Origin of the sequence: Bacillus sp. UNC438CL73TsuS30 (assembly GCF_000482325.1) — a bacterium.
Taxonomy (GTDB): Bacteria; Bacillota; Bacilli; order Bacillales; family Cytobacillaceae; genus Neobacillus.
In genome coordinates this window covers 1,357,999-1,473,341 of record NZ_KI535295.1, presented here as the reverse complement: position 1 = coordinate 1,473,341, position 115,343 = coordinate 1,357,999, and the positions used below count along the sequence as shown (strand labels likewise).

The window sequence follows — 115,343 nt, the reverse complement described above, 5'->3', positions numbered from 1 at the left end:
ATCTTCAATTAAAATTCCATTTATTTTCATCCCCGCAATATTACACTCATTAATCTCCACATTGGCTAAATTACAATTTGTAATTTTACTATGATTAAAATCACAATTTTCAAATCTTACTGGTCGTTGGATAATATTCTTACAGTCGTCGTACAATGGATGTCCTTCTGGGGGCATACCAATATTCTTTAAGTACGCTCCTCCAATTTGAGCACCATCAATTACAATATCGCTTAAATTAGCATCAATAATTTCCATCCCTGTCAAATTTACATCATTCATTTTCAATCCAGAGAGGTCACTATGTTCAAAAACAGAGTTACGAAGATAAGAAGAACTTACTGTTAAAGTATCTTTCTCATTTTCTAATTTCATATGATTACACCCCAACCTATTATTTTTTATATACAACTAATTCTATATTATTTCTTTTATATTTCTACCTTACTTATACGAAATTCATCAAAACTGTATAATCATCGTTCAATTAACCTGCCCTTTCGTGGAACCAGAAAAGCGATTGCTCTTATTGAACAATCGAACCCGTTCACTTAAGTACAATTATTAACAAACTTTATTTTTATGGCAACTTTTAGTTGTATAAGTGATTGAGCCGCCACCAACCACACCATATTTGAGGATTTCCATTATTTCATCGATGGTTGAACCGCTTTTAAGCAGTCTTCCATATGAAGCAAATGCATTCATCGCAGCGGCTGACTATTGATATGGCTAAAATTCCATAATGGTGTCCTTACCCTACCTGGCGTTTAAATTGTATACTGGCGAAGAAATAAGCGATGACCATGATGCCGACGCACCAGGCAAGCGCAATCCAGATACTATTGCCAACAGACCCTTCGTACAAGAGGGCACGAATCGCATTCACGATTGAAGTCACAGGCTGGTTCTCAGCGAACGCACGGACAATTTTAGGCATGGTTTCGGTAGGGACAAAGGCCGAACTGATAAACGGCAGGAAAATTAGCGGGTATGAGTAGGCTGTCGCCCCTTCCATAGACCTCGCTGTTAATCCGGGAATGACCGCAAGCCATGTCAGCGCTAGCGTAAACAACCCGAGTATCCCAGCTACCGCGAGCCAATCCAAGATATCAGCGCTGGAACGGAAGCCAATCAAGAGCGCGACGAGGATAACCACCACGACAGTAAGCGCATTAGAAACAAGCGAGGTCAACACGTGAGCCCACAATATCGACGAGCGCTTGATGGGCATGGTAATGAAACGCGCCATCAATCCGCTCTTTACATCGTTAAAAAGCCGCAAGGAAGTGTAAGCGACGCCGGAAGCGATAGCCATCAGCAAGATTCCCGGCAATAAATAATTGACGTAGTTGTCCGTGCCTGTCTCTATAGCTCCGCCAAATACGTAGACAAACAGCAGCATCATCATAATCGGCGTAATCGTCACCGTAATAATCGTATCCGGGCTGCGCATGATGTTGCGCATTAAACGCCCTAGTAATACCCCTGTTTTGTTTTTCATTTACATCTCCTCCTTTTTGCCGATGATCGCTAGGAAAATTTCCTCCAATGTCGGCTGCTTCTCGATGTACTCCACTCTCGCTGGAGGGAACATCTCTTTGAGTTCGGTAAGGGTACCGGTCGTGATGATTTTTCCGCCATGCAGGATGGCGATACGGTCCGCCAGTTGTTCAGCTTCCTCCAGGTACTGGGTCGTCAGCAAGATGGTCGTGCCGCCGACGGCAAGTTTCTTAATGGTATCCCAGACTTCAATCCGCGCTTCGGGGTCTAGACCTGTCGTCGGTTCGTCGAGAAAAATGACTGCTGGGGTCCCAATAAGGCTCATGGCGATGTCAAGCCGGCGCTTCATCCCGCCGGAATATTTGTCCGCCCGGCGGTTGGCCGCGTCACGCAGGCTGAATCTTGCAAGCAGATTGTCGACGAATTGAGCGGGATTGGAAACTCCCCGTAACTTGGCGATCATCATCAGGTTTTCCCTTCCTGTGAGCATGCCGTCTAAGCTAGAGAACTGCCCTGTCAGGCTAATACTTTGGCGAACATGATCCGGTTGACGCTGGACGTCAAAGCCGCAAATACCTACTTCGCCATCATCGGGCTTCATCAGCGTCGAGAGGATGTTGACCGTCGTCGTCTTGCCCGCTCCATTTGAGCCCAATAGTGCGAAGATTTCACCACGCCGCACCTCAAAATCCACCCCCTTTAAGACTTCCTTATCTTTAAAGGATTTTTTTAACCCTTTTACAGAAATAGCAGCTTTGCTCATACTTTTTTCCTCCTTGTAATAAGCGCAGCAAGGCGCTAGATTGGATAAACCCCACTACTCTGTCAGACTGATATTCTGTATTACTTACTACCGGATTAAAAATATAACTGAATAGTGAAGGTGACACATTACATTAGTAACCTGCTATTCAGTCGAAATTATCTATTGAATTTACTTTTTTCCCAATCGCTTCATGATACTCAGGTTAAAATCTTCACGATACTTGTCGACATAGGTTTTAGCGTTTGCCACTAGTTCGTCGGCAAAGGAAGCCACTTCTTCAGTCCCCAGTGATGTTTTGCGTCGTTAGTGTCGATGCTAGGCGAAAATCCACTAGGATTTCTCCGTTAGCCACGACCAATCGTATCATTCAACTTCTTGCGATATTTATCCTTCCAAGTTTGCTCATCCTTCACTAGCTCGTCGCAGAAAGCAGCCACGTCCTCGCCCGTAAGGTCAGTGACTTTCTTGCCTTCCGCTGCTCCTTCCTCGAAGAGGTCTAGAATACCGCCAAAGATACGGCTGCTGTCCTTCCAGTCGGTAGGACCACCACCAGCAGTCCACATATATTTTTGGATAGCTTTGTAAGCGTTGCGGTACTCACTTGGAAGTGCCTTCGCACGCGCCTCCATCGCCCTCCATTCCCGCTTGTCATCCAAACTTCCGATAATTTTTTCAAAAATACTCATATTACTTCTCCTTTTAATTTTATTTTAGTTTTAAGTTCGTTCATTTTACTTGAGATGAAATCCCATTTTTTCCAAAAAATTTTAAGTTGCTCTTGACCTGCCGCATTGAGGGTGTAAAATTTTCTCGGCGGTCCCATAGTGGATGGCTTTTTCTCGATGTCCACCAGATTGTTTTTCTCAAGCCTTATTGTAATCGTATAAACTGTGCCTTCAACCACATCAGAGAAGCCAAGTTCTCGCAGCTGTTGCGTGATTTCATAGCCGTAAGTTTCGCCACGGCTGATGATTTCAAGCACACAGCCCTCAAGCACCCCTTTCAGCATTTCCGTGATATTTTCCAATTTAATCTTCCTTTTGTATTTGACTTATATTTTTCAGTACTCTGTAACACAGGTATTTTGTGATACAGATATTCAGTATTACTGATTACTAGTATATAGTATTACTGAATAGCCTCTCTTGTCAATAAAACTTTTCGTCAAAAGAGCCCATTTTTACGGCATCAAAGGTGTTTTTATCAAAAGTGACAGCTAAGACTTTTTTTCCACTAACCTGCCACGTTTAAGCGAATTCCTTCACAATCTATTTTTCAACATAAATATCCATTCTTTATTGACTATGTTCCTCAACAATCTGGTCCTTAACATAAAGAAAGAGCGCAATTCTTACTGAAGAATGGCGCCCTTTTCTTGAAAAAGTTTTATTTGAAATTTAATTTTCTTTTGCGATTAAAAAATGAAATAGTATTTACCATCTTGAGTTTCCATTAAGCAATGTAGGGCTTCAAACATTTCTCATTAATTTCCATACAGATAGCTCCAATATTAAAATGATTAAATTGTGGTCATCTCACCTTTTTTAATTCCCATTTTAACATATCATTCACTGTTCCAATTTTATTCATATTCAACTTTTCTAACACTTTAATGGATGGAATATTATCATGTAGGCACTCAGCAACTACTTTATCTACATCTACATTTGTAAACGCCCACTTAATAATTTCATTTACGGCTTCAGTTGCATAACCTTTGTTTTGTGCTGAGGGTATGATTCCATATCCTACTTCAACCGTATTTTCTGAATTAGGTTTACCTTTAAATCCAATATCACCAATAATCGTATTGTTTTCTCTATTGATAACTAGCCATACACCCCAACCTAATTGAGTAGAATCCTCTCTAAGTTTCTCCAAAAACATCTTTATATGAGGGCCAATTTTGTATTCTTCTGTTGAAATCATTGATAATAATTCATCTGTACAAGGAACGATTTTAAGTCTTTCTGTCTGTAATTCCATCTTCTTACTCCTCGTATATTATAATAACTAAGGGCACTTGATTTTCACCTTTATCTCTAAGAATAATTGATATTATACGTTGATTTAAGGACTCCGTTCGAATATTGTTTCATGTCAACTAATTCCAAATTCAAACGAGGTTTAACACTGCCAAATAGAGGTATCCCCGTGCCAATCATTACAGGGTTAACTTTTAAGACTAATTGATCAATAAGTTTATGTTGAAGTAATGAACCCGCCAATTTACCTCCCCCACAGAGCCACAACTTTCCATCTTCCTTCATTTTGAGATCTTGAATAAAGCTTACCGCGTTATTTTTAATTAATTTCACTTCATCGTTTGATTCAAACTGCATTGAATTTGAGAAAATATAATGCTTCAACTTATATGGGCTAGGCTCACCCGGCTTAAGACCGAATTGAAAGCCGTATTCATACGTTTTTCCCCCCATTAATACCGCATCATATTGTTGAATATCGGATATGAAATCTGTAACATGATCACCCTGATTTAAAAATATAGAATCGTCAGCTACTCCATTCAAATCTGCAATAAAATTATCAAGTGTAATTGCTATATGATAAATCAATTTTGCCATTCAAAAATCCCTCCCTTTAAAAACGGGCTTTCTAACTATTTTCTATAAAACTTATATTATTTCCTATATATTCTCGAAATTAAAATTCATTCTTCTTTCACTAACTCCCGTTACCTTAAGTACAGTCCTTCACAATCTCTACTTTATCATAATTATCCAAATTCCCTTGGTTTTTTTACAGCAATATGGCCCTTGAATGAAAATTAAGCTCTTATCCGAAAGCTCCCGATTGCTAAATAAGAAAAGCACATTTCTTTATCTGCCCATTTTACATAACCATTTAGTGATAGTAATAATTTATTTATCTAAAAGGCTAAATTAAAACCTGATAGATACCTCAGCTTCTTTGCACCCATTCAGAGCCTTGTTCATCAGTCTATGGCCTGTAAGCCAAACTGCCACCCCGGTCCCCCACAATATCAGGACAGAGCCAAAACCGATAGTTGTCCACCATACCATAATTTGATGATTTCCCAAGGTAACTCCCACAGGCAAAGTTAGAAGTGTGATTGCAGAAAGCAGACAGAGAAGAGTACCCGAAATATAATGGATCTTAACCTGGAAAAGGTGCGCTAGAGGAAAGAAATGAGCACCGACAATAAGAGCCATCAAAGGGACAAACAAATCCAAGTGATTGGTAGACCCACAGTTTGCGGCGGCTGCGGCAATCAACACCCCTTCTAAAGTGGAAAAAAATACCGATTACCCATATAGGAAATTTTACCATTACTTCTATGGATTAAAAAAGTTCATTATTATCCGCCTAGCATTATTTTTCTTTTAACATTGAATACTTGCGATAAGCTTTATAGAAACTGCTGCCAAAGAAAACAACCATAAGGGCGGGAAGCAACCTCAAAAGGGCAAATGGAGTTTCAAATAAAAATGCTTTCCAAAATAATGCACCTTTCATACTCCAAAGACCTTCGGCTAAATATAAACCTGTATCTTTGTAAAGCATGTAAGAAATAGACAATAACGGTAGACCTAAACCAGATGAATAACCCATCAATCTTTTATAATAATTACTCTTCGATTGGCGATCTGAGAAAATTTCATTTTGATCATCATCTACTTTTTGCCAATATCGAATTCCACCAAGACAGGAGCCATTTATATAAATCCAACCGAAGTCTTCATATATCCCTTTGTAATCTTTGAACTTTTTCTTTGATAAATAATCTTGATAATCCAGTCGCATCACATATCTCTTGTTGGTCTTTTCAAAAGTATATATTCCTAATCCACTAATATTTGTACAACGATAGCCTTTTTGTAATTGCTCATTCAGCCATTTCTCTTCTTTTTCAATATCAAAAAATATCTTAAATTTCTTCATTCGATTCACTTCCTTCGTACAGCGATAAAATATGCAATAACCTGTTTTGTTCCATTTTCAAAATTGAACTTCCTTCTGTAGTTATCATATAAACTTTTCTCCGACCTGACTCTCCAACAGGTTCAATCCAACCATGCTTATTCAAGTTTTCAATCGCACCGTATAATGTACCAGCTGCTAAAATAACAGTACCTTTACTTATCTCTTCTATCTTCTGCATTACGGCATAGCCATGGAGTGGTTCACGCAGAGCTAATAAAATATAATGCATGGTTTCAGTCAACGGTAATAATTTATGTTTCATATCCTCACCCTTTATTCAGTTCAGCTATATAGTTCAACTTAATAATATCATATGCAGTTCAACTGAATAATCAACTACATTTTCAAAATTGGTCAAAAGATCTTAAAGTAAAGTTCGATAACAAGGGAAATATCAATCAAAAAAATCGCTTTCCGTAAGTAAGGGAAAGCGAATTTTGGTGTAGTCTTATTCAATTAAATGACCGCATTGTTGAACATAAGTTAAACATCTATCTTCAACTAACCTCCCGTTATCACAATAAAAAATGCTGCATCGATGGCAGCAGAATCTTCAATAACCTGCTCGTTAGCTCAATTGATAAAAAATCAGGTGGAATAATGGTAATTCCCTAGTAAGCTAACCCAAACTCTGGGCGTTCAAGCGAATGAAAGTAGGTTCTTATAATAGGTAAATGCTCATTTAAGTGATTAATCATTTCATCATCAACAGAAATACATTTATATTTTTGTAGTTCATAACTCATATTTCTTTTCAGATTTTCGATATTATCAATTCATGATCAGGATTCTGTGGATTCGAAAAGGAAAAACCACTTCAGATTGTGGTTCTCCCTTTTGCCTAAAAGTCTTTTTAGAGTAACAGATTATTCCTGCTTTATTCATCACCCCCATTATAGCTTGTACTTTCAATTTATTCGGAAGTTTGTAGAATGCTTGTACAAAAAATAAAAACGCCACCGGCTAAGGTGACGTAAAGGTGATCGTTATTTAAATACGTAATTAAGCGGTGAATGGACGCTATGCTGATTCTGTAAATAATTAAAGTATTATCGGGGGATTTATATTGTAATTACTCAATTTACTGGCGGCCACATAAGCAGCCTTTAATTCTTTTGTTTTGTAAACACAATTATCTATTGATCTTGCAGCGGTTGGAAAAATTCGAATGAGAAAAACACGGAGTACATATTTAGCTAGAGTTGAAATTATAGAGACAAAATTATGCTTTTCTGACCACCAAACGGAGCAAGTCCATGGCATCTTCTTCTTTTTGATATCTGGGTAATTGTAGCACTCTAAAACGAGAGGATCTTATTAGATGAAAAGTCTGATAATCGCACTAATTATAATGGATATTCTAATCTTAATAGCTGTAATCTGTAGTGAATTTTTCTTTTTGAATTTAACCTAATGAGGTCATTTTATTTTCTTTTTAGATCTAAATACCCTTTATATTTATACTTATACTTTATTTTAATTCACCGGATATCACGGATATTAAAATTAAAATATCTATTAAAATTAATGTAATTACTAGAAGATATTTCATATTAAAAAAACGCCTCTTGTCCTTTTTAATTAAAACAATATTAATAAAATTTAAATTCTGTTACATGGTCATACAGTTTCCCAGATCCTTCGTTAACTCCATTGCTATTTACACCACCCTCCTATACTAATTTGACATTTTCATATTGCTTTACTTCCTTCTGACAACCAGCTAATGCCATAAAACATATAATTAAGATTGCAAAAAATGTTCTCACAATATCACCTTTCTATTGATTTTACGTTTATAAACTTGTTAAATTCTAATATCTTTCAGGCTCATGGTGGAAATATTCCTCGTATTGTTCGATAAATTATTATAGACCTACATTACCAATCTAATATATTACGGTAATACCTGCTGGAACGGAAATTAATATGTTTTCCATTAATTGCAACACTTTATAGTAACCATAACTTTGATGTTTATTAAAATGCTATCCCTTTAAATCTGTAACCCGCGCCCCAAACAGTTTCAATGTACTGAGGATTAGAAGGATCTGTTTCAATTTTTTCACGGATTTTTCGTATGTGGACAGTCACTGTTGAAATATCACCTAATGAATCAAACCCCCATATCCTTTCAAACAACTGTTCTTTACTAAATACATGGTCCGGATGAAGAGCCAAAAATGTTAAGATATCAAACTCCTTAGCAGTAATTATCACTTCATGATTATTAACAAAGACTCTCCTTGACACCTGATCGATTCTTAAACCACGAAAAGCAATATCATTTTGTACTTCCTTACCTTTTAATCGTTCATATCGAGACAGATGGGCCTTGACTCTTGCAACCAGTTCAGAAGGACTGAATGGCTTTACAATATAATCATCCGCCCCTAATCCAAATCCGAGAATTTTATCAATATCTTCTTTTTTCGCAGACACCATAAGAACAGGTATATCTTTCTCGGTTCGGATTGCCTTACAAATTTGAAAACCATTTACATGAGGAAGCATAAGGTCAAGCAATACTAAATCAAACTCATTCATTAATGCCTTATTTAATCCAACTTGCCCTGTCAAAGCAATCTCAACCGAAAAACCCTCTATTTCTAAATAATCCCGTTCCAGTTCTGCAATACTTTTGTCATCTTCTATTATTAAGATCTTTTTCACTTTCATCACCTGTTTTTTCTATTGTAAATAGGATTGTGGTTCCTAGTCCCTTTTTACTTTCTACCCATATTTTTCCATTATGTTCATCAATAATTCGTTTTGCAATGGACAAACCAAGGCCACTACCACCTTTTTCTGTTCCCCTTGCTAAATCCTCTCGATAAAAGCGATCGAAAATGTACGGTAGATTTTCATCCGCTATTCCAGGGCCGTTGTCTTGCAATTTAAAAAGGACATGAGAGTCTATTGTTGAAAGATGAAAAAAGAGTCTTTTATATTTATTATCGTTATATTTTAAAGAATTATCGACAATATTCGTAATTACTCGCTTTAAATGTTCCCGATCTCCATTTATTAAATAATTACTATTTTTAATTATTTTTAAATCTACCTCTACATTTAGTTCCGCCACTTCAAAACGAAGTTCTTCCACAAAATCCTGTAAATAATGGTCAAAGTGGATTTTCTCAAAATGAAATGGAAGTCGCTGTAAGTCTAATTTGGAATACAAAAAAAGCTCATCAATCATATGATCTAAATCGATAGATTTCGAATAAATTGTCTGAATATAACGATCTATTTTTTCTGGAGTATTAGCCACTCCATCCCGAATTCCTTCGACATATCCTTTAATCGTTGTAATTGGGGTTTTGAGGTCATGTGATATATTTGCTATAAGCTCTTTCCGGTTTTCTTCATAGGCTAACTGCTTTTCAATCGATTCCTTTAATTTCATCCTCATTTCATTAAATCCCTGGGCCAACTGTCCTAACTCATCTTTTGACATTGGTGTGATAGAATCATTGAGGTTTCCTTCTTTCATTTCTTGTGTAGCCTTTTGCAATTGTTTTATAGGAACGAGAATGCTTCTTGAAACAAAGTAAGTAAGCAATCCATTGGTAATAATTAAAATCAATATGAGACTAAAAAATAAAATTGGGAAAAAGGAGCGAACAAATTTGGCAAAACTGCTGGAATCAGTAACAAAAAAAAGAGAGCCCTCTGTATTATCAGGAAAATAGAAATCAATTTTCTTTATCCCAACCACTTTATGATCAATTTCTTCCAATGGATCCACACCGCCAAACACTCCAAACAAAGGGAGGTCATCTTTATCTACGTGTTTTACTGAAACCGATTGATATAAAATATTATTTCCCTTTCTAACAATTAGCCCAGTACCTCCATTTTTGCTTAATTGGTTGTCAATCTTCTTTAAATACGATTGGTTGAGAAAATTCCCTGGATTGCTCAATGTTTGACGATGTAAATCAATATATAATTGATCGTTCTTAGACATCTTATGTAGGTGTTCCGGTGGTAAATAGATGTTTCTTAGCTCTTTGATATCTCCTCTAAAAAGTAGTGCAACGAGAAAAGCTGAAACAATCACAAATATAATCGGAACAAGAATCATCACAAGATAGGATAAAACAAGTCTAAAACGAATCGACATATAATTCACTGCTTTCAAATTTAATATTCTTTAGTAGTAAACTTATAGTAACCAAGCGTGAAAAATAATGTACAAAATGATAACAAGTAAAGAGTTCTCCCTAAAGTTACTACGCTAACTCCGCTATTGATCCATCGTTGATACCAGCTATTATCATAAATAGGAAGCCACTGAGCTATCGTTGGGAATAGATAGGATATAGCCATCATCACTAAATAAAGTAAGATAGAAAATGTTATCGCCCTGCTGCTCGCTCCAAACCAAAGTGCAAGAAAAACCAGCATCAATCCAATCGCCATTAATGGCAGCAAAGATAACAGGTAAGCAAAAAAACCAAGGACTAGACCATGAAGTGTAAAGTTTTCTAACCAGATAGCACCAGTTAACATAGAAGAAATAAATACAATCATCAATAGGGACAATAAATAAATGCAACTACAAGCAATCTTAGACACAAAAATTTTAAAACGAGATAATGGCCGAACTAAAATAAATGAAAGTGTTTTTTGTTCTTGCTCTCCTGTAAACATATCACTAATTCCCAAGGCCAATATTAATGGTAGATAAATGGAAACCGCCAAACCCAAAATAACCAATGGAAAACTTTCTCCATCGAATGCAGTAAAACCAAACCTATTTTGCATCATTTGAATAATTGGACCAGTTATTAATGGGAATATCGCGGACAGGCAAAATAGAACAATTGTCGAACGTTTGTGTATAAGCTTGCTCCATTCATTTCTAAAGTTCAACATGATCTTTCCCTTCCTTCCCACTACGAATACGGTCCATATAATACGATTCAAATGTTTGCGCCTCAGCTAATTCTGTTCTGGATATTTCCCCAATAATGGATCCCTTTGAAAGAATAGCGATTCGATTGCATAGACGCTCAACTTCATCAATCAGGTGGGTAGATAGAATAACCGTAACACCTGCTTCCTTCACCAACCTGCTGATTAATTGTTGAAAATCAACTTTTGCTTCAATATCCAAACCGTTTGTCGGTTCGTCCAAAATAACTAAGGTCGGGTTTGAGAGTAAAGCAGCAGCTAAATAGAAGCGTTGCCTCATTCCAGTTGAAAAAGATCTCACCTTTTCATCCATATGAGCTTCCATTCCTACCAAATTCATTACCTCACTTATTCTTTCTTTTCCAATTTCCGGGTATATCCTCGCTATAAGCATTAGGTTCTCATATGCGCTTAAATAGTCAAAAGCTTCTACACCGCTAATTAAAGTTCCTACTGATTTCATTGCCTTTTCGAATTCTTCCATTACATTATGACCATTAATCAAGATTTTCCCTTTATCTGGACGGCACAAAGCTACAATACATTTCATTAAAGTTGTTTTCCCTGCTCCATTTGGTCCTAATAAACCAAAAATCTCTCCCTGGTTGACCGTTAAGGTAATATTTTCTACCCCACGACCATTTTTAAACCGTTTAGTAACATTTTGGAGTTCTAGTATTGGCACGCAGTTTCTTTCCCTTCTTTAAAAAATATTCCCCTCTAATTAGAAGAACCAGAGGGCAGAGATAGACTCTGCCACTCTGGAACTCAGCATTGAAAATCTGATTAATCTTCTTCATGTCCATGGTATTTTTCTTGTACTTTTACTACTTTTTTACCAGTTAAATTAATATTTGATACGTTTGCTTTATTTAAATGATCAAACTGATTGGATAAATGTAGTACCAGATCATGATGTTTTCCGTTTAAATCATCACCTGACACAAAAATCTCTGCTTTTTGGCCCACTAAGTATTGGTCCTTATCGATATCCCCCTGAAGGACGACTCTTGAAACACTTATGTTATTCTTTAATTGAGGTAATTGTGGCTTCAAATCTGCAAACGATAAAGAACCAAATCGCTGTTTTTCTTCATGCATTGTTTGTTGATCAATATTTTTTAGGAAAAATGAAACTACTGCTTGCCCAACAGTTGGTATTTGATTTTTAGAAAGGTCTAGCTCAATTTGAGTATGACCATTTGAGATATCTTTTGTAGTAATGCTGTCTTGATAGTTTTTTGTCAATGCATCAAAAATGGCTTCTACATCTTTTTGCATAGCAGGTGAAAATCTTTCTTTTTCTTTCTCATCTTTTACTTCATGTTTACCTGCTTTCTCTTGCTTAACATAATAATTGACATCATTACTGCTTTTAACGATCTCCTTATTGTCCTGTGAATAGAAATCTACTTTTGTTGTTGTTCCATTTTTACTAACACTAGTAGAACTATTACTAGAATCATTTTTTAGATTTTCAGTGTTAATGGAGTCTACGTGATAAACCACCTTATCATTATCTGTTAAGGATCCTTTAATATGTGCTGAAAAACTGTTGATAGTTTGAGTCTTCTTTACAGCTGTTTTAAAGAGATCATAGCCTGATGTTGAAGCCGAGGCAGATAAAACACCTCCTGCCATTAATAAGCCGCTAATACCTACGGCTGCTATTACCTTTGATTTCATTCCGATTTCCTCCTTCAAATGATTTTATGAAACATTATAATATTAGACTTGAAGCCTAAACACCCTATTAAGGAAATCTTAAATTTTTATTAAATGTATATATGATTGAAAAGAGACTAACTCCATCCCTTTGGCAAAGGACCGATACGCCAATATATTATCCTGCTCTTTAGCTTGGGTATGAATAGGACGGTAGAAAAGAGAATAATTGACCATACTTGAAGAGTAAGGTGTAAATTGCTCTTTCTTTTCACAGCAAAAAAAGTAAAATTGCATTTTTTATGGCAAACTGTTATATATTTATTGTCTAAATTTTCACCATACACAATTTGATAAATATAAGGGAGAATTTAAAGTGAGCATATTACATCAATTAGGGGACATAGCAATAAACTGGATTAATTCAATTGGATATTGGGGCATCCTTTTAGGAATGATTTTGGAAAGATAATAATGAATATTTTGATTCCCCTAACAATAGCCTTCCAAAACCATTTTAATTTTGGTAGCGTCTTCCTTGTAGGGAATAAAGAAAAATAGGAATAATAATAAAGCGATTGCACCGATCCAATTCGCCCATGCAAAAGGTATTGTCGAATATGGACCAGGAACCGGGATTTTTACGGAACAACTGATTGACCATAAAAATGATGATACGGTTTTGTTAGTCATTGAATCCAACACAGAATTTTATGAGCCACTCAAGGAGAAATATAACGGAATTCCAAATGTTCATATAATCCATGGGTCTCATATTGAAATTATAAAGGTCCATTGGAATATTCCACCCGCATATGTATTTATTTGCCAGCCCTAACCATATAAATTTGAATTACACCGCGTAACTGCGGTGTTTTTTATTTTCCCCTGATTTCCTCAAAGAAATTTCCACATTTTATATAGCCTGTCCACTGAATTAGCTCTTTCTTTTAGTTTGATAATATCAATAAATCGGGTGTCCTTAAAAGATTCTCTTTTAAGTAGTAAATATGAAGGTGGGGTTTAAAGATGATGAACGATCATAATCAAACAAATGGTTTTGTCCGTTACTTGTATTATATATTCATCCTGCTTTTGCTATTTTTCATGTATGGATTTAGTGACGCCAATGCCGGGGCTTATATATACACTGAATTTTAAGGCTGGAGGTGCTTTTTCTAAATGAGAATGTTATTAAAAATAAAAGATTTTGCTTTCACACAGCCGGAAGCTGAAGCTTTTATTTCGCCAGATCATCCATTAACATATAGAGAACTTTGGCGAAAATCAAACCAAGTGGCCAGATATATTTTAAGCCAAAATATTTCAACAGGTTCACCCATAATGGTTTACGGTCATATGGAACCAGAAATGATTATCTCTTTTTTGGGAAGTGTAAAATCCGGACATGCCTATATTCCCGTTGATCTTTCGATTCCTTTGGAAAGAATAGAAAAAATCAGCAAAGCTTCTCAGGCCGAAATCTTCATCAATGTTACAGGAAACCCATTGGAATTCCAAAATTCAACCATTCAAATGATTACGTTGGATGAAATCAAAACCTTTTCTACTGATTCCGATGAAATTGATCCTGCCCATTGGGTATCTGAAGATGAAAATTTTTATATTATTTATACCTCGGGAAGCACTGGCAATCCAAAAGGAGTTCAAATTTCGGTCAATAATCTCCAAAGTTTCGTCGATTGGATGCTAGAAGATTTTCCGATTCAAGGAGGACTGCGCTTTATCAATCAAGCGCCCTTTTCTTTTGATCTTTCGGTAATGGATCTCTACCCTTGCCTGGCAACCGGCGGAAAACTTTTTGCCATCACAAAGGAAATGATTGCGAAACCGAAATTGTTATTCGAAGCCCTAAAAACATCAAACACGCAGGTCTGGACCTCTACTCCATCATTTGTGCATATGTGCTTAATGGATCCGTCTTTTAATCAAGAATTGCTTCCAGAAATCATGGTTTTTTTATTTTGCGGAGAAATTCTACCCGTACAAATTGCTCGTCAACTTAAGGAACGATTTCCAAAAGCAAAGGTTTACAATACATACGGTCCAACAGAAGCGACTGTTGCTATTACCTTTGTCGAGATAACAAAAGAAATCCTTAACGTTTACCCGACGCTCCCTGTTGGAAGAGCAAAAAAAGATATTCAGTTACTGTTACGGAGTAAGGATGGACATGAAGTCCCTGAAGGAGAAAAGGGGGAAATCATCATCGTCGGACCAAGCGTTAGCAAAGGGTATTTAGGGCAACCGGTATTAACGGAAAAGTCATTTTACACCATCGACGGTGAACCAGCCTATCGTACTGGTGATGAAGGAGAAATGGTAAAGGATCTCCTTTTCTATAAAGGCAGGATCGATTTTCAAATAAAATTACACGGTTACAGAATGGAGCTAGAAGAGATCGAACAGCAGATTGGCGATTCGCAATATGTCAAAACAGCAGTGGTCATCCCGGTTTCAAAAGGGGAAAAAATCGAATATTTAACTGCAGTCATTGTTCCCTCCGAACATGAATTTGAAAAGGAATATCAGCTTACCAGTGCAATCAAAAAAGAACTCTGCACCAAGCTTCCGTGCTATATGGTTCCGAAAAAGTTTGAATATTATCATGAACTGCCGATGACACCGAACGGAAAAGTAGACCGAAAACAAATTAGAGAAAAGGTATTACTATGACACCATATGGTACATTTTTGTTCTTTTTTATCACAGCCTTCCTTTTAACACCTACTATAATCCTTGGTTTAAATGGGAAACGCTTTAAAACCTATAATATACTTGTAACACTTATTTTTTTGGCGCTGATCTTTTCCGAAAATGCACGGGAAACCTATGCCCTTATCTTTTTTACCTTTTGGCAGGTGATCTTAATAAAAGGTTATATCACCTATCGAAAAAAGGCAAACAGTGGAATCATTTTTTGCTTAGCAGTCATTCTTTCGATTCTCCCGCTGTTGATATCTAAACTATCGCCCTATTTATTCATCGAAAATTTTTGGGGATTTCTCGGGATATCGTATCTTACTTTTAAAGGTGTCCAAATGATAATGGAAACTAGGGATGGATTAATTAAAAATCAGGTCCCCCTTATTCGCCTACTTTATTTCATCCTTTTCTTTCCAACCCTTTCATCTGGACCCATTGACAGATATCGCCGTTTTGAAAAAGACTTAAACGAGGACATCTCAAAGGAAGAATATAAACTTTTCCTATACGAAGGAATGAATAAAATCTTTCTTGGCTTTCTTTACAAATTTATCATTGGGTATTTGATCCATCATTACATTATGATCAGACTTGGGCATTTTAGCCATGGTACTTTCCAACATCATCTTTTTTATATGTATACCTATAGTTTATACCTGTTTTTTGATTTTGCAGGTTATAGCGCATTTGCCATTGGTGTCAGTTATATTATGGGTGTAAAAACTCCAGAAAACTTTAACCAACCTTTTATCAGCCGAAATATGAAAGACTTTTGGAATCGCTGGCATATGACACTGTCCTTTTGGTTCAGGGATTATGTGTTTATGCGGTTTGTGTTTTGGATGACGAAGAAAAAATTGATTAAAAATCGACAAATAGTTTCCAATTTGGGTTATATTCTGTTATTTTTATTAATGGGCTTTTGGCACGGATTGGAAATTCAATATATTCTTTATGGAGTTTACCACGCCTTTTTAATGGTTGCTTATAATTCGTTTGAACAATTTAATAAGAAACATCATTGGTGGCCGCAAAATAAAATGACTCATATTGCGTCTGTCATCATCACGTTCCATTTTGTATGCTTTGGATTTTATATTTTTTCAGGACACTTTTTACATAAAGGAGTATGATTTATATGGAATTGAATGAACAAGTTATTGCATTAGTGACGGAAATCTGCCAAGACGATGTGGTAAAAGAAGACCCAGATATTGATTTATTTGAATCCGGGCTTCTTGATTCGTTTGGGACAGTAGAATTGCTTGTCCAAATCGAAGAACGGTTTGGCATTACAGTACCCATTACGGAATTCGACCGTGACACATGGAATACTCCCAATAATATCGCGAAGCAGTTGGCCGAATTTAAATGAAAAAAGCTTTATTTGCACCGCTGATATTTGCTTTTGTTACATTGTTGCTTTTGATTATTATTCCGAATAGCTGGGTAGAACGTCTCATTCCAAAACAAAGGGTGAGTCAAGCAGCAACAGAATTGAATCCGCTCATGTTCCAAGGAAAATATATTCAGAAGAAAATGCTTCAGGATCATCAGTATTTGCCCATATACGGTTCATCCGAATTGGCTAGGCTTGATCGGTTTCATCCATCCAATTATTTTAAAGAAAATTATGACGGGTTTACTCCTTTTCTTATTGGACGCGGCGGTTCGATTTCCTTAATTCATTTTCTCAACTTTGCTGAACATATGGACCAGTTAAAAGGAAAAAAAATTGTATTTGTTTTATCCCCCCAATGGTTCCAGCCTCAGGGGGCAGATTTGTCACACTTTGTGCCAAACTACTCAATACTTCAGGGATATGATCTTGCTTTTAACGATAAAATTGACCCAAAAGTCAAGCAGATTGCGATAAAACGAATGTTACAATTTAAACCAGTACAGGACGATCGAATGCTTTCGACCCTTTATCAAGCAGAAATTTCGAATAATCCTCTGGATAAGCGGAAAGCAGCATTTGTACGTCCATTTGCTCGAGCATATAGGGGAATGCTGACGAAAAAAGATTTATATTACGCGATAGCTGGCGGTATTTCCCGCAAACGCGATATCAGCCCGGAGGTACGAAATAAATCGTGGGCGGAATTAAAACATGAAGCAGACCAAATGGGTAAACGACAGGCCACGAATAATTCATTTTATGTGATTAATGCTAAATATAATAAAATAAAGAAACGGGTTCCTCAATTGAAGGATTCCAAAATAGGGGCATCCTACGGTAAATCAGTTGAATATTTAGATTTTCAGCTTGTACTAGATCTTTTAAAACAATCTGGTGCAAAACCATTATTTATTTCGGTTCCCGTTAACGGGAAATGGTATGATTACATCGGTTTCCCAAAGGATGGCCGTACTTCTTATTACAAACGAATTAAAAATCAAATTGAGTCACAAGGGTATCCAATTGCTGATTTTTCCAATCATGAATACGACCCTTATTTTATGAAGGATACGATTCATATCGGATGGAAAGGTTGGGTATATGTGGACAAAGCAATTAAAGATTTTTACGATACTTTTTGAATTAACTAAAAATCCTGACAAGAACCCTTAGTAGCATTTAAAATCAAAAGACCTGTTTGTTCCAATTTGGAATCGAACAGGTCTTTTTCTTTATTCTTCTTTAACTGGGCCGTTAGTACCAAAAAGAATTCTCAACCACTAATCAAACTTACATTGTTGGAATCATTTTTTTGTTTAATTGCTTTTCTCATTGTTAAATATCGTTGCAAAAAATAGGACCCTAATTCATAAATCACAGCTAATGCTTGAAAAGATAGAGTCTCAACCGTTGGGAATATACAGAACCATACTTGAACCCAATCTGGAATAAAGATCTCTAATTGTTGATGTACTAAATCCATCCAGCAAATTGCATTTCTTGAACAGTCTCTCCAACCATTACGGCAAGAACCACTACTAAAAGAGCACCTGTAAATACCAGCATTTTTTTTGGGGTAATCGTCGCTGAGCAAGGAAAGTTAAAACATCTACAATCATAGTTAATGCCAGACCAATCAATGCTCCTTGCAGAATTATATCAGAACCTACTTTTAATCTTAACTAAATCTAGCACTTTTCAAAGAGAAAAAATTTAATTTTAAGTTTCCATAAAAAAGATTGACATTTCAGCCACTCAAAAAATTAAAGTAAAAGATATAGATATCATCGACAATCAATTTAGGATAGATTTGAAAAGTTTAATATATCCTCTTTATGGTGAAATAACTTCAAATAATCCCTTCTCATCCTTTTCTCCTCGTATGAAAAATTACTTTCCCTTCTTCACCAGTCCTGGATCATATGTACAATAATAATAGATACTTAAGTTAATTTTAATTAGTTATTAATAAATAGCCCCCCCATTTCTAATATAGTAGAGACAGACATCATCTCGAATGAAAATAAGAGATCGAAATTGTTTTATAACATTGACTACTTTCAAAAAGGGGATGAGTTTTGTAAAGAAAACTTAGCATTTTCTGAAAACGTATATGGGCCAACCTCTAGGTCGGTAAATGAAAAGCAACGAATCACAAGTCACCATATTTTTGGAAACCTTAAGATTATGGAAACTGCTGTGGGAGAAACAGCGCAAAATTCCTTAATGATAAACTTGGATTTGGATGGGTATCCTTATTTAGAGTGAAATAAAATTAAATTGTGGGAAACCACTTTATAGAAAGGATTTTTTATATGCAAGAAAACCAAAATAAAATGAAAATTTTACTTAACAAAGTACCACAAGTGACGATTTTCTTTTGGATCATCAAAGTTTTGTGTACAACTGTTGGTGAAACATTTGCCGATTTCATCAATTTCAACATAGGACTTGGTTTAACTCTTACTACCATTATTATGGGAATTGCTTTTTTTATTGTATTATTTTTTCAATTTAAAGCAAACAAATATATTCCATCCATTTATTGGATAACAGTTGTTCTTATAAGCGTATTTGGAACACTGGTAACGGATAACTTGACAGATAATATGGGCGTACCACTTGAGGTTAGTACAGCTGTTTTCTCGGTGCTACTAGGACTGACTTTTCTATTTTGGTACCTTAGTGAAAAAACACTATCGATTCACTCGATTTTCACTAGAAAAAGAGAGGTTTTCTACTGGCTTACGATCCTTTTCACCTTTGCACTCGGAACAGCGGTCGGCGATTTATATTCCGAACAACTTGGTTTTGGATATCTTAACACAGGCATAGGCGTTGTTATTATTATTGCTCTTGTCTTCTTAGCTTATAAATTTTTGAAACTTGACGGAGTATTAGCTTTCTGGATTGCGTATATTTTAACTCGTCCGCTTGGAGCCTCTCTTGGAGATTACCTATCTCAACCAAAAGTAAATGGCGGATTAGGACTCGGGACAACGGTTACGAGTGTGATTTTTCTTATCGCTATTTTTGCGATAATCGTTTTTCTTGCCGTTTCAAAAGTTGATACAAATCTTAAAAGTGATATAGCAGAAACAAATCAAAGTAATGCAAATAAGAAACATGTGCTCACACAGACGATTGTTGTACTCGTAATTTTCTTAGTTGTTGGTATAGGTGGTTATAACTGGCGAAGTAATTATATTGCATCACAAGGGGCTGCTGAGCAAACCACTTTAGCAGGTCAATTAAACGATTTTGTTAAAATTGAAAATGATATGCTAAACGCTGTAAATAAAAACGACTTTGCTTCAGCAAAAAAAGGCGCTGATAATTTGGAACATCAGTGGGATACACAAGAACCTAAGCTTCGAAAAATTGATAGTGCTACCTGGACAAAAATTGATGGAACAATTGACACTGTGCTAGCAGCGGCTCGTTCTTCAAAACCTGATGTTAATCAAAGCAAAACAGCACTTACTAATTCAATTAGTGTCTTAAAAGGTGCAAATAGATCAACATCAAAATCTGGTGCCTCATCAACTACATTATCTGGACAGTTAAACGATTTTTCAAAAATCGAAAATGATATACTAAACGCTGTAAACAAAAATGACTTTGCTTCAGCGAAAAAAGGGGCAGATGAATTAGAACATCAATGGGACACTCAGGAACCTAAGCTTCGAAAAATCGATGGTGCTACATGGACGAAAATTGATGGAACAATAGATGTTGTATTAGCTGCAGTACGTTCATCAAATCCTGTTGTAAACAAGTGTAAAACAGCACTTAACAATTCACTTAGTACCATAAATGTAGCAAACAAATAAAAATAAGGTATCGCAAATCGCGATTCCTTATTAAATGAAACTTTCTTTTGTAGGTCTTTCGACTAAAGGAAAATTTATAAGGAGCCTCCTTTCGTGGCTCCTTCACACGAATAACAAAAAAGAATTATAGTCTTACTATTTTTTTAATATGGTGGTAAAGGAGTTTTAAAATGAAAACTTCAATAATAGACGTTATATTTATTTGTTTAGGTTTATCATACGGTACGTATGAGTTATTTATAAAACCGATAAATCGGTTAAGTTATGAGTTTACTGGAATCCTATCCATTTTTATATCTTTATGGATTTCGTTTTCTTGTATAAAGTATCACAAAGAATAAACATTATAAGTTATTTTCCCTCCAATTTTTCATATTTTATTTGTTGTTGTAGAACTATAATGTCACTATCATTATTAATTTTTTCGGGAACCAGATCCTCATCTCATCGCATTAACCTCCAGCCTTATTTAAGACATGGCGAAGCCAAGAACCTGCAAGCCATGAAGTAATTAGGGCTAACATAACTAAAATTGAAAAGAAGTCTTGATTAATAATCCCTGCTGAAAATGCAACGGTTGAAAGGACGATCCCTGGACCCCCACGTGCATTCATTGCCATTGCAAAATTCATACTTTTTAATCGATCCTGATGAATGATCTTACCAGCAAGGAACACAATAATAGATTGTGCAAGTTTAGCAAATAACAAATATTGTAAAAATAATAATGGTTCAAAATGTTTGGCAAGATCTAATTTAAGTCCTACTACGGCAAAGTAAACTGGAATAAACCAAGAAAATGAAATGTGAAGTACAGACTGTTCTAATCGTTTAAACAACGTTGGGGATAAAGCCCACTTTGCTCCGATTCCAGCTAATAGCGCTCCAAAAATGGTATCATTATTTAAATATCCAGCTATTGAAGAAACAACAAACATGATAAATAAAAAATATCCAACATGAGAAGCTCTAAATAAATAATTCCCGTTTCGAATTGTTAGGTTTTTAAACAAAAAGCTAAGAGAAAAAAGAGTAACCATAATGAACCCTGCTGTAATACCAATACTCTTAAATACAGCCCCAGATGTAACTGATCCGCTATGCCCAGCAACTGAGGTAGCTATTCCAGAAGCAATCCAAAGCAATGTATCATGGACTCCAGCAATTGCTAAAACAAGTTTTGCAAATCTTGAATGCATTATTCCTAAGTCATTAAATATTTTAGAAATAACAGGTATTGAAGTAACAGCTATTGAAATTGCGATGACAATCTTGATTGCAAACTCACTATTGGCTGGTCCAATAAATTGTTGAAAATTAAATAAATTGGTCGCAATCCACCCCAGTGCAAACGGAAGAATTGTCGAGGCGAGAACGATAACAGTTGTAATTTTTCCATCACCTTTTTTAAATTAAGTGTGGAACTTTAATCCAGAACAAAACATAAGTAATGTAAGACCGATTTGATACATAAGTCCAAACATCCTATCTTCCTGTGGAAAACCAGAAAACAGCCAAGAAAAAGCACTTGGATAAAAATATCCAAGTAATGTTGGTCCTAAAAGAATTCCTGCTGTCACTTCACCGATTACCCTAGGAATCATTAACCGCTCAGCAAAATAGCCTAGTAAATGAGCTAGTGTTTAAGTACAATCCTTCACAATCTTGCTTAAACTTGCTGTGTCCAAATTTTATAAATGTTTTTACCATCTATGATTGTTTTCTCTCTATGGATACTAATCTTTACATTATTGTAACTAGCCCATTTAGGTAAAAAGTATTCTAGATAGTTGATTACCTTTTCATCAGGAGTCGAATATCCAACATTAATCTGACAAATTAAATATGGACCGAAATCAGGGAGTAGGGCATCCACCCATTCTTCAGCTTGAATATCGGTATCAAAAATACGATTTTCTTCCTCATAAGTACCATTAATCCACACGATTTTCTCCATAGAGTCACCCACTTTTTTGGAGTTAAAAGAAATAAATGCACCATAAATTAGCATTAAAAACAACTCAATTTAATAAATTTATTCTCAGATGAAAAGATACATTCCTTCTTGAAGTAGCCTGCCAGTTAGCACAATAACAAAAAAGATTGCCGCAGCAATCCTTCCTGAACTCAAGCCCCCGTTAGCCACCCATGAAGCGCAAAATTCATCGCTTCACCACAGAGAATGAAAATGGATCAGGCAGTCTATACTGTTTTAATGCTGGCGAAGAAGGTCTTTGAACTATGGTGCCTTTGAGCCCATCCGTTAGTCTGACTCCAACGACCACGGTGTACCACCGACTGTCGCGCCCAATTAGGGGTAGCACTTATGGGAGATTAATCCTTTTTCTGGTTGTTGCGCCAGCCTTTCTGATTTAATTTTAAGTAGAAAGGTATTACTATTTCGTTATACCAGCCAACCTCATACTCTTACCCTTCAAGAGGCTCAGCCTTTTTTAAAAAACTGGTTTTTCTGGGTCTGTTTTTTCATACCCTTTTTCCGTTTTTATTTTCATGGGAGTTCATCCTAATCTACTTATTTTTATTATGCAGTTCAAATGACTCTTCAAATTTGTCCCATTTTACATGTACTTGTATAACTTCATCCTTTTCTACCTTTGCTCCTCCTTCGGAACCCCCTCTTGCAGTAAATATTCGGTCTTTAGGAGGTGCAGGGAAGTCCTCCTCTGTTTTCCCACTACTGCTATTTGTCTTGAAGGAATACTTTAGTTTTTTCATGGACGACAACTCTTTTAAAGAACCCTTATACTTTAATACCAATTTATAGTTATCTTTATTAGAATAAGATGCTACACCTTTATCATCTTTCCAGGTTTCTGTTCCATTATACAAATATTGAGCTTCCCAATGTTCACTTTCTCCAACAAATTTATAATTGTTGTTAATAGTCTTATTGTCAATCACCTCATTTTTAACATCTTCGTTTTTCGTCTTATCTGTTGTTACTGTACATGCTGTTAAAACCATTATGGTAAATAATAATAGCGTGAGTATTTTTTTCATTTTATCCCCCTCATATATTCAAATTTTACCATATTTACCGTAATAATCCAATTAACCGCAAACCTGTCCGTTACTTTAAGTACAAAATTTCACAATCTTTCTTGGGGAAAAAGAAAAAGGGCGACCTTCTTCTTGAAGTATCGCACCCGTTCGCTTAAGTACAATTCTTCACAATCCCGTAGCATTGAATATTAAGGTGTGTTATTGGATGCCCTGCTGTTTACGGTGTTAGTGCGTGCATGAACAGAACTCCACTACATAAAATCCAAAATGTACCTTATGACTTGCAGCAAAAAACCTGAATTAGCTCAATAAAATATATAAAAGGCATGAGAATTTACCATGCCTTTATAACCTATTTCTTTAAATGATAAGGTACTGTTGTAATCACAACATCTTTATGTCTATATAACCATAATCGAAGTAATAAAGCCGTTTGATTGTGCAGTAAGTTATGCCACCATCTCTTAGGAATAAATTGAGGTATAACAACTTGAATTTGTGATTTAAATTCTTCTTTTTCTTCAATTAACTTAATTAATCTTGAAAAAGGCTCTAAAACCGATCTATATTTGCTCTTCAACGTTACCAGTCTGCATGGATTTCCCCATTCCTCCCATTTTGCCTCCATCTTTTTCATCGCGTCATCATCAAAACCTACATATACAGCTATTAAGTTATCCTGTGATAAACCTAAAGCAAAAGATAAAGTGTTATGCACTACCCGATGTACTCCTGAAACAAGAACAATTGTAATAACCCTGTTTCCTTTAGGCTTTAGAGTGTTAATATCAATCTTTAACTCATCTGCAATGTTTTGATAATGATGGTGAATGGCCAATGAAGCGAATATGATTAGTGGTATCACTATTAATACAACCCATGCTCCACTTGTAAATTTGGTAACTCCAAAAATGACAGCAACAATGGTGGTGATTACTGCACCCACTGTATTAATCGCTAATTTTATTTTCCAATTTGCTCCTTTTACTCGCTTCCAACGTTTCATTAATCCAAATTGGGCCACTGTAAAGGACAAGAAAACGCCAATTGCATATAACGGAATCAACGAATTCGTATGTGCATGGAATGCGATAATCAATAAACTAGCTGTCGCTGCCAAAGTAATAATTCCATTAGAGTATCCTAAACGATCTCCTCTGTTTGACAGCCCGCGAGGCAAAAATCCGTCAGCAGCTACGATGGCCGCTAATTGCGAAAAACCAGTAAACGTCGAATTGGCTGCAAGAATTAGTACAATAAAAGTAAACCAAATAATAATTTGATACACTACTCCATGTCCAAAATACTCCTGAGTTAATTGAGATAACATTGTATTATTAGGATCAGGAGAAATACCCTTTACATATAAATGGTAGGCAAATCCTAAAAGGGTAATGGATGTGATTGTTCCTAGTGCAATGTATGTTTTAATCGCATTTTTTTGTTGTGGCTCTCTGAAAATAGGAACGGCATTTGATATTGTTTCGATTCCTGTTAAGGCAGAGCAAGCAGAACTGAATGCTTTTAAGATAAGTAAAATGGTTAAACCGTTGGGAACCGATCCGAATGGCGGTGTGTTAGGTTGAACGAAACCATAATTTACTTCGTTAAATAAACCAGTACAAACAAGTAATAACATACATACCGCAAACCCAATGGTTGGCCATGCGAATATTTTAGCCGATTCGGCAACTCCCCGAAGATTGACCATTAATAAGATAAAGACACAAAGAATAGCCAGGACAGTTTCGTATGGAGCGACTATTGGATATGCAGAAACTACAGCTTCTAATGCAGCTGATACAGAAACAGCCACGGTTAAAATGTAATCTACCAGCAATGCACTTGATGCAATCAAAGATACCCATCGCTGTTTAAAGTTATCTTTGGCAATTGCGTATGCCCCGCCGCCATTTGGATAGGCGAGGATTCCCATGATATATGAAAGGATCAGAATGAACAACAATACAATAGTGGCGATGGTAATTGGTATGATATACCATTTCGCTTCGTTTCCTAACTTAATGAGTTCGGTCATTCCCGCTTCAGGGCCGTAGGCTACGGATGAATAAAGGTCAGCAGAAAGAATAGGCAAAGCAATATACCAAATTAATTTGTTGTGCTGAGCGTGCAATTCTGCCGTTCTCATTGGTCTTCCAATTATTGTACGTTTAACACTATTGAAATTCGAAATAGAAAACCAAATACCTATTACGGCTATTATAGCCAATAACAATTCAATAACTTGAGCTGGATGAGTCACTTCTTTTTCCCCTTTGCTGGTAACAATTATTTTTTGAGCTATAATGAAAAATTTAAGTTATTCCCTATTCGATAACTCAATTTGTTACATTCTTTTTATGTAAATCCTAATCCCTCTTTATTTTGTCCCCTTTAAAAAATACAAACAAAAAAAGACCTCTAAAATGAAAGATCGTTTATTGTGAATAAACACAAAAAAGAAACCCTTCAAAAGGTGGTCTTTTGACCTCCTTCGCTTTAGCCTACGAAGTTAGCTGACGGGTAGGATGGCGAAAGAGTTAAACATCCCTTCTACATATTTTGTAGAATTAACCCCCAAAAATTGGGTCCTCCGTTCCCTAATGGGATTAGGCATGATATGTAGTTTTCTATGAAAAAGATATTACTCCCAAGTATAGAAGTTGTAAAGAGGGAATTTAGCTAACCTGCTACTTTTAGGGCAATTAGAAAAGCTGCCACCTAAATGACAGCTTGAACTACAACTCTTGCACCCGATAGTTTAATAAGAATTTCTTTAATTGTTAATTATAAGTGAAACCTGGAATGGAGGATTTTTATGAGAAAAAGTCTTTTAATATTGATTGCCTACTTAACCCTTTTCTCTTATTCACCCGTTAAAGCTGAAACCGTAACTAAAAATGATGTACAGTTGCGTGATGACCTTATTTTGAGTATGCTTTATCCCTCAATTCAACAGGAATTGAAAAAACAATATGGCGAAATCAAACAAAATAATTGTGCTAATATAACCCGTGTTAAGAAGCTGCGACAAGGCAGTTACTTATTTAATGTCACCGTTCAGGTAAGGACTTTTGAAGGGGCCCATAATCCCCCACATGATTTAGTGACTATCACTTTTAGTAATGAAAAGACCTTAAAGTGGCAGGCAATTGATTTCAAAAGCAAAAGGTTAAAGCCAACCGAAATAACTAAATGCAGGCATCCTTTGTAAAAAGGGTGTTTTTTCTTCGGTTATATTATTCAACTCCCCGTTAGTTAAAAATCAGATGAACATCCTCTTCCCACTATACAAAAAAAGCCAGCCACTTTCTGCTGACTTCCTCTCTTTTTTTAGCTAATGCTAACTTTTAAACTAGATACTACTAAGTATTGAATGGACTAGTATAAAAGCTAAAGCAATACTGCTAATTAATTTCGATGTTAGAACCAGTTTGGAATTTTTATAGGTGGCATTTAGTAAATAAAAGAATCCTACAACCCATATCCCATTTTGAAAAAAACTGACTATTATATTTCTCATCATATTAGTCATATCAAAGAAAAAAAACAAATTCAAAGATGAACCCCCCTGTCGAAACATTAATACTTAATTCAATAAAGTGCAAACAAAATCCTTTTTATACCAAAAAAGTAATCATAGGAAAGTTAACTGTATTTTCCCACTATGACACAAAAGCAAGCAATTTATCTGACCTTTTCATTTCTTACAACCTTGAGAGCAGCAGGTCACTAATATTTAACGAATGTGGTAACGCTTCGTTTTGATCCAATAGTTCGTCTGGAAAGCCCTTCTTTCCATTTCTTTGAGTCTAATTGATATTCACCGTATAACTTTCTAAGGGAACTTTTAAAGATTACTATATTGTCTCGGTTTCCGGAACGGTCGATGGTAAAGGTACTGATAGTTTTGAGTATTCCGGTGGTAGTGTATCCACTGGTTCCTCTTTTGCGATAATTAAGTAAACATACTGCTAACAAAAATCCAAAAAACCTAAACCCCTAATTGAATATGTACATAAAAGGCCGGTAATCACCGACCTTTTATTTTGTCGCCTGGCTTATGTCTACTAGGACCTTCCTAATTGGTATACATTAAAAAAATCTGGCTAGAGGGTATAAATCTGAAGAAGAATTAAAGATGTTATAAATAACCGCAGCACTTTATAAGTGCTACGGCAATTTATTTATGGGCTCTTTTAATGTTGAAAGGTGAGATAGATGTATTGACTTGCTAGTTGAAATCATTTACCTCATACCCTGTAAAAATGCATTTATAGAGTCTTTGTTTCGTAAAACAGTTATAAAACCATCCAAAATTTCATGGCTAAAACCAAATCCTTTTCGTTTATAAAACTCTAAAGCATTAGAATTACCGTTCGAAACAAAAATAAAATAATCCTCAACATCATCAAATTGATTCAACCATTCTATTGACAAATCGAAAAGTTTAGAGCCAATACCGAATTGTCTGTATTCTTGTTTTATATAAAATTGGGATAAACAACCAACGTTTTCCCCTCTAACGGATGAAAGATCAAAAAAAGTGGCAAAATCATTGGAATATGCTTCTTTTGGAGAGATGTTCGAGTAAGCATAGCCAACTATCTTATACTCCTCATCGATAGCAACCACAATATGATTATAAATTGCACTCCTCATTGAAGGAATCAGCCGTGTATCAAAATTCATACTGTCAAACAATTCAGGTTTAATACTTGTCTTTGACTTTTGAAAGACCATAAGCTCATTACATAACTCTCTACAGAGTTCAGCTTTTTCATTAGGTATAACTTCATATTTTATATTCATTATAATTCCTTCCTCTGCAAATAACCTATGACCTTGAGAATAAAAGTAAGTAGTAAATTAAAACTTTTAAAAGATTTTGGGGAAATTCCAGACTCTTTTTGTTTTCCTTTATACTCTTGCTTATTAAACTACTCTGCAATGTTACACAATAAGAAAAAGCTGTCACAACGACAGCCCTACTCTTAACCTCTTGCAACCGTTAGTGCAAAAGCATTAAGATTATAATAAAGCTATGATTTGAATTTAGCTCATTTATTTACTTCTTATTTTTGGGTACTTATTAATATATATACCTCCACCAGCAAGTCGTTGTTTTGTTTCTACATCATATACTGCACATCTTCCTCTAAACTCTTCATCTGTATCTTTAAATGAATAAAAAAAATATACCTGTCTGTCTGGACTGATTGCCTGATTATACTTCATTGTTATATATGGGTAGGGAGTAAGAATACCATTTCCATCCCAAGTTATATAATTAAATTTTTCCACCTCATGAAACAGTACCTTTTTTCTAAAATTTGCTGATGCATCGGGCATGTCTTTAAAAAGAGCCGTATCCATGTTTCCAAGTTTATTCTTATGTTTTTTGTAAAACTCATAATGTTTTCTGTAAAACTCCTGATGCACAGGATAACTCCTTTTCCTTAATGCCTCATAAAATTGGTCTACAGTTTCGGTAAATACTTTTTCTTTATTGTCAGGGTATATGTAGTTTATTTCTTCCTTTATAGATTCCTTAGCTGGTATTAGATTACTTTCTGCCTGGGCTTGCTGACCTGTTACCAATAGGGCACATAAGGCAAAAATGCTGCATAAAACTTTTGGTGCCATGTTATAAGCTCCTTCGTGTTAACCTCATTTACCGAATCAACGTATAGATAGTAGATGTATTTTGACCTAATTATTTGAATTTATGAGTGTGTTTATTTAACTTCAATAGTATTGTCATTTTACTAATCTTGAGGAAACTTATTTTCAGGGTAATTTAAGTACCTTTTTTCAAAATTTTGTACTTCCTATGTTTTGGTAAACCGAATAGCTTTTATGAATACTAAAGAAGAACTTGGAGTATTTCCAAGTTCCTCATAACTATTGTAATTGTCATTAAGTATGGATAAACTAAGTCCTTTTTAGCTGTAACGATGAGCATTAAATTGTTTTTCTTTGTAAGTTTTCCTTAATTAAATAAGCTATTGAAAAGATAAAACCTGTTAAGAATGCGGTAATGGTTACTTCTGAAAATCCTGTAAAGCAAAAAGAGAGCATGCTACTATAAAAAGTGAAAAATAACCATTTTACTGAGGAAGGCAACGATTTAACCATTTCCATTTACCTCCTTAGCATCATTTGAGCTCCAATAATAATTAGCAAGTATTTCTGAAAATGCATCAACCGTCCTATAAAGTTCATCTAAATTATTATCTACGCCCCCAACTTCCATCAACATGGCTTTATTGGAAATATCCTGATTATAAATGCCATTACCTTCGCTGTATGTTTTTAGGAATATCCCTCTACTAATACCAGGATACTTTGTTTCTAACTCACTGTTTAATTTTTTTACCAACGCTAAATTTTCCAGATAATTTTTGTTTTCTTTCCCAACAATAAAATAGAGTCTGGCATATTTTTCGCCGTTAATGGTTTTAGTTGTCAAATTTGCTCGGGCGTCATCACGATGTATATCAATATAATACTTTAAATTATTATTGTTGCCCGCTGCTGCTTCAACGATTTGATGTGAAACTGTATAAGCTTTTGGTGTTTGCCATCCCCTTTTATGTAATTCTTGCGTCATATTTGTTTTATCGTGATCAACACCAATTCCTTTTTTCATCAAATCATCAGCCAAACGTTGTCCAACATTAATTACATTTACCCGTTCATCATTGCTTATAGCATCATTAGGCACTTTTGCATCTTGTAATAGAGGAAGGAAAGATTCATAACTATGACTTTGATATATAAATACTGACTTTTTTGCGGGATTAGTTATTGGTTTATTATCTTGAGGAGTATTGTTTTGATTTAATTTTTCTTCCGCTACTTTCCTTTCATGAAGTAGAACATCAAGAGGTGGGGAGGATTCAAGTGGAAGAGTAGCAAGGTTTGTCCCTTCACCAGCAACCACTATTTCGGTATCATATATTCTTAGTCCAGGTAATTCATTCCCAAGGAAAGTTCTAGCATCGGTTGGTTTAATAGCTGTTGCTAATTGAAAACCTATGGTTGACATTTTTGATACTGTGAGAAGAGGTTCTTCATTTTTAAGGAAATAGTAATGATTTTCAGCACCGAAGAAACGAACAAAGATTTTTTCTTTATTTAATATACCAATTGTATTTTGAATAGATTGAGAGTCTATTTTAAACCCCATTAGAACTATAAATGAAATTATAAAAAATATTAGGAACACTAGTAGTAAAGATCGGTAAGTATATTTTAATGTGAAATTTTCATTTGATTTCATTGCCTCACCCCTTATATCCATTTATATTATTAAATGGTAAATTTATGGCAAATTTTTAGGATTATAAAGAATAGAAGAAGAACTGCCGAAACGGTTCCATGTATGGTGATTATAAATAGGAAAGGGTTTGCAATTATCGTTCCTTTTCACACAGTTACAATCAACGAAAAGTCGCCAAAATGACAATACGTACCAAAATGGGTTCAGAATAGAAGAATAATACTTCACAAACTTTATTTAGCTTAATTCATTGACCTTGCTATTTCTAACATTTGTTCTTTCGATAATCTTGAACTATTCATCTCTACAGAAGTACCATTTTGTACCCAATTCAGTAAGCCACCAGTAATGATGTCTCCATTTTTATCAACTTCACCACTGTCGTCCCATTCCTGAAAATAACCTTTGTTTCCGTTGATATCAACTTGCAGTCTATAAGAAAAATCGTCATTGGATAATTGATAACCTCTTCTCAAATGAATAGCGACCCATTGTACTAACCTGCCCCGTTATCTAAATAAGAAAAAGCCACCATTTTTGAAAATGGCAGCTGGATCTTAAACTCTTGCACCCATTAGTTTAAGTACAATATTTCACAAAGAAAATAGAACTTTTATTTAATGAAAGCCACTGTTTGTGCCTTAAAGTAAAGGTTCGAATTAATATCACGCCTAGTTTTTTACACATTTGTAAGGATCAATTCTGATGGATTCCCAGTTTCCTTCAGAATCCTTTTTATATTGAGAAATTAATACATCTGTATCATTTGTTAATTGATAAAAAATAAATCGATAATCTGCTCCATCCGTACCAATATAATCAATGGTTTTGACGTAACCCTCTTGTTTAGTAGGCAGCTGTTTTTTTATTAACTTGCACCATTCTCCATACATAATACCAACGACTGCTTCCGCATCATGCTGCCAGAGATGATAGGCTGCACATAGGAAGTCCTCTCCGTACAATTTCATCTGGTCAATTTTATACATGTTTTGAACTTTTTTTAATTGGACATAGCCGTAATAATAAGCAAAATAGGTTACGCCTTTTGATGAGCCTTCGATGCTTTCTAGCTCAACGAAATATGGAACAATGCCATTTTCATCAGGAAGTCTGTTCATCTTAACTAAATTTATATGTCCAATTCCGGCAAACGATTGAAGATATTTATTATAGGAAACCCTTTTCTGATAGTCTTTCGTAAAAAAGTTATATGCAATTGGATAGGGCAACCTTGCCATCCCCACAGTTCCGCACCCACCCAACTGGTTTTGAGTGAGGTTTTCTGCCTCTCTTAAAATACTAAAGTAGTTTAAAACAGTTTCATCAGGAGTCCGAGATAATGATGCAGAGAGTTTAATTTCTTTGTAGTTTTTATCATAATAAGGATCAAAAAATTAGAAGTTCTTGATAAGGGTATTTTTAATAGGGAGGCGGGAAGGACGAAAGTATTTTTCGGCATCTCTGGTACTTATTAACGAGGTTTGGTTTCGTTCAACTGGTTGTCCAAATGTTTGCGGTTCATATTGAGCTCCCATAAAGAGAGTCAATTTTTTTCTGGAATCATGATTGAACGTCCGATTTATCCATTTTGTAAAGTGTTTCAATTAGAAGCCCCCTTTAGGAAGATACTGTATTACCTTATTCTCTTTTTTGCAAGATTATTAATATTTATGATATTTAAAAGTAGCCACTAAAGTAGAATCGGCCTTATGGAGGCAAGTCCTTGAATCCAACTAGAAGTCAAAAGGAAACAGAGGTAGTAAAACTTTTTGAAGATTATTCAAAGGAAATCAAATCTCATGATGTTTCAAAAATGAAAACATACATTAAAACAGCAACAAAAACGAGCGATAACAAGATAGAGCAACACTTAAAAGCTATGGCTCAGGGACCAACTCCTGATATATCAACTTATGGGATCAAGATGATTACAGATTCACTGGCTATCGCTCAAATTGAAACTAAATATCCAAATCACAGCTACACACAAAATTTAGCTGTTTATAACGAAAATGGCCAATGGAAAATTATTTTTGGACAACCAATGACCAACTCTTTTATTCCATTAAGCGATAAATCAATAGATGTAAAATAAATTCCAAGCTTTTTTAAAATCAGTTCTCCCCTATACGATTGCATGGCAAAAAGAGTGTAATTTGAGTATGAAATTACGCTCTTTTCCCTTTTGTGATTCCGTTAATACAATTAAAAAAGATTGTCACCCCATGGATTAACTCGGCCACACATCCTCTGTTTTGCTTGTAATCTTATACCATTAAATGGCACAATTGTTAAAAAAGTTAATGAGGATGATAGATTAATGAAAAAAGCGACCTTCACCTTGAAGAATCGCAATTGTGTCTTAATAAAATTTCGTTATAATCCTCCTTATTTCTCTTTAGTCTAATGTCATCTAACGCGATTTTTGACTGGAATCCTTTAAGCCCGAATCATGTTCAATGCTTTTTGATGGTGATAGGATATGTGAATAAACAACATTAAGTAATTGAATTACTGACTATCCGTGCTTCAAGAATGAAATCCTGATAATAGTTGGTGAATAATATTCACCAATTCAAAAGAAGTAATTAGTGAACTAAAAGTTCATACTAGGTTAAAAAAGGTGTGACTTTTGTGAAACAAACATTATTTCTTGTCACATTAATTTCATTACCATTACTATTGGGATTAGTTAAAGAGAAGGAAGAAGAGTGTCTTCCTTGCAAAGAATGCTACGATATAGCTTGGGATGACGGATGGGGAGAAGGATATGCGACAGGTCAAGTAAACCAAAGATATAGCATTGTTAGAACTCTTATACAAATGGGTAAAACAGACCAAGAGATTGTTTATATAGCAACAACCAGCTATGTTGAATTAAAGGACATAAGAAATCAACTTAATATATATCATGGTTATTTTGAGTTTGAGGCATCAAGATATGAACTTATCAGGACTCTTCTAAAAGAAGGTAAAACGGATGAAGAAATTGTCAAAAAAGCACATTCAAGTTTTTATGAATTGGAACAAGTGAAAAAACAACTTAAACAGTATAATGGAAAATTCAAATGGGAAGTACAGTAAATAAAGAACCCTGCCCCTTTAGTAAAAAACGTTCCTGAATATTACCAAAACGCATTCATCAGTTGAAAAAGATAATCAGGAATTATCTGATATAAAACTCCCAACGATAACAGTAAAATCCCAAAAATTATTAAAAGCAATTTAAAAATCCATGTTGGTGCACCGAAAAGCTTCAAAAGGGGTACCACCAGATAATCGCGTTTTGCTGGTGGTACCCCATATAGGTGAGATTGTCCTATGAAGGCTTATGTATTTTTGATAACTCATTCATAATGATTTCTCTAACTGCTTTATTTCCGACCGCGCCAACGTTAAACGTGTTGGTGTTTGCCCAGTAAAGCAGTCTAAAGGTTGCACCGTTGTTTAATTCGATTTCTAAAAAAACACGTTCTCCTTCAAAACTGCGTTTCTTTTGTAAAGCATGATAACCTTCTAGGTTTAACTGATACCAAGCGTTTATAAATTTATCTGTTGATTGTGCTGAAAAAGTGTATAATCGTTTGCCATCTTCTGTACTTTCGATATGAATGTTTTTTACAAGCCCGCGTAGAGGGTACAGTTCACCGGCAGTCTTAGCTTTTCCATTTTGATCGGCTACATAAATATTATTATCTGCCACGACAATAAAAGACGATGGGTATCCCTTTAATTTGTAAATAGGGGTCCCTTTTTCTAAATAAGCTGCGTCTCCATTTTTCATTTGATAATCGCTGCATGCACTGTCAGCCATTTTGTACGTTACTTTCCCGATTTCTTTCCCTTTTTCAAGTGAAACAGAAACTTTTTCAATTCCCGGTTCAGGAAAATAGTGTTGATACTTAATATTGTTCATCATCAATACATCAACCCATTCAATAATCGAGTCTGGACATCCATTGTTAAAAACTGCTTTATCACATGAGGTTAATATAACTGTAAAAATGATTATCAACACCGTGTTTTTAACGAATTTCATAACATCCCCCCTATTGCTAACTTTACTATATAACTTTACTATATAACTTTTCCAAATTATAACATATACCATTTTACTTGGGCTGCTAAAATGGCATCCGACCGCTTCATATTGTAGTAACGAAAAATGTTTTGTTTCTTACAACATATACAATTTTATAAGGTAAGCCAATAAAAAGACAACGGGGGTATTTCTTCACGAATGGTAAGAAAAAAGAAAATCCGAGGAAAAAGAAGTTTCTTGAAAAAGATTGGGGTCTATACATCCCTGAAGGGTTAGAAGTTAAAGGTTTCGAAGGAGATCCTGAAGAGTATTTTGAAGGCAGCAGTTCCATTTGGTTTGTTGGTAATGTAAAATAGTTTGTTACTTCGATAAGCGCATCTGAAGCTGCGCTTATGCTTGTTTTTTCTCCTCGTGCATCCCTAAAAAGTACACCAAGTCTTTTCAAATAAACCTCTCGTTTTACCAACCGACGCACTTCTTCGATTCGATGATAAAAAAATCGCTATTATTAATTTGACATTTCTCCCCTGAAATAGCTTATCCGATTCCCGGTAAAGTTAAATTAATGAAATTTGAACATATTGAAACACATGAAGTTCCCCCGAACTGGCACCTTATTATTAAAGTTCCACAATATTGTATTCATAATCTATTATTGTTATAAATTTATACATATCCTCTGTAGCAATAAAAATAGTCTTGGTGTTGTCATTGACGTGAAAACTCATAACTTTTTCAGAAAGCATTTCTTTATCTAAGTAGACCTTTATATCACGATCATCATTGTTTAGTAATCCAAAAATGGAAACAACTCCAGGAGGTAATGCCATTTTGTTCATCAATCTTTCGGGTGAACAAAAGCTTATACGTTTTTCATTAAGAATTTCCGCAAGGTGTTCCATATCAAGTCGCTTTGCATCATCCATAATTACTAAATAGTAAGCAGTCTTCTTTTTATTGGTGAGAAAAAGTGTTTTAGTACGTACACCTTCTTTACCGGCAATATAGCTGTCTGCTTCTTCTGTTGTCAAAGCAGGAGGGTGTTCAACGACTTCAAAGGGAATATTCATTTTATTTAAGACATCATATACTTTCTGATATTGTTCCATAAAGAAAAGACCTCCAATTTTCTTGTGTTCAAATTTCTGAACATTGGTATTTTTTATTAAAATTTTATCATAAAACACTTTATTGCACTGAACCTGCCCCTTTCGTGCAATAAAAAAAGCTGCCATAATGACAGTTTGCTTTTGTAACCCTTGCACCCGTTAGTCTAAGTACATTTCTTCACAATCTGTTTCGATTTCAAGCCACATTACTTATTCGATATTTCAAAGATGTTAAACTTGATACAATATCGACAGGTCAACTAAAAGAATATCTAGCAAAATCAAGCGAAAACTTAAATCCCAATCTAAGTCCTCAACATTATCACTTGGTAGAACATATTTATTTTCTGTACAAATTTGTGTAGTAAAACTCCCCCAAGAACAACAGCTACCTTGGAGGAGGGAATTTGTTAAGGACTACTCATTTTCATAAAAACAATTCTTTTCTATATAAAAGTTAAAAATCTATTATTCCAGAGATTCTCATGATGCTCAATGATTGTTTTAGCTCCTAGAAGGTCACTGTTAAGGGTGGTAGTTAAACCTTTTTTCATAAATAATTTATATCCTAATCCATGAGCCATTCTAATAGTTGTATCTACACAATATTCAGTTTGTGCGCCACAAATTTCAAGTTTATTAATATTTAATTTCCTTAGTTGCTCATTCAACTCAGTGTTGTAAAATGAGTTTGCATGTGTTTTGTTGATATAGATATCTGTATCTTTAGCATCTAGTTCCGGAAATAGTCTCCATTCTGGAGAATTAAGAACTAGATCCGTATCATTATGTTGAACAAAAATTATAGGATTGTTGTTTTCTTGATATAAACGAATTCGTTGATTTACTCCATTTAATACATTCGCTAAGTTATAAAGTGGAACATTTTCAGGCTGAACACCTATTTGCAAGTCAATAATTATTAATGCTGTATTTTCCATAATTATTATTCTCCTCATACCTTATTTAATCATTAATCTACTTAACGATATCATAAAATTTTCCTCATGTTCTTTTTTTCTTAGGAGACATTACAATTGTCGTTTTCTGACAACTTTTGTCGAAACTATTTCTATTTTTAGAAAATCCCCTTATAATTGCTTTCGTGTGATTTTTATAAGTAAATTTTCACTAGGAGTAAGTACCCATTATGAATAAAGAATCGTGTGAATCACTACTGTTAAATCAAATTGACTTATTAAAAAAGAAAATGATTGACCTTGCTAAAGGTACAGGTATTAATAGCTATGAGACATTAAGATGCAGCCAAGAGTTAGATACCGTACTAAATTTACATATGAAACATTTTTCTCATAAAAATGAATTAAACACTGCTTCCTGAATTTGCAGGTTTTAGTCAGGAGTTTCCTGATTTTTTTATATCTTAAAATATTTAATTGTACGCACTTGTCCCTTTCCTTATTTTCTTATTTACATAAAATAAATTATCAGTTCATACCACAACCTTATTTTTTTCACTTTCCTTGAAAGCGTCATTTTTGGCGCTTTTTTATAGTGTGCCAGGGATGGCAACTATCTAGGTGGTGAAAGTCCACTGTGGGGGGTACACATCGACGTAAGGGCTTTTTGTTGTGGAGTGAGAAGGGCTATACAGGGTTTGATAACACTGTTACCAATAGAACGATTCACGCTCCTTTTAATTTCAATTCGGAAAAACGCATCAGTGTAACTTTATACTCGGGTTCTCCTTCCTTCTTTAAAGTGTATTTCAAAGATAGCTGGTTATTTTAAATATAGGTACCAAATTCCAAATCAAGGCTTAACTTTCCAATTTCTTCAAAAATTTTTAAACCGTAATTAATTACTTCATCTTTCGTCATTTCAATACTCATTCTTACCCCACATTTCAATAAAGTTTATATCTTTTTTCTAAGCGTTCAAAATGGGTTGATGTGGTTATTTATAAGTTAATGTATAAATCGTATGAATAAACTTCAAAGCACTTTATCTAAAAAACCTTTGACTTAATATAAAATCAGGTGTAGATTCATATTTATATATTCAAATAATCAGATATATATGTAGTTTATATGGTGAAGTGTTTCTGTGCAACATGACCAGCTATAATAATCGTTTTGCTAATAATGAAAGAAGTCAGGTGAATAAAATGATAATGAGTTTTATTATTGTCGGGGTTTTGATTGTTTTCATTGTGCTATTCTTAAGTGTTATAACAACTTCCAAAGCATATACCTACAAGCATACGGTAGACCCCTTGGAAAACAATCCAAATATAAGTGAAGATAGAAAGATAATAATTAGTAATAAAAAGGATTAAATGGACGGAGGATATGCAATTATGTCAACTTTACCAAATTGCCCAAAATGTAATTCAACCTATACTTATGAAGATGGAGTTCTTTATGTTTGCCCAGAATGTGCTTATGAGTGGACTTTAGATTCAAAAACCGAAAATAATGACGATAACAGGATTTTCAAGGATGCAAATGGGAATATCTTAACCGATGGTGATACTGTAACAATAATCAAAGACCTTAAAGTAAAAGGGAGTTCTTCAGTCTTAAAAGTAGGTACAAAGGTTAAAAATATCCGTTTAGTTGACGGAGATCATGATATTGATTGTAAGATTGATGGTTTTGGAGCTATGAAATTAAAATCTGAATTTGTGAAAAAGTTATAATGGACAGGAATCGTATAGGCTATTAGAATGAAAGCCTTGCTCAACACATGCTTTTCCTTGATTATTCCGACTGTTTATCTGTCGGGATTTTTTTAGCTTATTTCGTTCTTTACAACAATCTGGAATTATGTTTACTCTTTTTCTCAAATACCTTTATAAGATAAAAATTGATTTTCATCTTTCTTGTTTCAGTATCCTTTCCCATCAGTATAATAAAAAGCTGCATTGATGGGAGCTGGATCATCAACTCTTGCACGCATTAAATCGCAATGAAATTGTGTTTAACAACTCAACAATACTGGTATGAGAATAAATTTATATATAAGGACAATTAAATTCCGATAGATAAAAGCCTGTATCATTGATTACCAAGTAAACATTGATACAGGCTGTTTTTTTAATACTTCTTATAGAACTAACGCACTCGTTGAATAAATTTCTTAATAAAATTAATGTTTATAGCTGTTAAAACAATTTCTTTTCTAAATAATACAGTTTATATCCTTTTGGGTGATCTTCTACTATCCCAACGACCTTAAATCCCAACTTTTGATAGAAGTCTGGTGCCTGGAAGCTAAAAGAATCTAATAGTATTAGTCTGCAATTATTTTCTCTTGCCATTTTTTCAATATGATTTAATAACTCTTTACCATAACCTTTACCTCTTAATTAATTATCGACCCATAGATAATCTATATGTAAATGGTACCAGAATATCCTTCCAGTAATCCCCCCAACTATTTTTCCATCATCATTTCTAAGTATATCGCAAACATTTATTGATGATTGTTTTAATTCATCAGGTAGTATCGAAAGGTTATATTCAATTACCTTTTTTCTAATATAATCACTATCTGCTGGAACCCACTCCTTAGAAATTTTCATAATTCACCTCCATGTTTTATAATATTCAGAACAATTATAATATAAATCCTTTATAAATATATTATCTTGTTTAATTATACTGAGTTACTCTGTTTTATTTTGATAGAGGTAAAGCCCAAAGTCTTGCATTAAAGAGGCGTATCCCATATGTCGTAACATATTTCTCCTAATGAGGACCAAAACCCTCCTTGAGCTAAACTGCCAGTTAGTGGAACAAGCAAAAAAGGCTGCCGCAGCAGCCCAACCTTATTTAACTCTTGCACCCGTTAGCTTAAGTGTAATCCTTCACAAACCTGCCTCTTTATGTAATTAACTAGAATCCTTGAAAATCTCCGAATATCGGTTGTAATAATGAATTGATAAGTGTTAATTTGTCAAAATACAAAATAATTCCCATAACTATCATAATTACCCCGCCAATTTTCATTACAGTGCTGCTGTATTTTTTTAACCACGAAAATTTAGTAATGAAAAATGCCATTAAAAGAAACGGAATACTAAAACCTAACACATAAGCTGTCATATACCATAGACCCTGTGATGGATTTGCACCTACAAGTGCTAATGTAGCTGCTAAAATTGGACCCATACAAGGTGTCCACCCTACTGCAAAAGCTAATCCGATTACCACTGAACCTAAATAACCAGCTGGTTTATTTTGAATGTGTAGTTTATGTTCCTTCATCAAAAACTTTGGTTGGAGTAACCCAATAGTAATCAATCCAAAAACCACCATTAAAATAGCACCAATTTGTCGAATTAAATCTCCATATTGAAAATACCAAGTCCCTAATAAAGTCGCACTTCCTGTTGTTCCGAATCCGAGCACTAAATAAATTATTGAAAATCCAAACAAAAAGAAAAGTGTATGAAAAATTGCTTTGCGTTGTCCTTTTAATTCACCACTTTGTAACTCTGCTACACGCATTCCTGTAATATAGGATAAAAATGCAGGATAAAGAGGAAATACACAAGGTGATATATAAGCTAATGCACCTGCACCGAATGCAAGTAAAATAGAAATGTCCCCCATCAACGCACCCCTTATAAAAGTGTAAATTTTTAGCAATTCAAGTATAACATACCTTTTTCTTCAACTCCCTGCCCCGTTAGCATAACAAGCAAAAAGATCGCCACAGCGATCTCCATCTTTAACTCTTGCACCCTATAGTTTAAGTGCAATATTTTACAAACTTCTAACTAATAAAAAAAGACGGTGACTTACATAAGTCATCGCCCCGATATTACTAATTATTCACTGCACTAGTAGAATCCCACTCGTCAACTATCTGGTCCCTAAAATGAGCTACTTTAATTGCTTATTCATTCCCCACTGGAAGTTCAACAGTAAATGGTTTTAATTTCGTAGTTGGGACAAAGCTTGAAAAATCAAATAGCAACATTGTATTTTCCAGCTTAAAATTCTCAATCCTTTCTTCTCCATTTAAGTCAAAAGTAGATTGGAAGTGTGCTGTTTCCTTATCAATCATTTTTACTTTATTAAATGGAATACCGTGGTTTTTAGGAGGCCATGGATTTTCCGGGTCAATCTCAGTTAAATATTCCTTATCAACCAACCAGAAAAGGTATTTCAAATTATGATTAATTGTTTCAAGTTTACCCTTAATCAAATTCTTCGGAAGCCCTTTAAGTTGATAATCTATTACCAATTTCCCACCTTTTTGAATAACATCATTTACCTGCAGGCCTAAATTGAACCGTGTGCTTTTTAAGGTGAAAGATTTAATATTCATAAGCTGTTGTACTTTGGGATCTGCTGTAGATAACTGAGGATAAATGGTAAGTGAAGTAATATCTGAATTGACCTTGGTCATTTCTCTTCTCATGGTACTATGATATCCATCTTCTTGTTTTGATTCCTCGAGCAATGTTGGGTTTTCAAACCTATACACTTTTCCTCTATTATCTACAGCTTTTTGTATATAAATATCATCACCCTTGTATTTCTCCACGGTCTCATAAATAAGCGAAGATGATGCTTTTGCAGTAAGTATCTCTTTAATACGGATTTTTAACTCATCTTCCGGATATCCTTGCTCCTGGTTAATAGCAAGTGTACTGTTTTTTTCCTGTTGAATTGGGATATCAAAATTCCATTCGCCTTTTATCCCGTTGATATTATGAATAGTAATAGGGAGAGTAAAATTTTCCTTAAATGATTTATATGGATATTCCATTTTCCATTGAAAGTTATATCCATTTTCCACTTTCTTAATTCCTCTTGATCCGCTTAACCAAGGATCATTATCCCCTTTATTGTGTTCGAAGTTCATATCAAAGCTTACTTCCCCTTTTTCGTTTTGCCCCCTTTCAACATCTTCATCTACAAATCCTGTAATTGATACCACATTGCCATCAAAGTAAGCGCTGGTCAGTTTTACAGTTACCCCATTTTTTGTAATTGATTGATTTAATTCTGTAACTGCATCCCGTTGAGCCAATTCCACACCTGTTTCATCATTGAATTCTTGAAAAATCCCGCCTATTAAAGGGGTATTAGCCAATACTTTATTCATTGTAGGATTAACAAATCCTGAGGCAACGGTGATTCCAAGAAGAGCAGCAGCAGTCGCCACACCTGCAAGAACCTTCTTTTTCTTTGCCTTTCCCCTACTGCCTTCCTTGTTTATCCCTTTGGAAATGGCGCTAAATACTTTTTCTTTGGGCACAGGTATTTGCTCTATTGCTGTTTTGAATTCCTTGTTATCCATGGTATTTGTCCTCCTCATTTTTATAGGATTTTTTTAACTCCGCTTTGCCTCTGCTTAAATAAGTTTTTACAGTACTCTCTGGAATTTCCATGACAGTGCTAATCGCTTTTATCGAGTAATCATAATAGTAAAATAAGATGATCACAGTACGGTAATTCTCTCTCAGCTGCTGAATTGCATTTAGCAGCTGTAATGATTCTTCAATGCTTGGATTTACCTGGCCCGGCAGGTTTGACAATATCTCATCACTTAAAGGAACAACATTGCTTTTTCTCTTTAGGACATGTCCCGAACAGCGTATAACAATCCTAGTGAGCCAGGTCATAAAATACTCCGGATTTTTTAATGAATGGATAGATGTAAAGGCCTGATAGGTTGCTTCTTGGACAACATCCAACGCATCTTCTTCGTTATGTACATAAAGATAGGCAGTACGGTAGATTCTTTCATAATGTTGTTGAACTAACTTTTCAAAGGCGCTTTTATTACCTTTGATTGCTTTTTTAACTAGCCGGTGGCTTTCGATTTCCATCTTATTTGACCCCCTTTACTAATTAGTGGAATCTATAAACAAGAAAAGTTTCAAAAAGTTTAAGTATTTTCCAAGAAAAGCATATCATGCAATTAAACTCCTAAGTTCAAAATAAATAAACAGAAACCATTTTTGGTTTCCGATTTCTATTTTGTTGAAAGTTTTACAATTTTTTAAGTGTGTGCTGCGACATCATATAAAAGCACTTCTTATTGAACCTGCCCATTTAGTGAAATAAAAAAAGCTGCCTTAATGACAGCTTGATCTACAACTCTTGCACCAATTAGTTCAAGAAGAAATCAACTAATTGTTTTAGATTGAACCCTATTTCCTAATAAAAAATAAGCCAGGTAACCAATAACATTGAATAAAGCAAATGCAATAATCCAGCCAATATTTAATCGTCTATGATGATAAGCATTGATTGTTGCCCAAATGGTGAATAATGTCCAATAGATAGCTACTCCACCTAATAAAACATAACCTGCCAAAGAATCAAAACTTCTATGTTGCATTTCAACATACCACTGTTCGTCTCCGTTTCCATAAGGGAATAAGTCGGCAGCGAGCCATTCAGGAGTCCAAACTATTCTTTGGTATTTATAGTCTGGCTTCATTAATTCGGTATTAAATTGAACCCAGTCCCTGCCTTCTGATCTTATATTTTTTGAATTATAAATGCTAACCTGAGAAATAAAATCCGTACTCTCTACCAATCTTGCTATTTCTTTTTTCATTTCTTGAGAAACTTCATCTTTGCCCTTTAATTCGTCAGCTATCTGTGTAGCAATTACAGATAGTTCGTGTGAATGTTGCTCTTCATATTGCCAAACGAAACCAAAAATTGATAAAGATAATAAAAGAAACACTATTGAACAGAAAAGAACCCATTTAGCAAAAGTTTTTTGTGCCTGAAAAAGTTGAGCCACAATTGAACGAATCTCTTTTTCTCCGCCGAAACGTTCGATTGCAATATCAATTGCTTCTTGTTCAGCCATTCCTTCTAATTTCAACTCGTGAACAGCTTCCAGCAGATGACTTTTCATTTCTGCCTTTAATTCTTTTATTTCCTTTTGGTTACCACCTACACCGTGATAAACCGAATCTACAAATGCTTCAATTTTTTTCATACTTTTCTCCCCCTTCCAAAAACATATCGATTATTTTTTTTACAAATCGCCATTCCTCACATTTTTCTTTAAAGCCCTCTTTGCCTAAAGGTGTTAATTTATAATATTTTCTTCTTCCTCCTGGTCCTTGTTCATCACCCCAGTAGGAAGAGATCCACTTGTTTTTTTCTAATCGCTTTAATGACAAATAAAGTGTACCTTCTTTTAAATCGAACTGTTCATCACTTTTTTTTCGAACGAATTTTGCTAACTCATAACCATACATATCTCTGTTATGTAATAACGAGAGGATTAACGTATCAATGTGACCTTTTAAAACCTCTTTATTTACTTCCAATTTTTCCACCTCCTGTAACTAATTGTAAATTACAATACTATATAATACAAGGTATTAATTTAAAAAAATTTCCATTTTCTTATTCAACTAAACTCCCGTTAGTGGAACAAGAAAAAAGAGCTGTTGCAACAAGATGAATTTAACTAAGGAATATTTCGATTACGTGGAAATAGAGGAAAACTCGTCAACTTGAAGTGACCCCGAAAAGTTAGACGGTTACTCTTATGCAACTTGTAGGGCATGAGTTCGATATTGTACCGGACTCATGCCCTTTAATTTTGCCTTAATACGCTTGTTGTTATAGTAATAGATATATTTTTCAAGTTCCTGTTTAATATGCTCTATACTTTCAAATTCGTTTAGATAAAGGAATTCAGATTTCATAATTCCAAAAAAGTTTTCAATAACTGCATTATCATAACAATTACCTTTACGTGACATACTTTGTGTTATATTGTGTTCTTTTAGGGCATTACGATATTTTTTCATCTGATAATGCCAACCTTGATCAGAATGAATAAGCAGTTCATCCTCTTCTCTTAATCTTTCAAATGACTTATTTAACATTGTCGATACTAAGGAATATGTTGGTCTGGAGCCTATTGTGTAAGTAATGATCTCACCATTATATAAATCTAGGATTGGTGAAAAATATAACTTTTCACCAAATAATTTAAATTCAGTGATATCCGTTACCCATTTCTGATTCGGTTTTTCAGCTTTAAAGTTGCGATCTAATATATTTGGTGCAACTTTGCCTACTTTCCCCTTATAAGAACGATATTTTTTCATACGTACTAGACTTTTCAAGCCTAATTCATTCATGATTCTTTGTACTTTTTTATGATTAACTTTAATACACTTATTTCTTAATTCATCCCGAATACGCCGATATCCATAACGACCTTGGTGCTCATCATAAATAGACTGAATTAAGGTTTTAAGTTCAGCATCTTTATCTGGTCTATTAAGATTTTTTACATAGTAATAGTAGGTACTGCGTGGGATTTCAGCTAGTGTAACAAGTGCTTTCACCGAAAATTCATTCCTTAGTTCATAGACTACTTGAGCCTTGTATTTTTTGGTGATTTCCCCTTGTTCTGAACTAAGGCATTCAACTTTTTTAGGTAAGCATTCTCCATTCGAAGATATTCGACTTCAGCTTGTAAAGCCTCAACTGATCCTTCGGCAGGTACTTGTTTATTCGGTCTTTTATTAATATCTTTGTTCATGGATGGACGCCTCCGTTTTTTCGATTGAAGGCCGTCTATACCATATTCTTCGAAAATCCTTTCCCACTTTGAAATGGTAGATGGATCTGGAATATTAAAAACCGTGGCAGCTTCTAAAGCAGACGTCCCTTTTTCGTTCATATAATTGATTACGTCCATTTTAAACTCCACCGAGTAATTTGTATATCCAGAAATAAATCCATTAACACCATTTGCCTCATATTGAGCTATCCATGTTTGAAGAGATTTGTGGTTCGCACCTATCTTTTTCGCAATACTTCTTTGTGACCTTTCGCCCTGGAGATATTCTTCAACGGCAGCTAATTTTTGTTCTAAGGTAAATTTAGTCATAAAAAACTACACCTCCATTATTAGATGTGTCTAACAATTCGGGTGCAGTTCAACTCCCAAGTGTGATTGACGGGGTTTTTTGTGTTTATCATATCTTCTAGCAAATGTTTCAAGTCAAGAGTACTCGGGTAGACATTCTATAGACTTCGATGTAATTTTTTTACTGCGTTAGTACATTATGGGAGGCATGGTAGTATGAGCATGGAAAAACGAATCGTTGGAGCATTTTATTCAGAGCAAGAAGTCTTGTATGCGATTGAAGGTTTGAAACGTCAGGGGCATCGAGAAACAGATATGATGGTTGTGGCAAAATATCGAAGTGACATACCATCAATCACTTCTCAAACTGGTGTTTTGGTGGAAGCGGATATACAAGTGAGTAGCTTAGCTGGTGTCATGATGGAAAGCTTTTTTTCCTTGATGACGGTAGGAATGGGGGGAGGCCCGTCAAACGCCATGTCCAGCAGGCTTATTGAGAGGGGACTACCAGTTTTTACGGCAAAACAGTGTGAAAAGGAAATAAATAATGGCAAAATGATTTTGCTGGTTGATACGTATGAAACATACAATAGTCCTATTTATGAGGATCAAATTGAGACCGAAAAAACAACAGCTGTCCGACTTCGTGAAGAAAAGCTTGATATTATAAAAGAGCGTGTCCAAGTCGGGGAATTACAGCTCCAAAAAGAAATAGTTGAAGAACAGCGAACTGTTTATGTACCACTTTTACGTGAAGAAGTATATATAGAGCGCCGTCCGGTCACTGATGGAAAGTATGATGGCAGCGCATTTACAGAGGATGAAATCATTCGTATTCCTATAACGGAAGAACGAATAGAAGTAACGAAAAGACCTGTAGTGGTTGAAGAAGTGATTGTAGGCAAACGAAAACTTCAAGAAACAAAGCAAGTACAGGATATTATTAAAAAAGAAGAAGCTCGAATTGTGGAACGTTCTGCCCCATCGGTTACGGAAGAAGTGACTTTGCTGAAGGCTGATATTGGGCAAGAAGAAGTTATAAAGGAAAGCCCAAATATTTTAATAGTGGAAGGAAATCCCGACATTGAAAGCATAATGAAAGAGGAGAAAAAGGAAGAAACCCGCGAAAAACGCACAGGATCCCTAGTTGTTAAAGGAGAGAAAAACAAACCAGAAGTATCTTCAAATAATAAGATGGAAGCGAACGGAATAAAAACAAGTTCTACTGTTATAAATGAAAGTGAAAGTGAAGTACCTATTACAGTAGCTAATGTGAAAGAAGAAATCCACAGTAACGAAAATTCTTCGAAAGAGGAAAATAAAAATCAAATAAAAAATAAGAAAAAATGATCATTGTCAGTGATTAAAATTGGATAGTCATACTGTAAAAAAAGCTGATTTCAAAAGACTAAATTGTCCCCTTTTGAAGTCAGCTTTTTTCTGTTGAATTATAAAAAAACTGAAAGATTACCTACATGAATGACAAATGAATTTCCTTATTGACCAGAATTTCCATTGTGCTTTGAGAACCATCGTTTGTGAGAACCATCATCGGTTTGCTGGGTGTTTGGGTCTTCCGTTTTTGGACTAGCATTTGAGCATGCAGTAGCAGCTCCAAGTAACAATAATACTGTTCATAAGAGTTTATAGCCTCCCAAAAACAATTAATTGTTTTCTTTTCTACGTCATGTTTTTCTGCCCATGCTCTTAATTCATTGGTATTCATAAATATCCCCCATTAAAATATTCCTTCTTCCGCTAACCTGCACCGTTAGTTCAACAACAATGATACATTCCTTTAAATCGCAGCACCTTTTTTCTTGCACCGTTCGTATAAAGTACAACTAAATATTGTAAAATATTCCTCCTTCAGATTGGCACGAACGTCCATTCGTGTATAATTAAAATATGCTTATCAAAGGAGGAGCTTTTATGAATTCAATTGAATTAATTATTTTAAACTTAAATGAAGTTAGAAGAAGAAGCATAAAAGTCTGGAGATCTATTCCTGAAGAAAAACTAGATTGGAAGCCAGATAATGAAGCAATGAATTGTTTGGAAATGGTCAGGCACGTACTGGAAAGCGAACATTATTATCACCTGGCACTTAAAAATCAAGGAAGTTTATCCGTTTTTAATTCCCCTTTTGAAAACAGACCTTTTACTTCTGTAAATTCAGAATTGGAATTTGCCGAACCCTATCGTAATCAATTCATAAATACAATCAGATCATTTTCTGAAGAAGACTTAACAAATATTAAGATTGACCGTTCTGATGCAGGATACATAAGAGACCTGGGGGATATGCTCCTACGCATTGCGTATCACGAATCTGTTCATACTGGTCAGTTATTAGATTATTTAAGAACCACAGGTGTTCCAAGAATCCGTATCTGGGATTAAAGCGTAATTTAGGTGCTTTCACTGTTGTGAAGCACCATTTTTATTGCGTATTGTTTTTTTTAAAGTGTTCCCTTCTTCAACTGCTTCAGTAGCCGAATAAAAAAGCCACCAATATAGCAGCTCCGATTTTTAATTCTTGCACCCGCTAGCTTAAGTACAATCCTTCACAATCTCTTCGTTCATAAACAAAATAAGCATGTGCTTTATTAAATATGTCCATTCATAGAAGCTAGAAAAGATTGACCATACCAGAATATACGTAATTTTCTAATTCCAACTGCCATTGAATGGATACCAGCTTATCATGATAACAGCAGCAGGAGCATAGATAAATAAAATCATAAAGGTTGTAGGTAGATCAATGTATTTTCTTACCCAGAATTCATATAGGCTGTATCTATCTGTCCATCTGTCTGTCACTTCTGCGATGAATAGACATGTTGCAACCGTAGCATAGTACTCCAATGGAGGAAGTGGTTTCGGAACCTTCCAAGCAACCCACTACGTTTATTCACAAACCTATCCTTTTACAGTTCATTTATTACAGGAATGCTGTCTTGTTTGTAAAAACGACAGCTCTTATTGCAATCGCCCTCATTAGCTCTATTTCGACTAACTATTTCACCAAAAGTTCCCTATTAAGCGAATTATCATTCTTGGTATAAACATTAAGATGTTCCAAACCACTTCAAATATAAACTCAATTAGGGTATCTTTAATAAAGCCGTCTCTATTTCTTTTTTTATTTTTCATCTTCTAACTCCCAATTAACTATTTCAATCCTTTAAATAAATTCTACCTTTATTTTCTATTTCCTTCTTCCGCTAACCTGCCCCTTTAGCGCAATAAGAAAAAGCTGCCACAAAGTGTTGTTCCAGAATCCAGTACAATACAAAAAGACGCCTTCTTATTCAAGAAAAGCGCCCGATTATGGAATAAAAGGCTTAAATTTATTAAACAGTAGGTTCGATCTACGGCAAAACCACTTTCTCTTAAACTATGGCTATGTTAAAGCTTAATGTTGATTTTTTACTAGAGGAAACCCGCTAAATCCTTGATGAGAAATTATCACTTACACCGATGATAATTCTGTATCTGAAATGTGAACAACCTTTTTCAGGCATGTTTCTGGAATTTCAAACAGTTGTGGATGGAAGAGGGCAGCTAGTAACTCAATTCCGTCTACCAATGTGGTACTTGGCCTTGTAAAGAAATCTGCATCTGCAAGATAGACTGCTTTGTTTTTTACTGCAGTCAATTCTCCCCACCCCGGTTTACTTGTTAGCTGATCGATTTCCTGTATCGATCGTTCCACCTGAAAACCACAAGGTGCAATAACCAATACTTCTGGATCATATTGTTGTACTTTTTTCCAAGGAGTCACTACAGAGTAACCTGCAGGATTGGACAACATATCCACTCCACCCGCCAAAGAGATTTGGTCGGGAATCCAATGCCCACAATTATAAATGGGGTCTAACCATTCCATAACCATCACTCTTTTTGGTTCTACTTGATGTTCACGAAGTTTGTCAGTAATTGCACGTACTCTCTTTTGTAAGGAAGCTAAGTAATCAAGGCCAATCTTTTCTTCTCCTAGCTCCTTTGCAATGGTTAGTGCATTCTGATATACATCCCGTAGCCTTCGAGGTATTAATGGTACCACTTTTGGTTGCTTTTTAAGGGATCCAATGGCTCTTTGAACAATAGAGGTGCTAATTTGACATACGTCACATACATCTTGAGTAAACACAAGATCCGGTGCTATTTCTGATAATAATTCCATATCCACATAATATAAACTTTTTCCCATATTTGATGATTCAGTTACAAAAGTTTCAATTTCTGCACTTGATAGATTACGTCCCTCGAGATGGATGCGAACAACTTTTGGTTTATCCGATGGACATTCAAATGTGACTCCATTCAGATATCTTTCTAGTCCCATTTCATAGATCATATTGGTAGCGGCCGGTAAAAACGAGCATACCTTCATTTAGATAGCCTCCTTAAGTTAAAGTCTATTAATATTTTATTTTCAATTTTTATCCAATCAAACATTTCTTCAGCAATTGATTTCTTGACTATAATTTAGCAATTAGAGTTAATGTAAAAGATTTTACTATTCTATAATGTTTATTCCAAACGCTCTGATTTTTCAACTAAACTGCGAGTTGATTTAAGTTCAAGCCTTCAGAATCTCATCTGTATTTTAACATAAATATCCAGTTGTTTTAAAGGGAGTTATTCAATAAAATAGCCAACTTTTCTGTTCTTGAAATGTCAACTCATTAGTTAAAAATTTTCCAAAGTATTGGCTAGAAAGTTCCTTCTAAACTTCAATAGCCTTTTGTTCCGTAAAAGAACGAAGATAATGGTTGGTTCGGAAAGAATCTAATATCCCTTCCCTCGCTGCGTAATCATAGTCAAGTCAAGTAAAGTACTGTCTATATCAAAGAAATTTACCCTCCACTTTATGAAGCAATTTTCCCCATCGATAGACTTCTACACTTTAATTTAAATTTCCTCTGGATTTAACAGTCCATTTTGAAATCAATCCTTGTTTAACTGCCACTTTAGTTAAATAAAAGATAGCTACCAAAATGGTTGTTGTTTCTGAAAAAATAGCCCCTATAAGTTAAACTTAGTTCATATATTACAGTCTAAACTCTACCTGAAGAAAAAAATTAGGAGATTATCTAATTGTGTGCTATACTTTTCTTACCATTTGATTTACTGTTTTGGAATTCCCTACTCATCCGTGAGTGGGGTTTTTTGTTTGTTCTTAAGAAAAAATAAAAAAACAGACTCTAAAAATAGAGCCTGTTAAATGTTTCTAAATTAAGCTTTACGTACGTTAGCAGCTTGTGCTCCACGTTGTCCTTGCTCAACATCGAAAGTAACTGCTTGACCTTCTTCTAAAGTTTTGAACCCTTCACCTTGAATCGCTGAGAAATGAACGAATACGTCTTCTCCACCTTCACGTTCGATGAATCCGAAACCTTTTTCGCTATTAAACCATTTTACTTTACCGTTTTCCATTTTGGTTGCCTCCTAGTGCACTATCAGCACACAATGTATTACTATCCTTGCTCTCAGTGATCATCAAGACGAAAAGTTAAAACTTATACTATCCTTTACACCGAACAAAAATAATTCATCTATACAATAACATTAATTGAAAGTGTTTTCAAGAATACAAAATATTCGGTATACCAGTTACTCCCCACTAATCCCTATTCCTTGCTGTTATACTATTCATAATTTATCTTAGTGCTAGTGCTCAAAAATGATTAGCACTTAAAAGGAAAAATAAAAATCTGGATACCACCAATCATTGGTTTTTTGTTTTTCCCAAAAATCATTAAAGGATTTAATAATCTTTACCCCGATATCAAAATAAAGATTTTTGAAAATGATTCTAAAAAGGTTAAACAGAAGGTTAAAGACGGGATATTAGATCTTGGTGTAGTTATTCTACCAGTGGATGAAAAGGAATTTGATGTTATTCCGTTTGTTCATGATGAACTGTCGCTCTTCGTCCATCATTCCCATCCATTAGCGCAGAGGGAACAAGTGGAAATGAAAGAGTTACAAAATGAAACCTTTATTCTATTTAAAAAAGACTTTGGTTTTCATGAACTCATTATTCAAGAATGCTTACAAGTTGGTTTTCGTCCAAAAGTTGCTTACGAAAGTACTGAGTGGGATTTTATTAGTGGAATGATCGGCGAAAACTTAGGGATTTCGATTTTCCCAAAACCCAAAAAAGTCGACCAAGTTTTAATCAAGGCGATTCCCATCGTCAATCCAAGTATTCCTTGGAATTTAAAATTTATTTCAAAAAAAAAGAAGTACGCTTCACCTGCTGTTCGTGAATTTTTGAAGTTTGTTTCAGCTGAATGATATATTAGGGGCAGTATAGGGATAATCTCTCTTGTAATCCTTCTAAAACTTCTTCTGGCACTTCCCTGATCTTGATATCCGTGCCTAAAAAAAGGAGCCAATTCGTCATTTCGGTCAATTCCTCTGAATGATGAACATCGATAAAAGTTTTTAGAATGGCTGTCGTTTGGTATGGGTTCGTATAGGAAATAGAAACTTTTAACGGATGGTATTTTTTGAACTGGGCAATCGCCTTTGGACCAAGTTCGAGGACAAGGTTCACTGCTTCTTCCTTCTTACTTAGTTTCTCTAAAATCTTTTTCTTACTTACTCTTTTTTTCACAGGATATGGCGCGACATCGGTGAGATTGTCTACAGGAAAAACCTGCTTCTGTTCACCCTTTAAGTCAAAAGCTTCAATTAACCATAGACTTTTTTCACGATAAAGGTTTAAGAGATAAATGGGATAAGACTTTGTCATCTTCTCTTCTTCAATAGTAATCAATAAATAGCGATCCAAAAGAAGGAGTTGAATGAGTTTTTCTAATATAGGATGAGGGAGATCTGACAGCTCAAGCAGGTCGGGATTATTGGGATTGCTCCCTTCAAAAAGCAAGATTTGATTTAAATGAACAAGGTCATCTTGCTGGTTTTCTGAGATGAGGCCCAGTAATTTCTCAGCTAAAGACTGACGACTCTTTAGATAAGGGAGTTGTTGATTTCTTGTGGCCATAAACGCAATAAAAAGTGCTTTGACCTCATTATCGGTAAAGCGAACAGTAGGTAGTACAGAGTTGCTCATGACAAAATATCCCCCATCCCGTCCCACTTCCGCAACAAATGGCATCCCCATTGCTTCAATTTCTCTGATATCTCTAATCGCTGTTGAACGAGAGATGTTAAATTCTTGCATGATTTCAGCAATGGTAAAGTGGGCACGGTTGTTGATATATCTCATGATGATATTTATCCGCTCAACTTTTTTCATTCAGCTGCGCACCTCCTAAACAGTATCACTTTTTGACATGATTTAAGGTTATTATAAACTCATCAAGTGAAAAAACAAGTCATTTGATTAATTTAAAAAAAGAGGATGGGATACAATATGGCAGATTTTAAACTGGAAGAAAAAGATAGCTTTACCGTTCTAGGTATTGGTACTGAGCTTAAGAGTCATTACACAGACTATGCTGGTATAAACAAGGAAAAGTCAGACTTTTGGCAAGCTATCAAACAAGATGGAACGCTTGATACTTTAAAGTCCATAGCTGCAAATGACTATATTTTTGCCGTCAACGAAGCAGTAAATAGCAAGATGATGACTTATGTTGGCGTCATGACAGAGCAATCGTTACCAGAAGCAGACAGACTAATCCAATTTCCTAAAGGGGAATACCTCGTTGTAAAGGGCGAAGCAAAGACAGCTGAAGAGCTGAGGAACGTGCTAACAGGCATTGCCTTTGGTCAAGTTTTGCCAGAAGCAAAGGATTTTGCCTATGTTGGCGGACCAAATGCAGCGGTTGAGATGGGAGAACGAAACGGCGACCTTTTTGGTGAAATGTGGATTCCTGTTGTGAGAAAATAACGAAGAAATTGGAGGATGGAAATGTCCTATATGGTTGATTTTAAACAAGTTTCTACGGTTGGTTTAGAGTCTTCTCCAGTCGCAGAAGCGCTTGCTGGTTTACGCGCGAATGAAGCCCGTTATTTTATGAACAAATACAAGCATGAATTTACCGTTGTACCTGCTAGCGAAAGCGCGGAGACCCTTGATTATGTGAATCAAATTTTGAAAAATGAACGGGCTCTTGAGTTTGCGGCTAAACCTTTGGAGACGGCGCGTTTTCAAGTGGAAAATATCGATTGGACTTACGTCTTTTACGAAGATGGTCTTTCAGTCAATGTCCTGTTTACACTTGATGGCCCTAAGCCGAAGCGAGCCGTTGGTTTTAAGCTTTCTGAGGGTATGGAGGTACCGAAGGAGCTCGAGGGGAAATTTAAGTTTGCTAGGCAGAAGTCTAAATTGGCTGGAACCATTCGAGGCTCGTATTTTGTCATAAAAGGAGAATATTAACCATAGCAGCACCCTTTCATTAAATGAGAGGGTGCTTTTTCTTTCTTTTCAAAAACCTTAACGATTCACCGTAAAGCATCTAAATGAGGGCTTTTTATTCATTTGAATATCGATTTCACCTTACCGTTTTATCTTGAAATTCATGGAGTTCCCTTAATCCCTTCACCATTACTTATTATTTCTCGTGTCCAATCTGGGTAGAAACTTTTGGTATACACAAAATGAGGATGGAAATAGTAACATTATACTTTTTAAACTGGGGGATATAAATGAATTTACAATCTGGAACCTATTATTGGCCTACTACTTTTCCTGATGCACCATCCTACCCAGCATTGGAAGAAGACCTATCTTGTGATGTATTAGTCATTGGCGGAGGGAGCTCCGGGGCGCAGTGTGCATATTACCTCGCTGATACTAATTTAGATGTGGCTGTAATTGAAAAATCAACAATTGGCAGCGGCAGTACTAGTACGAATACAGCCCTTCTTCAATATTCTGGTGAAAAAATGTTTACCGATTTGATCAACACCTTTGGCATTGATTACATCGAAAAACATTTACAATTACTAAAGGAAGCAATTGATGAAATTGAGAAAGCCTCAAACAGCGTCTCCATTGATTGTGAGTTCAATCGAAGAGACACCCTCTATTCTGCAAGCTGCGCAGAAGACGTTGAAAGGTTAAAAAAAGAATATGAATTTTTAAAGCAGCATAACTGTGAACTTACTTTTTTAACTAAGGAAGATATTGAAGCTAAATATCCTTTTAGCAGGGATGCTGCAATTTATTCATACAATGATGCCGAAATCAATCCCTTCCGATTTACCCATGCACTATTGGAGCATGCTGCAAGTAAAGGGGTTCATATATATGAACATACGGAAATGAATGGTCATCATTTTGATAAAGAACGGGGAAAAATGATTATTTCAACAAAGAATGGCAAGTCTATACAAGCGAGATATATTATTTTTGCAGCAGGTTATGAAGGAATAGAAATGAAAAAAGAGAAAAAAGCATCCTTTGTAAGTACCTATACAGTAACAACCAATCCAGTCGAAAGTTTCTCCCCTTGGTATAATAGGACTCTCATCTGGGAAACCGCCCGTCCTTATTTATTTATGCGGACAACCAGGGATAACCGGATTATCATAGGCGGACTGGATGATAATACTACGTATCATGACGATCGCGATAGTAAACTGATTCACAAAAAGAATAAACTAATTGAAGAATTTAATAAAATGTTCCCCACTATTCAAGTGCAGCCGGAATATTACTTAGCTGCATTTTATGGAGGAACGCTGGACGGCATTCCGATTATCGGCAAGTATGGAGAATTTCCAAATAGCTATTTCCTGTTTGCCTTTGGTGATAACGGGACGGTTTACAGCCAATTGCTGTCGAAGATTATTGTAAAGGAAATTGTTGAAGGGGAATCTCCGGATATAGCTCTATACTTGCAAGAACGCCCACTGCTTAACAAGAGTTGAAAAACAGTTGTCCCTATTTTTCTGGTTTTATTGGATGTCATGTTGTGGCTTGTAGGATGAATCAATAAAGGAAAATCAGCATAATAGTTAAAAAACGATTGGAGTTGATTGCATTGAACAATTTCAATCCTGAAAAACTATCTGTTGAATACATGGATGGGATTGCAGCTACGGGTCCTGTTATTCCAAGGAGCTACACGCTCACTCATTCTGATTTAACTGGAGATCTGTTTTTAATCATTGGAATTCATTATGCCTTGGATAAAATCAATCCTATGCGAGATGAAGTATTAGGTGAATGGAAACAAATTGGAGGTACCTTTTATTATTGTGTTTATTTACATATTGATCAAGGCCAATATAACCAAAATCAAGCAGCAAAACGCAATGAAATATTTAGACGTGAATTACCGCTTGCCTTAACAGCTATTCGATACGGCGACAGATTTTTTTTCAACGCTTACCCTAATCTAGATCAAGCGACAATCATCATTCACTTTATGTCCGCCTATCCCCAGTTTGCTAGACAAGAAAGCTGGGGAACCTTCCACCATTTTTCATCCAGATCATAATCTAAAATTGTATGTCACAACGAACATAGCCTCTTCCCCCACCACTGTAGTGTTGGTGCCCAGTGTTGGTGCCAGACCCCCGGCACTGTACAACGTTAAAGCATTGGGGGTCAAGCACGAACTCCTCCTTCCTTTCTTTAAAAAAATAAGCTACCCAATTGTGACTGAAAAACGCACAATTAAGGTAGCTAAAACTAGTATCGAATTCAATATGTTTTTAGGTATACGGATTTTGAATATCCACTATAAATCTTTTTGCCGTTTACTGTTCTATAGGCCCTGAGTTTGAAGTAATACAGCTTGCCTTTCGATAGTTTAGTATTTGTATAACTAATAGTAGAACCCGATGTTAGAGTGGCTACTTTCGTATATACGCCTTTATAGGACGTCGCCCTGAAAAGTTCGTATCCGCTGGCTTCTGTCCCTTTTGTCCACGTCAGTTTAATTGAAGTGCTGCTTGCTCTGAATGCCTTTAATCCAGTCGGTGCCGCAAGGACCGGCGTACCACTTACAATAGTCGAATAGGAACTATAAACCTTCGTACCATTCACCACTCGGTATGCTCGAACCTTGTAATAATACGCTCGGTTCGTTACCAAACCACTGTTTGTGTAAGAAGAACTGGATGTTGTAGAGAGATAACTGTATGTTCCCGTTTTCGTTGTAGCCCTATAAATTTGATAGCCTTGTGCTCCAGAAACAGCCCCCCAGGTGACCTTTACTTTGCTGTAACCTGCTGAAGTGGCTTTCACCCCACCCGGTACTGCCGTGTTTTTTGCATAGCGTGCAGATAGGACAACAGCAGATTTAATCGGTGTTTGTAGATTGTATGGAACGGTATCTTTTGAACTTTTAAACCAGCCGACAAATGTATAACCGGTTCGAACGGGAACTTTTACTGATAAAGGTTTTGCCCCATAATTAACCTTTTGAGAGCTAAGGACCCCGCCATCGTCGTTTTTAAAGGTAACCTGATATTGGTTAATCTTATAAAGGGCAGTAATAGTTAAATCGGAAGTAGCATTTGTAAACTTCTGATTCCAGCCTGTAAAGGTATAGCCAGTCCGGCTTGGCTGTGCAGGTGCTGTAATCGGCATATTATACTTCACTTTTGAATCACTCAAAATGGTTCCATTATAGTCTTTGAAAATAATCGTATAGACTTTAGGTTCGTAAACAGCCTTTACCGTAAGATCAGACGTTATCTTGTTAAATGCTTGATCCCACTGTAAGAATGAATATCCATCCTTTGATGGAGTTTGAGGTGCATTGGCAGATGAACCATACGCTACCTTCTGAGTATCAAGGACCGTACCATCGGAATCGATGAACACGACTTTAAATTGTTTAATCTTATATTGGGCGGTTACCACTAGGTTTGATGTAACATTGCTGAAATCGGTATCCCAGCCTGTGAATGTATAACCCGTTTTCTCTGGATTTACGGGAGGATTAGCCGTAGATCCATATCCAATCTGCTCAGTAGACAAGACCGTACCGTCCGCATCTTTAAAAACAACCGTGTAACTCAGGTTCCCCTTTAATGCATCGATTGACGTTGGGCCATAATCTACATCCACACCCCCCGATATTCCTGGGACTATACCTTTGTCGCTATACTGCCAAGCCGTCCATTGGGTCCACCCACCAACAACTGGTGGTGGAGTATTTGTCCATATGGCAATCCAAAGGGGAAGATCTGAAAGCTGGCCCCCAAAATTGTTGTACTGCTGTACAAACCCTGCACCTGTGTAGACCATTACCTGGCGATGCGTCAGTGACTTTACCGTATTGGTAAAAACTCTTGCCCAACTGGCTATTTCATCGGAAGTTAGCGTTCCAGTTTTAGCAGGTTGTTCTAAATCAAGAACAGGCATGATATCTCCAAAATCGCCCATACCTCCATTCGTCATCACATTGACGAAATACTGCGCTTCAGCTTTTGCATCGTCAGGGCTATAGGGCGCACTCGGACGTGCATAGTGGTAGGCACCGATCGGAAGTCCTGCTGCCCTTGCTCCCTTCACATTAGTCAAAAACATAGGGTCGGTATATGCTGTACCTTCAGAAGCCTTTGCATAGACGAAAGCTATACCTGAGTTTTTGACCTGCTTCCAGTCAATAGTTCCTTGCCAATGCGATACATCAATCCCTTTTAAATTGGCGCTTGTCGCTGGCGGCATTCCTCCAGACGCCAAAGCTGCAGAATGGCTCGTTAGCAGAACGCTAATCAGCAGAACAACAAAAATAAACGAGCGCATCCACTTTGCTGCATGTTTCATAGTCTCTCTCCCTTAAATCTGATATAAAATTATGTATTCTAGCAATCTACTACCTTATGGGAAAACTACTAGTTTTTAATTCTATCATACATAAGGGATAGCATATGAGTAAATGTTGAATAATTGGTAATAACACACAACACAAGCCAATATTTGGGTATGATTTTGAAGAGAGGAAAAAGGGAAAATTGATTAAATTAGTTATCGTTTCAGTACCAAGAATTTCAAAAACCTCATTTACATATGGTTATACATAACCTACTCCTTATCATAGTGATCACCATGATGATTTTCTGACAGTCTAAAGGAATTATTGCCCTTTATTTAATAAGTAATATCCAATCACCAGCATCATAAAATTTATAAGGCCAGCTGAATTTTCATGAAAACATTGCATAGCTCCCGCTCTCGAGGTTTTTGGAGGATTGAATTTCGTTTATTATTCATTTATAAAGGAGTGGAAAAGGTGAAAAAATTCAGTTCTTTCGCTGGTACCGTTACCATGATACAAAATTATTTAGTAAATTCAGAGGAGGATTTAAAAGGGTGTTTTAAGTTAATGTCCTTATTAAGAGGAGATGGTTCAATCGTAAATTTCGTTATTAGTTCAACAACCTATTTTTTGGACCGTGTTATGGTTTCAGTTGGAGATCATGTAACTGGTTTTTATGATGTCAATCTACCCGTCCCTCTAATTTATCCACCACAATATCAGTGGTCTTTTACTTTCCATATATAGAGAAAGCTATGATTAAAACAATAATGTCTGGGAACAATTTAAACAGCTAAATCAAGCAACAAATTTCCAACTATGTCAGATCCATAAATCGGTATTTTATTTAAACTAACCACTAGATTTTCGGATAAACTGATACTTTTAAATATACCAATTATTTGCTACTATTACTCCATAAAATACTCTAATTTAAAAAGGAACGATACATATGCGATTTAAACCAAACTATGCCCCAGGACCAACGGACGTACGTGAGAATGTACGCTTAGCGTTAGCTAAAAAAACAAATAACCCTGATTTTGATAAAGAATTCATCCACTATTACCATGAGGTGTGCCAAAAGATGGGCCAGGTCATGGGGACTACAAATGAAGTACTGCTGCTTGCCGGAGAAGGGATTCTAGCTTTGGAAGCTGCCTGTGCGAGCTTAACTGAACCTGGTGACCGTGTCCTTGTACTCGATAACGGTATATATGGTGAAGGTTTTCAATATTTTGTCAAAATGTATGGAGGAGAACCTGTTCTCTTAAGTTTTGACTATCATAAAGACATACCTGTTGAAGAATTACGCAACTATTTAGAAAAAGATCATAACTTCAAATATGCAACATTTGTTCATTGTGATACACCAACTTCCATCTTAAATGATGTTAGTCAACTCTCTCCCCTGCTAAAAGAATATGGCATTCTAACAGTGGTTGATTCAGTAGCTGGTATGGTTGGTGAACCAATCGATGTCGACCAAAATCAAATCGATATTTGCTGTGGAGGTACTCAAAAGTCGATCTCCGCACCTGTTGGCTTAGCGATCGTTTCCATTAGTGAGGATGCTAAAAAAGCGATGAATAACCGTATAACACCAATTGCTTCCTATTATGCGAACCTGCAAATTTTCGAGGGATATCTTGAAAAAGGAACCTTGCCTTATACGATGCCTGCTGGCAATATTGAAGCTTTAGATGTTGCCTTGGACAATATTTTAAAAGAAGGGCAAGTGGCGGTTTATGACCGACATGCGAAAATTGCGAACGCAGTAAGGAAATCTATTCAAGAATATGGACTAACCTTATTCTTAGAATCAGGAGCCTCCAATACGGTAACTGCCGTCATCATTCCAGAAGAAATAGGCGCATTACGATTACAACAACACATCCAAGAAACATACAATCTCTTCATTGCTACTTCTTTGGCGCAATATGAAGATGTGATCTTGCGTATTGGTCATATGGGTGAAAATGCCTACGTTGAAAAAGTTCTTTCTGTATTAACCGTGATCGATCATGGCCTACGTGATTTAGGTTTCAAAGGAAAGGGTAATCTTGGACAACTATTCTTAGATGCCTATAGAGAAAAAAATTAAGAACAATTAAAGAACCTACTCTTTTTTAAGGAGTGGGTTTCGTTCATAATTAGGGGTTTTTTTTAAAAATCTTGCTCCCTTATGGTTTCCATCTCATTTCCTATTAAAATAAAATTTTTTTCCTAAATTAAGTAACCAGCGATAGTAAAACATAAGCGGAGTTTTTTCCGTTAGATGCGGAATGGAGCTCTTTTCGGGGAAAATAAGGGAAGGTTTTCCGATTATGCAAATCAAAATCCCCCTTTTTCACGTTTTTCGAGTAAATAAGCGAAATCTGTACGTCTATTTTAGCTATTTTTCATGATAATTTCTAATTAAGCGAAATTTTTCCGTTTATTTATTTGATTGGGTGCTTAACCTGATCCCCCAACCGATAAGAGCGAATCCTTTTGATCCCAGATGCGGGAATCAACATCTTTTTGTCGACCAGTTGAGAAAGTACTTTTTTTACCGTCTTGTCACATAGCTTCAAATACTTCTCAACTTCTTTAGGGGATATGTCTTCTCCTTTCCGAATCGCTAGCCGCAGCACTTCCTTTTCGACAAAGGACAAAGATGTCTGGTCCAATTCATCACCTAGCCATTGGCCAATCACTTGCTGAACAATCTGTTGGCATCGACGAGGCTTTTCCTTTATTTGGTCATAAGAAAATCGAATCACGGTCCATCCGTCAATCACCAACTGGTTTTGACGTTCAAGGTTGTCGGAAAATTGCCATCTGCTTATGTTCTTTAGGTGAGGGCCATACCCGTCGACCTCAAAGCAAATCCGGATGGCGGGACGAATATAAGCGAAATCCAAATACCTTTTGCCACCCGATAAGCTAACGTTTTACTCCACCAGGGGATTGACCCCTTGAACACTGCGAAAAGCCCTTCTTAAAATCAGTCCATTTATATGGTAAAAATCTCAGAAAAAAAGCTTGTCAGTAAGGCCATTTTTAGGCTTATCGACAAGCTTTTTACGTTCACTGGATCCTTTAAAATGTCTATTGCCTCTTTTCTTTTGCGTCCAAGATTTCAAAGATCCTTATAGTAAAAAAAGTAGACAAAAATATGTCCACTTTATTTTGTAAGATAATAAATATTTTTCCTATTAACAGTATTTTCAGCGTTTTGTTTCTGTTGTTTTTTATACTTCTTTTCGTAATTAACAAACATTGAAACATTAACTAAAATTCCTGCAGCAATGGCTAATTGAATTAGCGAAGATCCTCCATAACTGACAAATGGTAGGGGGACACCAGTAAGTGGGATGAGGCCAGAGATGCCAGCAAGATTAACAAAAGCTTGGATGCCAATCATGCTTGAAATACCGATAGCTAGTAAACTTCCAAATGGATCTTTGCATTGCAATGCAATATAAATCCCTCTTAACACTATATACGCTAATGTAATGATTACAAAACCAACACCCCATATTCCTAACTCTTCAGCAATAACAGCCATAATAAAGTCTGTATGTGATTCTGGTAAATAACCAAGCTTTTCGATTCCTTTTCCCAATCCTAATCCATTTATTCCACCATTACCAATTGCTATGTATGAATTTACAAGGTGATATCCAGAGGTTTCTTGGAACTTAAATGGATCTTTTAAAATTTCAAAACGATTCATTCGAGTTGATGTGAATATTTTATTATAAAAAAGAAGAAAAAATGGTAACAGTACTATAACACCAAGTGTCCCTAGTTTCGATAAATTTTTAATATTGATTCCAGAAGAAATAATGATTGCTCCAGAAAATAATAAAATAAGTTCAACTGTACCGAAATCCGGTTGAATGGCAATTAATATACAAACTACTCCTAAATAAACTAAAGGAGGTATAACCCCTTTTTTAAATTCATTTATATATTCCTGTTTTTTAGCATACTGTGCAGATAAATAAATAATCACACAAAGCTTAACAAACTCTGCAGGCTGAATACTAAACGGTCCAATTTTAAACCAACTTTGTGCATTCCCAGCTACATGTCCAAAGAGAAAAAGAGCCATTAGTATAAAAATGGATGAAAAAACAATCGTTATAAGTACTTTTTTGCTTTTCAAGGCTTTATAAGGGAATAAGGCAGTGATAACAAAGAAAAAAGCACCACATAGTAAAAATAATTTTTGTTTCTGATAGAAATAATCACTGGAAACTCCATATCTTTCTACAGCAGTAGCCATGCTCGCACTATAGACCATGATTAAACTAAAGAGAGATAATAAAGTTATCGCAATAATTAAAGTATAATCATAGGATTTCACAATTTTCTTAAACATCATTGCCTCCTCTTTATTAATTTCTAAAAAATTTTTAGTAGTTTTGTATCATAAATTATGACGAAATCTTACTTTGTATATGAAAAGGTAATTCCGGCTTTACTATAGCAAAAAAGTATTAGGATTTTATTACAAATAAACTATAATTTGATTATTTTATGAATCGAGTTAAAAGGAAGACGAAAAAAACGAAAAACACCTTAAATATAAGGTGTTTTTATTTAGCAATAGGTAGTAACACTCTTCAAAAGGAATGATTTTCTTTCAATTGATTGAGAAAATTGCACGTAAAGTAGCAGGTGTTATTTGCTTAATTTCAAGAAGTGTGTTTAGGCAAATTAGAAAATAAAAACGATTGAACCTTGGCATCATACGATTATAAGATATTGATATTAAACGACTAGGAAATACATCCAAATCGGCAAAGAGCTCCTTTGACACCAACATAAGGCTCTTATCTGTATTTCAACATAAATATTTCTAATCATCTTGATCAGTTCATATCGCGGTTTAAAAAAGTAAATAGATGGGGCACTCGATCAATAAAATATTTATAATGATGCTCTGCATTTTTAACCACTTTAAATTGCGAATAAGGAATTTTATTCTTTATTATTTCAAATACTCTTTCATTTGATTTTAGGAATTTCTCACTTACAACATGATCATTTTTAGCTTCTTTGTCCCCGCAATCCATATAAAAACTTTTAATATGTGACAAATTAGACTCAAATAAAAGTTTCTCAATTTCTTCCTGGTTGCGGTAGAACGCACAGGAAATTCCCGCTACATGCTGAAATGCTTCAGGATAAACACAAACAGCATATGTTGATATAAGTGCTCCGAGAGAGGTACCCGCAATTGCGTTTGCGTTTTGCAAGGTGCGATACTTACTATCTATAAATGGAATAAGCTCATTCACAATAAAATCAACATATTGTTTCCCCATACCTCCTGTTGTACTAGGTTTTCCTAGGACATCTTCACAATATGCACCATCCGCCCAAGGACAATACTCGTTTAATCTCTCTTTGCTATTTTGATGGATGGCAACTACAATAACATCCAATTTTTTATCATTGAGGTACTTTTCTAAACCTAAAGATACCCCACCTATTGCTTCACGATCATTAAATACGTTTTGTCCATCATGCATATATAGCACGGGAAAATTTGTTTGTGTAGATTGATAATGATCCGGCACATATACTCTTATTTTCCTATTTTCATTGAATGCATTTATAGGAATAGAATGAAATTCCAACATTGTCTTCCCTCACCTTTGTTTATGATTCGTAATCCTTATTGAACTTTAGTGGATGGACATATAAATTCATACTTGTATTTTTATAGTTTGGTAAAATCATAGCCTGTCCAAAAAGCCCCTATATGATCATATTTTATCAAGAGAAACAAATTTAAGAAAAGCTCCTTATCTTATTAGCTAAATATCCCCAAGCAATGACAAGAACTGTTATAGCAGCAGGAATCAATAAATGGTAATCGTGAGGAAGAATATACTCAAATTTTGGTTCTCCTACCATCATTTCACCTGCTGTCCAAGCTAATATTCCAGCACCAGCATAAGAAATGATGGGGTACTTTTCCATTGCCTTTAATATCATTTGGCTGCCAAAGATAACGAGAGGAATACTTACAATAACTCCAATCATGATACCGGCTATATTTCCTTCAACCGCACCAGCAATAGCTAGTACATTATCAAGGGACATGATGGCATCAGCCATAATAATGGTTCTCACAGCAGAAATGAAACTTGCTCCCCCTTCTCGATGAGAGTCATGATCTTCACCGATTAGAAGTTTTATAGCAATATACACGAGAAGCAGACCACCTAAAAAAGTTACAAAAGGTAATTTTAGTAGGTAAACAATTGCTACTGCAAAAATTAAACGTAAAATAATAGCTCCCACTGTTCCCAAAAAAATGGCTTTCTTTTGTTGCTTCTTTGGAACATTACGTGATGCCATCGCAATTACAACTGCGTTATCCCCGCTTAATACAATATTGATTAAAATAACCTCCAAAAGAACCGCAAAAGACAAACCAAAGATCTCCAATCTATTCACCTCTGGAACAAGCTAACTAAGTCATTATATTAATTTGAGGTAAATAAAAGACTCGATTTTAATTACTTGCAGCTAAAAAAAAGCCTATTCAAGATTTATTGTTCTTGAATAGGCTTTTTTGTTTTTGAAAAAAAACCCCATTAAATACGGTTCACCCTATCATTCTCTTTATGAGGCCGAAATCTATAATTTTATTGGCTGCCCCTCAAATGCTTTAACCTCTAATGGGGCAGTCAAAAAGTCTTTTGCATTTGCTACGAACTTGGTAAAGTGCTCGCTTGAGTTATGCTTTCCAACAGCTTGCATATCCTCCCAAACTTCCACCATTGTAAATACATTTTCGTTTTCGGTATCTTTTTGAAGGCGATAGGAAATATTTCCGTTTTCTTCTCTTGATGCAGCAATTAACGGCTGAATTTCCTCTAGAAACAAATCCTGTTTCGCTGGATTTATATGGAATGTGGCATGAATAATAATCATCGAACGTCAATCCCTTCTTATTTAGGTTTCATTACTTCCATTGCGCGACTTGATCAATAGGCAGACGAACCGATGGGTGTCCGTTATCTGCTGCTTTACCAATCGAGATTAACATAACCGGAACATAACGTTCTTTATCCAATCCAAATGCTTCCGCAATTTTGTCTTTTTCATATCCGCCAATTGGATTTGTATCGTATCCATAAGCGCGGGCAGCAAGCATCAACTGCATGGATACAAGTCCGCCATCTACTAAAACAATATCTTCCATAGCTTCACGTGAAATCGTTTCAAAATAGCCTGAATAGGCAGCGTGAATTCTTTCTTTTACTTCTAAAGGCATTAATCCCTTCTCTACAGCTGCGCCATAGATTTCTTCAAATTTCTCAAAATTATTCAAATCACCAAATACGGCAATAACGGCTGCTGATGTTTCAACTTGAGTTTGGTTAAAACGTGCCAGTGGGGCAAGTGTTGCTTTTGCCTCAGGACTTTCAATTACAAGAAAGCGCCATGGCTGCATGTTAACAGAAGAAGGAGCACGTGTTGCTAATGTAAGAATTTCAGTCATTTCTTCATGGCTGATTTTCACGGATTTATCATAATTTTTAATGGAGCGGCGTTCTGCCACAATTTTATTAAAATCATTCGTAACTTGTGTTGTAGTCATAGTAGTCATAGTTATATTTTCCTCTTTTCATTATGAGTATATTATTTAAGTTCTTTAAACAATTTTAATCATTTTAGACAAAAATATTATAAAATGCCTAAAATGTTATCTGTGTATAACCTTACTCCACTTTCTTTTCGTTGTAAACTGAAAAGAATTGGAATATCAGAATTTGAATGAACACCATTGGATTATGATATAATTTTCCTGATAAAGGGAGTGGTAGTTTGAGAAAAATTGCACCTGATGAAAGACAGATGATGAGAAAAGCCTATGTAAAAAAATTAATCCATGTCGTTCGGACTCAAGGATTCCTTTCCCTTACCATTCAAGATATCGCAAATACGATGAATTTAAGCCGGGCTTCCTTGTATAACTACTTTTCTTCGAAGGAAGACATTATTATGGAGCTGACGAATCTCTGTATTGATTATATAAATGAAGCTGGTCAAACCATTTCCAATGAAGAGTTATCCTATCCCCTTCGTTTCCAAAAAGTGTTTGAACAAGCTGTTCTTTCAGCTGTCTATGCTTCAGATCTTTATTTGACTGATTTAAAAACAAGCTGTATCCATCTTTATGAAAAAAAGATGCACTCAAGAAAAGAGCAATTATCTGCGATTCGTACCTTTTATCGAAATGGCATGAAATCAGAAGTATTTAATCAATTGAATCCCTCGATCTTAATTATTCAGGATGAAGCTGTACTAGGGAAATTGGTGAATACAGCCTTTTTAGTGGAAGAAGAATTATCATTGAAACAGGCTCTATTGGATTATTATGTAGCGAAGAAAACCCAGGTCCTAAAGCCCGAGTACTTGCAAAACACGGAAAATGAAGATATTCATGCGATGGTAGAAAACATCCTCAAAAAGCTGACAGCCATCTAAGGACTCTTACGCCTTGGTAAGGGTCTTTAGTAATTTTTGATTTGGAGCTATACGTTTGTAAACGAACTTTTGAAAGGAATACATTGAGTTCCCTAATTAAGTAACCAGCGAAAGTAAGAAATAAGCGGAGATTTTTCCGTTATATTCGGAATGGAGCTTGTTTCGGGGTAAATAAGGGAAGGTTTTCCGATTATACAAAGCAAAATCCCCCATTTTCACGTTTTTCGAGTCAATAAGCGTAATCTCTTCCTCTATTTAAGCCATTTTTAATGAAATTTTCTAATTAAGCGAAATTTTTCCGTTTATTTACTTGATCGGGCGCTTAACTCTTCCGGAAAATCTGTCACTGAGCAATGATTAACCAAAATGGGAAGTCAATGATAATCGGAATCAACAATTTTTTCATTCGAATCTCAAATTCCCAAATAACACCATAACCATAAATGCTAAAAAACAGGATATGCAATTTGACCCAATTCGCGCTACATATCTAGAGTGTTCCGTAAAATAAGCAGAAATAGGAATAGCAACCCAAGACACACTAAGGATAATTTGGACTTTTTGGGGAAATCTACCTAATTATAGGCTACGCTTGGAACAATTGATTTCCTAAGCTTCAAGACGGCTTGTAGGCTTACGCGTGAATCCGTTGTGGATTACGTAATAAAACTACGCTTAGCAAAGGGGACCGTAGTAAATGAATCAGATTAAAATAAACGCTTCCCAGCTTTTCGTACTAGTATTTTTATTTGAAATGGGTAGTTCCATCCTCTTTGGTCTTGGAGCAAATGCAAAACAGGATGCATGGATTGCTGTTTTATTAGGGTTAGCAGGTGGTTTGATCGCCTTCTTTGTTTACTATCGTCTGTTTCTTTTTTACCCAGAATTAATTCTAACCAGTTATATACAAAAAATTGCCGGAAAATGGCCGGGCCGGATTATCGCCTTTTTCTATATCATCTACTTTATCTATATTGATGCAAGAGTATTACGAGATTTTGGGGAACTCTTGGTAACGACTGTTTATACAAGTACTCCCTTATTCATCATCAATTCATTGATGGTTTTGACCATCATCTATGGCGTTCATAAAGGTTTAGAAGTCATCGCAAGAGTGGGACAGATTTATTTTGGCATTGTATATTTAATGGCCATATTTGGATTTTTGTTAATTATTTTTTCCGGGTTAATTCATTTTGAATTTCTTAAGCCTATCCTTGAAAATGGCTGGAAACCAGTATTTAATACGGTTCTCCATGAAACATTTCTATTTCCTTTTGGAGAAATACTTGTTTTCACGATGATATTCCCCTTGGTGAATGAACCGAAGAAAATAAAATTTGTTTGCATTGGCGGGATGATTTTAAGTGGGATTAATATTACCATTACTGTGATTATTACGATTTCAACTATTGGTCCAGAACTTTATACCCGTTCAAACTTTCCATTGCTCACTACCGTTTCAAGAATTCAACTGGCAAGTTTTATCGAACGGCTGGATGTTCTTTTTATGCTCTACCTTATCATTGGAGGTTTTTTTAAAATATCACTGTATTTCTATGCTGCAGTAGCAGCTACATCGGATCTATTTCAGCATAAAAAAATGGAAAAGCTGAGCTTTCCCATTGGATTGATTATTTTATTTGCATCCTTAACCGTTGCATCGACGTTTGCTGAGTTTATTAAAGGACTAAAATTTATAATAATCTATTTAAATTGGCCTTTTGAAATAATCATTCCAAGCCTCTTACTGCTTATCGCATTCTTTCGAAATAGGAAGAAAAAACCTGATACGAATATAAATTAAAAAAACAGCCATTTATGTCGCTACTACTATTTCGCATAGTATTTTATGGTTCATCTATTTGAACTGGTTACCGAGTATTCGGGAGAAAATTGTATGCAACTAAGAGAGTTTAATAAAGGGAAATAACAAGAAGTTTAATTTCGAATACATACCCCGGTAATGTGGACCCGGCTGCTTTTGGACCATTGTTTATTGATTCCTTTTATTATTTCTTTTTATTAAAATAAGTATTTCCCAAAACTCCAATTAGAATAAGAGCTGCATTTATGATTGCAGGAGAAAAGCTAACCTGTTTGTGCTTTTTACTTTGTATTTTTATGATCGTTATGTAAGAATTTGTTTTAGCGGAAGCTTCCTCTTTTTGATGAGCTGTGACATTACACGTTTTTTTGAAAAGGAGGTCGTCATACCGCTTTCTTTTTCCTACATTTTTTAGCGTTTCATATGCTTCTTTCACTCTTTTAAACTGTTCTTCATTCCCTTTTTCCGTATCTGGATGTACTTCTTTTACTTTTTTTCGATAAGCTTCTTTAATTTCATTATAAGTTGCATCATAGGGGACGTCTAAAATACGATAGTAATTTGCATTAGATCCCATGTATTTTTCACCCTCTTTGGTCAGATAGCTCCCACTTTTACGTTTTATTTCTTTCAAAATAGTATTCTGGTTCTTTATAAAATATTCGTTTTAAATACATCCTACTATGCATTTTCCATTTATCATAGGTTTAATTACCTCCCTTGGCAATATATGTAAATGGGAGATGTGCTATTTAAACATAAGGAAAGAGAGTTTAATGAATTCAACGAAGCAAATTATCTTTTGAACGAAATATCGAAGCTCAAATCAAAGGCAGAGCAATGGGAACCTTTTGTTCTAAAATAACCAAAAAAACCGCATCAGTGAAAAAATGCACCGTGCGGTATGTTATGATGATAGTTGACGGGACTGCGTGGGAATCAAACCCACCAAATCTGTCACGCAGATATCATCCAGATTCTTACAATAAATCACATAGCGTACCCCAGATTGTTGGGAAATGGACTCATGATGCTCCCTCCATGGTTATAGACACAGACCAATTTTCTCTTCTGTTATACCTGTTTGGTCGTCATAAATAACCTTGCCCCGTAAAATCGTTTTTTTTATTTTGACTAAAAATTCCTTATTCTCATATGGGGAAAATTTATTCCGAAAACCAAAGGATTTTTTATCCGCAAAAGTCGTTTCATCCAATCGGATCAACACTAAATCAGCATCCAATCCCGGACGGATCCTCCCTTTTCGATCCGCAATTCCAAATCGTTCCGCTACACGTGAGCTCCCTAAAGGCAGAATATGTTTTAGTTTTATTTTTCGCTTAAAAGCCTCATCGAGCATTGCAAGCCATGTAAATTGTACTCCTTGAATTCCGCCCCAAGCATTCCAAATGGTGTCTGTTGTTTTCATCGTATAAAGACAGGGGGAATGATCGGATCCAATCGTATCAATCATCCCCATCGAAAGGCATTCCCATAATCCTTCGACCTCTTCCCGAACCCTTAGCGGCGGCGCACATTTAAGAATAGCTCCTTGCTGCAAGAAATCTTCTTCATCAAAAATAAGATAATGCGGGCAGGTTTCTAGCGTTACGTTTACGCCGCTTTTTTTAGCTAGTTCAATCTGTGCGACTACTTTTGCGGAACTTATATGAACAAAATGAATGGCTGTTCCATATTTTGCGGCAAGGTCTAAGGCATAATTTACAGCCTTTTCTTCTGCTGCAATAGGTCTGCTCATCAAAAAGGCTTTTCGTTCATTTATACCAGGTCGTTGCTTATAAGAAGTAGTCAGTCTCACAATCTCCTCCTCCCATTCCGCATGGAGGGCAAGAATTTTATTGTGTTCCTTTGCCACTTGCATCGCTTGTTTTAAACCCTTCGGTGAAGCCAAAGGAAAATCCTTAATTCCGCTTTCACTCATAAACGCTTTCCATGCAATAATTCCATTACTCATTTGTGCCAATTCTGCCCGGCTTTCAAGATTTGTGCCTGTCAACCCTCCCCAAAGAGCATAATCAACATATGATAGAGAGGTTAAATAATTCTTTTTTTCTAGTAGGTTTTGGTAGTTAGTAATAGAAGGGGAACAATTGAGCGGCATATCAAAAATGGTGGTTGTTCCGCCCATAGCGGCTGCACGGCTGCCTGTCTCCATTCCTTCCCAATCGGTTCGTCCCGGATCATTAAAATGGACATGGGCATCAATAAAACCGGGAACAACAAGACAGCCGCTTGCATCGATGACATTTTTGTTTGTTCCTTTCAAAGGTTCAGCTTCATCATTTACTAGGGAGTCAATTCGCTCATCTTTGATTTTTATGCTTATTTCCTGAAATCCAGCATCCGTAAAAACCAGACCATTTTTTACCCATAACTCCGTTTCCATCTGTTTCACCCTAACTTCCTCGGTAAGTACTGTAGCCCCCAGGAGAGATTAACAAGGGAACATGGTAATGAGTCTCAGGTTGGGAGATTCCAAAACGGACTGGAACACACTCAAGGAAAGATGGGTCCCCCATTACTGTTCCGCTCTTCCTGAAATACTCTCCAATGTGAAACCGAATTTCATAGATTCCTTTTTTCATGGACTCCCCCTCCAGGAGCGGCTGGTTTACTCTTCCATCTTCATTTGTATAGCGATTCTGTAAGAACTCAAACTGATGACCTGCCCCCACCAGCCATAATTCCACTAAAACCCCGCTTGCTGGCCTTCCTATGCTCAAATCCAGAACATGGGTTGTCAGCTTTCCTGTCATTCGCCTGACTCCCCATTATTCTCCACATCCTCGCGTGTCAGAGAAAATCGTTGAAAGCCAAAAGGCGGGCGAGGCTCAGTGAATACTTTTCCTTCTTCTGATGCTAAAATTTCGTCTAAGACGGTTTCCCATGTCCTGTTATTGGACTCGAAGCGAACCTCTACTAATTGCGGGAAACGCTGCAGTATCCTTTTACCGATCCGATAAATTAGGTTTTGGATGGAAGGAGAGTTTTCTTCATGAAAAATGGTACAGGCAATATCTCTTACCTGCTCGGCTGCCACATATCCCTCCAGTGTATTTCCTTTTGCATCCTCCATATCCTTATAACGCCAATCAATATTTAAATAGATAAATAGCGGACGGTCATAGGATTCTGGCAGCGTCGTATATTCATCCTTCACGTAGCCGTAAAAAGAACTACCCCTCACCTTTATAAGTTTAAGCCCCTTTAAACTGCTTATTTGGTCAGTTGTAGCTATTCCGTCCTTTGTACGTTTCACTTCAACAGATGCACAAGCTTGCTCATTTAAAGAATAACGAAACACCAAAGGACTTGGCGCGAAACGATCCTTGGCTGGTACGGGAAGCTCTTCAAAGGGAATTTGCTCGCCGGACATCTTGACGCAAGTCATTTGTGGATACTTTTCAAGAAAGCGGCGACCTACAAATTCCAAAAATCCTTCTTGAGTTGCCCCCCCATAATCCCCAGCATGCTTGAGAATAAAATTTTTCATGGAATCAGTTGCGACAACTACCGTATTGTCGCCTTCTCTAAAGGAGGAAAGAAATGCATCTCCTTCCACTGCCACCTTTACATTCATTCCAAAAAGGATATTCTCGCGCCTCGTAAAGGCTGATTCAGGGATGGACCGAACCGTTGTAAGTGGCTTTGCATACGTACGATAAACCCAAACAGCTTCTTTTCCATAACTCATGATTCTTTGCATTTACTCATCTCCTTTTTCAAAGATATCGTTTAGACGGAACCCGGCGATTTTATAAACCTCATTTATTCCGGTAATACATTCAACCTCATAGTTACTGTCCACCCGTTCTTTCATCGCAGAAAGAATTGAATCTTTGTTTTGTCCCTTAACAGCCATGATAAAAGGAAAACCAAATTTCTTAACATATCTTTGATTAAGCGAAACAAACTCCTCGTATTCATCCCTCGAAAGTTTATTTAAGCCCACTCCTGCTTGTTCTTTTTGAGAAACGTCCGACATTTTTAATTTGGTTCCGAGATCGGGATGGGAACGGAGCAGTGCCACTTGTAAAGGTTCCTCTGCATTTTGGACCACTGTAATCATGGCTTGGAAGAGTTCTTTACATGATTGAACTGGCAGACGCTCCCATGCTTTCTCTGCCACCCATGGGGAGTGTTCAAATATCCAACCAAAGGTGTTAACAAACTCTTCTTTGTTCATTTGATTGACTTTCTGAAATGTTAATCTTCCTATATCATTCATCTCCTTTTCTCTTTGCTTGGGCTAGCAATAAAGCGAGCATCCCCCTGCCTAATCATGACTGGTTCATGTTTTCATTTTTCCCAATAATATCCAAAAGACGAACGATCATCAAAGGTTTACTTTAATATATAAGATAGAAGTGGTTGTTATGTCAGATTTTCCTTTTATGGAAAAAGCCATTGAGATCGCACTTTAGAATGTGTTCAATAGTCACGGCGGACCCTTTGGGGTGATCGTTGTGAAAGATGGGAAATGGTACAAGTCGGAATAAAGTAACGTCCTCTAATGATCCCACTGGTCACACCGGGGTTCAAGCCATTCGAGATGCTTGTCAAAAAATACGAATGACTTTTAGCTGACTGACTGGAGATTTATAGCATCTGCGAGCCTTGTCCAATGTGTATTGGCGCCATTTATTCGGCTTGGCCAAAGGCTGTTTATTTTGCCTGTACCAAACAAGATGCATCTTATTCGTGGCAAACTCAGCCGATGGAAATTATATTTTTACTCATTGACATAAACTGAGAGGCAGTTTCTCGATTAAGATCATGGTAGGAACCCCTCAAACATTGGAAATTAAGGTTTTCCTGCTTATGTATGGTTCTCTATTGAAGCTTCTAATTGGTGAGGAAGAGTAAGAGAATGCACTGAATTTGATAATAATAATCTGGATGATAATGAAATGTTTCTATTTCTCTATCATCTCTTAACGAATTAATAATTATTTAAGATTATATGTTACCACTTAACAAAGTCGCTTTTACCACCAACAACGTATATTCTTCCTATCGTTTACTTCAAATCAAAAAACTTAAATTTGCAGTTTATAATAAAAAGAAGAAAGCACTCAAATTATTGCCTTCTGCTTTCAAAACTGCAGCTATTTAAGAAACCGGTTCACCTCACCTAGTTAAGCATTGAACGATTTATCTTACTGATACAACTATTTATGTCGGAACCTTCCGAATAATTACATCCCATATTATCAAATCCTCTCGTAGAATATGCGTTTTACGAACAATTTGAAAGGGACAAGTTCCTTTTTTTATCGGCTGTAGTGAGGTTCCACTTTGAATAAAACACTGCCTCTACTTATGATTCGGTTCAGCGTAACGCAGATAAATGAGGTTCTCTTGAATTTTGAGAATGCTAAAATCAAAGTTTAAGTAACTAGCAAAATTAAAATAAACGGAGATTTCCGGTTATTTGCTAAATGGGGATTTTTCCGGGGTAAATAAGGGTAGATTTCCGATTATTCAAAGGAAAATCCCCAATTTTCACGTTTTTTGAGTCAATAGGCGGATTTCTCCGTTTATTTAAACCATTATTTTTATTATTTATAAATTAACAGGATTTTTCCGACTATTTATCAAGTTGAGTGATTTGGTGCTTTACTTGATCTCCCAACTGATAAGTGCGGACTCTTTTAACCCCCGATGCGGGTATCAACAACTTTTTATCGACTAATTGAGATAGTACTTTTTTTACCGTCTTGTCACTTAGCTCCAAATACTTCCCGACCTCTTTAGGGGATATGGCTTCTCCTTTTCGAATCGTTAGCCGAAGCACTTCCCTTTCGAAAAAGGACAAAGATGTTTGGTCGAGTACATCACCTAGCCATTGGCCAATCACTTGCTGAACAATCTGTTGGCATCGACGAGGCTTCTCTTTTACTTGGTCATAAGAAAAGCGAATCACAGTCCATCCGTCAATCACCAACTGGTTTTGGCGTTCCAGGTTGTCGGAAAATTGCCATCTGCTTATGTTCCTTAAGTGAGGTCCATAACCGTCAACCTCAAAGCAAATCCGGATAGCGGGACGAATATAAGCAAAATCCAAATACCTTTTGCCATCCTTAAAATCATCGACTTCATATTCTGGATGAAGATACTTGAAATGGTAAAATAAAGGCCACCACACTTGCTTCAAAAACAACATTTCAGCTTGTTTATGACCTTCTTGTAAACGCCTCAGCCGTTCACCTGTTCTTGCCTGCAAGTGAGCATTCATAAAAGCATGGTATTCTTCTTCAAATCCCATAGCACCCCTCCTCATATCCAACAGTCATAATTACTGATAAATCGTTTCAAGAAATTTAGTGGATGAACGCCCCAAATTATACAGTTAATCTAAATGGCTTAACTTAATTGGAAACTTTTTAATAAGAAGGTCGACATCATGGGCTGCATATATATTGGACGCCACGATTTTGATTTGAAATTCAAGCGCGATTTTTAAAATTAATGAGTTTTAATGCGAGTGAAAAAAAAAGAGGTTTTTTGAGGCTTCAAAAAATTTCGGGGTAGCTAATATAAAAAGACATTTAGGAATAATTTAACGACAGAACTACTCTTAGTTTAATAGAGTTACTAATTTTGTCAATCTATTTCATTATATTAAGACAATATCATTCATATCATTTCTAATTCTATTTAGAGAACTTTGCCTCCCCAAACTTAAGGAGAGGCATATGGATAAAACCCTCATTTACTTATGGTACGGTTCCCCGTGATGTATCTAAATGAGGTTTGAAAAATCGTACTCTTTTATTATGTGATTAAAAATATACAATTAAGCTTTTCCTATTGCTACTTCGTCAGTACTATCTTTTATCATATTAATAATTAGCTCAAGCTTAGGTTTATACTCTTGGTCCAATTCTATCGCCTTTGTATAGTCTTTTATGGCTTCTTCTTGTTTTCCCATACTTTTATAAACATTTCCTCGATTTTTATATGCCACCGCATAATCTGGGTTAACCTGTATCGCCTTTGTAAAATCCTTTATTGCTCCTTCTTGTTTTCCCATAATATTATAAACATTTCCTCGATTGTTATATGCCATCGCATAATCTGGGTTAACCTCTATCGCCTTTGTATAGTCCTTTATGGCTTCTTCTTGTTTTCCCATGCTATTGTAAGCATTTCCTCGATTGTAATATGCCTTCGCATAATTGGGGTTAACATCAATTGCTTTTGTATAATCTTCTATCGCCTCTTCTTGTTTTCCCATACTATTGTAAGCATTTCCTCGATTGTAATATGCCTTCGCATAATTGGGGTTAACATCAATTGCTTTTGTATAATCTTTTATCGCTTCTTCTTGTTTTCCCATACTTTTATAAACAATTCCTCGACTGTTATATGCCTCCGCATAATCTGGGTTAACCTCTATTGCTTTTGTACAATCTTTTATCGCTTCTTCTTGTTTTCCCATACTTTTATAAACATTTCCTCGTAAAACATATGCAATATGATAGTTAGGATTATATGTTATAGATTTCTCAGCGTCCTCTAGGGCTTTATCTAGTAAATTAATTTCTCTATAACCATTACTACGCATAGCATATGATTTTGACAATATTAATGGGTCTTGCTCACTTTTAATAATTTCTGTGAGCTCATTTATCTGTTCTTCTATCTCTTCAAGTTGGTTAATTTGTTCAAACCTTATTGTCCACTCTTTTTGAATTTCAATTGCTTCATTTAGTCTCTTGTTCTCATTGCCAATTTCTTTTATTTCTCGATTTTTGCTCGACAAACTAAATAAAACAAGTCCTAAACTTGCAATCGTTAAAGCATTACTTATCGATGATGAGCTTATTGCAAGCGTGAAAGTATCGTTTATCTTCATCAATATCTCAATTAAAATTCTATGTATGACTTTCAATTGAAGAATTTGAGGGATTGTTATCGTAAATAATATTCCTAAAAATAACATTAAGCCACTTTTTTTAGTTAACATGTCATATAGAGTGAAAAACACTCCGGAAAAAGCGAACGAAATCAAAAATGAAACATTATTAAATGCTCCAACGAATGCAAATGGAATTAACAAAAAGAAAGAGATAGCTACATAATAAATGAATGTATTAGCCGAGTTATCATTTTCTTTTAAAAGTATTGTATCCTTTAGTATGTTAAAAATATAAATCCCTTCTCTTCGTCTAAAATATGTAAATCTCTAACCCTATCATATTATTTATTATATAATTTGAAAAGCGATCTCCCAAAAAAGTGAATTTTAGTTAATTTTATAGTAAATTATGGTAAAGTATTGAAATTATTTAAGTTAAACATTTCTAAACAATTTACCCAAAACAAATGCCGTTATTTTGACGGCATTTGTTTTAACCCTCATTTACTTATGGTACGGTTCACCCCGATTAATCCCAAATCACTCATATTGAGTTTTAATTCACCTTGTCCGACGGTAAATTTCTCTTGACCTTTATCCAAAGTTTCAAGACACTTCTTGATTATTCCCTGTTCTGCAGCTAAATCCTCATGAACTGTCTCCAAATTTTCTAGCCTGACATTTGTATTTTGGATATCTGAAAGAATTTTTTCTAATATTTCTTCCATCTCTAAAACCTCCGTCTTTTGTCAGCCATTTTTCCAACTATCATAAAATATTTGGACTACCGAAGTAAATCTTGTAAATTCCAATAAAATACAAGATAACCTTCCTTTTTGTATTTTTCTATCAGTTCACCCTCCAATAAAAATAAGCATGCCCATAGTCAAGGCACGCCTACTTTAAGATCCTTCATTTATTCCTTACGCTTGAACAGGTTTCCCGCTCGTTTCCTGTTCTGCGGAATGGCTAACTCTAAAGCGCCCTGCAACAAAGGCGGCAAGGAGCGCACCCACGACCATCGCAAAACCTAAGATATAAAAACCATTGATCAAATTGCCATCACGAGCAACCGCACCAACAACGATCGGGCCCACGATTCCCCCGAAATTCCCGCACAGATTGATAAGACCATTAGCAGTCCCTGCTTGATCACGCGGCACAAATGACATCGCCCATGCCCACCAAGGTCCCATGGCGGCGCATATACCGATACCTGCTACGCATAGCACAATAAGGTTGGCCACAAGACTTAACCCAATAAAATGTTCAATAATGAGAGCTAATCCTCCAATCAGTAAGGGAATGGCTACAAATAAGCTACGGTTCCCGCCGCGGCGATCAGACCAACTCGCATTGACGTACATGGCGATGGCGGCAAGAATAAATGGGATGGCGGAAAGAAAGCCAATCGCTTGAATTCCCATACTGCTTAACTGTTTCATCAGACTCGGCATCCAAAGACCGAAGCTATATAATCCCGTGATCCAAAGGAAATAAATAATTGAAAACACCCAAATTTTCGGATTGCTAATGACCTCTAAAAGTGAACCCTTCTCTTTTACCGCTGTTGACTTATTCTCTAGCAGATACTCTCGCTCTTCCTTTGAGAGCATGCGGTCCTTGGCCGGAGAGTCTGGGGCCAAAAAGTAGAAAACAACCGCTAAAATCAATGGAGGAATCCCTTGTAAAATAAACATCATGAATCATCCAGCCTGCTAAAGGAGACATGATGATAGAAGAGATCGGCAGCGACATTTCTGAAAAGTTGATGGCCCTGGCCCTTTCTTCATCCGGATACCAGTTTAGGGTACGTTATTTTTGGATGAAATCGGAGAGATGCCTCTCTCCCTGCAGGTGAAATTGCTGGGGGTTTCGCTGTATTGTACCACTTGGTCCTTGAAAATATAAGGTTCAGGGACCCTTTCTGCTTCGCTCAAGCCCTAGTTACTGGAAGAAGTATTACTTGTGTAATATATCTATTTATAAAATAGCCTTTTTTCACTTCCCTGTACCACTGACATGCCCCTTTAGTGCAAAAAGAAAAGCTGCCAATTGGCAGCTGGATCTTTAAGTCTTGCACTCGTTGAATAAGGATTCTCCCTTTATAAGGAGCCATTAATATTGAGAACTTTGTTTTAACATCTCAATAAATTTTGAAAGTGCGCTTGTCATTAAACTATCTTTGTGTCGAATGAAAAAGGTTTTGGCGGTGCTGTATTGTTCTGGAATTTCGAAAGAACGTACTAACCCTTTTATTTCAAGTGATAGAATCGAAGACTTTGGCACTAAAGAGGCTCCAAGTCCAGAAATCACACCTTGAATAATAGCATCGGGATGATTGAATTCTAAATATCGAATTTTACCAATCCCTATTGTTTTCAACCAAGTTTCAAGTTGGTCTCGATGTGGACAACCTTTTGTATTCATGAGAAAAGGTAGATGACATACTTCTTCAATATTTTTCATCTCTGGAGCACTGATTAATACGAGTTGTTCTTCAAATATAAGCTCCTGCACGATGCTTTCCTCATTCAGTTCCGATTTTACAAATGCACCCTGAAGTTGAAAATTACGAATCTTTTCCACCAATTCAGCTGAATAATCGGTCATTAACGATAACTCTACTTTTGGATAAAGTTTAAAGTAATTAGCTAGTATGGAAGGAAGATACATCGCAGAGGCGGTATGAGTGGCGCCAAGCATGAGACGACCAATGGGTTCTGTTGAATCATTTAGAGCTTTATGTGCCTCTTCATGTAAATGGATAATTTGCTCTGCATAACTCAATAACTTCTCACCTGCAGGCGTTAATAACATCCCACGTTGGCGATAAAAAAGTTGCGTATTCAACTCCGCTTCTAATTGCTGCACCCTTGCAGTAACGTTTGACTGTACATAGCCGAGTATTTGAGCGGCTTTTGTAATACTTCCCTCACTTGCAACAGCCAGGAAAATTCGTAACTCATTGATGTCCATTTCTGACCCCTCACATTATTATCATTAAAAACGAATCTATATATCATTTATGTTCATTTTACATGATGATTGTCGGAGTGTACAATTTTAGCAGGCACACCAAAAAGGAACATTTTGGCTCATCTGCCCTATAAAGTTATCAAGGAATTTATTAGGAGGTAAAATATGCTTAATCATTCAAACATTGAAATTGGAGAACAATTTCTGGCTGCGTACAATGCTCACAATTGGGAAGGAATTCGAAAGTTATTAGATCCATCTGTGAAATGGACCCTACCAGGCAACGGAGCCATTTCGGGGACGGCTGAAGGAATAGATGCTGTTATCAATCGTGTCAAGTCAATTGTAGATGGAAAAGTATGTACACAACTTCATGGAATACTTGTGGGTCAATTTGGGCTGACCTTATCACTACACAATTCAGCTGTCTCAGACGATGGTCGTGTCCTAGAAGAAGAATTAGCGACGGTACTAACCATTGAATCTGAACTTATTACAAAAATAGATACTTACCTTTCTGACGTGGCTGGTATGGAACAATATTTTTCAAAATAAAATATTGAAGTGTTATCAAATAAATAAAACAGATCGTTGAGTCAAGTGGCTTAAGTTTCGGAACTTACATAGAAAGATGCCGGCAATTCTGTTGATGCAGTTTTAAATTATATTTCGAAAGCATTAAAAATAATGTTAGATTTTAATTAGTTGGATTCGACAACTTTAAGGTTCGTAACGTGCTGCTCGTAAGGAACATAACCCATAACCAGGAGAAGAATCTACTTCCAATGCGGAAAAGTACCGGCATTTAAGGACAGTAGCTGTAAATAACTTACTTTTACTACATGACAAAAAAGTGATGATATTAATACATCACTTTTTTGGGGTCTACTAAAACTTTACAAAGTTTAAACACATAAGAAAAGCTTCTTAATGACAGCTCCCGTTGAACAAACACTATTTCTTCTAATGCACATTATCATCGAAATATGCATTACGAATAATAAATGTTTTTTTATACAAACTATATCTATTGCTAAAAGGAGGTTCTGTTATGCGTGATAATACAAATTTGGCAGTTACTGTCTTTTTTTCACTTTTAGGCTTTGTAGCAACAATAATTTTTAGCAGTGTCATAATATCTCAAAATAACCAAATTAAATCACAACTTGAAAACGCAAAGCAAACGTGATCCTTTCAAGAAAAACTTGAGAGGATTTTTTATGTCATAATATTCATCACCCTATTCTTTTAAATTCATTATCGTACTACAACTGCAAATTTTAAAGCATTATAGGATCTTTCAAAAACACTTTTACTTACCCAATATTTATTGTTTGTGCTTTTACTGTTTGGATCTGCCACATAGTAACTACCTGTACTTTTATTGTACCCGATCAATGTTACGACGTGCATATTGTCAACCATATTTACCTTTCCTGCACTTCCCATGTACCACTTAGCCCATGTTGGTTTGGCAAAATTTAAGGTAACGTATACAACTGCTGGATTTCCTTTATCTAGCTCTTGTCTTAATTGAGTCGTTGTAAACCCTGTTGCATTCACAACTTTACTACTATAATTTCGGCCAAAATTGGTTAAAGGTTTGGGGAAAATAGATTGAAATACACCATTTACATTTTTGTATGGCGTACCTGCATATCCAAGGTACGGATTATTCTTGTTTTTTGGCATTTTATCAAGCAATGTTTTTAAACTTTGACTGGTATACCCTTTATATTTTAAAGCCATTAATAAACTAGCACCTTCACAACCAAATGGAGCATAGGTCGGTGTTAATTGACTAACATATGGCACGTTTAATTTTACCGTTTTGACTGCCTGTGTACTAACTTTTTTAAGATATGTTGAACTTGCGTACCCTATGTAACTCTTATATTTAACTTTATACCAACTGCCACTTTTTGAAATATATGTAACCGTCTTTCCTTTTGGCATGACTAGAACACGAGAGTATTTTGTTCCTGGTCCTTTACGTAAATTTAAATTTTCTGTTGTTTTATAGGTTGTAGTTGTAGCTGCTTCAACTGCAGATACTCCTAAAACCTTAGAGCTTAAAACATTTGCATCGGATAAAACACCACTCGTAAAAATTGCCGATGCGATGAAAGAGCTGGCTAAAATTTTTTTCATAAAAATCCCCCTTTAAAACGTGTAATAGCATAATGATCCATTATAACATGTTAGAACCACCGGGGCGGTTCTACTGGTCCATTTAATTTAATTTGCGGGCCAAAAAAGCCAGTTTTTAATGTTCTGGGGAAAGACATTAAAGTAATGTTAACTAGGTAATAACCTAATTTGAATAATGATAAGCTCTTTTCACGTTACAGACCATAACATGTAATGAGTTAGACAATTTCCTTTAAAAATGCAGGTGAAAATCTATGTATCATCCTTATGGAACAGGATATATGACATATCCTTTTATTGGAACCCACATGGGATATGGATATCCATTGTCATTGTATCATCACTACCATCCTCAACATCCTTATGTTCACCTTGGACACCACTTTCCTTATTTTGCTGTGCCCATTCAGGCACCGGTTCGATTTTGAACGGAGCATTCGCTGCATGAACATGACGTTTATTCCAACCCGATGGTCATGTATTCTTTTATTAAGCCGAAAGTATTAAAAATAAAAAAAGCCCCATTTGGGCTTTTTTTGATTGAGATAACTCTAACAAGTCTATGCTTTAAAGAAGAATATGGGTTTTCGGATACACGCTAGACTATTTATCAGTTTAAATAAGCATCCAACCGATTAAGCCTATTATGGGAAATTTTTATTTAGGAACAGACCAAAAATTAATTTCCTATAAATCAGCACTTGTCCATTCCATTTCATGCTCTTGTACATAGATTATATTACCGCTAGCATAAAACCAACATATTTTATACCTTCTTTTAATTAAAGAGCGTTTGCCTATAATGGCAGACGTTCTTTGCTTATATAGGTAAAGTATATTTTTCTATATGAATAGGATGTTTGTCCAAGCCACTTTTGTTTTATGAAATATTATACATATTGAAAGTTATATTTAGGATCTTCTAACAGGTGGTGATTAGTATGTGCTTTGGATACGGTGGTTATGGCTATGGCGGTGGTTTTTACGGAGGTAGTACATTTGTTTTAATCGTAGTATTATTTATCCTTTTAATTATTGTTGGTACTGCTTTTGTTTTTTAATAAACCCATGCCATTTCTAGCGGAAGAAAATGGTTAATGCTGGAGGTGTATTAAAATGGACGGAATGGGAAATGGTTTTGCGTTAATCGTTGTATTATTCATTCTCCTAATCATCGTTGGTGCATCCTTTATGTTCTACTAATAATGGAGCAGGAAAAAGGCCCTTTTTCGGGCCTTTTTTTGAATTCCAATATTAGTTCTTTTAAATAAAGCTCTTTTTTTAAAAGGGGCTTTTTTCTTTGCTAGCAGGACGCCATTTTTGAACTATAAGACCCCAATAGGCTAACAAGCAAGGCCTGCTTGTTAGTTGACTATTACTTTTCCAACCATCCCTTCCTGGAAATGGTACCGACAGATCAGTTCGTATGTACCGGGCTTTTTCGGTGTTACGGTAATGGTTTTTTCTCTTCCCGGCTGCACTTCGGCGTCAATTCCGAGCTGATCCACTGTGAAGGTGTGTTCTTTCTTACCTGTGTTCTTCAAGACCAACGTTGTCGTACTTCCATTCGGAATCGTGATGGCTTTCGGATTAAAGAAATCGTCTTTCAATTCGACCTCTATCGCTTTTACCGTCTCAATAGGCTGAGTTACGACACTAGATTCGGCAAATACTCCGTGCGTGCCTAGAGCTGTCACAACCACAATCATAGCAAGCAATACGAACAATCCTGTTAACCTTTTTTTCACAGACATTCGCAATCCCTCCTTTCCTAAGCACTATTATTTTCGAAATCATAAAATATTATCACGGTAAAATTGGTTCCAACCTGCTTCATCTCGTTACTCTTTTATTTGAACAATGATCGAGAAAAAAGATTGACCTAATGGCCAATCTTCCACATCTATTCAATTCTAATTTTTTGTCCTGGGTGCAGTCTTTCAGGTTTAACGTCCGGATTCAAGCTATTGAGGGTGCCATGTTTCATTTTCCATCCCTTTTCTAGGTCCCAAAAAGTATCACCTTTTTTAATGGTATACGTTTCAGGTTTTGATCCAGAAGGAACCTTTCCTTCTAACCTTAACCGCTGCCCCGCATAAATAACATTCGGATTGACAAGATGGTTTAACTTCGTAAGGTAGTCAATTGATAATCCATATTTTCTACCAATTACCGTAAGATTTTCTCCAGCTTTTACAATATGAATTGCTGGAATTTCATCTACCTTTAAAGATTCAGTTTTGGGTACTACAACTTCATCCCATGCACCAGGATCCTTTTTAATATCATTCTTGTCTATAGCAATTCCGGCAACGGTAACCTCATTTTGATATTGATGCATATGGATGTGTTCGGCAACCTTTCCTTTGCTCCAAGCAAATGTCTGCCAGTAATAATTGACTTTATTTTTGACTGCCATCATAACAGCATAAGAGCCATATAATCCGACTTTGTGGTTTTTTAATGTGGCATTTAAACCATCTACATAATCGAGGATCCCTTCCATATGGCAGGCTTCGGCATCAAAATCAACCGCAAAGTAAATGGCGCTTCCAGCAGGTTGCCCTACTAATGTTGCGTATATTTCCGCGTCTTTTGCATCCGCAATTCCTTGGGCTTTCGTATGATAACCTGGATAGTTTGCACTTTTTTGAGCAATACTGATTAACTTTAATCCTGCCTCTTGAATTACCTTTACTTCAGCTGCATCAAATGTTTTCCAACTATTGCCGAGATACCGGGCCACGTAAGAAAAACCTAAATCTTTTAAATTTCTTGCAGATACAGCCGTTAATTTTGTAGCGCAATCAAACCCATTTCTTTTCATGACTACTCCTCCCCTTTTCCGATTTTAACCTCTGGAATTTCTTTGTGTTGTATTTTATTCCTTTAAGGTTCACACCCACAAATCCTGTTTCTTATTTCATCGATTGGGTCATTTATCTTTCACTAGTTATATAAAGAAAAGGGACAATAAGAGATAGGATAAAATAACAAAGTTTTAATAAACATGGAAAATGGGTGAACGATTGGATCAGGAAGGATTTTATAATTTTTTTCTGTCCTTAAAATTGTTCAATATCACACGATACGTTCGCCATCCATGCATCAGTGCGGCACCACAGAAATGGAATTTTTATTTGTTCTTCCATGGTAGTGCAACAAACATGAAGAATTAAATAAGCCAAGGTTTCCATTTGGCTCAATTTTCACTTCGTATTTTTGGGTACTTATTTATATAGGTAGCCTCACCAGCAATAAGTTGTTTTGTTTCTACATCATATACTGCACATCTTCCCCTAAATTCTTTATCTGTGTCTTTAAAAGAGTAGAAAAAAAATACCTGTCTATCTGGACTGATTGCCTGATTATACTTCATTTTTATATCTGGGTTGGTAGTAGGAATACCATTTCCGTCCCACGTTATATAATTAAATTTTTCCACCTCATGAAACAGTACCTTTTTTCTAAAATTTGCTGATGCATTAGGCATGTCTTTAAAAAGAGCAGTATCCATATTTCCAAGTTTATTCTTATGTTTTTTGTAAAAATCATAATGTTTTCTGTAAAACTCTTGATGAACAGGATAGCTCCTTTTCCTTAATGCTTCATAAAATTGGTCTACAGTTTCAGTAAATACTTTTTCTTTATTCTCAGGGTATATGTAGTTTATTTCTTTCTTTACATTTTCCTTAGCTGATATTAGGTTACTTTCTGCCTGGGTTTGTTGCCCTGTTACCATTAGGACACATAAGGCAAAAATGCTGCATAAAACTTTCGGTGTCATGTTATAAGCTCCTTCATGTTAAACTTATTTACCGAATCAAAGTAAACCCATATCCTAATAATGGGTTTGTGATAAAAATCCCTTTAGAACCTAATGTTACGGTTAAAAATCAATGGTTCAAAGACTTAGTAGATGAAGTAGCGATTATATTTCCTGGTCAGGTACACCCTTATTTAATGGTTTTTAACAACGAGAATCAACCATTTTTCTTTACATTTCAAGGCAATACAAGTAAATTCATGGGATTATTGAATTTTAAGCCGTAGACCTCAGAAATGAGGTCTATTTTTATGCATTTTAACTAAACTCCCTCTTTAGTTGAATAACAAAGACTTCTTCAATGAGCGCCTTTAGTACCGTTTCAATGATAAATTTCAATTGTTATCAGTCTTTCTGTTTTAATCTAATACCATAGAGTCTCATGGCTTCAAGACTCCCTTCTACTTCAAATATCCCTGCATCTATCATCTTCTTAAGGCGATATTCCAAGAAAGAATCCCCTACAAATTGGTCTAAATGCCCCAATACTTCACCGATTAATCTTGCAGATTTTATGTATACTTTTGTTTTTGTTTTTCCATGCAATCTTTTTGCTGCCTTAACGATAAATTCATCTAAATAATCTTCAGGAAAACAATGGATTCTCCCGTTTCTCCATAATCTTAAATTTTCAGGGTTTTCCGCAAGGTATTGCCATTCTTTTTGTAACTCCCCTATATCATGGTCTGTAAAGTTTTCACCCTTCCCTTGCTCATATATTAATTGCAATTTTTCTGGTGTGATTTCACCTGAATGTAAAACAGTATATTTTACTTTTCTTTTCTGAAAAAGTTCAGTGTATTCTTTAGTCGTGTTAAAAACAGAAATGCTATTATTTCTATCCTTCAATAAATGCAAAACAAACCGCAATCCTGTCTGTTCATGCGCGCTTTCCGAAGTCCAAATTGTGATTGGTACATTTTCTGGAATAGATTTTATTTGATTTAATGCCTTTTGAAAATATTCCTTATATTCATCAAATTCACTATATTCATTAGTGCGGATTTTTCCCATCCAAGCAAACCGAGCTTGTTGTCCAATTTCATCATGCAAATGCCAAATCGGACCTACAGAAAACATCTCCCAAAATGAAATAACCTTTTCCTCCTTTTGGAGACCCATATTTTTAAGAACATTCTTAAATGTCCCAGCAGCAGAAATACCAAAGAAAATATGAATCATTTTAAATGGCCCTTCTTCTTTCTTTTCAGCCTGTTCATTGGATAAAATCATTTTGTAAACCTTTCTGATATCTTTTATAAATTTTTCTTCAGAATAACCCCAATCATCCTTCTCATTTAAGAAATATACTCGTTTTACAATATGTAAAAGTAAAAGCTTCGCTTCGCCATCAGGTAACTCTTTAATCACCTTATTTACTTTTTCAAATTCTATTTCCGTCTTCACAAACTTTCCTAAACTCCCTTTTTAATTAAATTCTTGCACTTCTGTAACAAAAAACCATACCACGCCAAGGATGACAAATAATAATGTTACGAAAGGAGCGCACATTTTTTTATATCCTATTTGCCTAGATAATAAATCCTTATACCGTTCACCTTTTTATCCATTTTGTAGGTTTCTGAAGATTTATCATAAATCACGTTCAGGTTCTTGTCATTTAGCCATTCAATAGAAAATTCTTTATCTGACCCAAATGTGTTTCCTGATTCATTTTGAAATTTTTCATCTTTTTTTAAAATGGATAACTGTGGAGAAAGTCCCGTTGTAGCACCGCAATTTCTTTCGAAGATATAGGCTACATTTTCACTATTTGGAGAAGGCATCTTTTGTTTAATTTCGTTTCCGCACATATCACCAAAAAATGCATCCAGTGCATACTTACCGGCAAAATACACAGCGATTATAAAGATTATGCTGATTATAATGGGTTTTAGCTTATTCCGCATGAACACTGCCCACCTTTTATCATCCCCAACCGAAACCCAGCTTCCCCTCATTATTTTTATAATAATAGAATTATCTCTTGAAAAAGAACGGCTCCTTTACTAATAGATTCAGCCTCCTATCTCAAAGCGTGTATTTACAACTAAAAATGTAAAGTAAATAGCTTACCAATTCGCACCCTTTTTTTGAGATGCTATTTGTTTGAAAAAATGAAATAGCCCAGTCCCACGAACTAAGCTATTCCCTATATTTATTTCGCTTCTTATTTAAACTATAGCACCCGTACTTTACGTGTAATCGTTCACAAAGTCCATTACCAGCCCTTACGATTACACAAAGAAGTAACATGTGCAAGATGATGTCGCCCGTGCCAAGCGTAGATTTCTATTTTTTTAACCTACCGAAACTAGAAAGTACAAAGCCCCAAATAATTTTTTATAGGGATTCATTACGTTAATTCTGTATTAATTTGTCATGGTCGACTGCTTGTGGAGGTTCCTCCATCCAGCCGTGTTTAATCATAATGTTGGCTCCATCTTCGACATATAGCGCGACTTCTGGAATACTACATATTAGGATAATATCCCCTGAATAGTGGAAAATATAAATGAACAACCTATCTACTACATGGAATGAAAAAAGAAACCCTTAGAATAGGTCCCCACAGATTGTCGAGAAAGGGTATTTTTCTCGGCATTTTTTACTTATTCAAGAATATGGCTCGATTGTGGAAAAAGCTAAAAATTTTTTCTTCAACTAACCAGCCACGTTAATTCAATAAAAAAATGCTACCGTTATAAGCAGCAAGATCTATAAGTAATGCACCCGGTAGTTGAAAAACGGCTTGTTAATTAACACACGACACTTTCTTTTCAAGAATAACTGGACCAACTCTTTTCGTTTTTGTGTTAATTGTTCTAACTTTAACATGCTTTGGTCGCATTGTTGAGGAGATTTCATCCCATTTTCCTACCCAATTATTATTTTCATACTGGGTAAGTGGGAAAATCCAACTTATTTCATTAGGAATGTAAGCTAATACCTCGTAACTATTATAATCTCCAAACCCTGAGGGCTTGGGCATATGTAATGCATGAACACTAAGACTTGTTCTTTTATCCTTAAATGACCTTTCGATATCATAAATTAACACTACACCTTTAGCGTTAGCGGGAATGTCTTTTGTTGGTTCAAGTATCACTGTACAAGGTGGAAACTGTTTATATCTAGTCTCCGAATATGTGGTTGAAGGAAAAATGGCTAAAACAATATATAAAGTAAAGAAAATTTTTCTCATAATAAAGCTCCCTTCTTCTTGTAATATTAGTAGGATTTCTTTTAATTAGAAGGCTCTGTTAAATTTTAATGTTGATTTTTTGGGTAAAAATGAAGGAAGCCCGTCTCAATGGGTTTCCTTAATCTGATACTTAAAAAAAGACCATATTTAGTGAGGTAATACTACCGCTATAATGCCGAAAACCATTGCTACTATAATCCAGAAGGTAAACTTTTTTGAAAAACTTCTATCCCATTTTTTAACAAAGTCATCGGATAAACTTCTATCATCATTTATTGCATCTTTAAATTCTTTCTTGAAATTAAAAGTCTGTATCAGTAATACCATTAATATGATTATCGAGGCTAAACCAAAGACGACTCTTAACCAACCCATAATTATCAATCCTTAACGTATAATTGTGTTCATTATTTTACATTTCCCATCTTAACAATTACTAATCTAATCCAAACTGTTTATTTAGCGGAACAGAACTATACATTGAATTTTGACAGCTGTAAACTGTCATATGTGTCAGTCATTTCAAATACAAATGATGTCAGTAGAAATTCCTTGATATGCTATTTAGTGCTTTCGTTACTACGACTATCGACAAATAAAAACCAAGCAAGGTAATTGTCGAGATACTTAGAAGCCACACCTTTAAAACGGTCTATCCACTGTTTTAAACGGGAATGGAGACATTGACATTTTGGATGTGATACAAGCCCTTAATAACGTGTTTACCACCGCCAAATTTAATACGGTAATGTTCTAAACCTTTATCTTTCGCATAGGTTTTGTAAGCCCTCCAAGCATCGGTTACAATCACGTTTTCATTGGATAGTTTAGAACCAATCAAAGCATCAACTTTCGGTTTTACAATACGCCCCATACAGGCAACTTTGGAGACAGTTGCTTTAGTTCGGTCTCTGGCAACGAGAACACAAACCTGTTCGTGGCTGATTCCTCTGTGCTTGGATTTCCCGCCACGTTTACGAGGTTTACGGTCAGCGATGCCACGTTGTCCTTTTTGAGAGTATAGGAAATAGGTCTCGTCAATTTCAACGATACCTTCAAAATGTTCAACATCCATTTGTTTTAAGGCGTTTAACAGTTTGTGTCTCCAATAAAAAAGTGTAACCCAAGTAACCCCTACGATTTCAGCCGATTTTCGCAGGGAATATCCTTTGAACATACAATCAACGAATGTAATCCATTCGTTGCCTTTTCGAGTACGGTACAAGACAGTGTTGGTTGTATCAGTAAAAGTCTTGATACAACATTTACAGCGATAGCGTTGCCGACCATTATATTTTCCGAAACGAACAACGTGTTCCGATGAACAATAAGGACACTCAAATCCTTCCTTAAAGCGAGTTTCTCTCATTTCATTGATTAAACGACCACCAGCGGAGGAAGAAGGTTCAACATAGCGTTTAACCCATTGGTAAACTTGTTCTTCTTTTGTATGTGGTAATTTGTCGATATACTTTAACAAGTTGCTAAACGCTTTGCTCACCTTGACCCCCCCCCCGAATACTTGTTCTTATGTTGATTATATCAAGAATTCAGGGAGGTATCAAAATATCAACATTTACCTTTAACAGAGCCAATTAGAAAAATATATGTATACCATTAGACACGTCAATGAAACAAAAAAGAATAGCTGCCTTAATGACAGCTTTCTTTAACTCAAGTACCCGTTTGATTAAGTGTAGTTCTTCACAATCTTCTCTTTAACAAAACAAAACGGGCCTTATGCTGGCACCCTCCCTTTTATTTTAATTAGTGTAACTTATAGAACCTTTTTACCAAAATTTATAAAAAATTGGTTATACTTACATTGGAGGTAAAGAAGTATGAAAAAAAATCCCTGATGAACAAAGGAGACTAAAAATGAGAAAACTCGTTCTATTTCTGCACGCATCGCTTGACGGTTTTGTAGAAGGTCCGAACGGTGAAATGGACATTGGCTGGGTTTCATACGATACTGACTTGGAGAAACACGCAAAAGAAATTCTGAGTACTGCCGACACTGTCATATGGGGACGTGAGACGTATCAGATGATGCACAGTTACTGGACATCTGTGCCTTCTGACCCCTCAGCTTCGCAGCATGAACGGAATCATGCCGAGTGGATCGAAAAGACACCCAAAATCGTTTTTTCCACGACGTTGGAGAAAGTCGAATGGAACAATTCCAGACTGGTGAAAGAAGATGTCGAGGAAGAAATCAAGAAACTCAAACAGCAGCCAGGCAAGGATATGGTCATCCTCGGCAGTCCTAGGTTAGCACACTACCTTATGCAGCTTGATTTAATAGATGAGTATAAAATTACGGTTTCTCCCGTCCTGATTGGCAGCGGGTTGCCGTTATTCCAAGGTCTCAAGGAGAGGATCAATCTTAAACTGATCGAAAACAAGACATTTGATTCTGGAGCCATAGCCCTCGTTTACCAGACGGTTAGATGACCTTTTCTCCTATAGCAGATTTCGACGGATACGATAGCTCAATAAGCCGCCTCTTCAACGAGGCGGTTTTCTTATCGTAAAGATCAACAATTACTACCTTCATATTGGAAAATTGCAATAGCTGTTACGGGTATTTCTTTAATTATCTCGTTATTATCGTTTATTACCCCTATAGAGCAAAATTGATTAGTGCTACAATTTGTTGTGATATGAATTACCTTTGCACCATTTAATTCTTTGGAAAATACACTATGTCCCCCTATACCTTACGACTCCGTTTATTCAAAAAGAAAGGCGATCCTTTGTTATTAAAGCATCGCACCCCGTTAGCTTAAAACCGTTCAAAATATTAACAAAGCTAGCCAAGTAAAAGGGAGAAACAACCAATAATCATCAATATTTGTAATGCTTAAATACCAAAGTATTATTCCAATAACAGCATATGGAACATTATGCCAATACTTCTTTATCCAACCAAAAGAGTGAGCCAAAGCTAATGTCCATAAAACAAAAGGTATGACAAGAAAGTAAAGACCAATTGACCAACTTCCCAAAAAACTAACCACATACATAATTAGTCCCGCCAACCAATACTTTCTTCCAATATTTTTGATAACTGCAACAATCATTAATATTATTCCTATAAGAAATAAACCATAAAATATGAACGTTAACATATAAGTCCACCCCTATTAAATTGCAACGATTCTAAAATCAGCGTTAAATATCCTCTTCTATATCTATTCCAAATAAACCTGCTAATTGAACTAAACTGACACGTTCGTTTAAAAACAAAAAAACGGTAGTTTTCATGTTCGTGTTTTTGGAAAGTTCTTCATGAATGATTGTGAATTTTACTCATATATATGGGTACAAAGGAGGGGATAGTCAGGACTGAGAGGAGGGACAGATATGAAAGTTAGAAAATCAGTGATATTAGGGGTTTGCGGCTCAGTTATAGGGATGATTTTATCCCTCATTTGGATGAATGTAGGCTCTAAAATTTGGGGGAATGTACTATATGGAGGAGGTATAGGAAAGCATTCAGCAATTCCTCCAACCTATTTTAGTGTAGGTTTTCTGATTGCTAGTTTTCAATGCTTTATAGCATATTTCCTCTATGTCATTACACTAGCGAAAAGTCTCCCCAAAAGGTTAGAAAAGAACTCCAGAGTGAACGGACTATGGCTAACATGGGTAGGGATTGTAACCTTTATCATTAATCCATTTCTTTTAATTCCGTGTCTGATGCTTTTCACGGCAGGAAGCATGACTTTAAAGAGAAATAGGGAGTCTGGTATGAATATCTAAAAACTCGGTACTTTGTCGTTCTTAGGGTGTCGAAAAAGACCCATAAAGGGTCTTTTTTATAGTTTCATAATATAATTCAATTGCTTTATCATGATTTGAGTCCATAAGATTTTCTTTAATGATCCCGGTCTCAGACGGGCCGAACATTGCCTTTATTTCATCTGGGGTAACCTCAATGTTGTCAAACTCCTTAAATACAGATTGAAACGCATAGAAACAAACTGGCAATGTATCAGCAAGAGTACCATCGAAATCAAATATAATCGCTTTAATAACTACACACCCTTTATCAAAATATTGTATCTTGGATTTTATTGAAAAATTTAATCTATATTGGTATATATTGAATCTTCTACACCTAGAAGTAGTTTGTATATGCTTTTATCGAGCAGACTTTCTAACTTGTTTTTAATTGTATAAAATCCTTTCCAGTGTAGTGATGTATGTAAATTTGTTCCATGATGTAAACCAACCGAAACTAACCTTTTTTCTAGTGTAGTAAAACCCTCGGATTCAGCAAGAGCATCACAAAGCGTGACTACTTTATTATAAATATCATATGTACTATTCTCATCTAGAATTTCAACCAGCTTTACCTTCATATGGTTGGGTACGAGGCTCCAGTCTGCTGCTATTTCGATATGTTCATTCTTGCAAGGAAAGGAATGAGTAACACAAATAACTGCATTACCAGTAAAACCTAAATCCTTTAAATAAATGTAACCATCGTATGAATGAATTACAGATTTGGTAAATCCTTTATATCTACCAATATCGTGCAAGAGAGCAGCATTATAACCTAAATCAACATCAAGTTCATATCCATTTTTATTTAATTATATCAAGATGTTTTCAGTAGCTCTTGCTACATTAATAGAATGTTTAAACCAAGGTCCTGGGTTTTGTTGATACGCCCATTCTATAAGCTCTTTTGCATAATTTCTATCCAATATATATTTCATGGTTGTCTTTCCCTTTCAAATTAAAAATTTGTTTATTAATACTACTTCTTTATTTTAGTATAAATTCCCTTCCTTAACCTTTCCTGATTCTTTACTTCAACAGCAAGAAAAGTCAATTTCCTTCTTCAAGTAAACTGCCGTTAGAAGATCAAGCAAAAAAGGCTGCCTCAGCAACCCAATCTAATTTAACTTGAGAAAAACGGCATGAATAATCCTGTCATCAAAAAAGAAACACCTATATATCAGGTTGTTCTACGTCTTGCCTTATGAAGCTCTTCCAATTTTGTAGAGATAGCAATTGCCATTTCTTCCGTTACTTTCGGTAAGTAAGATTTTAAAAACTTATTAACCATTCCTCCCATTGCACCTCCAGCAGTAATCTCAAGAGAAAATGTCATCCTTGTCTTATTTTGATCTATTCCTTCTGCAAGGAAATATCCTTCGCCTGAAAAATTCTCATTTACCCCTTTTAAGTTAAAAGTAACCTTTGTCGGTGAAATCCATTCCTTTATGGTTACCATTAGGCTAATCTTTTTCTTAATGAATCCGATGATACTATAAAATTCCCACGTAGACTGACGGTTTGTAAATTTACGATGTTGAATATATCCAGGAATAAGCGGCGCCCAGTTATCCATATCCTTAACAAAATTCCAAACCTCATTGATTGGTAAATTTACCTCAACTTGATACATCCCGCTTGGCATTCATTTTCCTTCTTTCCATTTCAATTTTAGGATCTTCATATATTTATATGTTTGTTTCGTCGTTTGGAAAGGCATTATAAAAATTGGGCCTAACACCAAGTGGGAGAAAATAAGGGCGCTTGTGATGAATAAATTTGGTATGTAAAAGCAAGAACGTCCATTTCCTAATGGAAGCAAGCGATAATTGCCGTAACAATACCACCGAAGCTGTGAAGGGAAAGCTATCAATTAATTGATTTATCTAATATATAAGTATTATTTATCAGACTGCCTTTTAAAGAATAAATAACACAATGAATAAATTACCAAATATATTAAGAATCCCCCAACTGAATTTTCGCTAAAAAAATTGTGAATGCCATTGGCACGAAATATAGCACGAATAACTACGGTAAGAATTACAGTAATAAATAAAGAGATGGCTAATTTTTTTGTGGTCATAAAGTTTTACTCCATTTTTGTTTTGTCTTGAATATTTGTCAAAGCTAACTTTATCTTTGTTATGAACAAAAGTATTGTACAATGCAATTTATTTTTTTAATTCGGAAATTTTTTCATTCTCTTTGTTGATCTAAACTGCTTCGTTTGCTCAATAAAAAAAGGCTGCCACAGCAACCTCCCCTTCTTAAATTCAAGCACCCATTAGTTTAAGAACAATATTTCAATTAGGCTTACTAGTTTGCCTAGACGTTTCTCTTAACCAGTGGACGAATTTCAAATGCAAAAACATGAATCCATAAAGGAACGGGTAGGAAATAGCTGAGTGCCACCATTTCCAATGTGGATAATATAAATATCCCATCTTTAAATATGTCCATTCATAGAAGCTAGAAAAGATTGACCATACCAGAATATACGTAATTTTCTTTTTCCAGCTGCCATTTAATGGATACCAGCTTATCATGATAACCGCAGCAGGAGCATAGATAAATAAAATCATAAAGGTTGTAGGTATATCAATGTATTTTCTTACCCAAAATTCATATAGGCTGTATCTATCTGTCCATCTGTCTGCCACTTCTGCGATGAATAGACATGTTGCAACCGTAGCATAGTACTCCAATGGAGGAAGTTGTTTCGGAACCTTCCAAGCAACCCACGTGAAAATTACAGCTGAGACAATTAAATACCAGTACCACATGGAAAAACACCTGATTTCTTATGTAAAAGTTACTTTCATAGGATTATCAGAAGTTTCTCTTTTTATTTGCTTAATAGTTGAGCAAATCGTTCCGATCCCGCGGAACGATAAGTTAAAACATCATTAACTATGATGCCTGTGATTGCTTTAAAAAACACTTCAGTCGGTAGATGGCCAAAAGGACAAAATTAAAATGTCCTTAAATATCCATCATTAATGCTAAGCTGATGCCTTTTTACTTTTTATTACTTTTATAGCTAGGTAAACTATAATGAAAAAAACAATAACTGCAACCAAATAAGCAATAGGATGTAAGAAGTTTTGAATGTTTCCCCAGTTTTTCCCTAACATATATCCTACATATGTTAAGAACCCAGACCATATTACACTCCCGATGGTTGTGTAAATTAAGAACTTCCCAAGGGTCATACGGGCAATTCCAGCTGGTAAGGAGATAAATGTACGAATAGCAGGTAAAATACGTGAAACAAATACAGTGATTTCTCCCCGATTGTCAAACCATTTTTCAGCAGATTCCAAGTGTTTTTTTGACAAAAATACGTACTTCCCGAATCGTTCGATAAATCTTTTCCCACCCCAATATCCCACTGCATAGGCAATTAAAGACCCAATGATATTGCCAAGTGTTCCAATCAAAATAACGCCTACCATATTTAATTGCCCTGTTGAAACCAAAAAGCCCCCAAAAGGCATGATGACTTCGCTTGGAATTGGTATACAAGCACTTTCCAAAATCATTCCTAAAAGGATGCCCCAATATCCAATTGAATTAATCCAGTTTATTGCTATGTCCCCTAATTGATGTAAAATGCTCACTTTAAATTCTCCCTTATATTTATGAAATTGTGTATGGTGAAAATTTAGACAATAAATATATAACAGTTTGCCATAAAAAATGCAATTTATAGCGAAAACATTACTCAATTTTCTATAGAGCTTAATAGACAGTTAACGTATGTTTAATTGATTCTTAATAATTACTCCAAAACAATATCGTATAGTTTAAATTGTTAATTATAACTTCAATCGAAAAAGGAGTATTAATAATGATTATTTTCAAAAAAAGAGATAAGGTTTTCTGGTAAAAAACTTACTAGTGGTTGAATTAACGATGTTTGCGGAACACAGGACAACAGATGTCAATAAATACAGCAATGAACAATACTCTTTTTGGATCATTAAAATTATGGCAACTACTGTTTGAGAGACAGCGGTATTAAAGTTAAGTTTGCGGAAAACCACTTTAAGAAAGGAAATTACGTATGGAAACGAACAAAAACAAAATGAAAATTTTACTTAACAAGGTACCAGAAGTGACGATTTTCTTCTGGATTATCAAAGTTTTATGTACCACTGTTGGTGAAACATTTGCTGATTTTCTTAATTTCAATCTAGGACTTGGTTTAACTAACACTACCATCATTATGGGAATCGCTTTTTTCATTATGTTATTTCTTCAATTTAGAGCAACGAAATACGTTCCAGGCATTTATTGGCTAACAGTTGTGCTTATAAGCGTATTTGGAACATTGGTAACAGATAATTTGACAGACGGTATTGGAGTACCTCTTGAAATTAGCACGGCGGTATTCTCCGTACTACTAGGATTAACATTTCTTTTCTGGTATTTAAGTGAAAAAACTCTCTCAATACACTCCATTTTCACAAGGAAAAGAGAAGTTTTCTATTGGCTTACCATTCTCTTCACTTTTGCACTCGGAACTGCAGTCGGTGATTTATATTCCGAACAACTCGGTCTTGGTTATCTGAATACAGGAATAACAGTCATTATAATCATTGCTTGTATTTTCGTGGCATGGAAAATGAAACTTGATGGTGTACTAGCATTTTGGATTGCGTATATTTTGACTCGCCCTCTAGGAGCATCAATAGGAGATTTCCTTTCTCAACCAAAAGTTAATGGCGGGTTAGGGTTGGGTACTACTGTGACAAGTGTCATTTTTCTTGTAGCTATCTTAGCGATTATAGTTTTTCTCGCTGTTACAAAAATTGATATAAATGCAAAGAGCGAAACAGGGAAAACAGGCCCAACAAATGGAAGTAAGAAAAATGTTATGACTCAAACCATTGCGGCACTGTGTATTTTCTTAATTGTTGGTATAGGCGGTTATGTGTGGAGAAGTAATGCAATAGCATCGCAAACAGTTTCTTCACAAGCTTCATTAGGTGGACAATTAACAGGATTTATTAAAATTGAAAATGATATGCTAACGGAAGTAAACTCAAATAACTTTAGTTCGGCTAAAACAAATGCGGATGATTTAGAACATCAATGGGACACATCAGAAGCTAAGCTTAGAAAAATCGATGGCACCACGTGGACTAAAATTGACGGTACGATTGACGTTGTATTAGCAGCTGCTCGTTCGGCCAATCCAGATGCGAGCAAGTCTAAAGTTGCACTAAACAATTCGCTTAGCGTCCTAAACACCGCAAATAAATTATCTGCGAATGCTTCTTCAACAACATTAGTTGGACAATTAACAGCTTTCGCTACAATTGAAAATACTATGCTAAAAGATGTTAACTCCCATAACTTTTCTTTAGCGAAGAAAAGTGCGGATGATTTGGAACATCAATGGGATCAAGCAGAGCCTAAACTTAGGAAAATAGATGGTACCTCCTGGACAAAAATCGATGGAACCATTGATGTAGTGTTGGCTGCCGTTCGTTCATCAAGCCCTGATGTCAGCAAGTCAAAATCTTCACTTACCAACTCGCTCAGTATAATAAATGATGCAAATAGATAGAAAGTCCTTGGGAATCGCAAAAGCGGTTCCTTTTTTATAAGCCCCCCCCTTTTAATTGTCAAAAGCGAAAAGCCATTGTTAAGAGCTTTTATAGAAGGTGAAAGATTACACTTAAACCAGACTGCCACTTTAGTGCATAAGAAAAACTGTTAAAATGACTGGTTGAATAGAAAATGCAAATATATAAAGATTTGGTTGGACATATAATGAAGAATTTTTCTAAAAGAACTTGGATTCAAATTTTACGGTCACAAATTTAAATTATTTATCGGATAATATGGTAGGTTATGGTAAAGGCTTAAAAGTTAAGGAGCTGAAAATGAAGATTTCAATAATAGACCTTATTTTCATTTGTTTAGGTTTTTTATATGGTACCTATGAATTATTTATAAACCCTATTTATCGGTTAAGTTATGAATTTACTGGAGTCCTATCCATTGTTTTATCAATATGGGTGTCTATATCATGTATAAAATCACGGAAAAAAGAAACTAAGTAAAAATTAAATGTGAAAAATGATCAAGGGAATTATATTATAAATTTGGCACTGGTTTCACCCATCCTTATGAGTCGTGAGGATGGATTTTTTTTTCTATATTTATATAGCTGAGTAATATCATCTCTTCTTCACCTATTCTGCCACGGTAGCACAAAAAGAAAAGCTGTCAAACGACAGCTCATATCTTCAACTCTTGCACCCGTACTTTAAGTGTAATCGTTCATAAAGTCCATTACCAGCCCTTACGATTACACAAAGAAGTAATATGTGCAAGATGATGTCGCCCGTGCCAAGCGTAGATTCCTATATTTTTACCTATTGAAACTTCACCCGAATCTGGGTGGATAAATGTCTTATCCATATCAGCTGGACTTAGACTTCGTAAAAGGTTTGTCCAGCGTTGGTGTAATGTATCTAGAAGAGATAGTGAAATATCAATTGGTAATTTATAATCAGAAAGTTCCGCCCATTTAGTTTCTTCGTAGGGCTTAATTACAGGCTTTTCTTCTGTAAGAGCCAATTTAAAGCGAACATAGGCATTCATATGACTATCCGCAAGGTGATGTATTACTTGTCGAACAGTCCACCCTCCTGAACGATAAGGTGTATCAAGCTGTTCATAATCTAAGTCTTTTACAGCATCTCTTAATAATCTTGGTAAACTTTCAATCTCATTTATCCAATCCTTTGTAATGTTGTTAGTAATCTCACCATTAAATTGAAATTTTCCAATTGGATATTTCATATCCATCTACTCTTCCTCCTATAAAGTGCCATGTAAATTTTTTTGCTAATTAAATGAAATGTTTAAAAATATGTAATTCTACATCATTTCCTTTAAATCCTTTACCTATATAGGTTTTCACCTACACTGTTCGTTAATCCAATAAGAAAAGCCGCCTAAATGGCAGCTGGATCTTCAACTCTTGCACCCGATCGTTGAACAACTTGGGGGCATTAAACTTGGAGTATCAATCAAAATATACAGGTTCTTGTGGATTATGCAAATGTTTAAATGCTAGTTGAATTTGTGATTCTGTATTTCTAGCTATCGATAAAGGTGGTAGTTCATTTTCCGCGAAAAATTCCACTGCATCTGTTTCAATACCTTCTTTTGGTTGCCCGCCAATGATTTCACATTGGATAAACATTTTATAAACGTGATATGGAGAAGGTGGATGAGGATGGCATTTCTTATCGAGTACTGCTATTAATTTTATCGCTTTGACATCAAACCCTGATTCTTCTTTTACTTCCTTGACTGCAACTTCACTTGGAGTTAATCCAATATCGCCCCAACCTCCAGGTAACGACCAATCTCCATCATTGGTTTCTCTCACCATTAATATTTTATTTGCTCTAAATACAACAGCCCTAATATCAACTTTAGGGGTTGCATACCCTGTTTCATTTGCAAATAGTTCTTTTATAATTTTATTGTCCATATTTGTATGCTGTGTCAAAATCTCAACACTAATATTTCTAATTAATTCAAATCTTTCCAAGTCATAAACATCTTTAGAATAAGTTAGCCCTGCTTGTGCAATAGATTGAAGCTGTTTTGCCCATTCTAACCATTTAGGTTCCAATCATTATTCACCACCAATTGATTTTACCTAATTTTACCTTACTTTATATAAAAATTAAACTTCCTCTTATTCAACTAAACTCCCCTTTAATGAAATAAGAAAAGCTGCCTCAATGACAGCTTCCGCTCTTAAACTCAAGCACCCGTTAGTTTAAGTATATTTCTTCACAATGTGCCTCGCAAAACATTACTTTTCGGGACTAACAGTTTCTAGGAGTTTTTCCATCACCCTTGATAAAGCGAAAATGGAATTTGTTGTCTCAAATTCTCCGATGTCCAAGTGATGATTTGCATTTTGAATAACCTCTATCTGTAAATTTGATTTACTTAATTCCTCAATTTGATCGATATTGTAATGAGGGTCATTATCCCCGATAATTAATAACCCTTGATGTTCACTATTCAAAATTGCATCAAAAATCAAGTCAAACTTTAACAGAGGAGTGAGTAAAATCATTGTGGCATTTAAAAATTCATCTCTTTTCATAAGGTCATTAGCAATCGGAATTGTTCCAAGCGATTTTCCTAAAAAAATCTTTTCGCTGTATTGACCGTTTTTAAGGACTTCCGAAATTATAGGGTTAATATCATCCACCATTGTTTTGGATACTTCTTCAAGAGATTTTTTTAAGAAATGTTCTTCATAGGAGTAATGGATATGAACAATATCAATTTTGTTTTGAAGCATCGTCATAGTTGCATAATAAAATAGGGGCTTATCGTAATTGTAACCTGAACCTGAAAACATAAAGCAAATCGTTTTGGAACCTGTTTCTATATGTGTGTAACTAATCGCTTTGTCGTTTGTTTGTATCTCCTTTTTATTTACGTTCATCAATTTCCCCTCCGAAACTTTTAATATTCTACAGAAATCTACATAAGTCCAAGATAAAAAAGAATTATGCCCAAAATTAAAACGCCTAAAATTATTAATGGACTGGCTCCCGAACTATACATTATGTATATAAACACAGTGAGAAATATAAGTAAGAATAGAGACAGAAAAATCGTTAGAGTCATATTTTTAATTTTCCCCACAACAACTAAGCCCCCTAATGTTTTTCAATCTAAACATCACCTGTAACAAAGAAAAAGTAATGATAATATTTTACCATAAAACCCCAATTCCTTCTTCAACTGCCCCGTTAGCTTAACTAAATTTCTTCAAAATCTTCCCGACACAATTTATTATGTTATTCCACATTCTGGCCCAATTGTGGAATAACATTCTTCTGCTCCCGTATGGGGAATATAGGTAAAAATATGAATCTTGAAATATAAAAAATGTCAATAAATTGTAACAATTACACTCGGCATAACGATATGAGGATGTTATAATCGTCCTTGTTAGAGTTAACCATACTCCTATTCACTTCAATCGCTTCTTTAGTCACTTATCCATTCACAGTACACAGGGGTATAAATTTATCTTTTAATTGGGGGATTTTTTTAATGTGGGTAATAACTGTCCATTCAAAAGAACATACTAGAATGTTTGAGTTTGACACAGAAAGAGAAGCAAGAGAAACTTTCGAGAAAATTCAGGGTAACAAAATCCTTTCAGAGGTTATCTATTTCAACGATTCTTGCTTCATCGCTGCTGTTTAGGATTCTTAACCACGATTTATAAATTTAAAAAATTGAGTAAGCGAATGTATCATAAAAGTTAATACGTTGTTGTATAACGCCCTCGGAGCTCTGTTGAATTCGAGGGCCTTACTTTTTGAACTATGACTTCATATTATGATTCAGAAGACAATTTTCCCCTTTCTACTGACATAGGCGGCTGTTCCATCCACCCCTTCTTAACCATTAATTTTGCTGCATTATCTACAAACTTTCCAATTTTCATTAAATCGGTTGTATACATGAACGCTATATCATGCCTACCATCTACCGCTACCGCATTTCCAAATGCCCTTATTTTCATGGCAAACATGTCCATTTTATGGAATAGCATGATCTTATCAGAAAAGGGAGAAAAAGTGGATGTTGTTACTAAATCGTCCAGGAAAGAAGGTGTAGGCAAATTTTCTTTGTGAAGTTTCTGCATAGACCCTTGGACATTTTCAGATGTCAATTCCCGCCCCCATTCGAATAGTTTCCGAACCTCCTCATCTTTTGCCACTTGTGCAAACGCCATAATAAGTGCTTTGCTGGTTACATTATTTTCAATATTATCGTATAGATGCGCAATCTCTAATGCATGCAAATGACGTACATTTATGTCATAGGTGATATCTATGGATTCCTTTTAACAATATCCCCGCTCGTTCCGCCATCACATGAGATGGGACTGTAATTCTTTTATTAAGCTACCATCCAACTAACCCTAAATAAGCTGAAACTGAAAAATTGAACAAAAAATTCTTAAAAAAGGCATTCTGTTGGTGACATATTACTGCTAATAACAGTATACTGTTATTAACAGTAAGAAATTACCAAAAATTCACATTTAAACTGGAGGTTATATATTTTATGAAACATACAGGGAGACATACAGGTGCATTTCTTTTGCTGTTTTTAACAGAGGGAGATAGCTATGGAGGGAAACTCCTGCAGAAATGTGAAGAAGAGCTTCCCCTCAATCCAATTGATAGTGCCATTCTTTATCGCACATTAAAAACATTAGAGAAAGAAGGTGCTGTTGAGTCTTATTTGGACACATCTAATCAAGAGAAGCTGATAAAAATGTACAAAATTACTACAGGTGGAAAAAGAAAATTAGAAGATTTTAAAATAGATATAGAAGAAAAAATGAAGAACTTATCATTTTTCTTAAATAAATACAAAGAATGGAAGGAGTCTAATCATGATTAATGGTGCTATTCTTTACGCTATGGCTATTATTCTTCTCAGTATTTCTTTTATAAAAGATCGAAATAAAACTAGAGATGCTCTATTAAAGTCATGGAAAAGCTTTCGTAATATTATACCTGACATGTTATCCATTATGCTTTTCGTTGGGCTATCACTATCTATATTAACTCCATCCTTAATTTCTTCAATCATTGGAGAAAAATCTGGATTGACAGGTATTGTTTATTCAGCATTAATTGGTTCTATTGCACTAGTTCCAAGCTTTGTTGTATTTCCTCTTGGACACACATTAGTCCAAAATGGTGCAGGACTCCCTCAAGTAGCTGTATTAATGTCTACATTAATGTCCGTAGGAATCACAACTTTACCAATGGAACAAAAGATATTTGGACGAAGCTTTGCCTATTCTCGCAATGTATCTGCAGTAGTAATGTCTCTACTATTTTCATATATTATTTGGGTGGTGATGGGATGAATGAATTAAAAAGGTATCGTTTCTTTTTCATTTTATTATTTGGGCTCATTATCCTTACTTTTATAAACCAATCGGTGGGATGGAACGCATTTCAATTAACTGGAAAAAGCATTTTAGATATGCTGTTTCTACTCCCTCCTGTCTTACTATTTGTAGGTTTACTTGACAAATGGGTGGAGAAAGAAACACTTATAAGATATATGGGAGAATAATCCGGCATCTATGGCATTTTGTTCTCCCTATTATTAGGAGTAATTGCAGCTGGACCTCTCTACGTAGCTTTTCCAATTGCGGCACTATTATTAAAAAAAGGAGCAAGCATGCGCTATATTGTATTTTTTTTAGGAGTTTGGACAACTGCAAAATTACCGGTTATTGTATATGAATTTGCTTCATTTGGAGTTAAATTTTCACTCATTCACATTTGTTTTGGTTTGTTATTTTTCTATTTAATAGGTATTATTTTTGAGAAATTTTATAAGCATCGACAATTATTAAAGTATGATAGAACTAAAGACGTTTAGATTTAGATCGATACATCTTTAGCCACTCAATCACAGATTATATTGTGACAGCACCTACAACGGACTATATTTTATTGACATCATGGTCAACAAAGATCTTCATTTTATCCCATAGGAAAGCTAAGTTTCCATGTTTGTAATTTTGCCGAAAAGTAATGCATCATAATACTTACCCTCTATAAAATAGTGGTCCTTTAATCTTCCTTCTAACTCATATCTATTCTTTTCAAGTATCCGTGCAGAGCCAATATTGGCATGAACGACCATGGCATGGAGTTTATGAAGATTAAGTGATTTAAATGCAAAATCACTCATCAATGCAACAATCTCTGTGCCATACCCCTTACCCCAATATTGTTTATGTAACACATAACCAATTTCAGCTTTGTTTGCTTCCTTGTCAAAATTGAAAATCATGGCTGTCCCTATTATTGCTTGTGTTAATTTTTCAACGATGGAGGAATATAAATGAGTACCTACCGACTCACGGTTTAACATTACTTCAATGTGCTGACGAGATTCCTCTAAACTATTCATCAAATTCCAGCCAATAAATCGTGAAACTTGTTGATCTGATGCAAAATGATGTATTTCTTGAACATCCTCTACCCTAAGGGCTTTGAAATAGATTCTTTCCCCCTCCAATGAATGAAATAAATCAGCCTGTTTCTCCATTTTAACCTCCTCTAACCTCGTTTTATTAATGAACCTCTCCGATAGTAGCAAAAATGTCCCCAATTAAGGTTCCCCAATTCGCATGCGTTTATCTATAAAATATCACCACTATAAACATTACGTTAACTTTATGTTTATTGAATATAGATTCCAATGATACTATTGTCAACTTGGTCACTTATCGATGTATTCTTCTCTAACTATCCTGTCCAGTTAAATTGGGATTATTGCTGCAATCCAATTCTTTTGTGACAGATAATCTCGTTTTTCGTATAATAAAAATGTGAAATGCTGATAAATAAATAGGCTGGTGGGCTGGTATGAGAATAAATTTATCACAGAATCAAATCGCTGATATAAAACGAATCGTTCAAAAGGAACTTCTGTTAAAAGGAATCGAACCAACAGATGAATATCTATTTATTAACAGTTTTTCAAAAATACATAAGGAAACCGTCTATTATCATCTGTTAGAAGAAAATGATACGTTGATTATCCGCTGCTATGCACGCGTTTTTGATAACTTAGGTCTAAGCGAGATAATCAGAGACACAGCAAAAAATATATTTGAATATGTGGTAAAACATACCGGATTACAAAACACAATCTATATAGAAAACGGGATAGAAATTTAATTTCAGGCTCTGTTCAATGTAAATGTTGCAAAAAGGTCTGATTGATGAATAGCTATTGCAGATTGTTCAATTAAACTGCTAGTTAGTGCTATAAGAAAAAGCCACCATGATGGCAGCTGGATTTTTAAGCTTTTGCACCATTTATTGTAAGTGCAATTTTACAACATCTGTTTTGTTTTGAGATAGACTATATCTACTTTAGTTGAAATAAGATTAATTGTTTTATTGGGCTTTATTCCTTCCCTACACAAGCTGGTTTGAATTCAATTACAAAACCTTATTAAACGCAAGTAAACGATTGAATTTGTCTAAGGCTAATACCGTAATTAACCCATCTATGTCCAGTCCAGCGATATCCTGAAACAGAGTTTCGACCAATAAATGTTGGATAGAACCAAAATTGCTCACGACCTCTTAGCCATACATACGTGTATCTGTGTAAACAACTAATCATACTGCCGGGGTCTACCGCATATGCTCCTGCTTGGTGCATTTGTTGAGGAACAACTGATGGCGGTGGCGATGTTGGTGGTCCAGCTTCTGGATCATGATGACCAGGTGGCGGTCCAGGCGGAACATGATGACTAGGTGGCGGTGCAGTTGGAGGCTGAGTCACGCCAAATTGTCTTGGATCAAGGGGCGAATAGTAATCTGTTTGGAATGGAGATGCAGATAGATAAGCATCTTGACTATATGGAATGTTATAGTACAGATGTAGATGACTAGGATTCATAAAATGCACTCCTTAATGTTATTTTCAAATCATCATATGCATTGGTTATTAACCTATAAACTTGTTTCAGCAAAATGTGTTTTTACCTATAAATCATGCACCCTTGCCTTTACTACCATAAGGAATTGGTGCTTCTTCTTTATTGAAGCATATCCCCCAATTGCGAAGCACTGTCAATTTTGAAGACGTTGTTCACCTTCATATCGAATTCATATAATCCATAGTTATATAGGCATTTCATATTCCATTAGTTTATACTGAATTATAAGGTATCTTTCAAGACCAACGACCAAAATGAAAAAGGGAGATTATTTAATGAAGCTCGATATCTACGTCAATTATCCAGGAGTTTGCGAACAGGCTTTTCATTTTTATGAACAGCATCTCGGAGGAAGAATAACATCAATGATGGCTTTCAAACAACTGCCAGATCCGACGAACGTTCCGGAAGGTAGGGAAAACGACATTTTGCATGCTACCATCGAGATTGGGGACACCATACTAAGGGGAGCCGACATCCCAAAGGCAGAGCCTATGCGGAGTGTCTATCTGACACTCAGGGTTTCCAGTGCAGAAGAGGCGGAGAGGCTTTATACCTTGCTTTCTGAAGGAGGAGAAATCTTTATGCCCATGGAAGAAACATTTTTCGCTTTACGTTTTGCTCAGCTGAGAGACAGGTTTGGAACGTCATGGATGCTCCTTTGTGAGCGTCAGTACATAGAAGACTAGTCTATTCAGATGAAGTCTACATCATTCGCTTCTTTGGTTAACCTGACCCGTTCAACACAATAAAAAAAAGAGCTGCAGGTCCATTCATCGATCTACAACTCTTGGAATCGTTAGCTCCTTAACGCTCTTCTGACTTTCCTTGCAAAATCTAATGGATTGTCAACAGCTTCGATATTAACGTAAAAGAATCATTGAACTCCTTGTTATTCTTTTCCGCTAAACTCTAAAATAGTTAAACCCTCAGATGCCTCTGGTGCTTCAAAAAATTTAGTAACATGAATAAATACCGCTTCCGTGTCAAAAGCTGCTCTTTCGGGTTGTTCGTGCCGCCTTTGTGCAATTTGGCGTAAGCATTGCTCGTTATTTAGATTAAGGAAAACTAGTTGATGGCTTGCATTGACCTCTGACGCCATATCCAAAAACCACTTTCGTAGTTTTTGAGTGTTAGCTGGAAAATCCATTACTACATCTGTACCGACACTTAATATGTTTTGAACATGCTTTTTGACCATCGGCTTGAGCTGTGCTGAGAATTTTAGATAGTCCTCAAATGAGGTAATCTGATTGGGATAAAGAGATGAAAGCCATTCATCCTCAGACAACAGTACCGCATGTTTATCTATCGCCAATTGTTTTGATTTAGTTGATTTTCCAGCTCCCATTTTTCCACAGAAGAAGTATAGCGTCCCCATTTGTTTCATATTTTTTAACACCCCCGCTTATTTTAGTTTAAATAAGAAAAAGCTGCCACAATGACAACTTGATCTACAACTCTTGCACCCATTAAGTATAATGTTTCACAAAGCTCCATTAATGCAATAAACGTTAACTTCTTTTTTCAATTTTACATATCCATTTATAATACTTTAATAAAATGAGTAGTAATACAGGGTCGCACATTATTGAATATACTATATTCCACCAACCATAATGGAAAAACCCCCAAGGTTCAGGTAACAATGATATTGACTCATAAGCGGTAATAAATATAATCCAATAAACAAAGTAACGGAACATTTTTAACCTAGAAGTGTTGAAGGGATACCAATTCAAAAAAATAACATTCACTGGTGGAATTAATAGTGTATATACTAAGAAATTACGCCACTCAATTCCTTTGTAAAAATACCAATAACCTCCAGTCTTTTCATCAATATATATATCAGCCCATGTAAGCAATATGATTGTAAATGTCCATATGTGAACCATTTGATTTTTCGTAAGACGTTTATTCATTTTATAAACTATTAAATTAAATACAATAATAGAAATAACGCACAAGACCATAGTTTATATCCACCTTAATGAAATTAGATCATTTCACACTTATTTTATTCTCCAATTATGGAATTAATTCTCTAAAGTCTTTTTCCGTTAAACTACCACAATAGCTGCATAAGAAAAAGGGTCGCAGCAGCGACCCTTCAAATAGTATACTTTTTGAAATGATTTTCCTAAGCCCAAGTGGCCCAAGGGATACGGTTGAATAGATAAGGCAATACTTCCTAAAATAATTGCAATACTAAAGCTAATTATAAATCTCCTTCTTCCTACCGGCGCAAATATATCGTTAACTTAGAATATCAGAAAGTGCACTTTTTACTTCTGTAAATTGAAAGGTGTAATTGTGGTAAAGTGCTTTTTGAGGGAGTACTTGCTGCCCTTTTAATACCACCTGACTCATTTCACCAAGTGCTACTTTTAATGCAACCCCAGGCACACGGAGCCAATGTGGGCGGTGAAGGACGTCTCCAATGGACTGTCCGAATGATGACATGCGTATTGGATTAGGCGAGGTCACATTCATCGGTCCTTCTACTTCAGGCTTAATCATGGCAAAGTAAACCATCTCAACTACATCTTGAATGTGCACCCAGGAAATCCATTGCTTCCCACTGCCAATTGTCCCCCCAATTCCTAATTTATATGGTAGGACCATTCGCGGTAAGGCACCCTCTTGACCCAGAATTATACCGAAACGAGCGAAGACCGTTCGAACGCCTAATTCTTTCGCCGTTTCCCCTTCTTTCTCCCAACGCTTTACAACTTCGGCCAAAAAATCGTTTGCATCACTTTTGGTGGTCTCATTAAATGTTTTGAAGTCTGACATACCGTAGTAACTTATACCTGAAGCGTTAACAAGAACTTTTGGCTTTGGATTAAGATGTCTCAAAATTCGAATTACTTCTTTGGTGGCTGTGAGACGGCTATTCAAAATAGCCTCCTTTTTACTTTGGGTCCACCGTCCGCTGCCGATTGGTTCCCCGGCTAAATTGACCATTGCATCGACACCCTTAAGTTCGTTTTCAGGTTGATTGTCTGCAGAAAGCCAATTAACATAATGAACGAACTCACTTGTTCTTTTATGATCGGAAAGACGTGTTAATATGGTTACTCGATGGCCTTTTTGAATCAACAGGTGAGTCAAGGCTTGACCCACAAACCCACTTCCACCAGTTATAACAACATGCAATTTAATCCCCCCTGCAACTACTATTTTATAATTGACTAACTTGTCGTTGATTGAGGAACAGTAACCATTTAATTCGAATCCAATCCTAAGTAAAAGAAATCAGGGGCCAGTTAGTGAATAAAATAACGGCCTAAGATATTGCCCACAAGAAAAATCGGGATCATGAACAGGCTGACGGGGAGACTGGCAAAAATTAAATGCCAGTTTATCAGGCCACTTTCGAACAAACTGTAATATGTAATAAGACAGTAAGGGATGAGGAGGAATAGTGCCGTTATGATGCCAGGTGTGTAACCCTTGAAAAAGATGGACTGAACAATATGCATGATCACCTGCAGAATAAATAAATTGAGAATTGCTATATATAAAAGAAAACCCCCACCGTTTAATGAGAAATGGGTGGTCATCACTGTAGTGAATGAGATAATCAGTAAAATCCATGTAGCCGAAACAGCAAGCTGGGCAGCGGTCGAACCTAGTTTTTCCCTCATTTTTAATGCTAGCTTGACGAAGGAAGCCTTTTGAAAACTGTTTTTGTTTGCATTCATGGAAGATTCAATGGTTATGATCTCTTCTAAGTCATGGAAAATGAAAATGATGGGAAACAACCAAATTAACGTTTTAAGATCCAAAAATTGGTGGAGCGCCCCTAGCATCTTTTGTCTGCCTCCTTTAGTAGGTAAGATTTCGTTTTTCTCCAAGACTGCCGTCTGTTGTGGTTTGTTCATTTTATGGGACAGAATATAAAAGTATGCCAAAGGCACTCAAGAGTTTTTAAATACACAAATCCTTAATTAAAATCCTTGTTTGACAAATCCGTTAGGAGCTGCCCACCAGCTAATTTTTGATAATGGGCCAAGGAAATCAATGGAAAAACATATTCATAACAATGATAATTGAGATAAAAGGATCCTGCCATTCCCCTTCCTTTTGGGTAGGTCGTCGTCCAATCCTTTTCCTTCTTATCCACTAAAAAAGCTGCACCGTTTTCAATTTCAGGTGTAACTCCAGTTGCGGCCGAAATGAGTGTGTCAAGGGCCCAAGCGGTATGTGTGCGGGTACTTTCGCCCAACGGCACATAACAATTTTTGATATCACTTTTACAGGATTCTCCCCACCCCCCGTCGGGATTCTGAATTTTCCGCAACCAAGTTAGAGCCTTTTGAATAGCTGGATGATTCGTGGAAACTCCAACTGCAACCATTCCCGTTACAGCCGCCCATGTGCCATAAATATACACGCCCCATCGCCCCACCCAGGAACCATCTGAATTTTGATGCCGCAACAGCCAACGAATCCCACGCTTCACCATGGGATGGTGATGATCCAAATGGGTATAGTTTCCGAAGAACTCTAAAGTCCTTCCCGTTAAATCAACCGTCGACGGATCAATCAATAAATCTTTTCCACCCTCTATCGGTAACAAATTCAACACTTTCTTATCCACATTCTTTTCGAATGCCGCCCAACCTCCGTCATTGTTTTGCATGGAAATGAGCCAGGTTACTCCACGATCCCATGCATGCCGGTAATCCACTTGCTTTGTGGCCAAAGTTCGTATCGCCCTCAGTGCAACTGTTGTGTCGTCAATATCTGGGTGGATCGTGTTCATGTCTGCAAACCCCCAACCTCCCGGTAACAGGTTTGGTTCATGAATGACCCAATCCCCGTATTTGAGATGCTGACGGGAGAGAATGTAATCATTTGCCTTTTGTACAGTGTTAGATGAATAAGGAACTCCGGATTCTTGCAGAGCATAATTGATTAAAGTCGTATTCCAGACCGATGCCGTCGTGTACTGGCAGTGAAGTTCTCCGTCAATACGGCAGGTCATCGCTTTTAATCCTTGTACGGCACGAGTAATTACCGGATGTGTATTTTGATACCCCCTCGCCAGTAAGGCAAAAATCATGAGAGAAGTAGTGCTGAAATAATTTAAATAGGTGCCATCCGGTTCGATTCGGTCTAGCATATATTTTTCGGCACGATATAATGCCAATTCGCGAAGATTTACTTGGGATTTCAGACCCTTAATCCCCTGTTTAATCCATTTGATCACCGAGCGGGCCTCTTCTGCTTGATCCTCTGTAAAAAAACGAACAGCTTTTTTTTGAAACAAATCGGAGAGATTGGGCGATCGAGGAGTTCTTTTACGGAAATTCGTATTGGCGAGAATTAAAAAAGGGATAATGTTCGCTCTTCCGTACACGGATAGGTCAAAAAGATTGATGGGAAAAGAATCTGGTAAAAGCATCACTTCAATATTAATGGGGAAGTGCGGCCACGCACATTGTCCTGTTATGGCCAACATGATTTTCAAAAACATATGGACTTCAGCGGCCCCTCCATTGGTCATAATAAACCGTCTGGCCGCCTGGATTTCCGGGTCATTTCGATTCCGGTAGCCAGAATAAAGAAGGGCATAATAAGCTTCCACAGTGGATGTCAGATTTCCTTTTTCCTCGTCATGAAACAGCTTCCATGATCCATCTTCCTGCTGTTTTCCAGCGATCCGTTTCACCAATTCTTTTATGAATTCCTCGTCATTTATCTCCAATGTCCGTAATAAGATTATCATACTGCAGTCCATTGCGATCCCGGTCTCGAAAGGATAATGCCAGGCCCCGTCCTCTGATTGGTCCTGGACTAACTGGTTAGCGATTCTGTTCATTTCCTGATATACCCGATGCTTCATATGACCCATCCTCTCCCTCATATTCATCTTAGTATTCATATTCCGAGAGCAATATGAATATGCATTCCATTGATGGGGATGACTGATGCACTTAAAATGAACGTTGAAAAAGGATGATGGCGTTTTTGCTGGACTCTTTCTCAGGTGTAAAAAAAAAATTAAAAAATAAGTTGCTAGGAATTCCAGATGAGACTATCCCATATTTTTCAAATCGCTTTTGCGAGATGGTAGATTTTTTGAAGCCATTTCTGCCGGGACTCATAGGTAGAATGTTTAACGGACGTCAGCCGGGTTCTTTTGATATTTTTAATGCCGCAGAACTTTAAAATGTAATTTCGGACTACGATCCATTCTACATTTTTTCTAAACAATCGAATAAATAAAGAGGGAGAATCGATGGTGTAAATAACCCATGCTGATTTATTCTTCAATAAGCCTTTAGGAAATTTTCCGTGGTGTTTATACGCAAATCCAGAAACAAAGACGCGATCAAAAAATCCTTTTAAAATGGCTGGTACACCATACCACCAAATCGGGTAAATGAAAATTAACTGATTAGCCTGCTCAATTTTATTTCGATATTTTTCAGTATATGGATCATGGATTAAATCCCTAGGTTTGTGCTGCTCATCGATGACTAAAACAGGATCAAATTTCTCCGCGTATAAGTCAATTAATTCAAATTTCCGTTTGGCTTCCTTTAACCCTTTCACGACGTTCTCTAAAATCGCATGATTAAGGCTATCCTTGTTTGAGTGGGCATATATAATTAAGGTTGTCATATGGATCCCTCCATTTTTCTTGAAGAGTAGTCTTTTATTACGTCGAAAGGATTAATAAATACAAAAAAGCCCTACTAGCGGCTTTTGGTGATTGAGACTGTCTTTGTGACAAGTCTATGTGCTAAGCAAGGCTATGGCTTTTCGGATACACTCTAGACTATGCATCAGTTTAACTTGAGTACCCAATCGGTAGGCCTAATTTGAAGAAATTTTTAGTACATACCAAGAATTAATTCGTAAAAAAATCAGCCCTTGTCCATTCCATTCATTATCTTGTACATATATTATTATTACACCAAACCAGTCATATTCCATTACCCTTTCATCTAGAGACGTTTGCCAATAAAGCAGACGTTTCTTTGCATTTATAGGTAAATTATATATTTTTCCTTCTCAATATGATATTTGTCCAAGCGATTCTTGTCTTATGAAATATTATACATAGTGAAAAGTTTATTTCGGACATTCTAACAGGTGGTGATAAGTATGTGCTTTGGAGGCTATGGAGGCTATGGCTACGGAGGTGGTTTTTACGGAGGTAGCACTTTCGTGTTAATCGTAGTATTGTTTATCCTTCTAATTATTGTTGGTGCAGCTTGTTTTTATTAATAAATCATTACACGTTCTAGCGGAATGAATCATTTAGGCTGGAGGTGTTTAAACATGAGTGGCGGAGCTACTTCTGGTTTTGCGTTAATCGTAGTATTGTTCATCCTTCTTATCATTGTTGGTGCATCATTTATGATGTACTAGGAGGAATAAGATGAATAGAGCAGGAAAAAGTCCCTTTATCGGGACTTTTTTAACGTGTTACTTCAATAAGTTGTTATCCATTAACGTCCTGTTACCACTGACAATTTGTAAAAATGTTTTGGTCTCATTTTCTTGAACTCGAATACTCCAACTTTAGCGAAAAATTTTGCGATAGGGAATGCGAGAAGATCTAGTACAGCATTTAAGTGTTATACTTTACAAATTATTTAATAATATTTAATTCTAGAAATTCATCCGTTTCCGTAAAACCAAACTTCTTATACACTGGTCTCCCCATTTTTGAAGCCCCAAGCCATATTTTTGAAATACCTGAACTCTTTACTTCATCAACTAATTTCGTTAACAGTTTTGTGGCAATTCCTTGCCCACGATAATTTTCATTCGTATACATATTGGTGATATAAGCCTTTTTTCCAGTCTTATTGGTGTAACTAGGAGGAAATTCATAAAAAATCACGGCACCACAAGCTATAATTTCTTCATGATCTTCCACTAACCATTGAATTAAAGTACCATCGCTGAGTTTATTTTTAAAGAAATCATCTAGTTCTCTATCAATATCTATATTAGGCTCTATACCCTCATCAACTAATTGCTTTTTTCTTAACTCCACCAATTGATCAATATCATCGATATTTGCTTTACGATATTTCACTTCTTACAACTCCTTTATAAAAATCACTACTGACCAGTCGCATCGTTAATACAATTCTACCATTAATTCATATTAGACTGTCCTCGTTGGTTCTCATATATATGATTTAAACTACCCATTTAGTTGAATATCAAAAAAGCCCTCAATAATGGCAGCCGATTCTACAAGTAACGCAACCCTTTAGTGAAAAATCATAATTGTTTTAGTTCTCATTTACCTTAACATCAACTTTCTCTAAATTCTCACCTTAGAAGGTCTTTCAGCAAATCGAATTAAGTCACACTTTAACTTCTTTCTTGAGTATCCCATTTCCTAAAATCATTTATCACCATACGGATCTAAACATGTTAGTAACACTATTTCCAACTTCTCAGCACCTTGCATCTTGGGCAGGAATTTCCCTTGGAAACAACGAGAGTGCATGCAAAAGATATAGCACACGAGCTGTAAAAGAAAAACCACATATTAAATCCGTCTTATGTGAAGCTGCTTGGGCTGTTTCTAGGTGTAGAAATCGATGGTTAGCTACAAAATATTGGTACATAGCTGCACGATGAGGAAAGAAAAAAGCACTCGTTGCAATAGGGCATCGAATGCTTCAAATTATCTACTAATGATTTTAACATGGAGCCTTTTAAAGAAATGCAAATTAACGATTGCCCTTGGCTAAGTCAAAGCTGTCCGAATGAACTCTTGATTCGGACACGATGATTCTTGGTTACTTAGAAGCTGTCCGAATGAGCACTTGATT

The 115,343-nt window shown here is 35.8% G+C and carries 122 protein-coding genes, 7 pseudogenes and 1 riboswitch (1 of these 130 running past the window's edge); of the genes and pseudogenes, 43 read left to right on the top strand and 86 right to left on the bottom strand.

Going from position 1 to position 115,343, the window contains the following annotated elements; all coding sequences use genetic code 11:
• The 16 genes and pseudogenes from M028_RS30690 to M028_RS0121230 all read right to left on the bottom strand — a co-directional run.
• On the bottom strand, positions 1 to 375 hold the 5' portion of the coding sequence (locus M028_RS30690; protein WP_051591145.1) for a pentapeptide repeat-containing protein. 27 nt of this gene lie to the left of the window's left edge; only the first 375 of its 402 coding nucleotides appear in the window; its start codon is at positions 373 to 375; the stop codon falls past the left edge of the window.
• Positions 376 to 754: 379 nt separating this feature from the next.
• Complete coding sequence (locus tag M028_RS0121295; protein WP_026575651.1) at positions 755 to 1,504, bottom strand: ABC transporter permease; 750 nt, start codon at positions 1,502 to 1,504, stop codon at positions 755 to 757.
• Positions 1,505 to 2,266, bottom strand: coding sequence for an ABC transporter ATP-binding protein (locus M028_RS0121290; protein WP_026575650.1), 762 nt, complete (start codon positions 2,264 to 2,266; stop codon positions 1,505 to 1,507).
• A 171-nt stretch (positions 2,267 to 2,437) separates the two neighbouring features.
• Positions 2,438 to 2,548: pseudogene (locus tag M028_RS32295) on the bottom strand (DUF1048 domain-containing protein); the annotation flags it as partial.
• A 65-nt stretch (positions 2,549 to 2,613) separates the two neighbouring features.
• The gene (locus M028_RS0121285; RefSeq protein ID WP_026575649.1) at positions 2,614 to 2,955 is read right to left on the bottom strand and encodes a DUF1048 domain-containing protein; all 342 of its coding nucleotides are present in this window, start codon (positions 2,953 to 2,955) and stop codon (positions 2,614 to 2,616) included.
• Complete coding sequence (locus tag M028_RS0121280) at positions 2,952 to 3,296, bottom strand: PadR family transcriptional regulator (protein ID WP_026575648.1); 345 nt, start codon at positions 3,294 to 3,296, stop codon at positions 2,952 to 2,954. The genes M028_RS0121285 and M028_RS0121280 overlap by 4 nt, the downstream gene beginning before the upstream one ends.
• A 503-nt stretch (positions 3,297 to 3,799) precedes the next feature.
• Positions 3,800 to 4,255: a GNAT family N-acetyltransferase gene (locus tag M028_RS0121275; RefSeq protein WP_026575647.1), complete on the bottom strand. Its 456-nt coding sequence runs from the start codon at positions 4,253 to 4,255 to the stop codon at positions 3,800 to 3,802.
• A 56-nt stretch (positions 4,256 to 4,311) separates the two neighbouring features.
• On the bottom strand, positions 4,312 to 4,854 hold the full coding sequence (locus M028_RS0121270; RefSeq protein WP_026575646.1) for a dihydrofolate reductase family protein: 543 nt from the start codon (positions 4,852 to 4,854) through the stop codon (positions 4,312 to 4,314).
• Positions 4,855 to 5,172: 318 nt separating this feature from the next.
• On the bottom strand, positions 5,173 to 5,463 hold the full coding sequence (locus M028_RS34100) for a hypothetical protein (RefSeq protein WP_442852796.1): 291 nt from the start codon (positions 5,461 to 5,463) through the stop codon (positions 5,173 to 5,175).
• 160 nt (positions 5,464 to 5,623) lie between these two features.
• On the bottom strand, positions 5,624 to 6,193 hold the full coding sequence (locus M028_RS0121260) for a DUF2812 domain-containing protein (protein ID WP_026575645.1): 570 nt from the start codon (positions 6,191 to 6,193) through the stop codon (positions 5,624 to 5,626).
• Positions 6,180 to 6,497, bottom strand: coding sequence for a PadR family transcriptional regulator (locus M028_RS0121255; RefSeq protein WP_026575644.1), 318 nt, complete (start codon positions 6,495 to 6,497; stop codon positions 6,180 to 6,182). Before M028_RS0121255 ends, M028_RS0121260 begins: the two co-directional genes overlap by 14 nt.
• 1,718 nt (positions 6,498 to 8,215) lie before the next feature.
• Positions 8,216 to 8,917: a response regulator transcription factor gene (locus M028_RS0121250; RefSeq protein ID WP_026575643.1), complete on the bottom strand. Its 702-nt coding sequence runs from the start codon at positions 8,915 to 8,917 to the stop codon at positions 8,216 to 8,218.
• Positions 8,880 to 10,301, bottom strand: a complete 1,422-nt coding sequence (locus M028_RS30680) for a sensor histidine kinase (RefSeq protein ID WP_197031440.1) — start codon at positions 10,299 to 10,301, stop codon at positions 8,880 to 8,882. The genes M028_RS0121250 and M028_RS30680 overlap by 38 nt, the downstream gene beginning before the upstream one ends.
• Before the next feature lie 83 nt (positions 10,302 to 10,384).
• Complete coding sequence (locus M028_RS0121240) at positions 10,385 to 11,119, bottom strand: ABC transporter permease (protein ID WP_026575642.1); 735 nt, start codon at positions 11,117 to 11,119, stop codon at positions 10,385 to 10,387.
• On the bottom strand, positions 11,106 to 11,843 hold the full coding sequence (locus M028_RS0121235) for an ABC transporter ATP-binding protein (protein ID WP_026575641.1): 738 nt from the start codon (positions 11,841 to 11,843) through the stop codon (positions 11,106 to 11,108). The genes M028_RS0121240 and M028_RS0121235 overlap by 14 nt, the downstream gene beginning before the upstream one ends.
• 101 nt (positions 11,844 to 11,944) lie before the next feature.
• Positions 11,945 to 12,844, bottom strand: coding sequence for a hypothetical protein (locus tag M028_RS0121230; protein ID WP_026575640.1), 900 nt, complete (start codon positions 12,842 to 12,844; stop codon positions 11,945 to 11,947).
• Positions 12,845 to 13,370: 526 nt separating this feature from the next.
• Between M028_RS0121230 and M028_RS32290 the strand changes: the two genes are divergently transcribed.
• The 8 genes from M028_RS32290 (at position 13,371) to M028_RS0121190 (ending at position 20,785) form a co-directional block, all read left to right on the top strand.
• On the top strand, positions 13,371 to 13,661 hold the full coding sequence (locus M028_RS32290) for an rRNA adenine N-6-methyltransferase family protein (protein WP_081810814.1): 291 nt from the start codon (positions 13,371 to 13,373) through the stop codon (positions 13,659 to 13,661).
• Positions 13,662 to 13,852: 191 nt separating this feature from the next.
• Complete coding sequence (dltX, locus tag M028_RS0121225; protein WP_026575639.1) at positions 13,853 to 13,984, top strand: teichoic acid D-Ala incorporation-associated protein DltX; 132 nt, start codon at positions 13,853 to 13,855, stop codon at positions 13,982 to 13,984.
• Between the two features lie 21 nt (positions 13,985 to 14,005).
• Positions 14,006 to 15,520 (top strand): D-alanine--poly(phosphoribitol) ligase subunit DltA, encoded by a 1,515-nt coding sequence (gene dltA / locus M028_RS0121220; protein ID WP_026575638.1) that lies wholly within the window; start codon positions 14,006 to 14,008, stop codon positions 15,518 to 15,520.
• Positions 15,517 to 16,683, top strand: a complete 1,167-nt coding sequence (gene dltB / locus M028_RS0121215; protein WP_026575637.1) for a D-alanyl-lipoteichoic acid biosynthesis protein DltB — start codon at positions 15,517 to 15,519, stop codon at positions 16,681 to 16,683. Before dltA ends, dltB begins: the two co-directional genes overlap by 4 nt.
• A 5-nt stretch (positions 16,684 to 16,688) precedes the next feature.
• Positions 16,689 to 16,925, top strand: coding sequence for a D-alanine--poly(phosphoribitol) ligase subunit 2 (dltC, locus tag M028_RS0121210; protein ID WP_026575636.1), 237 nt, complete (start codon positions 16,689 to 16,691; stop codon positions 16,923 to 16,925).
• A complete protein-coding gene (gene dltD / locus M028_RS0121205; RefSeq protein ID WP_026575635.1) occupies positions 16,922 to 18,094 on the top strand; it encodes a D-alanyl-lipoteichoic acid biosynthesis protein DltD in 1,173 nt (390 codons plus the stop codon). The genes dltC and dltD overlap by 4 nt, the downstream gene beginning before the upstream one ends.
• A gap of 895 nt (positions 18,095 to 18,989) precedes the next feature.
• Positions 18,990 to 19,220 carry a hypothetical protein gene (locus tag M028_RS0121195; protein ID WP_026575633.1) on the top strand — a complete coding sequence of 77 codons (231 nt, stop codon included), beginning with the start codon at positions 18,990 to 18,992 and terminating at the stop codon, positions 19,218 to 19,220.
• A 47-nt stretch (positions 19,221 to 19,267) separates the two neighbouring features.
• Positions 19,268 to 20,785, top strand: a complete 1,518-nt coding sequence (locus M028_RS0121190) for a COG4705 family protein (protein ID WP_026575632.1) — start codon at positions 19,268 to 19,270, stop codon at positions 20,783 to 20,785.
• A gap of 452 nt (positions 20,786 to 21,237) precedes the next feature.
• On the opposite strand, the pseudogene M028_RS32285 reads toward M028_RS0121190, so the two are convergent.
• From M028_RS32285 to M028_RS0121170, 4 genes and pseudogenes are all read right to left on the bottom strand, one after another.
• Positions 21,238 to 22,389, bottom strand: a pseudogene (locus tag M028_RS32285) (cation:proton antiporter).
• 65 nt (positions 22,390 to 22,454) lie between these two features.
• Positions 22,455 to 22,742, bottom strand: a complete 288-nt coding sequence (locus tag M028_RS0121180; RefSeq protein ID WP_026575631.1) for a hypothetical protein — start codon at positions 22,740 to 22,742, stop codon at positions 22,455 to 22,457.
• Positions 22,743 to 23,314: 572 nt separating this feature from the next.
• Positions 23,315 to 23,806, bottom strand: coding sequence for a hypothetical protein (locus M028_RS0121175; protein WP_026575630.1), 492 nt, complete (start codon positions 23,804 to 23,806; stop codon positions 23,315 to 23,317).
• A 355-nt stretch (positions 23,807 to 24,161) separates the two neighbouring features.
• On the bottom strand, positions 24,162 to 26,072 hold the full coding sequence (locus tag M028_RS0121170; protein WP_051591141.1) for an APC family permease: 1,911 nt from the start codon (positions 26,070 to 26,072) through the stop codon (positions 24,162 to 24,164).
• Positions 26,073 to 26,295: 223 nt separating this feature from the next.
• Positions 26,296 to 26,435, bottom strand: a riboswitch (cyclic di-AMP (ydaO/yuaA leader).
• 192 nt (positions 26,436 to 26,627) lie between these two features.
• Between M028_RS0121170 and M028_RS0121165 the strand changes: the two genes are divergently transcribed.
• Positions 26,628 to 27,023 carry a DUF3888 domain-containing protein gene (locus M028_RS0121165; protein WP_026575628.1) on the top strand — a complete coding sequence of 132 codons (396 nt, stop codon included), beginning with the start codon at positions 26,628 to 26,630 and terminating at the stop codon, positions 27,021 to 27,023.
• A gap of 1,034 nt (positions 27,024 to 28,057) precedes the next feature.
• Here the strand turns inward: M028_RS0121165 and M028_RS0121155 are convergent.
• The 7 genes from M028_RS0121155 to M028_RS33675 form a co-directional block, all read right to left on the bottom strand.
• Complete coding sequence (locus M028_RS0121155) at positions 28,058 to 28,621, bottom strand: GNAT family N-acetyltransferase (RefSeq protein ID WP_035424242.1); 564 nt, start codon at positions 28,619 to 28,621, stop codon at positions 28,058 to 28,060.
• A gap of 252 nt (positions 28,622 to 28,873) precedes the next feature.
• Positions 28,874 to 29,455, bottom strand: a complete 582-nt coding sequence (locus M028_RS0121150) for a hypothetical protein (RefSeq protein ID WP_026575625.1) — start codon at positions 29,453 to 29,455, stop codon at positions 28,874 to 28,876.
• A gap of 318 nt (positions 29,456 to 29,773) precedes the next feature.
• Complete coding sequence (locus M028_RS33000; protein ID WP_155925704.1) at positions 29,774 to 29,947, bottom strand: hypothetical protein; 174 nt, start codon at positions 29,945 to 29,947, stop codon at positions 29,774 to 29,776.
• Positions 29,940 to 31,094, bottom strand: a complete 1,155-nt coding sequence (gene spoIIP, locus M028_RS0121140) for a stage II sporulation protein P (protein ID WP_026575624.1) — start codon at positions 31,092 to 31,094, stop codon at positions 29,940 to 29,942. Before spoIIP ends, M028_RS33000 begins: the two co-directional genes overlap by 8 nt.
• Before the next feature lie 242 nt (positions 31,095 to 31,336).
• Entirely contained in the window at positions 31,337 to 31,570 is a 234-nt protein-coding gene (locus tag M028_RS0121135; RefSeq protein ID WP_051591140.1) for a DUF4367 domain-containing protein, read from the bottom strand.
• A gap of 195 nt (positions 31,571 to 31,765) precedes the next feature.
• A complete protein-coding gene (locus tag M028_RS33680; protein WP_231510851.1) occupies positions 31,766 to 32,341 on the bottom strand; it encodes a hypothetical protein in 576 nt (191 codons plus the stop codon).
• A 150-nt stretch (positions 32,342 to 32,491) separates the two neighbouring features.
• Positions 32,492 to 32,701 (bottom strand): hypothetical protein, encoded by a 210-nt coding sequence (locus M028_RS33675; protein ID WP_231510850.1) that lies wholly within the window; start codon positions 32,699 to 32,701, stop codon positions 32,492 to 32,494.
• Between the two features lie 119 nt (positions 32,702 to 32,820).
• Between M028_RS33675 and M028_RS0121125 the strand changes: the two genes are divergently transcribed.
• Entirely contained in the window at positions 32,821 to 33,192 is a 372-nt protein-coding gene (locus tag M028_RS0121125) for a nuclear transport factor 2 family protein (RefSeq protein ID WP_026575622.1), read from the top strand.
• A gap of 539 nt (positions 33,193 to 33,731) precedes the next feature.
• Positions 33,732 to 34,181: a hypothetical protein gene (locus M028_RS0121120; RefSeq protein ID WP_026575621.1), complete on the top strand. Its 450-nt coding sequence runs from the start codon at positions 33,732 to 33,734 to the stop codon at positions 34,179 to 34,181.
• Positions 34,182 to 34,416: 235 nt separating this feature from the next.
• On the opposite strand, the gene M028_RS0121110 is transcribed toward M028_RS0121120, so the two are convergent.
• From M028_RS0121110 to M028_RS0121095, 4 genes are all read right to left on the bottom strand, one after another.
• On the bottom strand, positions 34,417 to 35,136 hold the full coding sequence (locus tag M028_RS0121110; protein ID WP_026575620.1) for a hypothetical protein: 720 nt from the start codon (positions 35,134 to 35,136) through the stop codon (positions 34,417 to 34,419).
• A 106-nt stretch (positions 35,137 to 35,242) separates the two neighbouring features.
• Positions 35,243 to 35,605 (bottom strand): hypothetical protein, encoded by a 363-nt coding sequence (locus tag M028_RS0121105; RefSeq protein ID WP_026575619.1) that lies wholly within the window; start codon positions 35,603 to 35,605, stop codon positions 35,243 to 35,245.
• 154 nt (positions 35,606 to 35,759) lie between these two features.
• Entirely contained in the window at positions 35,760 to 36,248 is a 489-nt protein-coding gene (locus M028_RS0121100; protein ID WP_026575618.1) for a prolyl-tRNA synthetase associated domain-containing protein, read from the bottom strand.
• Positions 36,249 to 36,694: 446 nt separating this feature from the next.
• Positions 36,695 to 37,189 (bottom strand): cysteine hydrolase family protein, encoded by a 495-nt coding sequence (locus M028_RS0121095; RefSeq protein WP_026575617.1) that lies wholly within the window; start codon positions 37,187 to 37,189, stop codon positions 36,695 to 36,697.
• A gap of 209 nt (positions 37,190 to 37,398) precedes the next feature.
• Here M028_RS0121095 and M028_RS30660 point away from each other — a divergent pair, with 209 nt between their 5' ends.
• The 3 genes from M028_RS30660 (at position 37,399) to M028_RS0121075 (ending at position 38,910) form a co-directional block, all read left to right on the top strand.
• Complete coding sequence (locus M028_RS30660; protein WP_035424241.1) at positions 37,399 to 37,590, top strand: aspartyl-phosphate phosphatase Spo0E family protein; 192 nt, start codon at positions 37,399 to 37,401, stop codon at positions 37,588 to 37,590.
• Between the two features lie 732 nt (positions 37,591 to 38,322).
• Entirely contained in the window at positions 38,323 to 38,547 is a 225-nt protein-coding gene (ytzI, locus tag M028_RS32280) for a YtzI protein (RefSeq protein WP_331280327.1), read from the top strand.
• Positions 38,548 to 38,568: 21 nt separating this feature from the next.
• The gene (locus M028_RS0121075) at positions 38,569 to 38,910 is read left to right on the top strand and encodes a zinc ribbon domain-containing protein YjdM (RefSeq protein WP_026575616.1); all 342 of its coding nucleotides are present in this window, start codon (positions 38,569 to 38,571) and stop codon (positions 38,908 to 38,910) included.
• A 465-nt stretch (positions 38,911 to 39,375) separates the two neighbouring features.
• Here the strand turns inward: M028_RS0121075 and M028_RS30655 are convergent.
• From M028_RS30655 to M028_RS32275, 7 genes and pseudogenes are all read right to left on the bottom strand, one after another.
• Positions 39,376 to 39,795, bottom strand: a pseudogene (locus M028_RS30655) (GNAT family N-acetyltransferase).
• A gap of 313 nt (positions 39,796 to 40,108) precedes the next feature.
• On the bottom strand, positions 40,109 to 40,828 hold the full coding sequence (locus tag M028_RS0121065) for a cytochrome c biogenesis CcdA family protein (protein WP_026575615.1): 720 nt from the start codon (positions 40,826 to 40,828) through the stop codon (positions 40,109 to 40,111).
• A gap of 286 nt (positions 40,829 to 41,114) precedes the next feature.
• Entirely contained in the window at positions 41,115 to 42,527 is a 1,413-nt protein-coding gene (locus M028_RS0121060) for a DUF4179 domain-containing protein (RefSeq protein ID WP_026575614.1), read from the bottom strand.
• A complete protein-coding gene (locus tag M028_RS30650; protein ID WP_051591139.1) occupies positions 42,520 to 43,059 on the bottom strand; it encodes a sigma-70 family RNA polymerase sigma factor in 540 nt (179 codons plus the stop codon). Before M028_RS30650 ends, M028_RS0121060 begins: the two co-directional genes overlap by 8 nt.
• Positions 43,060 to 43,358: 299 nt before the next feature.
• A complete protein-coding gene (locus tag M028_RS0121050; RefSeq protein WP_026575613.1) occupies positions 43,359 to 44,189 on the bottom strand; it encodes a permease prefix domain 1-containing protein in 831 nt (276 codons plus the stop codon).
• A complete protein-coding gene (locus M028_RS0121045; RefSeq protein WP_026575612.1) occupies positions 44,176 to 44,526 on the bottom strand; it encodes a PadR family transcriptional regulator in 351 nt (116 codons plus the stop codon). The genes M028_RS0121050 and M028_RS0121045 overlap by 14 nt, the downstream gene beginning before the upstream one ends.
• Before the next feature lie 222 nt (positions 44,527 to 44,748).
• A protein-coding gene (locus tag M028_RS32275; protein ID WP_155925700.1) for an IS3 family transposase occupies positions 44,749 to 46,109 on the bottom strand; the annotation gives its coding sequence in 2 pieces (ribosomal slippage) (positions 44,749 to 45,653 and positions 45,653 to 46,109; 1,362 coding nt in all).
• Between the two features lie 195 nt (positions 46,110 to 46,304).
• On the opposite strand from M028_RS32275, the gene M028_RS30645 reads away from it, so the two are divergent.
• A complete protein-coding gene (locus M028_RS30645) occupies positions 46,305 to 47,438 on the top strand; it encodes a YsnF/AvaK domain-containing protein (RefSeq protein WP_051591138.1) in 1,134 nt (377 codons plus the stop codon).
• A gap of 121 nt (positions 47,439 to 47,559) precedes the next feature.
• On the opposite strand, the gene M028_RS0121025 is transcribed toward M028_RS30645, so the two are convergent.
• Positions 47,560 to 47,814, bottom strand: coding sequence for a hypothetical protein (locus M028_RS0121025; RefSeq protein WP_026575609.1), 255 nt, complete (start codon positions 47,812 to 47,814; stop codon positions 47,560 to 47,562).
• A gap of 206 nt (positions 47,815 to 48,020) precedes the next feature.
• Here M028_RS0121025 and M028_RS0121020 point away from each other — a divergent pair, with 206 nt between their 5' ends.
• Entirely contained in the window at positions 48,021 to 48,491 is a 471-nt protein-coding gene (locus M028_RS0121020; protein WP_026575608.1) for a DinB family protein, read from the top strand.
• 1,072 nt (positions 48,492 to 49,563) lie between these two features.
• Here M028_RS0121020 and M028_RS0121010 read toward each other — a convergent pair.
• The gene (locus M028_RS0121010) at positions 49,564 to 50,487 is read right to left on the bottom strand and encodes an ABC transporter substrate-binding protein (protein ID WP_026575607.1); all 924 of its coding nucleotides are present in this window, start codon (positions 50,485 to 50,487) and stop codon (positions 49,564 to 49,566) included.
• A gap of 845 nt (positions 50,488 to 51,332) precedes the next feature.
• Positions 51,333 to 51,533 (bottom strand): cold-shock protein, encoded by a 201-nt coding sequence (locus M028_RS0121005; RefSeq protein WP_026574136.1) that lies wholly within the window; start codon positions 51,531 to 51,533, stop codon positions 51,333 to 51,335.
• Positions 51,534 to 51,803: 270 nt separating this feature from the next.
• Here M028_RS0121005 and M028_RS30640 point away from each other — a divergent pair, with 270 nt between their 5' ends.
• On the top strand, positions 51,804 to 52,397 hold the full coding sequence (locus M028_RS30640; protein ID WP_155925696.1) for a LysR substrate-binding domain-containing protein: 594 nt from the start codon (positions 51,804 to 51,806) through the stop codon (positions 52,395 to 52,397).
• A gap of 4 nt (positions 52,398 to 52,401) precedes the next feature.
• Here the strand turns inward: M028_RS30640 and M028_RS0120995 are convergent, their stop codons facing one another.
• Complete coding sequence (locus tag M028_RS0120995) at positions 52,402 to 53,364, bottom strand: helix-turn-helix transcriptional regulator (RefSeq protein ID WP_026575606.1); 963 nt, start codon at positions 53,362 to 53,364, stop codon at positions 52,402 to 52,404.
• A gap of 117 nt (positions 53,365 to 53,481) precedes the next feature.
• On the opposite strand from M028_RS0120995, the gene M028_RS0120990 reads away from it, so the two are divergent.
• The 4 genes from M028_RS0120990 to M028_RS0120975 all read left to right on the top strand — a co-directional run bounded on the left by M028_RS0120990 (position 53,482) and on the right by M028_RS0120975 (position 56,518).
• Positions 53,482 to 53,961: a GyrI-like domain-containing protein gene (locus tag M028_RS0120990; RefSeq protein WP_026575605.1), complete on the top strand. Its 480-nt coding sequence runs from the start codon at positions 53,482 to 53,484 to the stop codon at positions 53,959 to 53,961.
• Positions 53,962 to 53,982: 21 nt separating this feature from the next.
• Entirely contained in the window at positions 53,983 to 54,450 is a 468-nt protein-coding gene (locus tag M028_RS0120985) for a hypothetical protein (protein WP_026575604.1), read from the top strand.
• Between the two features lie 269 nt (positions 54,451 to 54,719).
• Positions 54,720 to 55,946: an NAD(P)/FAD-dependent oxidoreductase gene (locus M028_RS0120980; RefSeq protein ID WP_026575603.1), complete on the top strand. Its 1,227-nt coding sequence runs from the start codon at positions 54,720 to 54,722 to the stop codon at positions 55,944 to 55,946.
• Positions 55,947 to 56,059: 113 nt separating this feature from the next.
• On the top strand, positions 56,060 to 56,518 hold the full coding sequence (locus M028_RS0120975) for a staygreen family protein (RefSeq protein ID WP_026575602.1): 459 nt from the start codon (positions 56,060 to 56,062) through the stop codon (positions 56,516 to 56,518).
• 206 nt (positions 56,519 to 56,724) lie between these two features.
• On the opposite strand, the gene M028_RS31585 is transcribed toward M028_RS0120975, so the two are convergent.
• Complete coding sequence (locus tag M028_RS31585; RefSeq protein WP_051591136.1) at positions 56,725 to 58,800, bottom strand: GH25 family lysozyme; 2,076 nt, start codon at positions 58,798 to 58,800, stop codon at positions 56,725 to 56,727.
• Between the two features lie 466 nt (positions 58,801 to 59,266).
• On the opposite strand from M028_RS31585, the gene M028_RS30630 reads away from it, so the two are divergent.
• Together M028_RS30630 and M028_RS0120955 are read left to right on the top strand one after the other, a co-directional pair.
• A complete protein-coding gene (locus M028_RS30630) occupies positions 59,267 to 59,539 on the top strand; it encodes a hypothetical protein (protein ID WP_051591135.1) in 273 nt (90 codons plus the stop codon).
• 205 nt (positions 59,540 to 59,744) lie between these two features.
• A complete protein-coding gene (locus tag M028_RS0120955; RefSeq protein ID WP_026575601.1) occupies positions 59,745 to 60,896 on the top strand; it encodes a pyridoxal-phosphate-dependent aminotransferase family protein in 1,152 nt (383 codons plus the stop codon).
• A 337-nt stretch (positions 60,897 to 61,233) separates the two neighbouring features.
• Here the strand turns inward: M028_RS0120955 and M028_RS30625 are convergent, their stop codons facing one another.
• The 6 genes from M028_RS30625 to M028_RS0120920 all read right to left on the bottom strand — a co-directional run bounded on the left by M028_RS30625 (position 61,234) and on the right by M028_RS0120920 (position 66,404).
• On the bottom strand, positions 61,234 to 61,698 hold the full coding sequence (locus M028_RS30625) for a DNA-binding response regulator (protein WP_231510848.1): 465 nt from the start codon (positions 61,696 to 61,698) through the stop codon (positions 61,234 to 61,236).
• Between the two features lie 263 nt (positions 61,699 to 61,961).
• Positions 61,962 to 63,164, bottom strand: a complete 1,203-nt coding sequence (locus tag M028_RS0120940) for an FtsW/RodA/SpoVE family cell cycle protein (RefSeq protein WP_026575600.1) — start codon at positions 63,162 to 63,164, stop codon at positions 61,962 to 61,964.
• 493 nt (positions 63,165 to 63,657) lie between these two features.
• Positions 63,658 to 64,431, bottom strand: coding sequence for an alpha/beta hydrolase (locus M028_RS0120935; RefSeq protein ID WP_026575599.1), 774 nt, complete (start codon positions 64,429 to 64,431; stop codon positions 63,658 to 63,660).
• 151 nt (positions 64,432 to 64,582) lie between these two features.
• Complete coding sequence (locus M028_RS0120930; protein ID WP_231510847.1) at positions 64,583 to 65,230, bottom strand: TerC family protein; 648 nt, start codon at positions 65,228 to 65,230, stop codon at positions 64,583 to 64,585.
• 207 nt (positions 65,231 to 65,437) lie between these two features.
• Positions 65,438 to 65,734 (bottom strand): putative quinol monooxygenase, encoded by a 297-nt coding sequence (locus tag M028_RS0120925; RefSeq protein ID WP_026575597.1) that lies wholly within the window; start codon positions 65,732 to 65,734, stop codon positions 65,438 to 65,440.
• A gap of 31 nt (positions 65,735 to 65,765) precedes the next feature.
• The gene (locus M028_RS0120920; RefSeq protein WP_026575596.1) at positions 65,766 to 66,404 is read right to left on the bottom strand and encodes a nitroreductase family protein; all 639 of its coding nucleotides are present in this window, start codon (positions 66,402 to 66,404) and stop codon (positions 65,766 to 65,768) included.
• Positions 66,405 to 66,631: 227 nt separating this feature from the next.
• Between M028_RS0120920 and M028_RS0120915 the strand changes: the two genes are divergently transcribed.
• Both M028_RS0120915 and M028_RS0120910 read left to right on the top strand, forming a co-directional pair.
• Entirely contained in the window at positions 66,632 to 67,294 is a 663-nt protein-coding gene (locus M028_RS0120915) for a TetR/AcrR family transcriptional regulator (protein ID WP_026575595.1), read from the top strand.
• 697 nt (positions 67,295 to 67,991) lie between these two features.
• Positions 67,992 to 69,101 (top strand): GerAB/ArcD/ProY family transporter, encoded by a 1,110-nt coding sequence (locus M028_RS0120910; RefSeq protein WP_026575594.1) that lies wholly within the window; start codon positions 67,992 to 67,994, stop codon positions 69,099 to 69,101.
• Positions 69,102 to 69,306: 205 nt separating this feature from the next.
• Here the strand turns inward: M028_RS0120910 and M028_RS31580 are convergent, their stop codons facing one another.
• The 9 genes from M028_RS31580 to M028_RS30605 all read right to left on the bottom strand — a co-directional run bounded on the left by M028_RS31580 (position 69,307) and on the right by M028_RS30605 (position 78,710).
• Positions 69,307 to 69,756 carry a J domain-containing protein gene (locus tag M028_RS31580; protein WP_197031439.1) on the bottom strand — a complete coding sequence of 150 codons (450 nt, stop codon included), beginning with the start codon at positions 69,754 to 69,756 and terminating at the stop codon, positions 69,307 to 69,309.
• 411 nt (positions 69,757 to 70,167) lie between these two features.
• Positions 70,168 to 71,529, bottom strand: a complete 1,362-nt coding sequence (allB, locus tag M028_RS0120900) for an allantoinase AllB (RefSeq protein WP_026575593.1) — start codon at positions 71,527 to 71,529, stop codon at positions 70,168 to 70,170.
• A gap of 10 nt (positions 71,530 to 71,539) precedes the next feature.
• Positions 71,540 to 71,899 (bottom strand): hydroxyisourate hydrolase, encoded by a 360-nt coding sequence (gene uraH, locus M028_RS0120895; protein WP_026575592.1) that lies wholly within the window; start codon positions 71,897 to 71,899, stop codon positions 71,540 to 71,542.
• On the bottom strand, positions 71,896 to 72,849 hold the full coding sequence (pucL, locus tag M028_RS33670; protein ID WP_026575591.1) for a factor-independent urate hydroxylase: 954 nt from the start codon (positions 72,847 to 72,849) through the stop codon (positions 71,896 to 71,898). Before pucL ends, uraH begins: the two co-directional genes overlap by 4 nt.
• A complete protein-coding gene (uraD, locus tag M028_RS33665) occupies positions 72,850 to 73,371 on the bottom strand; it encodes a 2-oxo-4-hydroxy-4-carboxy-5-ureidoimidazoline decarboxylase (RefSeq protein ID WP_026575590.1) in 522 nt (173 codons plus the stop codon). It lies immediately after the preceding gene.
• 1,362 nt (positions 73,372 to 74,733) lie between these two features.
• Positions 74,734 to 75,411, bottom strand: a complete 678-nt coding sequence (locus M028_RS30615) for a hypothetical protein (protein ID WP_035424240.1) — start codon at positions 75,409 to 75,411, stop codon at positions 74,734 to 74,736.
• Between the two features lie 531 nt (positions 75,412 to 75,942).
• Positions 75,943 to 77,091 carry a tetratricopeptide repeat protein gene (locus M028_RS30610; RefSeq protein WP_051591132.1) on the bottom strand — a complete coding sequence of 383 codons (1,149 nt, stop codon included), beginning with the start codon at positions 77,089 to 77,091 and terminating at the stop codon, positions 75,943 to 75,945.
• A 416-nt stretch (positions 77,092 to 77,507) separates the two neighbouring features.
• Positions 77,508 to 77,735: a hypothetical protein gene (locus M028_RS0120870; RefSeq protein ID WP_026575589.1), complete on the bottom strand. Its 228-nt coding sequence runs from the start codon at positions 77,733 to 77,735 to the stop codon at positions 77,508 to 77,510.
• 195 nt (positions 77,736 to 77,930) lie between these two features.
• On the bottom strand, positions 77,931 to 78,710 hold the full coding sequence (locus M028_RS30605; RefSeq protein WP_081810810.1) for an MFS transporter: 780 nt from the start codon (positions 78,708 to 78,710) through the stop codon (positions 77,931 to 77,933).
• A 106-nt stretch (positions 78,711 to 78,816) separates the two neighbouring features.
• Here M028_RS30605 and M028_RS34095 point away from each other — a divergent pair.
• Positions 78,817 to 78,882: pseudogene (locus M028_RS34095) on the top strand (sigma 54-interacting transcriptional regulator); the annotation flags it as partial.
• A gap of 243 nt (positions 78,883 to 79,125) precedes the next feature.
• Here the strand turns inward: M028_RS34095 and M028_RS0120860 are convergent.
• Complete coding sequence (locus tag M028_RS0120860) at positions 79,126 to 79,986, bottom strand: LysR family transcriptional regulator (protein ID WP_026575587.1); 861 nt, start codon at positions 79,984 to 79,986, stop codon at positions 79,126 to 79,128.
• Between the two features lie 165 nt (positions 79,987 to 80,151).
• Between M028_RS0120860 and M028_RS0120855 the strand changes: the two genes are divergently transcribed.
• Positions 80,152 to 80,541, top strand: a complete 390-nt coding sequence (locus M028_RS0120855; protein WP_026575586.1) for a nuclear transport factor 2 family protein — start codon at positions 80,152 to 80,154, stop codon at positions 80,539 to 80,541.
• Between the two features lie 496 nt (positions 80,542 to 81,037).
• On the top strand, positions 81,038 to 81,175 hold the full coding sequence (locus M028_RS32980) for a hypothetical protein (RefSeq protein WP_155925694.1): 138 nt from the start codon (positions 81,038 to 81,040) through the stop codon (positions 81,173 to 81,175).
• Between the two features lie 68 nt (positions 81,176 to 81,243).
• Here M028_RS32980 and M028_RS31575 read toward each other — a convergent pair whose 3' ends face one another.
• Complete coding sequence (locus M028_RS31575; RefSeq protein ID WP_051591131.1) at positions 81,244 to 82,137, bottom strand: C39 family peptidase; 894 nt, start codon at positions 82,135 to 82,137, stop codon at positions 81,244 to 81,246.
• A 941-nt stretch (positions 82,138 to 83,078) separates the two neighbouring features.
• On the opposite strand from M028_RS31575, the gene M028_RS32265 reads away from it, so the two are divergent.
• The gene (locus M028_RS32265; RefSeq protein WP_081810809.1) at positions 83,079 to 83,198 is read left to right on the top strand and encodes a YjcZ family sporulation protein; all 120 of its coding nucleotides are present in this window, start codon (positions 83,079 to 83,081) and stop codon (positions 83,196 to 83,198) included.
• A 55-nt stretch (positions 83,199 to 83,253) separates the two neighbouring features.
• Complete coding sequence (locus M028_RS32260; RefSeq protein ID WP_081810808.1) at positions 83,254 to 83,340, top strand: YjcZ family sporulation protein; 87 nt, start codon at positions 83,254 to 83,256, stop codon at positions 83,338 to 83,340.
• A 161-nt stretch (positions 83,341 to 83,501) separates the two neighbouring features.
• On the opposite strand, the gene M028_RS0120825 is transcribed toward M028_RS32260, so the two are convergent.
• The 8 genes and pseudogenes from M028_RS0120825 to M028_RS30585 all read right to left on the bottom strand — a co-directional run bounded on the left by M028_RS0120825 (position 83,502) and on the right by M028_RS30585 (position 90,669).
• Positions 83,502 to 83,891 carry a cupredoxin domain-containing protein gene (locus tag M028_RS0120825; protein ID WP_026575585.1) on the bottom strand — a complete coding sequence of 130 codons (390 nt, stop codon included), beginning with the start codon at positions 83,889 to 83,891 and terminating at the stop codon, positions 83,502 to 83,504.
• Between the two features lie 149 nt (positions 83,892 to 84,040).
• Complete coding sequence (locus M028_RS31570; RefSeq protein WP_051591130.1) at positions 84,041 to 84,964, bottom strand: glycoside hydrolase domain-containing protein; 924 nt, start codon at positions 84,962 to 84,964, stop codon at positions 84,041 to 84,043.
• A 375-nt stretch (positions 84,965 to 85,339) separates the two neighbouring features.
• Positions 85,340 to 85,924, bottom strand: coding sequence for a hypothetical protein (locus M028_RS0120815; RefSeq protein WP_026575584.1), 585 nt, complete (start codon positions 85,922 to 85,924; stop codon positions 85,340 to 85,342).
• A 384-nt stretch (positions 85,925 to 86,308) separates the two neighbouring features.
• Positions 86,309 to 87,370, bottom strand: coding sequence for a DUF1835 domain-containing protein (locus M028_RS30590; RefSeq protein WP_231510846.1), 1,062 nt, complete (start codon positions 87,368 to 87,370; stop codon positions 86,309 to 86,311).
• Between the two features lie 116 nt (positions 87,371 to 87,486).
• Positions 87,487 to 87,873: a hypothetical protein gene (locus M028_RS0120805; RefSeq protein WP_026575582.1), complete on the bottom strand. Its 387-nt coding sequence runs from the start codon at positions 87,871 to 87,873 to the stop codon at positions 87,487 to 87,489.
• 451 nt (positions 87,874 to 88,324) lie between these two features.
• Complete coding sequence (locus tag M028_RS33900; RefSeq protein WP_155925690.1) at positions 88,325 to 88,486, bottom strand: DUF3231 family protein; 162 nt, start codon at positions 88,484 to 88,486, stop codon at positions 88,325 to 88,327.
• Between the two features lie 232 nt (positions 88,487 to 88,718).
• Positions 88,719 to 89,168, bottom strand: coding sequence for a hypothetical protein (locus tag M028_RS0120800; RefSeq protein WP_026575581.1), 450 nt, complete (start codon positions 89,166 to 89,168; stop codon positions 88,719 to 88,721).
• 473 nt (positions 89,169 to 89,641) lie between these two features.
• Positions 89,642 to 90,669 (bottom strand): annotated as a pseudogene (locus M028_RS30585) (IS1595 family transposase).
• Between the two features lie 377 nt (positions 90,670 to 91,046).
• On the opposite strand from M028_RS30585, the gene M028_RS0120785 reads away from it, so the two are divergent.
• Positions 91,047 to 91,622, top strand: coding sequence for a dihydrofolate reductase family protein (locus tag M028_RS0120785; protein WP_026575579.1), 576 nt, complete (start codon positions 91,047 to 91,049; stop codon positions 91,620 to 91,622).
• A gap of 341 nt (positions 91,623 to 91,963) precedes the next feature.
• Here M028_RS0120785 and M028_RS0120780 read toward each other — a convergent pair whose 3' ends face one another.
• Positions 91,964 to 92,299, bottom strand: a complete 336-nt coding sequence (locus tag M028_RS0120780) for a hypothetical protein (protein WP_026575578.1) — start codon at positions 92,297 to 92,299, stop codon at positions 91,964 to 91,966.
• A gap of 235 nt (positions 92,300 to 92,534) precedes the next feature.
• Between M028_RS0120780 and M028_RS0120775 the strand changes: the two genes are divergently transcribed.
• Positions 92,535 to 92,933 (top strand): hypothetical protein, encoded by a 399-nt coding sequence (locus M028_RS0120775; RefSeq protein ID WP_026575577.1) that lies wholly within the window; start codon positions 92,535 to 92,537, stop codon positions 92,931 to 92,933.
• 21 nt (positions 92,934 to 92,954) lie between these two features.
• Here M028_RS0120775 and M028_RS32255 read toward each other — a convergent pair whose 3' ends face one another.
• The 5 genes and pseudogenes from M028_RS32255 to M028_RS0120750 all read right to left on the bottom strand — a co-directional run bounded on the left by M028_RS32255 (position 92,955) and on the right by M028_RS0120750 (position 96,580).
• The gene (locus M028_RS32255; RefSeq protein ID WP_442852795.1) at positions 92,955 to 93,206 is read right to left on the bottom strand and encodes an HAD family hydrolase; all 252 of its coding nucleotides are present in this window, start codon (positions 93,204 to 93,206) and stop codon (positions 92,955 to 92,957) included.
• Between the two features lie 50 nt (positions 93,207 to 93,256).
• Positions 93,257 to 93,895: pseudogene (locus M028_RS30580) on the bottom strand (HD domain-containing protein).
• 242 nt (positions 93,896 to 94,137) lie between these two features.
• Positions 94,138 to 94,602, bottom strand: a complete 465-nt coding sequence (locus tag M028_RS0120765; protein ID WP_026575576.1) for a CoxG family protein — start codon at positions 94,600 to 94,602, stop codon at positions 94,138 to 94,140.
• Between the two features lie 661 nt (positions 94,603 to 95,263).
• Positions 95,264 to 95,743 (bottom strand): CBO0543 family protein, encoded by a 480-nt coding sequence (locus M028_RS0120755; protein ID WP_026575574.1) that lies wholly within the window; start codon positions 95,741 to 95,743, stop codon positions 95,264 to 95,266.
• Between the two features lie 219 nt (positions 95,744 to 95,962).
• Positions 95,963 to 96,580, bottom strand: a complete 618-nt coding sequence (locus M028_RS0120750) for a DedA family protein (RefSeq protein ID WP_035424238.1) — start codon at positions 96,578 to 96,580, stop codon at positions 95,963 to 95,965.
• A 446-nt stretch (positions 96,581 to 97,026) separates the two neighbouring features.
• Here M028_RS0120750 and M028_RS0120745 point away from each other — a divergent pair, with 446 nt between their 5' ends.
• Entirely contained in the window at positions 97,027 to 98,535 is a 1,509-nt protein-coding gene (locus M028_RS0120745) for a COG4705 family protein (protein WP_026575572.1), read from the top strand.
• Positions 98,536 to 99,266: 731 nt separating this feature from the next.
• Here M028_RS0120745 and M028_RS0120740 read toward each other — a convergent pair.
• From M028_RS0120740 to M028_RS0120730, 3 genes are all read right to left on the bottom strand, one after another.
• Entirely contained in the window at positions 99,267 to 99,785 is a 519-nt protein-coding gene (locus M028_RS0120740; RefSeq protein ID WP_026575571.1) for a YfiT family bacillithiol transferase, read from the bottom strand.
• A 220-nt stretch (positions 99,786 to 100,005) separates the two neighbouring features.
• On the bottom strand, positions 100,006 to 100,623 hold the full coding sequence (locus M028_RS0120735; RefSeq protein WP_026575570.1) for an NUDIX hydrolase: 618 nt from the start codon (positions 100,621 to 100,623) through the stop codon (positions 100,006 to 100,008).
• A gap of 186 nt (positions 100,624 to 100,809) precedes the next feature.
• On the bottom strand, positions 100,810 to 101,457 hold the full coding sequence (locus M028_RS0120730; RefSeq protein ID WP_026575569.1) for an alpha/beta hydrolase: 648 nt from the start codon (positions 101,455 to 101,457) through the stop codon (positions 100,810 to 100,812).
• Positions 101,458 to 102,074: 617 nt separating this feature from the next.
• Here M028_RS0120730 and M028_RS33415 point away from each other — a divergent pair.
• Complete coding sequence (locus M028_RS33415; protein WP_197031437.1) at positions 102,075 to 102,230, top strand: hypothetical protein; 156 nt, start codon at positions 102,075 to 102,077, stop codon at positions 102,228 to 102,230.
• A gap of 133 nt (positions 102,231 to 102,363) precedes the next feature.
• Here the strand turns inward: M028_RS33415 and M028_RS30575 are convergent, their stop codons facing one another.
• Entirely contained in the window at positions 102,364 to 102,834 is a 471-nt protein-coding gene (locus M028_RS30575; protein WP_331280326.1) for a DUF3231 family protein, read from the bottom strand.
• A 266-nt stretch (positions 102,835 to 103,100) separates the two neighbouring features.
• On the opposite strand from M028_RS30575, the gene M028_RS0120710 reads away from it, so the two are divergent.
• The 3 genes and pseudogenes from M028_RS0120710 to M028_RS30570 all read left to right on the top strand — a co-directional run bounded on the left by M028_RS0120710 (position 103,101) and on the right by M028_RS30570 (position 104,441).
• Positions 103,101 to 103,442, top strand: coding sequence for a PadR family transcriptional regulator (locus M028_RS0120710; RefSeq protein ID WP_026575568.1), 342 nt, complete (start codon positions 103,101 to 103,103; stop codon positions 103,440 to 103,442).
• Positions 103,435 to 103,917: a hypothetical protein gene (locus M028_RS0120705; protein WP_026575567.1), complete on the top strand. Its 483-nt coding sequence runs from the start codon at positions 103,435 to 103,437 to the stop codon at positions 103,915 to 103,917. Before M028_RS0120710 ends, M028_RS0120705 begins: the two co-directional genes overlap by 8 nt.
• Positions 103,914 to 104,441, top strand: a pseudogene (locus tag M028_RS30570) (permease). The gene M028_RS0120705 and the pseudogene M028_RS30570 overlap by 4 nt, the downstream one beginning before the upstream one ends.
• Before the next feature lie 120 nt (positions 104,442 to 104,561).
• Here M028_RS30570 and M028_RS0120695 read toward each other — a convergent pair.
• Entirely contained in the window at positions 104,562 to 105,116 is a 555-nt protein-coding gene (locus M028_RS0120695; RefSeq protein ID WP_026575566.1) for a GNAT family N-acetyltransferase, read from the bottom strand.
• 320 nt (positions 105,117 to 105,436) lie between these two features.
• On the opposite strand from M028_RS0120695, the gene M028_RS0120690 reads away from it, so the two are divergent.
• The gene (locus M028_RS0120690) at positions 105,437 to 105,751 is read left to right on the top strand and encodes a hypothetical protein (protein ID WP_026575565.1); all 315 of its coding nucleotides are present in this window, start codon (positions 105,437 to 105,439) and stop codon (positions 105,749 to 105,751) included.
• A 280-nt stretch (positions 105,752 to 106,031) separates the two neighbouring features.
• Here the strand turns inward: M028_RS0120690 and M028_RS32250 are convergent, their stop codons facing one another.
• Positions 106,032 to 106,367, bottom strand: coding sequence for a hypothetical protein (locus M028_RS32250; protein WP_331280325.1), 336 nt, complete (start codon positions 106,365 to 106,367; stop codon positions 106,032 to 106,034).
• On the opposite strand from M028_RS32250, the gene M028_RS33975 reads away from it, so the two are divergent.
• Together M028_RS33975 and M028_RS0120675 are read left to right on the top strand one after the other, a co-directional pair.
• Positions 106,352 to 106,477 carry a hypothetical protein gene (locus M028_RS33975; RefSeq protein WP_331280324.1) on the top strand — a complete coding sequence of 42 codons (126 nt, stop codon included), beginning with the start codon at positions 106,352 to 106,354 and terminating at the stop codon, positions 106,475 to 106,477. The genes M028_RS32250 and M028_RS33975 overlap by 16 nt on opposite strands.
• A 322-nt stretch (positions 106,478 to 106,799) precedes the next feature.
• A complete protein-coding gene (locus tag M028_RS0120675; RefSeq protein ID WP_026575564.1) occupies positions 106,800 to 107,213 on the top strand; it encodes a VOC family protein in 414 nt (137 codons plus the stop codon).
• Between the two features lie 203 nt (positions 107,214 to 107,416).
• Here the strand turns inward: M028_RS0120675 and M028_RS0120670 are convergent, their stop codons facing one another.
• From M028_RS0120670 to M028_RS0120645, 5 genes are all read right to left on the bottom strand, one after another.
• Entirely contained in the window at positions 107,417 to 107,914 is a 498-nt protein-coding gene (locus M028_RS0120670) for an AAA family ATPase (RefSeq protein ID WP_026575563.1), read from the bottom strand.
• A gap of 869 nt (positions 107,915 to 108,783) precedes the next feature.
• A complete protein-coding gene (locus M028_RS0120660; protein ID WP_026575561.1) occupies positions 108,784 to 109,686 on the bottom strand; it encodes a TIGR01777 family oxidoreductase in 903 nt (300 codons plus the stop codon).
• A gap of 110 nt (positions 109,687 to 109,796) precedes the next feature.
• Positions 109,797 to 110,342, bottom strand: coding sequence for an HXXEE domain-containing protein (locus M028_RS0120655; RefSeq protein ID WP_026575560.1), 546 nt, complete (start codon positions 110,340 to 110,342; stop codon positions 109,797 to 109,799).
• A gap of 134 nt (positions 110,343 to 110,476) precedes the next feature.
• Positions 110,477 to 112,381 carry a squalene--hopene cyclase gene (gene shc, locus M028_RS30565; RefSeq protein WP_035424416.1) on the bottom strand — a complete coding sequence of 635 codons (1,905 nt, stop codon included), beginning with the start codon at positions 112,379 to 112,381 and terminating at the stop codon, positions 110,477 to 110,479.
• Between the two features lie 206 nt (positions 112,382 to 112,587).
• A complete protein-coding gene (locus M028_RS0120645; RefSeq protein WP_026575559.1) occupies positions 112,588 to 113,163 on the bottom strand; it encodes an NAD(P)H-dependent oxidoreductase in 576 nt (191 codons plus the stop codon).
• Positions 113,164 to 113,649: 486 nt separating this feature from the next.
• Between M028_RS0120645 and M028_RS32245 the strand changes: the two genes are divergently transcribed.
• Positions 113,650 to 113,772 (top strand): YjcZ family sporulation protein, encoded by a 123-nt coding sequence (locus tag M028_RS32245; protein WP_081810803.1) that lies wholly within the window; start codon positions 113,650 to 113,652, stop codon positions 113,770 to 113,772.
• Positions 113,773 to 113,796: 24 nt separating this feature from the next.
• On the top strand, positions 113,797 to 113,916 hold the full coding sequence (locus M028_RS32240) for a YjcZ family sporulation protein (protein ID WP_081810802.1): 120 nt from the start codon (positions 113,797 to 113,799) through the stop codon (positions 113,914 to 113,916).
• A 223-nt stretch (positions 113,917 to 114,139) separates the two neighbouring features.
• Here the strand turns inward: M028_RS32240 and M028_RS0120630 are convergent, their stop codons facing one another.
• The gene (locus tag M028_RS0120630) at positions 114,140 to 114,592 is read right to left on the bottom strand and encodes a GNAT family N-acetyltransferase (RefSeq protein ID WP_026575558.1); all 453 of its coding nucleotides are present in this window, start codon (positions 114,590 to 114,592) and stop codon (positions 114,140 to 114,142) included.
• Between the two features lie 344 nt (positions 114,593 to 114,936).
• Between M028_RS0120630 and M028_RS32235 the strand changes: the two genes are divergently transcribed.
• Positions 114,937 to 115,149 carry a transposase gene (locus M028_RS32235; RefSeq protein ID WP_081810801.1) on the top strand — a complete coding sequence of 71 codons (213 nt, stop codon included), beginning with the start codon at positions 114,937 to 114,939 and terminating at the stop codon, positions 115,147 to 115,149.
• The last annotated feature ends 194 nt before the right edge of the window (positions 115,150 to 115,343 follow it).

Bases quoted from the DNA above. Each gene is read 5' to 3' on its own strand.
- M028_RS0121295 (WP_026575651.1), bottom strand. From the start codon at position 1,504: ATGAAAAACAAAACAGGGGTATTACTAGGGCGTTTAATGCGCAACATC.
- M028_RS0121290 (WP_026575650.1), bottom strand. From the start codon at position 2,266: ATGAGCAAAGCTGCTATTTCTGTAAAAGGGTTAAAAAAATCCTTTAAA.
- M028_RS0121285 (WP_026575649.1), bottom strand. From the start codon at position 2,955: ATGAGTATTTTTGAAAAAATTATCGGAAGTTTGGATGACAAGCGGGAA.
- M028_RS0121275 (WP_026575647.1), bottom strand. From the start codon at position 4,255: ATGGAATTACAGACAGAAAGACTTAAAATCGTTCCTTGTACAGATGAA.
- M028_RS0121270 (WP_026575646.1), bottom strand. From the start codon at position 4,854: ATGGCAAAATTGATTTATCATATAGCAATTACACTTGATAATTTTATT.
- M028_RS34100 (WP_442852796.1), bottom strand. From the start codon at position 5,463: ATGGCTCTTATTGTCGGTGCTCATTTCTTTCCTCTAGCGCACCTTTTC.
- M028_RS0121260 (WP_026575645.1), bottom strand. From the start codon at position 6,193: ATGAAGAAATTTAAGATATTTTTTGATATTGAAAAAGAAGAGAAATGG.
- M028_RS0121255 (WP_026575644.1), bottom strand. From the start codon at position 6,497: ATGAAACATAAATTATTACCGTTGACTGAAACCATGCATTATATTTTA.
- M028_RS0121240 (WP_026575642.1), bottom strand. From the start codon at position 11,119: ATGTTGAACTTTAGAAATGAATGGAGCAAGCTTATACACAAACGTTCG.
- M028_RS0121230 (WP_026575640.1), bottom strand. From the start codon at position 12,844: ATGAAATCAAAGGTAATAGCAGCCGTAGGTATTAGCGGCTTATTAATG.
- dltX (WP_026575639.1), top strand. From the start codon at position 13,853: ATGATGAACGATCATAATCAAACAAATGGTTTTGTCCGTTACTTGTAT.
- dltA (WP_026575638.1), top strand. From the start codon at position 14,006: ATGAGAATGTTATTAAAAATAAAAGATTTTGCTTTCACACAGCCGGAA.
- dltB (WP_026575637.1), top strand. From the start codon at position 15,517: ATGACACCATATGGTACATTTTTGTTCTTTTTTATCACAGCCTTCCTT.
- dltC (WP_026575636.1), top strand. From the start codon at position 16,689: ATGGAATTGAATGAACAAGTTATTGCATTAGTGACGGAAATCTGCCAA.
- dltD (WP_026575635.1), top strand. From the start codon at position 16,922: ATGAAAAAAGCTTTATTTGCACCGCTGATATTTGCTTTTGTTACATTG.
- M028_RS0121190 (WP_026575632.1), top strand. From the start codon at position 19,268: ATGCAAGAAAACCAAAATAAAATGAAAATTTTACTTAACAAAGTACCA.
- M028_RS0121180 (WP_026575631.1), bottom strand. From the start codon at position 22,742: ATGGAGAAAATCGTGTGGATTAATGGTACTTATGAGGAAGAAAATCGT.
- M028_RS0121175 (WP_026575630.1), bottom strand. From the start codon at position 23,806: ATGAAAAAAATACTCACGCTATTATTATTTACCATAATGGTTTTAACA.
- M028_RS0121165 (WP_026575628.1), top strand. From the start codon at position 26,628: ATGAGAAAAAGTCTTTTAATATTGATTGCCTACTTAACCCTTTTCTCT.
- M028_RS0121155 (WP_035424242.1), bottom strand. From the start codon at position 28,621: ATGAATATAAAATATGAAGTTATACCTAATGAAAAAGCTGAACTCTGT.
- M028_RS0121150 (WP_026575625.1), bottom strand. From the start codon at position 29,455: ATGGCACCAAAAGTTTTATGCAGCATTTTTGCCTTATGTGCCCTATTG.
- M028_RS33000 (WP_155925704.1), bottom strand. From the start codon at position 29,947: ATGGTTAAATCGTTGCCTTCCTCAGTAAAATGGTTATTTTTCACTTTT.
- spoIIP (WP_026575624.1), bottom strand. From the start codon at position 31,094: ATGAAATCAAATGAAAATTTCACATTAAAATATACTTACCGATCTTTA.
- M028_RS0121110 (WP_026575620.1), bottom strand. From the start codon at position 35,136: ATGAAATTCGTTAAAAACACGGTGTTGATAATCATTTTTACAGTTATA.
- M028_RS0121100 (WP_026575618.1), bottom strand. From the start codon at position 36,248: ATGGAACAATATCAGAAAGTATATGATGTCTTAAATAAAATGAATATT.
- M028_RS0121095 (WP_026575617.1), bottom strand. From the start codon at position 37,189: ATGGAAAATACAGCATTAATAATTATTGACTTGCAAATAGGTGTTCAG.
- M028_RS30660 (WP_035424241.1), top strand. From the start codon at position 37,399: ATGAATAAAGAATCGTGTGAATCACTACTGTTAAATCAAATTGACTTA.
- ytzI (WP_331280327.1), top strand. From the start codon at position 38,323: ATGACCAGCTATAATAATCGTTTTGCTAATAATGAAAGAAGTCAGGTG.
- M028_RS0121075 (WP_026575616.1), top strand. From the start codon at position 38,569: ATGTCAACTTTACCAAATTGCCCAAAATGTAATTCAACCTATACTTAT.
- M028_RS0121065 (WP_026575615.1), bottom strand. From the start codon at position 40,828: ATGGGGGACATTTCTATTTTACTTGCATTCGGTGCAGGTGCATTAGCT.
- M028_RS0121060 (WP_026575614.1), bottom strand. From the start codon at position 42,527: ATGGATAACAAGGAATTCAAAACAGCAATAGAGCAAATACCTGTGCCC.
- M028_RS30650 (WP_051591139.1), bottom strand. From the start codon at position 43,059: ATGGAAATCGAAAGCCACCGGCTAGTTAAAAAAGCAATCAAAGGTAAT.
- M028_RS0121050 (WP_026575613.1), bottom strand. From the start codon at position 44,189: ATGAAAAAAATTGAAGCATTTGTAGATTCGGTTTATCACGGTGTAGGT.
- M028_RS30645 (WP_051591138.1), top strand. From the start codon at position 46,305: ATGAGCATGGAAAAACGAATCGTTGGAGCATTTTATTCAGAGCAAGAA.
- M028_RS0121025 (WP_026575609.1), bottom strand. From the start codon at position 47,814: ATGAATACCAATGAATTAAGAGCATGGGCAGAAAAACATGACGTAGAA.
- M028_RS0121020 (WP_026575608.1), top strand. From the start codon at position 48,021: ATGAATTCAATTGAATTAATTATTTTAAACTTAAATGAAGTTAGAAGA.
- M028_RS0121010 (WP_026575607.1), bottom strand. From the start codon at position 50,487: ATGAAGGTATGCTCGTTTTTACCGGCCGCTACCAATATGATCTATGAA.
- M028_RS0121005 (WP_026574136.1), bottom strand. From the start codon at position 51,533: ATGGAAAACGGTAAAGTAAAATGGTTTAATAGCGAAAAAGGTTTCGGA.
- M028_RS0120995 (WP_026575606.1), bottom strand. From the start codon at position 53,364: ATGAAAAAAGTTGAGCGGATAAATATCATCATGAGATATATCAACAAC.
- M028_RS0120990 (WP_026575605.1), top strand. From the start codon at position 53,482: ATGGCAGATTTTAAACTGGAAGAAAAAGATAGCTTTACCGTTCTAGGT.
- M028_RS0120985 (WP_026575604.1), top strand. From the start codon at position 53,983: ATGTCCTATATGGTTGATTTTAAACAAGTTTCTACGGTTGGTTTAGAG.
- M028_RS0120980 (WP_026575603.1), top strand. From the start codon at position 54,720: ATGAATTTACAATCTGGAACCTATTATTGGCCTACTACTTTTCCTGAT.
- M028_RS31585 (WP_051591136.1), bottom strand. From the start codon at position 58,800: ATGAAACATGCAGCAAAGTGGATGCGCTCGTTTATTTTTGTTGTTCTG.
- M028_RS0120955 (WP_026575601.1), top strand. From the start codon at position 59,745: ATGCGATTTAAACCAAACTATGCCCCAGGACCAACGGACGTACGTGAG.
- M028_RS0120940 (WP_026575600.1), bottom strand. From the start codon at position 63,164: ATGTTTAAGAAAATTGTGAAATCCTATGATTATACTTTAATTATTGCG.
- M028_RS0120935 (WP_026575599.1), bottom strand. From the start codon at position 64,431: ATGTTGGAATTTCATTCTATTCCTATAAATGCATTCAATGAAAATAGG.
- M028_RS0120925 (WP_026575597.1), bottom strand. From the start codon at position 65,734: ATGATTATTATTCATGCCACATTCCATATAAATCCAGCGAAACAGGAT.
- M028_RS0120920 (WP_026575596.1), bottom strand. From the start codon at position 66,404: ATGACTACAACACAAGTTACGAATGATTTTAATAAAATTGTGGCAGAA.
- M028_RS0120910 (WP_026575594.1), top strand. From the start codon at position 67,992: ATGAATCAGATTAAAATAAACGCTTCCCAGCTTTTCGTACTAGTATTT.
- allB (WP_026575593.1), bottom strand. From the start codon at position 71,529: ATGGAAACGGAGTTATGGGTAAAAAATGGTCTGGTTTTTACGGATGCT.
- uraH (WP_026575592.1), bottom strand. From the start codon at position 71,899: ATGACAGGAAAGCTGACAACCCATGTTCTGGATTTGAGCATAGGAAGG.
- pucL (WP_026575591.1), bottom strand. From the start codon at position 72,849: ATGCAAAGAATCATGAGTTATGGAAAAGAAGCTGTTTGGGTTTATCGT.
- uraD (WP_026575590.1), bottom strand. From the start codon at position 73,371: ATGAATGATATAGGAAGATTAACATTTCAGAAAGTCAATCAAATGAAC.
- M028_RS30615 (WP_035424240.1), bottom strand. From the start codon at position 75,411: ATGGGATTTGAAGAAGAATACCATGCTTTTATGAATGCTCACTTGCAG.
- M028_RS30610 (WP_051591132.1), bottom strand. From the start codon at position 77,091: ATGTTATTTTTAGGAATATTATTTACGATAACAATCCCTCAAATTCTT.
- M028_RS0120870 (WP_026575589.1), bottom strand. From the start codon at position 77,735: ATGGAAGAAATATTAGAAAAAATTCTTTCAGATATCCAAAATACAAAT.
- M028_RS30605 (WP_081810810.1), bottom strand. From the start codon at position 78,710: ATGATGTTTATTTTACAAGGGATTCCTCCATTGATTTTAGCGGTTGTT.
- M028_RS0120860 (WP_026575587.1), bottom strand. From the start codon at position 79,986: ATGGACATCAATGAGTTACGAATTTTCCTGGCTGTTGCAAGTGAGGGA.
- M028_RS0120855 (WP_026575586.1), top strand. From the start codon at position 80,152: ATGCTTAATCATTCAAACATTGAAATTGGAGAACAATTTCTGGCTGCG.
- M028_RS32980 (WP_155925694.1), top strand. From the start codon at position 81,038: ATGCGTGATAATACAAATTTGGCAGTTACTGTCTTTTTTTCACTTTTA.
- M028_RS31575 (WP_051591131.1), bottom strand. From the start codon at position 82,137: ATGAAAAAAATTTTAGCCAGCTCTTTCATCGCATCGGCAATTTTTACG.
- M028_RS32265 (WP_081810809.1), top strand. From the start codon at position 83,079: ATGTGCTTTGGATACGGTGGTTATGGCTATGGCGGTGGTTTTTACGGA.
- M028_RS32260 (WP_081810808.1), top strand. From the start codon at position 83,254: ATGGACGGAATGGGAAATGGTTTTGCGTTAATCGTTGTATTATTCATT.
- M028_RS0120825 (WP_026575585.1), bottom strand. From the start codon at position 83,891: ATGTCTGTGAAAAAAAGGTTAACAGGATTGTTCGTATTGCTTGCTATG.
- M028_RS31570 (WP_051591130.1), bottom strand. From the start codon at position 84,964: ATGAAAAGAAATGGGTTTGATTGCGCTACAAAATTAACGGCTGTATCT.
- M028_RS0120815 (WP_026575584.1), bottom strand. From the start codon at position 85,924: ATGACACCGAAAGTTTTATGCAGCATTTTTGCCTTATGTGTCCTAATG.
- M028_RS0120805 (WP_026575582.1), bottom strand. From the start codon at position 87,873: ATGCGGAATAAGCTAAAACCCATTATAATCAGCATAATCTTTATAATC.
- M028_RS0120800 (WP_026575581.1), bottom strand. From the start codon at position 89,168: ATGAGAAAAATTTTCTTTACTTTATATATTGTTTTAGCCATTTTTCCT.
- M028_RS0120785 (WP_026575579.1), top strand. From the start codon at position 91,047: ATGAGAAAACTCGTTCTATTTCTGCACGCATCGCTTGACGGTTTTGTA.
- M028_RS0120780 (WP_026575578.1), bottom strand. From the start codon at position 92,299: ATGTTAACGTTCATATTTTATGGTTTATTTCTTATAGGAATAATATTA.
- M028_RS0120775 (WP_026575577.1), top strand. From the start codon at position 92,535: ATGAAAGTTAGAAAATCAGTGATATTAGGGGTTTGCGGCTCAGTTATA.
- M028_RS0120765 (WP_026575576.1), bottom strand. From the start codon at position 94,602: ATGCCAAGCGGGATGTATCAAGTTGAGGTAAATTTACCAATCAATGAG.
- M028_RS0120755 (WP_026575574.1), bottom strand. From the start codon at position 95,743: ATGTGGTACTGGTATTTAATTGTCTCAGCTGTAATTTTCACGTGGGTT.
- M028_RS0120745 (WP_026575572.1), top strand. From the start codon at position 97,027: ATGGAAACGAACAAAAACAAAATGAAAATTTTACTTAACAAGGTACCA.
- M028_RS0120740 (WP_026575571.1), bottom strand. From the start codon at position 99,785: ATGGATATGAAATATCCAATTGGAAAATTTCAATTTAATGGTGAGATT.
- M028_RS0120730 (WP_026575569.1), bottom strand. From the start codon at position 101,457: ATGAACGTAAATAAAAAGGAGATACAAACAAACGACAAAGCGATTAGT.
- M028_RS33415 (WP_197031437.1), top strand. From the start codon at position 102,075: ATGTGGGTAATAACTGTCCATTCAAAAGAACATACTAGAATGTTTGAG.
- M028_RS0120710 (WP_026575568.1), top strand. From the start codon at position 103,101: ATGAAACATACAGGGAGACATACAGGTGCATTTCTTTTGCTGTTTTTA.
- M028_RS0120705 (WP_026575567.1), top strand. From the start codon at position 103,435: ATGATTAATGGTGCTATTCTTTACGCTATGGCTATTATTCTTCTCAGT.
- M028_RS0120695 (WP_026575566.1), bottom strand. From the start codon at position 105,116: ATGGAGAAACAGGCTGATTTATTTCATTCATTGGAGGGGGAAAGAATC.
- M028_RS0120690 (WP_026575565.1), top strand. From the start codon at position 105,437: ATGAGAATAAATTTATCACAGAATCAAATCGCTGATATAAAACGAATC.
- M028_RS0120675 (WP_026575564.1), top strand. From the start codon at position 106,800: ATGAAGCTCGATATCTACGTCAATTATCCAGGAGTTTGCGAACAGGCT.
- M028_RS0120670 (WP_026575563.1), bottom strand. From the start codon at position 107,914: ATGAAACAAATGGGGACGCTATACTTCTTCTGTGGAAAAATGGGAGCT.
- M028_RS0120655 (WP_026575560.1), bottom strand. From the start codon at position 110,342: ATGCTAGGGGCGCTCCACCAATTTTTGGATCTTAAAACGTTAATTTGG.
- shc (WP_035424416.1), bottom strand. From the start codon at position 112,381: ATGAAGCATCGGGTATATCAGGAAATGAACAGAATCGCTAACCAGTTA.
- M028_RS0120645 (WP_026575559.1), bottom strand. From the start codon at position 113,163: ATGACAACCTTAATTATATATGCCCACTCAAACAAGGATAGCCTTAAT.
- M028_RS32245 (WP_081810803.1), top strand. From the start codon at position 113,650: ATGTGCTTTGGAGGCTATGGAGGCTATGGCTACGGAGGTGGTTTTTAC.
- M028_RS32240 (WP_081810802.1), top strand. From the start codon at position 113,797: ATGAATCATTTAGGCTGGAGGTGTTTAAACATGAGTGGCGGAGCTACT.
- M028_RS32235 (WP_081810801.1), top strand. From the start codon at position 114,937: ATGTTAGTAACACTATTTCCAACTTCTCAGCACCTTGCATCTTGGGCA.